The sequence below is a fragment of the Klebsiella sp. A-Nf5 genome (genome assembly GCF_002810545.1).
Lineage (GTDB): Bacteria > Pseudomonadota > Gammaproteobacteria > Enterobacterales > Enterobacteriaceae > Klebsiella > Klebsiella variicola.
In genome coordinates this window covers 1-83,892 of sequence record NZ_PIOG01000159.1, presented here as the reverse complement: position 1 = coordinate 83,892, position 83,892 = coordinate 1, and the positions used below count along the sequence as shown (strand labels likewise).

General features: G+C 56.8%; 77 protein-coding genes, 6 tRNA genes and 2 pseudogenes. 24 read left to right on the top strand and 61 right to left on the bottom strand.

Annotation, left to right across the window (positions count from 1 at the left end):
• Positions 1–281: 281 nt before the first annotated feature.
• Genes hemG through pepQ form a run of 4 tightly spaced genes read right to left on the bottom strand, consistent with a single transcriptional unit; the run spans position 282 to position 4,263 of the window.
• Positions 282–815, bottom strand: a complete 534-nt coding sequence (hemG, locus tag CWM53_RS16885; RefSeq protein WP_074387397.1) for a menaquinone-dependent protoporphyrinogen IX dehydrogenase — start codon at positions 813–815, stop codon at positions 282–284.
• 11 nt (positions 816–826) lie between these two features.
• Positions 827–2,278, bottom strand: a complete 1,452-nt coding sequence (gene trkH / locus CWM53_RS16880) for a Trk system potassium transporter TrkH (RefSeq protein WP_061156164.1) — start codon at positions 2,276–2,278, stop codon at positions 827–829.
• Between the two features lie 39 nt (positions 2,279–2,317).
• Positions 2,318–2,932: an IMPACT family protein gene (locus tag CWM53_RS16875; RefSeq protein WP_074387398.1), complete on the bottom strand. Its 615-nt coding sequence runs from the start codon at positions 2,930–2,932 to the stop codon at positions 2,318–2,320.
• Positions 2,932–4,263 (bottom strand): Xaa-Pro dipeptidase, encoded by a 1,332-nt coding sequence (pepQ, locus tag CWM53_RS16870; RefSeq protein ID WP_016160083.1) that lies wholly within the window; start codon positions 4,261–4,263, stop codon positions 2,932–2,934. The genes CWM53_RS16875 and pepQ overlap by 1 nt, the downstream gene beginning before the upstream one ends.
• A 191-nt stretch (positions 4,264–4,454) precedes the next feature.
• Here pepQ and fadB point away from each other — a divergent pair, with 191 nt between their 5' ends.
• On the top strand, positions 4,455–6,644 hold the full coding sequence (fadB, locus tag CWM53_RS16860; protein WP_100730497.1) for a fatty acid oxidation complex subunit alpha FadB: 2,190 nt from the start codon (positions 4,455–4,457) through the stop codon (positions 6,642–6,644).
• 9 nt (positions 6,645–6,653) lie between these two features.
• On the top strand, positions 6,654–7,817 hold the full coding sequence (gene fadA / locus CWM53_RS16855) for an acetyl-CoA C-acyltransferase FadA (protein WP_100730498.1): 1,164 nt from the start codon (positions 6,654–6,656) through the stop codon (positions 7,815–7,817).
• A gap of 106 nt (positions 7,818–7,923) precedes the next feature.
• On the opposite strand, the gene fre is transcribed toward fadA, so the two are convergent.
• Complete coding sequence (gene fre / locus CWM53_RS16850; RefSeq protein ID WP_008807928.1) at positions 7,924–8,625, bottom strand: NAD(P)H-flavin reductase; 702 nt, start codon at positions 8,623–8,625, stop codon at positions 7,924–7,926.
• 55 nt (positions 8,626–8,680) lie between these two features.
• On the bottom strand, positions 8,681–10,150 hold the full coding sequence (ubiD, locus tag CWM53_RS16845) for a 4-hydroxy-3-polyprenylbenzoate decarboxylase (protein WP_074387399.1): 1,470 nt from the start codon (positions 10,148–10,150) through the stop codon (positions 8,681–8,683).
• Between the two features lie 178 nt (positions 10,151–10,328).
• On the opposite strand from ubiD, the gene rfaH reads away from it, so the two are divergent.
• Positions 10,329–10,817 (top strand): transcription/translation regulatory transformer protein RfaH, encoded by a 489-nt coding sequence (rfaH, locus tag CWM53_RS16840; RefSeq protein WP_008807930.1) that lies wholly within the window; start codon positions 10,329–10,331, stop codon positions 10,815–10,817.
• Here rfaH and tatD read toward each other — a convergent pair.
• The 9 genes from tatD to udp form a co-directional block, all read right to left on the bottom strand.
• The gene (gene tatD, locus CWM53_RS16835) at positions 10,814–11,617 is read right to left on the bottom strand and encodes a 3'-5' ssDNA/RNA exonuclease TatD (protein WP_165785094.1); all 804 of its coding nucleotides are present in this window, start codon (positions 11,615–11,617) and stop codon (positions 10,814–10,816) included. The two genes, rfaH and tatD, sit on opposite strands and share 4 nt — an antisense overlap.
• Before the next feature lie 32 nt (positions 11,618–11,649).
• The gene (tatC, locus tag CWM53_RS16830) at positions 11,650–12,429 is read right to left on the bottom strand and encodes a Sec-independent protein translocase subunit TatC (RefSeq protein ID WP_074387401.1); all 780 of its coding nucleotides are present in this window, start codon (positions 12,427–12,429) and stop codon (positions 11,650–11,652) included.
• Between the two features lie 2 nt (positions 12,430–12,431).
• Positions 12,432–12,968, bottom strand: coding sequence for a Sec-independent protein translocase protein TatB (gene tatB / locus CWM53_RS16825; protein WP_074387402.1), 537 nt, complete (start codon positions 12,966–12,968; stop codon positions 12,432–12,434).
• A gap of 3 nt (positions 12,969–12,971) precedes the next feature.
• Positions 12,972–13,223, bottom strand: a complete 252-nt coding sequence (gene tatA / locus CWM53_RS16820; protein WP_002883425.1) for a Sec-independent protein translocase subunit TatA — start codon at positions 13,221–13,223, stop codon at positions 12,972–12,974.
• Positions 13,224–13,352: 129 nt separating this feature from the next.
• On the bottom strand, positions 13,353–14,993 hold the full coding sequence (gene ubiB / locus CWM53_RS16815) for a ubiquinone biosynthesis regulatory protein kinase UbiB (RefSeq protein WP_061156174.1): 1,641 nt from the start codon (positions 14,991–14,993) through the stop codon (positions 13,353–13,355).
• Positions 14,990–15,595, bottom strand: coding sequence for a ubiquinone biosynthesis protein UbiJ (gene ubiJ / locus CWM53_RS16810; protein WP_100730500.1), 606 nt, complete (start codon positions 15,593–15,595; stop codon positions 14,990–14,992). The genes ubiB and ubiJ overlap by 4 nt, the downstream gene beginning before the upstream one ends.
• A 13-nt stretch (positions 15,596–15,608) precedes the next feature.
• The gene (gene ubiE / locus CWM53_RS16805) at positions 15,609–16,364 is read right to left on the bottom strand and encodes a bifunctional demethylmenaquinone methyltransferase/2-methoxy-6-polyprenyl-1,4-benzoquinol methylase UbiE (RefSeq protein WP_008807935.1); all 756 of its coding nucleotides are present in this window, start codon (positions 16,362–16,364) and stop codon (positions 15,609–15,611) included.
• A 70-nt stretch (positions 16,365–16,434) separates the two neighbouring features.
• Entirely contained in the window at positions 16,435–17,883 is a 1,449-nt protein-coding gene (rmuC, locus tag CWM53_RS16800; protein ID WP_074387403.1) for a DNA recombination protein RmuC, read from the bottom strand.
• Between the two features lie 135 nt (positions 17,884–18,018).
• A complete protein-coding gene (gene udp, locus CWM53_RS16795) occupies positions 18,019–18,780 on the bottom strand; it encodes a uridine phosphorylase (protein ID WP_002883419.1) in 762 nt (253 codons plus the stop codon).
• A 272-nt stretch (positions 18,781–19,052) separates the two neighbouring features.
• On the opposite strand from udp, the gene CWM53_RS16790 reads away from it, so the two are divergent.
• Positions 19,053–19,865 (top strand): dienelactone hydrolase family protein, encoded by an 813-nt coding sequence (locus CWM53_RS16790; RefSeq protein WP_074387404.1) that lies wholly within the window; start codon positions 19,053–19,055, stop codon positions 19,863–19,865.
• Between the two features lie 55 nt (positions 19,866–19,920).
• Here the strand turns inward: CWM53_RS16790 and metE are convergent, their stop codons facing one another.
• On the bottom strand, positions 19,921–22,185 hold the full coding sequence (gene metE / locus CWM53_RS16785; RefSeq protein WP_100676575.1) for a 5-methyltetrahydropteroyltriglutamate--homocysteine S-methyltransferase: 2,265 nt from the start codon (positions 22,183–22,185) through the stop codon (positions 19,921–19,923).
• A 236-nt stretch (positions 22,186–22,421) separates the two neighbouring features.
• Between metE and metR the strand changes: the two genes are divergently transcribed.
• Positions 22,422–23,375, top strand: a complete 954-nt coding sequence (gene metR, locus CWM53_RS16780) for an HTH-type transcriptional regulator MetR (protein ID WP_071839141.1) — start codon at positions 22,422–22,424, stop codon at positions 23,373–23,375.
• On the opposite strand, the gene CWM53_RS16775 is transcribed toward metR, so the two are convergent.
• From CWM53_RS16775 to pldB, 3 genes are all read right to left on the bottom strand, one after another.
• Positions 23,263–24,162: a carboxylate/amino acid/amine transporter gene (locus tag CWM53_RS16775; RefSeq protein ID WP_012969187.1), complete on the bottom strand. Its 900-nt coding sequence runs from the start codon at positions 24,160–24,162 to the stop codon at positions 23,263–23,265. The genes metR and CWM53_RS16775 overlap by 113 nt on opposite strands.
• Before the next feature lie 88 nt (positions 24,163–24,250).
• Positions 24,251–25,051, bottom strand: coding sequence for a sugar/pyridoxal phosphate phosphatase YigL (gene yigL / locus CWM53_RS16770; protein ID WP_017899394.1), 801 nt, complete (start codon positions 25,049–25,051; stop codon positions 24,251–24,253).
• Between the two features lie 44 nt (positions 25,052–25,095).
• Positions 25,096–26,088: a lysophospholipase L2 gene (pldB, locus tag CWM53_RS16765; RefSeq protein WP_061156182.1), complete on the bottom strand. Its 993-nt coding sequence runs from the start codon at positions 26,086–26,088 to the stop codon at positions 25,096–25,098.
• Positions 26,089–26,197: 109 nt separating this feature from the next.
• Between pldB and rhtB the strand changes: the two genes are divergently transcribed.
• On the top strand, positions 26,198–26,818 hold the full coding sequence (gene rhtB / locus CWM53_RS16760) for a homoserine/homoserine lactone efflux protein (protein WP_074387406.1): 621 nt from the start codon (positions 26,198–26,200) through the stop codon (positions 26,816–26,818).
• A 33-nt stretch (positions 26,819–26,851) separates the two neighbouring features.
• A pseudogene (locus CWM53_RS32400) lies at positions 26,852–26,926 on the top strand (hypothetical protein); the annotation flags it as partial.
• A gap of 45 nt (positions 26,927–26,971) precedes the next feature.
• On the opposite strand, the gene rhtC reads toward CWM53_RS32400, so the two are convergent.
• The 3 genes and pseudogenes from rhtC to pldA form a co-directional block, all read right to left on the bottom strand.
• Positions 26,972–27,592: a threonine export protein RhtC gene (gene rhtC, locus CWM53_RS16755; RefSeq protein ID WP_061156184.1), complete on the bottom strand. Its 621-nt coding sequence runs from the start codon at positions 27,590–27,592 to the stop codon at positions 26,972–26,974.
• 61 nt (positions 27,593–27,653) lie between these two features.
• The gene (gene recQ / locus CWM53_RS16750) at positions 27,654–29,480 is read right to left on the bottom strand and encodes an ATP-dependent DNA helicase RecQ (RefSeq protein ID WP_012543233.1); all 1,827 of its coding nucleotides are present in this window, start codon (positions 29,478–29,480) and stop codon (positions 27,654–27,656) included.
• A gap of 67 nt (positions 29,481–29,547) precedes the next feature.
• Positions 29,548–30,408, bottom strand: a pseudogene (gene pldA, locus CWM53_RS16745) (phospholipase A).
• A 152-nt stretch (positions 30,409–30,560) separates the two neighbouring features.
• Here pldA and yigI point away from each other — a divergent pair.
• The gene (yigI, locus tag CWM53_RS16740) at positions 30,561–31,025 is read left to right on the top strand and encodes an acyl-CoA thioesterase YigI (protein ID WP_061156187.1); all 465 of its coding nucleotides are present in this window, start codon (positions 30,561–30,563) and stop codon (positions 31,023–31,025) included.
• A gap of 48 nt (positions 31,026–31,073) precedes the next feature.
• Positions 31,074–31,967, top strand: a complete 894-nt coding sequence (gene rarD, locus CWM53_RS16735) for an EamA family transporter RarD (RefSeq protein WP_074387407.1) — start codon at positions 31,074–31,076, stop codon at positions 31,965–31,967.
• 43 nt (positions 31,968–32,010) lie between these two features.
• Here rarD and corA read toward each other — a convergent pair whose 3' ends face one another.
• The 8 genes from corA to lptM all read right to left on the bottom strand — a co-directional run bounded on the left by corA (position 32,011) and on the right by lptM (position 38,925).
• Complete coding sequence (gene corA, locus CWM53_RS16730) at positions 32,011–32,961, bottom strand: magnesium/cobalt transporter CorA (RefSeq protein ID WP_012543234.1); 951 nt, start codon at positions 32,959–32,961, stop codon at positions 32,011–32,013.
• 150 nt (positions 32,962–33,111) lie between these two features.
• On the bottom strand, positions 33,112–33,168 hold the full coding sequence (ysgD, locus tag CWM53_RS32395; RefSeq protein ID WP_349815745.1) for a YsgD/CorL family protein: 57 nt from the start codon (positions 33,166–33,168) through the stop codon (positions 33,112–33,114).
• A 148-nt stretch (positions 33,169–33,316) separates the two neighbouring features.
• A complete protein-coding gene (gene uvrD, locus CWM53_RS16725) occupies positions 33,317–35,479 on the bottom strand; it encodes a DNA helicase II (protein WP_087805325.1) in 2,163 nt (720 codons plus the stop codon).
• Between the two features lie 63 nt (positions 35,480–35,542).
• Positions 35,543–36,259 carry a 5-amino-6-(5-phospho-D-ribitylamino)uracil phosphatase YigB gene (gene yigB, locus CWM53_RS16720; protein ID WP_074387409.1) on the bottom strand — a complete coding sequence of 239 codons (717 nt, stop codon included), beginning with the start codon at positions 36,257–36,259 and terminating at the stop codon, positions 35,543–35,545.
• The gene (gene xerC, locus CWM53_RS16715) at positions 36,259–37,161 is read right to left on the bottom strand and encodes a tyrosine recombinase XerC (RefSeq protein ID WP_012543237.1); all 903 of its coding nucleotides are present in this window, start codon (positions 37,159–37,161) and stop codon (positions 36,259–36,261) included. The genes yigB and xerC overlap by 1 nt, the downstream gene beginning before the upstream one ends.
• On the bottom strand, positions 37,158–37,865 hold the full coding sequence (locus CWM53_RS16710) for a DUF484 domain-containing protein (protein ID WP_061156191.1): 708 nt from the start codon (positions 37,863–37,865) through the stop codon (positions 37,158–37,160). The genes xerC and CWM53_RS16710 overlap by 4 nt, the downstream gene beginning before the upstream one ends.
• The gene (gene dapF, locus CWM53_RS16705) at positions 37,862–38,686 is read right to left on the bottom strand and encodes a diaminopimelate epimerase (protein WP_002883394.1); all 825 of its coding nucleotides are present in this window, start codon (positions 38,684–38,686) and stop codon (positions 37,862–37,864) included. Before dapF ends, CWM53_RS16710 begins: the two co-directional genes overlap by 4 nt.
• 35 nt (positions 38,687–38,721) lie before the next feature.
• On the bottom strand, positions 38,722–38,925 hold the full coding sequence (lptM, locus tag CWM53_RS16700) for an LPS translocon maturation chaperone LptM (RefSeq protein ID WP_002883392.1): 204 nt from the start codon (positions 38,923–38,925) through the stop codon (positions 38,722–38,724).
• Between the two features lie 262 nt (positions 38,926–39,187).
• On the opposite strand from lptM, the gene cyaY reads away from it, so the two are divergent.
• A complete protein-coding gene (gene cyaY, locus CWM53_RS16695) occupies positions 39,188–39,508 on the top strand; it encodes an iron donor protein CyaY (RefSeq protein ID WP_061156192.1) in 321 nt (106 codons plus the stop codon).
• A gap of 133 nt (positions 39,509–39,641) precedes the next feature.
• Here cyaY and cyaA read toward each other — a convergent pair whose 3' ends face one another.
• Positions 39,642–42,194: a class I adenylate cyclase gene (gene cyaA / locus CWM53_RS16690; RefSeq protein ID WP_002883383.1), complete on the bottom strand. Its 2,553-nt coding sequence runs from the start codon at positions 42,192–42,194 to the stop codon at positions 39,642–39,644.
• Positions 42,195–42,551: 357 nt separating this feature from the next.
• Here cyaA and hemC point away from each other — a divergent pair, with 357 nt between their 5' ends.
• From hemC to hemY, 4 genes are read left to right on the top strand one after another with little or no spacing between them, the layout of a single operon-like run.
• Positions 42,552–43,493 carry a hydroxymethylbilane synthase gene (hemC, locus tag CWM53_RS16685; RefSeq protein WP_061156193.1) on the top strand — a complete coding sequence of 314 codons (942 nt, stop codon included), beginning with the start codon at positions 42,552–42,554 and terminating at the stop codon, positions 43,491–43,493.
• Positions 43,490–44,230, top strand: a complete 741-nt coding sequence (gene hemD, locus CWM53_RS16680) for a uroporphyrinogen-III synthase (protein WP_008807954.1) — start codon at positions 43,490–43,492, stop codon at positions 44,228–44,230. Before hemC ends, hemD begins: the two co-directional genes overlap by 4 nt.
• Positions 44,231–44,251: 21 nt before the next feature.
• Complete coding sequence (gene hemX / locus CWM53_RS16675; RefSeq protein WP_100730501.1) at positions 44,252–45,433, top strand: uroporphyrinogen-III C-methyltransferase; 1,182 nt, start codon at positions 44,252–44,254, stop codon at positions 45,431–45,433.
• Positions 45,434–45,436: 3 nt separating this feature from the next.
• Entirely contained in the window at positions 45,437–46,633 is a 1,197-nt protein-coding gene (gene hemY, locus CWM53_RS16670) for a protoheme IX biogenesis protein HemY (RefSeq protein ID WP_100730502.1), read from the top strand.
• Between the two features lie 461 nt (positions 46,634–47,094).
• Here the strand turns inward: hemY and CWM53_RS16665 are convergent.
• The 18 genes from CWM53_RS16665 to trxA form a co-directional block, all read right to left on the bottom strand.
• A tRNA-Pro gene (locus CWM53_RS16665) sits at positions 47,095–47,171 on the bottom strand.
• 42 nt (positions 47,172–47,213) lie between these two features.
• Positions 47,214–47,300 (bottom strand) — tRNA-Leu (locus CWM53_RS16660).
• A 23-nt stretch (positions 47,301–47,323) separates the two neighbouring features.
• Positions 47,324–47,399, bottom strand: a tRNA-His gene (locus tag CWM53_RS16655).
• A gap of 55 nt (positions 47,400–47,454) precedes the next feature.
• Positions 47,455–47,531, bottom strand: a tRNA-Arg gene (locus CWM53_RS16650).
• 102 nt (positions 47,532–47,633) lie between these two features.
• Positions 47,634–49,019, bottom strand: coding sequence for a bifunctional threonine/serine APC transporter ThrP (thrP, locus tag CWM53_RS16645; protein ID WP_074387412.1), 1,386 nt, complete (start codon positions 49,017–49,019; stop codon positions 47,634–47,636).
• 205 nt (positions 49,020–49,224) lie between these two features.
• Positions 49,225–49,965, bottom strand: coding sequence for a lipopolysaccharide N-acetylmannosaminouronosyltransferase (gene wecG, locus CWM53_RS16640; protein ID WP_061156198.1), 741 nt, complete (start codon positions 49,963–49,965; stop codon positions 49,225–49,227).
• Between the two features lie 11 nt (positions 49,966–49,976).
• Positions 49,977–51,323, bottom strand: a complete 1,347-nt coding sequence (wzyE, locus tag CWM53_RS16635) for an ECA oligosaccharide polymerase (RefSeq protein ID WP_061156199.1) — start codon at positions 51,321–51,323, stop codon at positions 49,977–49,979.
• Positions 51,320–52,396, bottom strand: a complete 1,077-nt coding sequence (locus CWM53_RS16630) for a TDP-N-acetylfucosamine:lipid II N-acetylfucosaminyltransferase (RefSeq protein WP_100730503.1) — start codon at positions 52,394–52,396, stop codon at positions 51,320–51,322. The genes wzyE and CWM53_RS16630 overlap by 4 nt, the downstream gene beginning before the upstream one ends.
• A complete protein-coding gene (gene wzxE / locus CWM53_RS16625; protein ID WP_100730504.1) occupies positions 52,393–53,643 on the bottom strand; it encodes a lipid III flippase WzxE in 1,251 nt (416 codons plus the stop codon). The genes CWM53_RS16630 and wzxE overlap by 4 nt, the downstream gene beginning before the upstream one ends.
• A 1-nt stretch (position 53,644) precedes the next feature.
• Positions 53,645–54,775: a dTDP-4-amino-4,6-dideoxygalactose transaminase gene (rffA, locus tag CWM53_RS16620; protein WP_074387415.1), complete on the bottom strand. Its 1,131-nt coding sequence runs from the start codon at positions 54,773–54,775 to the stop codon at positions 53,645–53,647.
• A 4-nt stretch (positions 54,776–54,779) separates the two neighbouring features.
• On the bottom strand, positions 54,780–55,454 hold the full coding sequence (gene rffC / locus CWM53_RS16615; RefSeq protein WP_100730505.1) for a dTDP-4-amino-4,6-dideoxy-D-galactose acyltransferase: 675 nt from the start codon (positions 55,452–55,454) through the stop codon (positions 54,780–54,782).
• A gap of 27 nt (positions 55,455–55,481) precedes the next feature.
• Positions 55,482–56,744 (bottom strand): UDP-N-acetyl-D-mannosamine dehydrogenase, encoded by a 1,263-nt coding sequence (gene wecC / locus CWM53_RS16610; RefSeq protein WP_100730506.1) that lies wholly within the window; start codon positions 56,742–56,744, stop codon positions 55,482–55,484.
• Entirely contained in the window at positions 56,741–57,871 is a 1,131-nt protein-coding gene (wecB, locus tag CWM53_RS16605) for a non-hydrolyzing UDP-N-acetylglucosamine 2-epimerase (protein WP_008807966.1), read from the bottom strand. Before wecB ends, wecC begins: the two co-directional genes overlap by 4 nt.
• A gap of 56 nt (positions 57,872–57,927) precedes the next feature.
• Entirely contained in the window at positions 57,928–58,974 is a 1,047-nt protein-coding gene (gene wzzE / locus CWM53_RS16600) for an ECA polysaccharide chain length modulation protein (protein ID WP_061156206.1), read from the bottom strand.
• A gap of 13 nt (positions 58,975–58,987) precedes the next feature.
• Positions 58,988–60,091, bottom strand: coding sequence for a UDP-N-acetylglucosamine--undecaprenyl-phosphate N-acetylglucosaminephosphotransferase (wecA, locus tag CWM53_RS16595; RefSeq protein WP_061156207.1), 1,104 nt, complete (start codon positions 60,089–60,091; stop codon positions 58,988–58,990).
• A gap of 240 nt (positions 60,092–60,331) precedes the next feature.
• Complete coding sequence (gene rho, locus CWM53_RS16590) at positions 60,332–61,591, bottom strand: transcription termination factor Rho (protein ID WP_002883293.1); 1,260 nt, start codon at positions 61,589–61,591, stop codon at positions 60,332–60,334.
• Positions 61,592–61,677: 86 nt separating this feature from the next.
• A complete protein-coding gene (locus tag CWM53_RS32390) occupies positions 61,678–61,779 on the bottom strand; it encodes a rho operon leader peptide (protein ID WP_049245627.1) in 102 nt (33 codons plus the stop codon).
• Between the two features lie 144 nt (positions 61,780–61,923).
• The gene (gene trxA, locus CWM53_RS16580) at positions 61,924–62,253 is read right to left on the bottom strand and encodes a thioredoxin TrxA (RefSeq protein WP_002883224.1); all 330 of its coding nucleotides are present in this window, start codon (positions 62,251–62,253) and stop codon (positions 61,924–61,926) included.
• Positions 62,254–62,595: 342 nt separating this feature from the next.
• On the opposite strand from trxA, the gene rhlB reads away from it, so the two are divergent.
• The 5 genes from rhlB (at position 62,596) to CWM53_RS16550 (ending at position 68,349) form a co-directional block, all read left to right on the top strand.
• On the top strand, positions 62,596–63,861 hold the full coding sequence (gene rhlB / locus CWM53_RS16575) for an ATP-dependent RNA helicase RhlB (RefSeq protein ID WP_074387418.1): 1,266 nt from the start codon (positions 62,596–62,598) through the stop codon (positions 63,859–63,861).
• A gap of 118 nt (positions 63,862–63,979) precedes the next feature.
• Positions 63,980–65,488 carry a guanosine-5'-triphosphate,3'-diphosphate diphosphatase gene (gppA, locus tag CWM53_RS16565; protein WP_165785093.1) on the top strand — a complete coding sequence of 503 codons (1,509 nt, stop codon included), beginning with the start codon at positions 63,980–63,982 and terminating at the stop codon, positions 65,486–65,488.
• Positions 65,489–65,507: 19 nt separating this feature from the next.
• Positions 65,508–66,434, top strand: coding sequence for a LysR family transcriptional regulator (locus CWM53_RS16560; protein ID WP_074387420.1), 927 nt, complete (start codon positions 65,508–65,510; stop codon positions 66,432–66,434).
• A 130-nt stretch (positions 66,435–66,564) separates the two neighbouring features.
• The gene (locus CWM53_RS16555) at positions 66,565–67,563 is read left to right on the top strand and encodes an amidohydrolase family protein (protein WP_074387421.1); all 999 of its coding nucleotides are present in this window, start codon (positions 66,565–66,567) and stop codon (positions 67,561–67,563) included.
• Between the two features lie 63 nt (positions 67,564–67,626).
• A complete protein-coding gene (locus CWM53_RS16550) occupies positions 67,627–68,349 on the top strand; it encodes a DUF554 domain-containing protein (protein ID WP_074387426.1) in 723 nt (240 codons plus the stop codon).
• Between the two features lie 4 nt (positions 68,350–68,353).
• Here the strand turns inward: CWM53_RS16550 and rep are convergent, their stop codons facing one another.
• Positions 68,354–70,375, bottom strand: a complete 2,022-nt coding sequence (rep, locus tag CWM53_RS16545) for a DNA helicase Rep (protein ID WP_012543251.1) — start codon at positions 70,373–70,375, stop codon at positions 68,354–68,356.
• Between the two features lie 112 nt (positions 70,376–70,487).
• Here rep and ppiC (CWM53_RS16540) point away from each other — a divergent pair, with 112 nt between their 5' ends.
• Both ppiC (CWM53_RS16540) and ppiC (CWM53_RS16535) read left to right on the top strand, forming a co-directional pair.
• Positions 70,488–70,769, top strand: coding sequence for a peptidylprolyl isomerase PpiC (gene ppiC / locus CWM53_RS16540; protein ID WP_008807974.1), 282 nt, complete (start codon positions 70,488–70,490; stop codon positions 70,767–70,769).
• 51 nt (positions 70,770–70,820) lie between these two features.
• The gene (ppiC, locus tag CWM53_RS16535; protein ID WP_002883180.1) at positions 70,821–71,102 is read left to right on the top strand and encodes a peptidylprolyl isomerase PpiC; all 282 of its coding nucleotides are present in this window, start codon (positions 70,821–70,823) and stop codon (positions 71,100–71,102) included.
• Between the two features lie 202 nt (positions 71,103–71,304).
• On the opposite strand, the gene ilvC is transcribed toward ppiC (CWM53_RS16535), so the two are convergent.
• Positions 71,305–72,780, bottom strand: coding sequence for a ketol-acid reductoisomerase (gene ilvC, locus CWM53_RS16530; RefSeq protein WP_008807976.1), 1,476 nt, complete (start codon positions 72,778–72,780; stop codon positions 71,305–71,307).
• Positions 72,781–72,934: 154 nt separating this feature from the next.
• Here ilvC and ilvY point away from each other — a divergent pair, with 154 nt between their 5' ends.
• On the top strand, positions 72,935–73,825 hold the full coding sequence (gene ilvY, locus CWM53_RS16525; RefSeq protein WP_012543253.1) for an HTH-type transcriptional activator IlvY: 891 nt from the start codon (positions 72,935–72,937) through the stop codon (positions 73,823–73,825).
• On the opposite strand, the gene ilvA is transcribed toward ilvY, so the two are convergent.
• From ilvA to ilvL, 7 genes are all read right to left on the bottom strand, one after another.
• Positions 73,822–75,366, bottom strand: coding sequence for a threonine ammonia-lyase, biosynthetic (ilvA, locus tag CWM53_RS16520; RefSeq protein WP_061156215.1), 1,545 nt, complete (start codon positions 75,364–75,366; stop codon positions 73,822–73,824). The two genes, ilvY and ilvA, sit on opposite strands and share 4 nt — an antisense overlap.
• A gap of 2 nt (positions 75,367–75,368) precedes the next feature.
• A complete protein-coding gene (ilvD, locus tag CWM53_RS16515; protein ID WP_061156216.1) occupies positions 75,369–77,219 on the bottom strand; it encodes a dihydroxy-acid dehydratase in 1,851 nt (616 codons plus the stop codon).
• A gap of 60 nt (positions 77,220–77,279) precedes the next feature.
• Complete coding sequence (locus CWM53_RS16510; protein ID WP_049163149.1) at positions 77,280–78,209, bottom strand: branched-chain amino acid transaminase; 930 nt, start codon at positions 78,207–78,209, stop codon at positions 77,280–77,282.
• A 19-nt stretch (positions 78,210–78,228) separates the two neighbouring features.
• Positions 78,229–78,486 carry an acetolactate synthase 2 small subunit gene (gene ilvM / locus CWM53_RS16505; RefSeq protein ID WP_074387422.1) on the bottom strand — a complete coding sequence of 86 codons (258 nt, stop codon included), beginning with the start codon at positions 78,484–78,486 and terminating at the stop codon, positions 78,229–78,231.
• On the bottom strand, positions 78,483–80,129 hold the full coding sequence (gene ilvG, locus CWM53_RS16500; protein WP_008807982.1) for an acetolactate synthase 2 catalytic subunit: 1,647 nt from the start codon (positions 80,127–80,129) through the stop codon (positions 78,483–78,485). The genes ilvM and ilvG overlap by 4 nt, the downstream gene beginning before the upstream one ends.
• Before the next feature lie 2 nt (positions 80,130–80,131).
• Positions 80,132–80,182 carry a peptide IlvX gene (gene ilvX, locus CWM53_RS32385; protein WP_175426296.1) on the bottom strand — a complete coding sequence of 17 codons (51 nt, stop codon included), beginning with the start codon at positions 80,180–80,182 and terminating at the stop codon, positions 80,132–80,134.
• 87 nt (positions 80,183–80,269) lie between these two features.
• A complete protein-coding gene (gene ilvL / locus CWM53_RS16495; protein WP_001311244.1) occupies positions 80,270–80,368 on the bottom strand; it encodes an ilv operon leader peptide in 99 nt (32 codons plus the stop codon).
• A gap of 354 nt (positions 80,369–80,722) precedes the next feature.
• On the opposite strand from ilvL, the gene CWM53_RS16490 reads away from it, so the two are divergent.
• Positions 80,723–82,243, top strand: a complete 1,521-nt coding sequence (locus tag CWM53_RS16490; protein WP_100632169.1) for a YifB family Mg chelatase-like AAA ATPase — start codon at positions 80,723–80,725, stop codon at positions 82,241–82,243.
• 22 nt (positions 82,244–82,265) lie between these two features.
• Here the strand turns inward: CWM53_RS16490 and CWM53_RS16485 are convergent, their stop codons facing one another.
• Positions 82,266–82,604 (bottom strand): DUF413 domain-containing protein, encoded by a 339-nt coding sequence (locus CWM53_RS16485; protein ID WP_004886877.1) that lies wholly within the window; start codon positions 82,602–82,604, stop codon positions 82,266–82,268.
• A 118-nt stretch (positions 82,605–82,722) separates the two neighbouring features.
• Here CWM53_RS16485 and hdfR point away from each other — a divergent pair, with 118 nt between their 5' ends.
• Positions 82,723–83,544: an HTH-type transcriptional regulator HdfR gene (gene hdfR / locus CWM53_RS16480; protein ID WP_100730507.1), complete on the top strand. Its 822-nt coding sequence runs from the start codon at positions 82,723–82,725 to the stop codon at positions 83,542–83,544.
• A 101-nt stretch (positions 83,545–83,645) separates the two neighbouring features.
• Here hdfR and CWM53_RS16475 read toward each other — a convergent pair.
• Both CWM53_RS16475 and CWM53_RS16470 read right to left on the bottom strand, forming a co-directional pair.
• A tRNA-Trp gene (locus tag CWM53_RS16475) sits at positions 83,646–83,721 on the bottom strand.
• A gap of 52 nt (positions 83,722–83,773) precedes the next feature.
• A tRNA-Asp gene (locus tag CWM53_RS16470) sits at positions 83,774–83,850 on the bottom strand.
• Positions 83,851–83,892 lie beyond the last annotated feature (42 nt).

Below are 83,892 nucleotides of genomic sequence, written 5' to 3'. Positions count from 1 at the left end.
TGCCCACACAGATTGTCTGATAAATTGTTAAAGAGCAGTGCCGCTTCGTTTTTCGCTGCGGCGCGGGGTGTGCATATTACGCTTTCCCGCTGCAGAGTCAAGCATTTATTTTTGCTTTTCTCCGCGAGGTTCTCACCGGAACCCCGCTGACCCGGCGGCTTGCTTGCCGTTGTTCCGTGTCAGTGGAGGCGCATTATAGGGAGTAATTCTGAGGTGACAAGGGGAAATTCAAAAAAACTTTTCGTTCGCTCGATTTTCCACCACAACGCGAGTTTTACGCGCTATTTGCTCGCCATTTGAGCGATTTCCCGAGCAAACCGGGATACCTGTTGCCAGTCGGTATAGACCACCTCTTTCCGGATATCCGTTTCGCCTCCGGTCATTTTCATAATCAGGCGGATCATAAATCGATCGTACCAGCGGTAGCGCGGGTAGCGCAGCGCGCCGGCAAACACCGCGCAGCTCTGCGGCTGCCACGGCGAGTTCAACAGAAACTTACGCGTATAGCTGTTGGTCTGCGGCGTACGCTTCTCGGGTTTACGGGCTACCAGGTTGACCGAGAAGAATGCTCCCGGCAGCGCCTGCAATGATACCAGATGCTTTTTCACAAAGCGGTCTACCGCCGGATGAAAGTGCCCGTAGCGAATCGACGCGCCAATGACCACCCGATCGTAGTGATGCCATTCGACGACATCGGTACGATTCAGGTTCAAGGTATCCGCATCGATGCCCAGCTCTTTTAGCTCGGAGGCCAGAAACGAAGCGATTTCACGGGTCTGCCCGTCGCGGGTGGAGAAGAGTATTAAAGTTTTCACGAGCACTCCTGTTATTCGCGCCAGAAAGTGGGAGTAAAGAGCACCAGTAAGGTGAACACTTCCAGACGACCAAACAGCATATTAGCAATCAGGATCCATTTCGCGACCGGGTTCATGGTGGCAAAGTTGTCCGCGACAACGCCAAGCCCAGGCCCGAGGTTGTTCAACGTCGCCACTACGGAGGCGAAGGCAGAGAAGTCATCCACCCCGGTGGCAATAATCGCCAGCATACTAATGATAAAGACCAGCGCATAGGCGGAGAAGAAACCCCACACAGCTTCAAGAATTCGTTCCGGCAGCGCGCGGTTACCTAACTTGATGCTATACACCGCATTCGGGTGTACCAGACGCTTAAGCTCACGGTTGCCCTGCTTGAACAGCAACAGGATACGGATCACCTTTAAGCCACCGCCCGTGGACCCGGCGCAGCCGCCGATAAATGCGGAGCAGAGCAGCAGCACCGGCAGGAACAACGGCCAGCGCGCAATGCTATCGGTGGTGAACCCCGCGGTGGTCGCCATCGACACCACCTGGAAAAATGCCTGATTCAGCGTCGTCAGCACCGATCCGTACACGTTATGAAGCCATAGCACCAGCGTACAGATGATGACCAGCGTCAACTGGACGCCAATGAACATCCGAAATTCTGGGTCGCGCCAGTACACCTTCAGGCTGCGTCCGCTCAATAATGAAAAATGCAGACCGTAGTTACAGCCAGAGATCAGCAAAAAGATCGCGATGATGGAGTTAATCATCGGGCTATTGAAATAGCCGACGCTGGCATCATGAGTCGAGAAACCACCGATAGCGATGGTGGAAAAGCTATGACCAATCGCATCGAAGGCCGGCATACCGGCAAACCAGAGCGCCAATGCGCAGGCTATCGTCAATAACACATAGATTAGCCACAGCGTCTTCGCCGTCTCGGCGATACGCGGGCGCATCTTGTTGTCTTTCAACGGGCCGGGCATTTCCGCACGGTAGAGCTGCATCCCCCCGACGCCGAGGATAGGCAGAATCGCCACCGCCAGCACAATGATCCCCATACCACCGAACCACTGCAGCATCTGCCGGTAAAAGAGGATTGCATGGGGTAACGAGTCCAGCCCCACCAGCGTGGTCGCCCCGGTCGTCGTCAGGCCGGAAAATGACTCGAAGAAGGCATCCGTCACCGTCAGGTTCGGCTGCTCGGCGAAAATAAAGGGCAAGGCCCCCACGCTCCCCAGCACAGTCCAGAACAGCACCACGATCAGAAACCCTTCGCGGGATTTCAGTTCGCCTTTTTGCTTACGATTCGGCCACCACAGCATGGAGCCAATCGCCAGCGCAACAAAAAAGGTTTGAGTGAAGGCCCGCCCCGCGCCATCGCGATATATCAGGGCCACTAATCCCGGAACGATCATCGTCCCCGAAAATAAGATGACCAACAGTCCAACGATTCGGGTTATGGCGCGAAAATGCATCTCTGGCGCTTCCTTTGATAGGCAAAAAAACAGAGGGGATTATTCGTCAATCTTCAGTAATTGCAATGAACCGCGACTAAAATCAGCCAGTTTTGCTGAAAAAGCCGCCACTTCGGCCCGGGGAAGCGCCACGCGAAGCCGAACCGACGCCAGATATTCGCTTTCGACTACGCGCCCGGAGAATTGGGCAAGCAGCGATTCGACGCCAGCCAGTTGCCCATACTCACATTGCAAAGTATATGCCGTTAGCGGCGTCTTGCGCTGCGTTGTCAACTGCGCCAGCGCCTGATGAACACCGCCGCCATAGGCTTTGACCAGGCCGCCGGTGCCCAGCAGGATACCACCGTAGTAACGCACGACGACAGCGGTTATCTCACCCACACCGCACCCCATCAACTGCGCCAGCATCGGTTTGCCCGCCGTCCCCGCCGGTTCGCCATCGTCAGAAAATCCCAGCTGTTGCGAATCATCAGGCGGCCCGGCGACCCACGCCACGCAGTGGTGACGGGCATCAGGGTGATCCGCTCTGACGGACTCGACAAAGGCTTTAGCCGCCGCCACGCCGTCGGTATGCGCCAACAACGTGATAAAACGGCTTTTTTTAATCTCCTCAACGACGGTAACCGGCGCCGCCGGGATTAACCAGCTTTCCATTACGCCAGCTTCAGATCGCGCGTCATATTTTCAATGCTGTTTTCGTGAACCACCACGTTATCTTCGATACGGATCCCGCCAAACGGTTTCATGGCGTCAATTTTCTGCCAGTTGAAGTGCTTGCTGAACGGGCCTTCACGCCACGGCGCCAGTAACGACTCGATGAAGTAGATGCCGGGTTCAATGGTCAGCACCATGCGCGGCTCGATAATACGGGTGCAGCGCAGATACGGATATTTCGACGGCGCCGCCAGATGCGTACCGGTGTCATCCTGCATAAAGCCAGCAACATCATGTACCTGCAGACCCAGCGGATGGCCAATCCCGTGCGGCATAAACGGCCCGGTCAGGTCATTCTCCACCATCGCCTCTTCGCTCATATCGGAGACTAACTGATGTTTACGCAGCAGCTTTGCGATGCGCTGATGGAACTGGATATGGTAATCAACATAACGGGTCCCGGCCTTCATGGTGCTAATCAGCGCCAGCTGCTCGTCATTAACGTCTTTAATCAGATGGGCAAAGTCGTTGTCGCCGTGTGCCGCCCAGGTTCGCGTCAGATCTGCGGCATAGCCGTTATATTCTGCACCGGCGTCGAGCAGGAAGCTGCGCATCTCCGCCGGGGCGCGATGATCCAGTTTGGTGTAGTGCAGGACAGAAGCATGCTCATTCAGCGCCACGATGTTGCTGTAAGGCACGTCGGTATCACGATGGCCGGTGGCGGTGAGATAGGCCTGGTTGATATCGAATTCGCTCATTCCGGACTGGAACGCTTCATAGGCCGCGCGATGGCCATTGACCGCCGATTTCTGCGCTTCACGCATGCAGGCCAGTTCGTAATCCGTTTTGTAAGCCCGATAGTAGTGCAGGTAATCGATAACCCCTTTCGGGTTGATCTTATCCGCAGCGATACCCAGCCCCAGCGCGCGCTCCGGTACCGGCCCAATATAGCCGATATTACCGCGAGCGGCAGGCAGCTGGCTGCCGATACCATCGGCCTTCGGCAGAGCAATAACGTCAACCTCTTCGGTCCAGAATGAGGTTGGCAGCGGCTCGACGTTGTGCCAGTAATCGACCGGCAGATAGAACCACAGCTTCGGTTTGTTGACGCCATCCACCAGCAGCCAGCAGTTAGGCACCTGGGTCACTGGCACCCAAGCTTTGAACTGCGGGTTGACCTTGAACGGATACGGATGGTCGTCAAGGAAGACGTTAACCAATTCACCGGAGTGAATCAGCAACGCATCCATTTGAAAACGGGTCAGCACGTCACGGGTACGTTCTTGTAGGGTAACAATATGATTTTTATAGAGCGCGGACAGGGATTCCATCTTTCATCCTTTGCTTTTATGGGATCGTGATACTCCGCATCTTAGCACATCACCCTGCGTGCGGGTGATTTCCGCCGGATGTGATCCGACCAGCAATTATTTAAAGAGTAATTTGCAATTCTTTAACATAAATTCCACACTCCGTTTCATCTGGTATGACCAGATCATATTGCTGGATTCAGGAGACTGACATGCTCTACAAAGGCGACACCCTGTACCTCGACTGGCTGGAAGATGGCATCGCCGAACTGGTGTTCGATGCCCCAGGTTCGGTCAACAAGCTTGATACCGCAACCGTAGCCAGCCTCGGTCACGCGCTGGACGTACTGGAAAAACAAAACGATCTCAAAGGCCTGCTGCTGCGCTCTGAAAAAGCGGCTTTTATCGTCGGCGCGGATATCACCGAATTTCTCTCGCTGTTCCTGGTCCCTGAGGAGCAGTTAAGCCAGTGGTTGCATTTTGCTAACAGCGTTTTCAATCGTCTGGAAGATCTTCCCGTCCCGACTATCTCTGCCGTCAATGGTTACGCGCTGGGCGGCGGTTGTGAATGCGTCCTGGCGACCGATTACCGCCTGGCGACGCCGGATCTACGTATCGGTCTGCCGGAAACCAAGCTCGGCATTATGCCAGGCTTCGGCGGTTCCGTGCGTCTGCCGCGCCTGCTCGGCGCCGATAGCGCGCTGGAAATTATTGCCGCCGGAAAAGACGTCGGCGCCGATCAAGCGCTGAAAATCGGCCTGGTGGATGGCGTGGTCGCAGCGGAAAAACTGCGCGATGGCGCGCTGGCGATCCTGCGTCAGGCCATTAATGGCGACCTGGACTGGAAAGCTAAACGTCAGCCGAAACTGGAACCGCTGAAGCTCAGCAAAATTGAAGCCACCATGAGCTTCACGATTGCCAAAGGCATGGTCGCGCAAACTGCCGGGAAACATTACCCGGCGCCGATCACCGCGGTGAAAACCATTGAAGCCGCCGCGCGTCTTGGTCGTGAAGAAGCCCTGGTGCTGGAAAATAAAAGCTTTGTCCCGCTGGCCCATACCAATGAGGCCCGCGCGCTGGTTGGTATCTTCCTGAACGACCAGTACGTCAAAGCGAAAGCGAAAAAGTTGACCAAAGATGTCGAGACGCCGAAGCATGCTGCTGTCCTGGGCGCTGGCATTATGGGCGGCGGTATCGCATATCAGTCGGCCTGGAAAGGCGTGCCGGTGGTGATGAAAGACATTAGCGACAAATCGCTGACCCTTGGCATGACCGAAGCGGCGAAGCTGCTGAACAAGCAACTGGAACGCGGAAAAATCGACGGTCTGAAACTGGCCGGGGTGATTAGCACCATTCAGCCAACCCTGGAATACAGCGGTTTTGATCGCGTCGACGTGGTTGTTGAAGCGGTGGTGGAAAACCCGAAAGTGAAGAAAGCGGTGCTGGCCGAAACAGAGGCAAAAGTACGCCCAGATACCGTGCTGGCGTCTAACACCTCTACAATCCCCATCAGCGAACTGGCAAGCGTGCTGCAGCGCCCGGAAAACTTCTGCGGTATGCACTTCTTTAACCCGGTGCATCGCATGCCGCTGGTTGAAGTGATCCGCGGCGAAAAAACCTCGGATAAGACCATCGCCACAGTTGTGGCCTGGGCCAGCAAAATGGGCAAGACGCCAATCGTGGTGAATGATTGTCCCGGCTTCTTCGTCAACCGCGTGCTGTTCCCCTACTTCGCCGGCTTTAGCCAGCTGCTGCGTGACGGGGCGGATTTCCGCAAAGTCGACAAAGTGATGGAAAAACAGTTTGGCTGGCCGATGGGCCCGGCTTATCTGCTGGACGTGGTCGGCATCGATACCGCCCACCATGCCCAGGCCGTCATGGCGGCGGGCTTCCCGCAGCGGATGCAGAAAGATTATCGCGACGCAATCGACGCCCTGTTTGACGCCAACCGTTTCGGCCAGAAGAATGGCCTCGGCTTCTGGCGTTATAAAGAAGACAGTAAAGGCAAGCCGAAGAAAGAAGAAGATGCCGCAGTCGACAGCCTGCTGGCCGACGTCAGCCAGCCGAAGCGCGATTTCAGCGATGAAGAGATTATCGCTCGCATGATGATCCCGATGGTTAACGAAGTCGTCCGCTGCCTGGAAGAAGGCATTATCGCCAGCCCGGCGGAAGCGGATATGGCGCTGGTATACGGCCTGGGCTTCCCTCCGTTCCACGGCGGCGCATTCCGCTGGCTGGACACCATTGGCAGCGCGAAGTATCTCGATATGGCACAGCAATACCAGCACCTTGGCCCGCTGTATGACGTGCCAGCCGGTCTGCGTGACAAAGCGCGCCATAACGAAGCGTATTATCCCCAGGTAGAGCCAGCCCGTCCGGTTGGCGCTCTGAAAACGGCTTAAGGAGTCACAATGGAACAGGTTGTCATTGTCGATGCAATTCGCACCCCGATGGGCCGTTCAAAGGGCGGCGCCTTTCGCAACGTGCGTGCGGAAGATCTCTCCGCGCACCTGATGCGTAGCCTGCTTTCGCGTAACCCATCGCTTGAGGCGAGCGCGATTGACGATATTTACTGGGGCTGCGTGCAACAAACGCTGGAGCAGGGTTTCAACATTGCGCGTAACGCCGCGCTGCTGGCAGAAATCCCGCACTCGGTACCGGCGACGACGGTTAACCGCCTTTGCGGTTCCTCCATGCAGGCGCTGCACGATGCGGCCCGTATGATCATGACCGGCGATGCCAGCGTCTGCCTGATTGGCGGCGTCGAGCACATGGGTCATGTGCCAATGAGCCACGGTGTTGATTTCCATCCGGGCCTCAGCCGTAATGTGGCGAAAGCCGCCGGCATGATGGGGCTGACCGCGGAAATGCTGGCGCGTCTACACGGCATCAGCCGCGAAATGCAGGATCAGTTCGCCGCACGCTCTCACACTCGCGCCTGGGCGGCGACGCAATCAGGCGCCTTCAAAGCCGAGATTATCCCGACCGGTGGCCACGATGCCGATGGCGTACTGAAGTCTTTTAACTATGACGAAGTGATCCGCCCGGAAACCACCGTCGAAGCGCTGGCGGCGCTGAGACCGGCATTTGATCCGGTGACCGGTACGGTAACGGCGGGTACCTCTTCCGCCCTTTCCGACGGCGCGGCGGCGATGCTGCTGATGAGCGAAAGCCGCGCCCGCGAGCTGGGGCTGAAGCCACGCGCCCGCGTCCGTTCGATGGCGGTGGTCGGCTGCGACCCGTCAATTATGGGTTATGGCCCGGTTCCGGCCTCAAAGCTGGCGCTGAAAAAAGCGGGCTTATCCACCAGCGATATTGACGTCTTTGAAATGAATGAAGCGTTTGCCGCGCAGATCCTTCCGTGTATTAAAGATCTGGGCTTGATGGAGCAGATTGACGAGAAGATCAACCTCAACGGCGGCGCGATCGCGCTCGGACATCCGCTGGGCTGCTCCGGGGCGCGCATTAGCACCACGTTGATCAATCAGATGGAACGCAAAGACGCGCAGTTCGGTCTGGCGACCATGTGTATCGGTTTAGGTCAGGGTATTGCCACTGTGTTTGAGCGGATTTAATCGAAGGGTTATCTCAACGCCATTGCGACCAGAAACAGGCTGCAATGGCGAAGAGAGCAGGTTTAGTTGCCGTTCTTCCCGCCTGTCAGGGGCGGGTTTTTTCTTTTCAGATAAAGGCAAACGCATCGCCAAACAGGCGATCTTCGCGCGCGCCGCGTTCGTTGCAGAACAGGTCGCGGGCAATCTTGGCCATCTCAAAACGACCGGCAATGTAAATATCATGCTCGGCCAGCGTACCGTAATCCTGCAGCACGGCGGTGAGTACCGTACCGGAGCGACCACGCCACCCTTCTTCCGGTTGCTCTACCACCGGCTCGATGCGCAGATTCGGATGCTTGATGCTTAACGCTTCCAGCTCGGCCAGATCGTACAGATGCTTAGCCTCGCGGCCGCCCCAATAAATGGCGATATCGCGATCCGGGTTACGCGCCAGCGCGGTTAACAGAATAGAACGCACATAAGAGAAACCGGTGCCGCCGGCGATCAGAATCAGCGGACGATCTTCGTCATCGCGCAGCCACGCTTCGCCATGCGGAATATCAACCTCAATTTCACGCTCTTTCAGAATGCGATCCATGACCGCCATCGCATACAGATTGAGTTCAGAAGCACCGATATGTAGCTCGATAAACTCGTGTTCCGACGGCGTGGAAGCCATAGAGAACGGACGCTTGTCGCGCTCGTCCATTACCACCATCAGATACTGGCCAGCGCGGAAAGAGAATGCCGCTTCCGGTACTAATCGAACGCGATACACGGTATCGGTAATCGCCTCCACTGAGGTCACTTTACAGCTTAAGGTTGTCATGCGTCCCCTCTGTCGGGTCTATAGAGCAAAACAGCGGCGTTAGCCCCGCTTACTGTTATTTAAAGATGGCCAGTTCATCCCAGATGGCGTCGATGCGCGCCGTCACCTGAGGATCTTTTTTGATTGGACGACCCCATTCACGCTGGGTTTCGCCAGGCCATTTATTCGTGGCATCCAGCCCCATTTTTGAACCCAGGCCGGAAACCGGCGAGGCAAAATCCAGATAATCTATTGGCGTATTTTCTACCAGTACCGTATCACGAGCCGGGTCCATACGGGTAGTGATCGCCCAAATCACATCGTTCCAGTCGCGTGCGTTGACATCGTCATCGCAAACGATCACGAATTTGGTATACATGAACTGGCGCAGGAACGACCAGACGCCCATCATCACGCGCTTGGCATGACCCGCATACTGTTTTTTCATCGTCACCACCGCCAGGCGGTAGGAACACCCTTCCGGCGGCAGATAGAAGTCGACGATTTCCGGGAACTGCTTTTGCAGAATGGGCACAAAGACTTCGTTCAGCGCCACGCCCAGCACCGCAGGTTCATCCGGCGGACGACCGGTATAGGTCGAATGATAAATCGCGTCTTCGCGCTGGGTAATGTGGGTTACCGTAAACACCGGGAAGCTATCCACTTCATTGTAGTAGCCAGTATGATCGCCATACGGGCCTTCCGGCGCCATCTCACCGGCCTCAATGTAACCTTCGAGCACAATTTCCGCGCTGGCTGGCACTTCAAGGTCATTGGAAACGCACTTCACCACTTCGGTCTTGGTGCCGCGCAGCAAGCCTGCGAAAGCATATTCCGACAGCGTATCGGGCACCGGCGTCACCGCGCCAAGAATGGTCGCCGGATCGGCGCCAAGCGCCACGGAAACCGGGAAGCGCTCGCCGGGATGCGCCGCGCACCACTCCTGGAAATCGAGCGCGCCGCCGCGGTGGGAAAGCCAGCGCATGATGAGTTTATTTTTGCCGATCAGCTGCTGGCGATAAATACCCAGATTTTGCCGCTCTTTGTGTGGACCACGGGTTACCGTCAGCCCCCAGGTGATCAGCGGCGCGGCATCTTCCGGCCAGCAGGTCATAATCGGGATTTTGTTGAGATCGACGTCATCGCCCTGGATGATTTTTTGCTGGCAGGGCGCGCCGCGCAGGCGTTTGGTCGGCATATTCAGCACTTGCTTGAACTGCGGCAGCTTATCAAACAGATCGCGGAAGCCTTTTGGCGGTTCCGGCTCTTTCAGAAAAGCTAACAGCTTACCCACCTCGCGCAGCGAACTGACCTCTTCCTGCCCCATCCCCAAAGCCACGCGACGCGGCGTACCGAACAGGTTGCACAGCACCGGCATGGTATAGCCTTTCGGATTTTCAAACAGCAGCGCCGGGCCACCGGCGCGAAGGGTCCGGTCGGCAATTTCGGTGATTTCCAGGTGAGGATCGACCGGCAGAGTGATACGTTTTAGTTCGCCCTGTTGTTCCAGGAGTGTCAGAAAGTCGCGAAGATCGTGGTATTTCATGAAAGTGTTATAGACCTCTCTACAGGCGGCTAATTATACGGTGTTCGACGGCGCGATGCTGTAATTTTGTTAAATTAGCGTGAAAGAACGCTGAAATTTGGATTTCAATTATAATGGCTTTCGCGATTACACCAGCCATTTGTTATGCTTGCCGTTATTAGAAGTGGAATGAGTCATTATGCAAGCCTGGTACTTACTGTATTGCAAACGTGGGCAGCTACAACGAGCCCAGGAACATCTTGAACGTCAGTCAGTTAACTGCCTGATGCCGACGATTGCGCTGGAAAAAATCATTCGCGGTAAACGCACCATGGTCAGCGAACCGCTGTTCCCGAACTACCTGTTTATTGAGTTCGATCCAGAGGTGATTCATACCACTACCATCAGCGCCACCCGCGGGGTTAACAACTTCGTGCGCTTTGGCGCCCTGCCCGCTGTCGTTCCCTCGGCGGTGATTCATCAGCTCTCTATCTACAAACCAGAAGGCATCACCGATCCGGAGACGCCGCATGAGGGCGATAGCGTGCTAATCACCGACGGCGCGTTCGAGGGCTTACAGGCTATCTTCACCGAGCCGGACGGTGAAGCACGTTCTATGTTGCTGTTAAACCTGCTGAATAAGCAAGTCCTGCAGAGCGTTAAAAATACCGACTTCCAGAAAATCTAAACGTCGTTAACGTCGATGCCAAACAGCGTCCTGACGTTTGCGTCCGTTTGCGCCTCCAGCCATTGTGCCTCTTCGCCCCGCCAGGTCGCGACGCTGGCCAGGATATGCGGCAAATACGCGGGCTCGTTACGCCGCGAGGCCGGTTTCGGTTTGAGGTCGCGCGGCAACAGATAAGGCGCATCAGTCTCCAGCAGCAGACGTTCCGCCGGGATCGCCGGCAGCAGCTCGCGCAGCTCCAGTCCCCGCCGCTCATCGCATACCCAACCGGTAATACCGATAAACAGGCCCAGATCCAGACATTCCTGCACCTCGCTGCGGCTGCCGGTAAAGCAGTGCAGCACCGCGCCCGGGATCTTCTCAAGCCAGGGTTTAAGCAGCGCCAGAAACCGGTCGTGGGCGTCGCGGCAGTGTAAAAACACCGGCATCGACAGCTCAGCGGCCAGCGCCAACTGGGCGCTGAACGCTGCCTCCTGCTCCTGCGGCGTGGAGAAATTACGGTTGAAATCCAGACCGCACTCACCTATCGCCACCACCTGCGGCTCGCGGGCGAGGGTATAAATCGCCTCGGCGACCGCTGGCGTCCAGCTGCTGCCGTCATGGGGATGAACCCCCGCCGTGGACCAGCAGCCGGAATAATGGCTCGCCAGTTTCTGCGCCTGCTGGCTCTCCGGCAAATTTGTGCCGGTCAGCAGCATGCCGTGAACCCCCGCCGCCTGGGCGCGGGCCACCACCTCATCACGGTCGCGGGAAAACTGCGAACTGGTCAGATTAACGCCGATATCAAACATGATCGCTCCCATATGACAACCGCCCTGACGGGCGGTTGGCGGTATTACTCTTCTCTGTGCTCTGCGGCTTCAGCTTCGGCCGCGGCATCGTCATCACGCGTCTGGCGCTTCCCGGTGTAGAAGCGGGCGAAGAACACGCCTACTTCAAACAGACAGTACATCGGAATGGCCAGCAGCGTCTGCGAGAATACGTCCGGCGGCGTCAGCAGCATGCCCACCACGAAGGCGCCCACCAGCACATACGGCCGTTTTTTGCGCAGTTCTTCCGGCGTGGTAACGCCCATCCAGCAGAGCAGCACAATGGCGACCGGTACCTCAAAAGAGACCCCGAACGCCATAAACAGCGCCATCACGAAGTCGAGATAGCTGCGGATATCGGTCGAGACCAGCACCCCCTCCGGAGCAGCATGGGTCAGGAAGCCGAACGCCAGCGGAAACACGACAAAATAAGCGAAAGCCATGCCGATATAGAACAGCAGCGTACTGGAGACCAGTAAGGGCACCACCAGCCGGCGCTCGTGCTTATACAGCGCCGGCGCGACGAAGGCCCATACCTGATAAAGAATAATCGGCACTGACAGGATCACCGACACCATGAAGGTCAGCTTTATCGGCGTAAAGAAAGGTGAAGCGACATCAGTGGCGATCATCGTCGCGCCCACCGGCATCTTGCTGATAAGCGGAGCCGAGACCAGCTGATAGATATCATTGGCGAAATAGACCAGCGCCAGGAAGATCACCAGGATAGCAATGATGCTGTTGAGCAGACGCTTGCGCAGCTCAATCAGATGCGAAATTAACGGTTGAGTATCGTCTACGCCCATGTTTACGGTTTATCACTCGATGCGGGGGAAGAATGCGGAGCTGCCGCAGTCGCGGGGGTTTTCTCTGCCGGAAGGTCAGCCGGTGAAGCGGGTTGCTCATCGACAACTGGCTCCGGCGCATGAGCCGGAGCGCTAGCCTGATGCTCTGCCGTCGCCGGCGTGACGTCCTGCCGTTGCGCTTCGCTGCCTTTCACCACCGGATTATGGATGGTATTGGCTTCGTCGCTGGCCTTTTCAGGATCGTGGGCGCTATAGGAACGCTTCATCGACTCTGCGGCCTCGCGCAGTTCATCCATGGAGGCTTTCAGCTCCGGCGTCAGGTTGTTCAGGCTGGCCTTTTCCACCTTTTTGAGGCTCTCCTGGAACTCCTGCAGTTTTAGCTCCTGGGCCAGCTCATTTTGTACCGTGGTCGCCAGCGACCGTAGCGTACGGATCCAGCCAACTACCGTTTTAACCGCTACGGGGAGCCGCTGTGGCCCCAGAACAATGAGGCCAATAACAAACACCAGCAGTAGTTCACTAAAACCAATATCGAACACGAGTTACACCTGCTCTTTGTCGTGGCGTTTTGTCTCGTCTTTTTTTGCATCATCCTGTTTATCGGCGATGGTTTTCGCCGTGAAATCTGCGTCTGGCGCCGACTTTTCGGGTTTATCATCATCACTCATGGCTTTTTTAAAGCCTTTGATCGATGCCCCTAAGTCTGACCCCAGTGAGCTCAGCTTCTTCGTCCCAAAAAGCAGAACTACGATGACGACAACAATTAATAACTGCCAAATACTGATACCACCCATACACGTTCCCCTATGACAGATGATGATTTGTGTGGACGCATTATACACGCCATCCTGCAAGCCGCCTCTTCGTCAGGCGACTGGCATGATTTTGCGCAAATTAGCCTGCGTCATGAAGAGGCGAACCGATCAGTGGGTTTTCCGCCAGCCAATCAGCCAGGTGACGATACCGCCGGCCATCAGCCAGCCGGGCATCATTCCCCACTCAGGGCGATGGATAAAGAGCAGCGTACCACTGAGCAATAAAACCGCGCCTATACCAAACAGATAACGGGACTGCCCCTGGCGGACATGACGCACATGCATATCCCGCACGATGGTATCGACGCTGGTCTGCAGCTGTTTGCTCTGCTGCAGGCTCTGATACACCAGCTCAGGTATTTCGGGCATTCTTTCGATCCAGAACGGCGCTTTGTCTTTAAACGCGCGCACCAGCGCCGGAATGCCGACCTGATCTTTGATCCACGACTCGAGGAAAGGCTTCGCCGTTTTCCACAAGTCTAACTGAGGATAGAGCTGCCGGCCTACCCCTTCTACGTAAAGTAATGTCTTCTGCAGCAAAACGAGCTGCGGCTGGACTTCCATATTGAAGCGCCGCGCAGTGTTGAACAGGTTAAGCAGCACGTGACCGAAGGAGATCTCCGCCAGCGGCTTCTCAAAGATCGGCTCGCAAACCGTGCGGATCGCGAACTCAAACTCTTCGACGTTGGTATCGGGCGGTACCCAACCGGAGTCCACGTGCAGCTCGGCCACCTTACGATAATCGCGGTTGAAGAAGGCGATAAAGTTTTCCGCCAGATAGCGCTTATCTTCTTTGTTCAGCGAGCCGACAATACCGCAGTCGATGCCGATATACTGCGGATCTTCCGGGTGCTCGTAGCTAACGAATATGTTGCCAGGGTGCATATCGGCATGGAAAAAGCTGTCGCGGAACACCTGGGTAAAGAAGACCTGCACGCCCCGCTCCGCCAGCAGCTGCATATTGGTCCCCTGGGCCTCCAGCGCCTCCACGTCGGACACCGGGATACCGTAGATGCGCTCCATCACCATCATGCTTTCGCTGCAGTAATCGGGGTAAACCTCCGGCACATACAGCATCGGGCTGTCTTCGAAATTACGCCGTAGCTGAATGGCGTTGGCGGATTCCCGCAACAGGTTCAGCTCGTCCAGCAGCGTTTTTTCATACTCGCGGACCACCTCCTGCGGACGCAAACGACGGCCGTCAGGCAGCAGACGAGGCACCCAGCGCGCCAGGCGGTAGATGAGCTTCATGTCCGCTTTAATGATCGGCAAAATATCCGGGCGGATAACCTTGATAACCACCTCTTTGCCATTCTCTTTCAGACGCGCGGTATGCACCTGGGCGATGGACGCCGAGGCTAACGGCTCTACGGAGAAATCATCAAACCAGGCTTCCACCGGCAGGCCACCCATCGCTTTCTCTATCTGCTGCTGCGCGAGCTTTCCTTCAAAGGGAGCCACGCGGTCCTGCAACAGCGCCAGCTGATCGGCGATTTGCGGCGGGAAGAGATCCCGCCGCGTGGAAAGCATCTGGCCAAATTTAATCCACACCGGCCCCAGCTCCTGAAGCGCCAGGCGGAGACGGGTGCCAAGAGGTTGGTCTTGATGACGATTTGGCATCCAGAACAGCATCCGCCGCCAGATACGCAGCGGCAGCGTGAGACGAATTTTGGGGATGAGCTCATCGAGCCCGTAGCTCAAAAAGGTGTGGATGATGAAATACAGGCGCCGTAATTCTCCTGGCGTCATTTGCCCTCCAGCGTTTCCAGCCGTTTTTCCAGTGCGGCCAGCGCGCGTTCAATAGCCGTCGTTTCTTCCGCAAACCATGCCAGCTCCAGCGGCCCAGGCGCCAGTCGCCACTCTTCAGTGATCGCTTCCGCGACATAGCGCTGCTGGCGCTGCGCACCCTTCAGTAGAAACTGAGCGCCGCCGCCGAGGGCTTTGCCGACACCTTCAGCCACGATATCGCCGGTATAAGGCGCCAGCAATTCAGCGGGATCGAACTCCGCCAGATCGCACAGGGAGACCATGTTCTGCACCACTTGCAGATCGCCCTGCACTTCCAGATCGCCGCTACGAATAAGCGCCGTGAGCTGCTGACGATTACGCAGTTTGGGCAGCACGCTGAGCCGGGTAATCACAGTGCAGTCGGCCTCACCCTCCCAGGCACTCAGGACATCTATCTGGCGTTCGCTGAACGCCAGTACGATCGGGGTGGAAAAGTCCTGCAGTTGAACTCGCAATACCTTACCCAGCAGGCGCTGACGGGCGGGTTTTAGCGCCTTGTCGCGCCAGAGAAAAGTATTCAGCGCCGTTTCAATGCCAGCGGTCACCAGGGGTGTGAAAGGCATAGCGTCCCTCCTGTCAGAACTTGTAACCGCGATGCAAGGCAACGATACCCGCCGTCAGGTTGTGATAGTCGACACTTTCAAAACCGGCATCCTGCATCATCCCTTTCAGGGTTTCCTGATCCGGGTGCATACGGATAGATTCTGCCAGATAGCGATAGCTGTCGCCGTCTTTTGCCACCAGTTCCCCCACCTTCGGCAGGATATGGAAGGAGTAAGCGTCGTAGGCTTTGCTGAGCGGTTCGATAATCGGTTTAGAAAACTCCAGCACCAGCAGACGTCCGCCCGGCTTCAGCACGCGGTACATCGAACGCAGCGCTTTTTCTTTATCGGTCACGTTACGCAGACCGAAAGAGATGGTGATGCAGTCGAAGGTGTTATCAGCAAACGGCAGGGCTTCCGCGTTGGCCTGAACATACTCAACGTTACCCACGATGCCGATATTGCGCAGCTTTTCGCGGCCCATTTTGAGCATGGAATCATTGATATCAGCAAGCATGACGCGACCGGTTTCCCCTACCAGACGGGAGAACTTGGCCGTCAAATCGCCGGTCCCCCCCGCCAGATCCAGCACGGTCTGCCCGCGACGTACGCCGCTGCAGTCGATGGTGAAACGCTTCCACAAACGATGGATACCGAACGACATCAAGTCGTTCATCACATCATACTTTGCCGCGACAGAATGGAATACATGCGCCACCATGTCCTGTTTCTGCTCTTTAGCGACCGTCTGAAAGCCAAAGTGCGTCGTTTCTTGTGAATCCTCAACCATCTCTATGCCTGCTTGCTTTTCAAGAAAATGTTCACTGAGTGTATCAGATTCAGCGCATTTCCCATACGTTTCAGCGTGGCGGAGCCGCCTCCCGATTATGCAACGCCTCGGCAGAGTCGGGTGAAAATGCGTCATTTTCCGGGAGGTTATCCTCCTCTTCGAGACGATATTCATCGTCCTGGGCAGTGGCTTGTTCGACTAAATCAGGATTTATCCCGCGCTTCACCTCCACCCCCAGGCCGCGAAAGGCCTCCGCCTGGGCCAGCAGATTCCCGCGCCCGGAAGCGAGCTTTTTCATCGCCTGGCGATAGTTCTCTTGCGCCTTATCCAGACTCTGGCCGATGGCGGACATATCATCCACAAACAGGCGCATTTTGTCGTAAAGGCGCCCCGCCCGCTCGGCGATCTTCTGCGCGTTGCGGCTCTGGTGCTCATAGCGCCACAGATTGGCGATAGTACGCAGGGCTACCAGCAGCGTCGTCGGGCTGACCAGCATGATATTATTTTGCAACGCCTCGCTGATGAGTTCGGGCTGACGGTCGATGGCCAGCAGGAAAGCCGGCTCGACGGGAATAAACATCAGCACGTAGTCAAGAGATCGCAGGCCCGGCAGCTGTTGATAATCCTTGCGTCCCAACAGGCGAATATGGTTTCGCACCGAGGCAAGATGTTCCTGCAGCGCGACTTCGCGGGTGTAGTCGTCTTCGGCGTTGAAATAGCGTTCATAGGCGACCAGGGTCATTTTGGCATCGATAACGACGTCTTTGCCCTGCGGCAGGCGCACGATAACGTCCGGCTGCATCCGCGAGCGGTTGTCGGTCTCGATGCTAACCTGAGTCTGGTACTCATAGCCTTCGCGCAGGCCGGAGGCCTCCAGCACGCGGGTTAAAACGACTTCCCCCCAGTTGCCCTGGGTTTTGTTATCACCCTTCAGCGCTTTGGTCAGGTTCAGCGCCTCCTGCGCCATCTGCGCGTTCAGCTGCTGCAGATTGCGGATCTCATGCGCCAGGGTGTGCCTTTCCCGCGCCTCCTGGCCAAAGCTCTCCTGCACCTGGCGACGGAACCCATCGAGCTGTTCGCGCAGCGGGGTCAGCAGGCCATGCAGGCTCTGGCGATTTTGCTCATCGACGCGCCGGTTGCTGTGTTCGAAAATGCGGTTGGCGAGGTTTTCAAACTGCTCGCTCAGGCGCTGCTCGCTGTTAACCATCTGACGGATCTTATCTTCCGCATGCAGTTGGGTGGATTCGAGCCGGGTGGTGACTTCACGCAGATCAGCCTCCAGCGAGGTATTGATATCCCGCAGACTGCGCAGCTCATTGTTCAGCAGCTCGCACTCCTCACGCCAGTGGGCCTCCTGCACCAGCTGCTGACGGGCGGCGCTCAGCTCAATATCCAGCTCTCGCCGCTCCTCGATCAGATCGGCCCGGATTTGGTCGGCGCGCGCTTTGGTTGCCAGCCAGCCGACCATTAACCCGGCAGCCAGTGCGATAACCGCGCTGATAATGATTGAGAGATCCACGACGCCCCCTGCGATAACCTGATGGCACAAAATAGAATTGTGCTGTACAAACGTCCAGTTTAAAAGGAATTTCCTGCGAGGAGCGACGCAAAAAAGAAAGGCCGGAGGATCCGGCCTGAAAGAGAAGGTGTTGAATTACAGCAGACGGCGCGCCGCTTCCACGACGATTTTGACCGCGTGGCTTTCGGTTTGCTTCATGGTTTCGGCGTTAGGGATCTCTTGCTGGGTACGGTTAACGATAACCCCAGCTACCATCCCGGCACGCAGGCCCTGGCTCGCGCACATGGTCAGCAGCGTGGCGGATTCCATTTCATAGTTCATCACGCCCATTGCCTGCCACTCTTCCATTGAGCCCTTGAAGCGGCTCACCACGCGGCCGGAGAAGGTGTCGTAACGCTCCTGGCCTGGGTAGAAGGTATCCGAAGAGGCGGTCACGCCGATATGGGTGGTGGCACCAATAGATTTCGCCGCTTCCACCAGCGCGGTGGTGCAGGCGAAGTCTGCGACGGCCGGGAACTCCATCGGCGCAAAGTGCAGGCTGGCGCCGTCCAGGCGAACGGAAGCGGTCGTGACCAGCACATCGCCAACGTTAATGTGCGGTTGAATCGCGCCGGTGGTGCCGATACGCAGGAAGGTACGCACGCCCAGCTGCGCCAGCTCTTCCACGGCGATAGAAGTCGACGGGCCGCCGATGCCGGTAGAACAGACGATCACCGGTTTGCCGTCCAGCTCCGCGCGCCAGGAGGTAAATTCGCGGTGGGATGCCAGCTTAACCGGCTTATCCATCAGCGCGGCGATCTTTTCCACACGCTCCGGATCGCCAGGGACGATAGCCAGCGTAGCCCCTTGTAAATCGTTCTTGGTGAGGCCGAGATGAAAAACATCAGACTTGGACATAAAAAACTCCTCTGTGGGTCGAATTATCAGCAGAAGCAAAACGGTACTGTACCGAAGCCCCTGGCATCTTTTTGTGATGATAGTCACCAAGACCAATAATGATTGCAGTTGTTTTTCAGTAAATAGTGATACACATCACATTAACAAGTTATATTCATCGTCACAGAACAAAAGATAGCCGCTTTCAGGCACTGTGCTTTATTACCGCCCGCACTAAAGGCAAAGGGTCTATAGTTACTGATGCGCTAATAAATAAGGGTACGGAGAATACCATGACCACCACCAAACAACCTGGATTCGCACCTGCTGCTTCACCACACGCCGCCACCGCCGTTCATACGCCGGAAGAGCATATTATCGCCGGAGAGACGTCTATTCCCTCCCAAGGTGAAAACATGCCGGCCTACCACGCCCGCCCGAAAAATGCCGACGGTCCGCTGCCGATCGTTATCGTGGTACAGGAAATTTTCGGCGTGCATGAACATATTCGCGATCTTTGTCGCCGCCTGGCGCAGGAAGGCTATCTGGCTATTGCGCCTGAATTGTACTTCCGTCAGGGCGATCCGAATGAGTACCACGATATCCCGACCCTGTTCAAAGAGCTGGTTACCAAGGTGCCGGACGCGCAGGTGCTGGCGGATCTCGACCATGTCGCCAGCTGGGCGGCGCGCCACGGCGGCGATGCCCATCGTCTGCTAATCACCGGCTTCTGCTGGGGCGGACGCATTACCTGGCTGTATGCCGCGCATAACCCGCAGCTGAAGGCAGGCGTGGCCTGGTACGGCAAGCTGGTGGGAGAAAAATCGCTGAATTCACCGAAGCATCCGGTAGATATCGCTGTCGATCTCAACGCCCCGGTACTTGGTCTGTACGGCGCTAGAGACGCCAGTATTCCACAGGACACCATCGAGACCATGCGTCAGGCGCTGCGGGCGGCGAATGCCACAGCGGAAATCGTGGTCTATCCCGAAGCCGATCATGCCTTTAACGCCGACTATCGCGCCAGCTACCATGAAGAGTCAGCCAAAGACGGCTGGCAGCGAATGCTCGCGTGGTTTGCCCAGTATGGCGGTAAAAAAGGATAATCACCCGATGCAAAAAAAGGAGGCAAATGCCTCCTTATTATTTTTCGCCTGACTATCAGGCGGATTCGCGCAGATTCTGTGCCGCTTGCACCATATTCGCCAGCGCGGCGCGGGTTTCCGGCCAGCCGCGAGTTTTCAGGCCACAGTCCGGGTTAACCCACAGCCGCTCCGCCGGGATACGCTGCGCGGCTTTTGCCAGCAACGCTTCGATCCACTCCACGCTCGGCACGTTCGGCGAGTGAATATCATATACCCCCGGCCCGATTTCATTGGGGTACTCAAACGCTTCGAACGACTCCAGCAGTTCCATATCGGAACGCGAGGTTTCAATGGTGATCACGTCGGCATCCAGCGCGGCAATGGAGTCCATGATGTCGTTGAACTCGCAATAGCACATGTGGGTGTGGATCTGAGTGTCGTCTTTGGCGACCGCAGCATTAAGGCGGAAGGCTTCCACACCCCACTGCAGATAGGCATCCCAGTCGCTGCGCTTCAGCGGTAACCCTTCGCGCAACGCCGGCTCATCAATCTGGATGATGCCGATCCCCGCCGCCTCCAGATCCGCCACTTCATCACGCAGCGCCAGCGCAATCTGTTTCGCGATGGTTTCACGGCTGACATCTTCCCGCGGGAAGGACCAGCACAGAATGGTCACCGGTCCAGTGAGCATCCCTTTCACCGGTTTGTCGGTCAGCGACTGCGCGTACTTCGCCCAGTCGACGGTGATCGCCTGCGGACGGCTGACGTCGCCGATCACCACAGGCGGTTTCACGCAGCGGGAACCATAGCTCTGTACCCAGCCGTTTTGCGTGAAGATGAAACCGTCCAGGTGTTCGCCGAAATACTCCACCATATCGTTACGCTCGGCTTCCCCGTGCACCAGTACGTCTAAACCTAACCGCTCCTGCTCCACAATCGCCTGCTTAATATGTTCCGCAATCCCGGTACGATAATGACTGGCATCCAGGTTGCCCTTTTTGAAGTCCAGGCGCAGGCCGCGGATCTCGGTCGTCTGCGGGAATGACCCGATAGTGGTGGTCGGCCATGCCGGCAGGTTAAAGCGTTGACGCTGTGCCTGAGCGCGAACTTCATAAGGGCTGGCGCGCTGGCTGTCCTGAGCGGTGATCGCCGCCAGCCGTTTTTCTACTTCCGCGTTGTGTACACGAGTCGAATGGCGACGGGCCTGGATGGGCGCGCTCCACTCGGTAATCGCCGCCGTATCGCCGCTGTTCAGCGCATCGCGCAGCAGCGCCAGCTCGCCGCATTTCTGCAACGCGAAGGCGAACCAGCTCTTCACTTCCGCATCAAGGCGCGTCTCCACGCTCAGATCGATCGGGCTATGCAGCAGAGAGCAGGATGACGCGACCCAGAGGTCGCGTTTACCGACGAGGTCTTTAATTTGCGCATACTTTTCGGTGAGATCGGCGCGCCAGACGTTGCGCCCATTGATCAGACCCGCGGACAGCAGCCAGTCGGCCGGCAGGCGGTTATGCAGTTCGGCGATATCATCTTTGCCGTGCACCAGATCGACGTGCAGCCCCTGGACCGGTAGCGCAGCAATGGTCGTGAGATTGTCGCTAATGCCTTCAAAATAGGTGGTCAGCAGCAGCTTCACCTGGCCCTGCAGGGCGTCATAAGCCGGTTTAAAGGCCTCCAGCCACGCTGGCGGCAGCTCCAGCACCAGCGCCGGTTCATCAATCTGCACCCACTCGATGCCACGCTTCGCCAGTTCGGCCAGCACCTGCTGGTAAACCGGCAGGATGTCATTCAGCAGGCTCAGACGGTCAAACGGTTCACCTTTCACTTTGCCCAGCCACAGGTACGTTACCGGCCCCAGCAGCACGGGCTTGATCTTGTGGCCCAGCGCCAGCGCTTCGTCTACTTCATCCAGCAGTTGGGTCCAGGTCAGTTTGAACTGCTGGCCCTTCACGAACTCCGGCACCATGTAGTGATAGTTGGTGTTAAACCATTTGGTCATTTCCGCAGCGGCGGCCGGTTCGCCAGTCGGCGCGCGGCCGCGGCCAATGCGGAACAGGGTGTCGATATCGATGGATCCGTCTTTGTTCTGATGACGAGCCGGCACGTTGCCCAGCAGCAGGCTGGTAGTCAGAACATGGTCGTACCAGGCGAAATCCCCCACCGGCAGCAGATCAACGCCCGCCTGTTTCTGCTGCTCCCAGTGCCGGGCGCGCAGCTCACGCCCCACAGCCAGAAGTTCTTCACGGGAGCTATTGCCCGCCCAGTAGCTCTCTTGCGCTTTCTTCAGCTCGCGACGCAGGCCAACGCGAGGAAAACCGAGGGTGTGGTTAATAATTGTCATGTGTTCTTCCTCTAATTAATTATTAATCCAAAGGATTTTGTATTTAGGGAAGGCGGCAAGTTTGCTCATCCCCAGGAGCTTACTGAAGTAAGTGACTGGGGTGAGCGAACGCAGCCAACGCACCATAAATTCAAAAGACGAAGGATTTTAGCCATCCAGATGTTTACACATCCATAATTGGCAGTTACTGTATATTCCTCAAGCGCAAATTGCTCATGGCGAAGTGAAGGACTTTCATGATCGAAATTAAACATCTGAAAACGCTGCAAGCGTTGCGGAACAGCGGTTCACTGGCGGGCGCGGCAGCGGCCCTGCACCAGACCCAGTCCGCCTTGTCTCACCAGTTCAGCGATCTGGAACAGCGCCTTGGCTTCCGTTTGTTTGTGCGTAAAAGCCAGCCACTACGTTTCACGCCGCAAGGGGAAATTCTTCTGCAGTTGGCCAATCAGGTGCTGCCGCAGATCGCTCGCGCCCTGCAGGACTGTAACGAACCGCAGCAGACCCGGCTGCGCCTGGCTATCGAATGTCACAGCTGCATTCAGTGGCTGACGCCGGCGCTGGAGAATTTCCGCGCCCGCTGGCCGCACGTGGAGGTCGACTTCCATTCCGGAGTGACCTTCGACCCGCAGCCTGCGCTGCAGCAGGGCGAACTGGATCTGGTGATGACCTCCGATATCCTGCCGCGCAGCGGTCTGCACTACTCGCCGATGTTTGATTATGAGGTGCGTCTGGTGCTGGCGCCCGAGCACCCGCTAGCCATGAAGACCCTGATTACGCCAGAGGACCTGGCCGCGGAAACGCTGCTGATTTATCCCGTGCAGCGCGGGCGCCTCGATATCTGGCGCCACTTCCTGCAGCCGGCCGGCATCAGTCCCCAGCTGAAAAGTGTCGATAACACGCTGTTATTGATCCAGATGGTGGCCGCAAGGATGGGCATCGCTGCGCTGCCGCACTGGGTGGTGGAAAGCTTTGAACGCCAGGGTCTGGTGGTCACCAAAACCCTGGGTGAGGGATTATGGAGCCGGCTGTACGCGGCCGTCCGCGATGGCGAACAGCGTCAACCGGTTACTGAAGCGTTTATTCGCTCTGCGCGGAACCACGCCTGCGATCATCTGCCGTTTGTCCGGAGTGCGGAGCGACCCAGCGGCGATGTACCCACAGCGAGGCCAGGATCACCAACGCTCCGCTAATAAAGCTCGGCCAGTGCGGCTGCTCCTGCCAGATGGCAAGGTTAACCAGTAGCCCGGCGGGGACATGGACGTTATTCATGATCCCCAGCGTGCCGGCATCTACCTGCGTGGCGCCATAGTTCCACATAAAGTAGCCCAGCCCTGAAGCCACCACGCCGAGCCACACCAGCACGCTCCACTGCAGCGTGGTGGTCGGCAGCTTCTGGGGGTTGCCCAGCATAAACCACGCCGCCACCGCCACGATAAAGGCCCCGACATAGAACCAGGCAAAGGCATTGTGCTGCGGCATCGGACGCACCTCCATCAGACGCTTATACCCCACCATACCGATGGCGAAGCAAAGATTTGACAGCTGTACCAGTAACAGCCCGGTCCAGAAATGATCGCTGACTTTGTCATAGCGGATAATCGCCGCCCCCAGCACCGCCAGCGCGGCGCTCAGCAGATAGCCCCAGCGCAGCTTACGCCCGCTGAGCAGGTCGTAGATCAGCGTGATATACAGCGGGGTAAATACGGTAAACAGCAGAAATTCCGAGACCGTCAGATAGAGATAGGCGCGGAAAGCCAGCAGATACATGATGCCAAGCTGCATCGCGCCCACCAGCATATAGAGCACGATCGTGCGCGGAGACTGGCCGCGCGTGCGCAGGAAAGGCAGGAACACCAGCGCCGCCAGGCCCACACGCATCAGCACCGAAAAATAGCTGTCGACGCTACCGGCCAGGTATTCGCCAATCAGGCTAAAAGAAAAGGCCCACAGGATAGTGGTGATAATTAACAGCGCCACAATGATCGTCTCGTTGGATAAAGAACAGGCATTGTAGCGAAGAGTTAAGTTGACGACTGAACACTAATTAGTCAGTCGTCAATCTTTTTCAGTCGAGGTATAGCTTACGCAGGTAGTGCGGGACCGCATCGTCGGCGTTGCTGCCGATTACTTCCAGTTCCGGATGCAGATCCTTCAGCCGCTGATGGGCATTGGCCATGATGCAACCCTTGCCGGCCATCGACAGCATCTCGGCGTCGTTCATGCCGTCGCCGAAGGCGATGCAATCGGAAAGACTGTAGCCAAGCATTTTCGCCACCGCCTCCAGCGCATGTCCCTTCGATACCCCACCCGCCATGACTTCCAGGCAGGTTAAGGTGGAGAAGCTGACGTTCACGCGATCGCCCCAGCGGGCGTTCATCGCCTGTTCAAGCGGCAGAAGATGCTCGTGATCCTCGCAGGTAAAGAACACTTTGCTGATCCCCTGCGGATCCAGTTCGCCCGGCTCATAAAGCTTGTAGTTAAACACCGCCTCCTTGAAGAAGCGCATCTCTTCCGGACGATGGCGGTTCATATACCACTCGTCTTCCCGATAGACGTTAGTGACGATTTTCGGGTCGTTACGCACGATCTCAAACAGGTCGGCGGCAATATCGCGGTCGAGGTTATGGGCGAAGATTTGCTGGCCATCGCTATCGTGAACGCGGGCACCGTTAGAGGTGATCATGTACGACCGGATGCCGAGATTATCGCGGATCTGCCCGACGTCGATGTAGTGACGGCCAGTGGCGAAGACGAAATTGATCCCACGAGCGGTCAGCAGCTTCAGCGTCTCTTTGGCATACGGGGTCAGGAAATGATCGGGGGAAAGCAGCGTGCCGTCTAAATCAGACGCAACAACCTGGTACATAAAAAAGTTAACCTCTAAGCAGGGCGACGAGCGTTATCGTCGGATTAAGTATGTCGATTGAAAAACTCGACGATGGCATTTAGCGCGACTGAGCGCATATCGTCCTTTTCAAAAAGGATCTCATGGTATGCCCCTTTGATGACGAGCGGCTTACCGCCCTCACAGGGATGGCCAGCAGTGGCCCGTAATTCACAATAGCGGTCGTGCATCAGATTATCGACCACCCGCTCCTCCTCCGCCTGCAAAAGCAGCGTCGGAGCCGTATCTTTCTCGACATTCGCCAATACTTCCTCGCCGGCAAGCATACCCTCACGCACCCAGTGCCAGGTAGGGCCGCCGACCTGCAGTCGCGGTTCATCGGCATAGAAGCGCAAGTTGCGACGATAGCGTTGTCGACTGTGCGTCAGCACGTTAACGGCAAAAGGCAGCGCCCGCCAGCGCCCGGTGCCGATGGCATACTCTTCACGAATGCGCTGATGGCCCTCAGCCCAGTCGAGAATATGGCGCACCATCCAGTCCGGAAGCCGAATGATAATTCCGAACATCGGCGCGCAGAGCGCAATCGCATCGCAATGCGCCTGGTAACGTTGCAGAAAAAGCGTGGCAATCGCCCCGCCCATAGAGTGAGCGAGGATAAACCGTTTTCGCCAGTGTCCGGGGACCACCTGCTGCTGCCAGAGCGCCGCCAGGTCATCGACATAGTCGCTGAAGTTAACGACGTGTCCGCGGTGGGTATCAGAGAGCAGGCGGCCCGAGCGTCCCTGGCCGCGATGGTCAATAATCATCACGTCAAAGCCGCTGTGAAAGAGATCGTAGGCGACTTCTGCATACTTCACGTAGCTTTCAATGCGCCCGGGGCAAATCAGCACCAGACGATCGTTATTTTGCGCGCAAAAGCGAACAAAGCGTACCGGTACATCATCGACGCCTTTAAATTCAGCCTCTTCGCGCTGTCGCCAGAAATCCGTCAGCGGCCCCATGCTAAAGGCCGCAAACGCGTTTTCTCGTGTTTCCCAGTCCTTTTTCTGCCCAAACATCGGGTTTACACCCCTGTTAACCGCTGAAAATCGTTTTTTTGCCGTGTATCACACAATGCTGACACAATAGCGTATTGTGGCATAAAAACAGACAATCAGGGAGTTTCTCATGACCATTGAGTGGTGGTTCGCCTACCTGCTGACATCAATCATTCTCAGCCTGTCGCCGGGTTCCGGCGCGATTAATACCATGACCACCTCCATTAACCACGGTTACCGCGGCGCGGCGGCGTCGATTGCCGGTTTGCAGACTGGTCTGGTTATTCATATCGTGCTGGTTGGCGTCGGTCTCGGCACCCTGTTCTCCCGCTCGGTGCTGGCCTTTGAAGTGCTGAAATGGGCCGGTGCAGCCTACCTGATCTGGCTGGGGATCCAGCAATGGCGGGCGGCTGGGGCCATCGACCTGAATACGCTGGCGAAGGCGCAGACGCGCGGCAAACTGTTCCAGCGCGCGGTGTTCGTGAATCTCACCAATCCCAAAAGCATTGTTTTTCTGGCCGCTCTGTTTCCACAGTTTATCCTGCCGCACCAGCCGCAGCTGATGCAGTATCTCGTTCTGGGTGTCACCACCATCGTCGTCGATATCATTGTGATGATTGGCTATGCGACCCTGGCGCAGCGCATTTCAGCGTGGATTAAAGGGCCAAAGCAGATGAAGGCACTGAACAAAGTCTTTGGTTCGCTGTTTATGCTGGTCGGGGCGCTGCTCGCCTCCGCCCGTCACGCCTGAATATAAGCTGGCGCAGCGCGTGCCGCAGCATGGAGGATTACTGATGACGCAGCCATTATGGAAATGACCGGTCTGGCTGAGGATGAGCTGCAGCGGCTTCGCCACTGACACTCTCTCCACCCGGGTTTGTCCGGGTGGAGGACCGCATACAGATTAACGCGAGATAATCAGGTGGATGCCGAAGCCCGCAAACAGCGTACCGGCGATACCATCGATCCACTTCGCCATCCGCTGATAGCCGCGGCGCATCCCCGGCAGGGCAAACAGGCTGGCAACCACCATAAACCAGGCCAGCGTCTCAACGATAATCAGCAGGAAAATACCCCAGCGCGCACCAGCGCCGACGCTGTCACCCACGAACAGCGAGAACACCGAGCCGAAATAGATAATCGCTTTCGGATTCGCCAGATTGGTCAGCAATCCCTTCACGAAGCTGCGTCCACTGCGGGCCAGCTCCACCTGCGGCTCCGCCGAGGCCACCGCCTCTTTTTTCAGCGCGCCGCGCAGCATCTGGTAGCCCATCCAGCACAGATACAGGCCGCCACCGACCATAATGATGTTATGCAGCCACGCCATCTGCGCGAGGATCAGGTTCAGGCCGAGCAGGGCAACACCCGCCCAGACCATCACGCCGCAGGTGATCCCCAGCACACCCATCATCGCCTCTCTGCGTGAGCGGCTGATGGCCGTTTGTGAGACAAAGAAAAAGTCCGGCCCCGGGCTCATCAGCGCAATGATATGCACCAGCGCCACGGTGAGGAAAAGCATCAGCATAGTTAACTCGCAGGAAAATAGTGAAGAGGGAAACTATTCTGGCACCTTTTCCCGCGGCTGACTACTCATCATCACCATCGACATGAGCACGTATCAATGCCATGAATTCTTTACCGAAACGCTCAAGTTTGCGCGTCCCCACGCCGTTGACGCTGAGCATCTCGCCGGCGGTGAGTGGCGACTGTTCCGCCATCTCGATCAGCGTCGCGTCGTTGAAGACCACGTATGGCGGGATATTCTCTTCGTCGGCGATCGCTTTACGCAATTTGCGCAGCTTGGCAAACAGCTTGCGGTCGTAATTGCCGCCAAAGGATTTCTGCATCGCCTTCGGCTTCAGCGCCACGATACGCGGCACGGCGAGCTGCAGCGGCACCTCGCCGCGCAGAACCGGTCGTGCGGCTTCGGTCAGCTGCAGTGCGGAGTGCTGAGCAATATTCTGCGTCACCAGCCCAAGATGAATCAGTTGGCGGATCACGCTCACCCAGTGTTCGTGGCTCTGCTCCCGGCCGATGCCGTAAACCGGCAGCTTATCGTGGCCCATGTCACGGATGCGCTGGTTGTTGGCCCCGCGCAGGACCTCCACCACGTAACCCATCCCGAAACGTTGATTCACCCGGTAAATCGTTGAAAGCGCCTTGCGTGCATCCATTAAGCCATCGTACTGCTTTGGCGGATCAAGACAGATATCGCAGTTGCCGCACGGCTCCTGGCGCCCTTCGCCAAAGTAGTTCAGTAGCACCAGACGACGACAGGTTTGCGCTTCGGCAAACGCCCCCATCGCATTCAGCTTATGCCGCTCGATATCCTGCAGCGGCCCGGCGGGCTTTTCTTCCAGACAGCGGCGCAGCCACGCCATATCCGCCGGATCATAAAACAGCATCGCTTCCGCCGGCAGGCCATCACGCCCGGCGCGGCCGGTTTCCTGATAGTAGGATTCAATATTGCGCGGGATATCGAAGTGCACCACAAAACGGACGTTCGGCTTGTTGATGCCCATCCCGAAGGCCACCGTCGCCACCACGATCTGCAGATCGTCACGCTGGAATTTCTCCTGCACGTCGGCGCGGACGGCGTTTTCCAGACCAGCATGGTAAGCCGCTGCGCTGATGCCGCGGCTCTGCAAACGCGCTGCGGTATCTTCCACTTTCGAGCGGCTGTTGCAGTAGATGATGCCCGATTTGCCGCGCTGATCCTGAACGTAGCGCATCAGTTGATCGAGCGGTTTGAATTTCTCCATCAGCATATAGCGGATGTTCGGCCGGTCGAAGCTGCTGACCTGAATCAGCGGATCGTTAAGCCCGAGCAGACGGACGATATCACGGCGGGTGGTGTCATCGGCGGTGGCGGTCAATGCCATAAACGGGATCTGCGGCATCCGCTGGCGCAGCTGGCCCAGCGCGGCATATTCCGGGCGGAAATCATGGCCCCACTGGGAGATACAGTGCGCTTCGTCTACCGCCAGCATCGCCAGGTTCCAGTTCGCCAGATGCTCAAGAAAGTTATCCAGCATCAACCGTTCCGGCGCGATATACAGCAGACGAACCTGCCCGCTGCGACAGCCGGCCATCACTTCCTGCTGCTGCTCACGGCTTTGCGTCGAGTTCAGACAAGCCGCCGCCACGCCGTTGGCAAGCAGTTGATCGACCTGGTCCTTCATCAGCGAGATCAGCGGCGAGACCACCACCGTCAAACCGCCCATGACCAGCGCCGGCACCTGATAGCACAGCGACTTGCCGCCACCGGTCGGCATGACCACCAGGCAGTCCCGGCCCTCAAGCACCGTCTCGATAATCGTTTCCTGGCCAGGACGGAACTGCTGGTAGCCGAAGGTCTCTTGTAAAACCTGCTTCGCCAGCGATTCCTGATTTAATACTTCCGCCTGTGCCACGTTGACCCCATTTGCCTGAAAAGAAAACAGGCGCTATTTTCAGCGCCTGTGAGCCAGAGTGCAACGATTAAAACAGATCGTTGAGCATTAGCCCGACGCCGACGCGCGTTTGATTAAAGTTGTAGTCGATAAGCGATTCGCCGTAACCGCTGTAGATCTGCGTATAGGCGCGAACATGTTTGGTAATGGGATAGCTCACGCCGAGCTCCGCCCCGCCATAGCCGGTGTTCCAGTTATATTGCCCCTGCGCGCTGAGGATCGCCTCGCCCAGCTGGTAGCCCACCTTCAGCCGGTAATAGCCCATATATTTGGTGATATCCGGGTTATCATCGGTGTTGCCCACCACATACCAGGGCTTCACTTCCACCAGCCAGTTGCCGTTTTGCGCCATCAGGCGGGCGTAAAGCCGGTTCCAGCTGCGCGAGGTAGGGTCGGAACGACCATTCGAGTCGTGGTTATACCCCATCTCGATGTCGCGCAGCGTCCAGCCGGCAAACCGATAGTCAGTCGCAAAGCCCAAAAACAGCTGTGGTTCGTAATTAGTTTCGCGAAACGGCGCCGACTCTTTGCTGTTGGAAAGCTGCCACCAGGATTTCTGGGTGTACGATGCGCCGAGCAGCGAATTATCGCCCAGGATGCCACGCCACAGCGGGAACGCCAGACTCAGCTGAAATTTCACTTCATCTTTACGGGCGTTTTCGGCCCAGTCATAGCTGCGGATCGCCTCTTTATTGAGGTCGCTGGTCCATGTTTAGAGCAGATAGTTGCTCTCATAAGGATAGAGCAGGAAAGGATTATCATGGTCCTGGAGCAGGTTGGCGATAATGCTGCCGCGCACGGCAGGTTTGTCGTGAACCGACGCATCCTGCGCCATAACACCGGCCGGTAGCGCGCACAGCGCCACCAGGCTGGCCAAAGAGATACGCATGCTGGTCTCCTGATAAATAGTTTTTATTTTTGTTTAACCCAAAGCCATTCTACCTGTTTATTAATCACCTGCCCCTTAATCCGCTCCGAAAGTGGAAATCAATATTTTAGAAGCATAAAATCAACATTTTGTTAACGAATGGAACCGGTGTTATGTCTGAACTTACTGCCGAAGCAGCGCTGAAACTGGTGGGGGAGATTTTCGTCTATCACATGCCGTTTAACCGCGCCCTCGGCCTCGAACTGGATCGCTATGAAAAAGCGTTTGCCCAGCTCAGCTTTAATAACCAGCCGATGATGGTCGGCAACTGGGCGCAGAGTATTTTGCATGGCGGAGTGATCGCCTCCGCGCTGGACGTCGCCGCTGGTCTGGTCTGCGTCGGTAGCACCCTCACCCGCCATGACACCATCAACGAAGAAGAGCTGCGTCAGCGCCTCTCCCGCATGGGAACCATCGACCTGCGCGTGGACTACCTGCGTCCGGGCCGCGGCGAACGGTTTACCGCCACCAGCAGCCTGCTGCGCGCCGGCAATAAAGTGGCGGTAGCCCGCGTGGAACTGCATAACGAAGCTCAGGTCTATATTGCCAGCGCTACGGCCACCTATATGGTGGGTTGATTGGCCAAAATCGAGTAACATCACTCTCTTTGGCAATGGATTTTACCGATGGATGCGAAACAGACGCGGTTAGGGATCATTCTGGCCCTCGCCGCCTACTTTATATGGGGTATCGCGCCAGCGTACTTCAAACTTATCTACTATGTTCCCGCCGATGAAATTCTGACCCATCGCGTGATCTGGTCCTTCTTCTTCATGGTGGCGCTCATCAGCGTCAGCCGCCAGTGGCTGCAGGTGAAAAAGCTGCTGAAGACGCCGCGCAAGATCTTCCTGCTGGCGCTCTCTGCGGTGCTGGTCGGCGGCAACTGGCTGCTCTTCATCTGGGCGGTGAATAACCACCATATGCTGGAAGCCAGCCTCGGCTACTTTATTAACCCGCTGGTGAACATTCTGTTAGGCATGATTTTCCTCGGCGAACGCTTCCGTCGCCTGCAGTGGCTGGCGGTGATCCTCGCCTTTTGCGGCGTGCTGGTGCAGCTGTGGACCTTTGGTTCTCTGCCGATAATCGGCCTTGGACTGGCCTTCAGCTTTGCCTTTTACGGCCTGGTGCGGAAGAAAATTGCTGTCGACGCGCAGACCGGTATGTTGGTGGAAACACTGTGGCTTCTGCCGGTGGCGGCAATCTGGCTGTTCGGCATCACCGATAGCCCGACCAGCCATATGGGGGAAAACCCCTGGTCGCTCAATCTACTGCTGATGGCCGCGGGCGTGGTAACCACCATTCCCCTGCTGTGCTTCACCGGCGCGGCAACCCGCCTGCGCCTGTCGACGCTGGGTTTCTTCCAGTACATCGGTCCGACACTGATGTTCCTGCTGGCGGTGACGTTCTACGGCGAAGTGCCGGGCAAGGATAAAATGGTGACCTTTGGCTTTATCTGGGTCGCGCTGGCGGTGTTTATCGTCGATGCGCTGTATACCCAGCGCCGGCTGCGCAGAGGCTAAGCCTCCCTCAGTCAGTAAAAAAGGGAGCCGACGCTCCCTTTTTTTACAGCCAGTTTTTACGCTTGAAGTAGAGATACGGCGCCAGGCCGGCCAGCATCATAAAGACGATCGCCCCCGGGTAGCCGAAGCTCCAGTGCAGCTCCGGCATAAATTCAAAGTTCATCCCGTAGCTGGACGCCACCAGGGTCGGCGGCAGGAACACCACCGACACCACCGAGAAGATCTTGATGATGCGGTTCTGCTCGATATTGATGAAACCCATCGCCGCCTGCATCAGGAAGTTCACCTTCTGGAACAGCGATTCGTTGTGCGGCAGCAGGGATTCGATATCGCGCAGGATCTCCCGCGCCTGCTCCAGCTGGCCTGCCGGCAGGCGCGCCTTACGCACGAGGAAGTTCAGCGCGCGCTGGGTATCCATCAGACAGAGGCGCACCTTCCAGCCGATATCTTCCAGTTCCGCCAGCGTCGACAGCGCTTCGTCGTACTCGTCGCCCTGATGGCCTTCCATAATCACGCGGCTCAGCTTTTCCAGGTCGCTGTAGATGTTTTCAATTTCATCCGCCAGCTGCTCGATTTTGGTTTCGAACAGGTCGAGTAGCAGTTCATAGGCGTTACCGTCGACCAGCGTCTGGTTACGCACGCGCATACGGTACAAGCGGAAAGCGGGCAGTTCGCGCTCGCGCAGCGTGAACAGGCGGCCTTCGCGGATGGTAAACGCCACGGTAGAGTTGCCAGCGTGATCTTCGGCATCTTCAAAAAAGAAGAAGGAGTGGATGTGTAACCCATCTTCATCTTCAAAGAAACGCGCGGAGGCTTCGATATCTTCCAGTTCCGGGCGCGTCGCCAGGTTCTGACCCAGTTCCGTCTGCACGCGGCTTCGCTCATCGTCGTCAGGCTCGACCAGATCGACCCACACCGAGCTGGCGAGGTGCTTGATCTCATCGGCTTCCAGGCGCGTTAAACGATTGTTTTCCAGTTGAAATGCGCTCAGCATGACCGGGACTCCCAATGCAAAAAAATTATCGGACAGTTCGGTGGGCACACAGAAACAAATTGGGTTTCAGACCATTAAGCCTGACTCAGCGCGACGGGAATGGGGCAGGTCGCTGACAACCGCTAAGGCTATCAGCATAAGAGGATAGCCTTAGGAGTTGTTCCTGAATGACAGGAAGTTGAGCCAGCATCTACTGGGTGTGTCCAAGGCGAATGTCCTCTTAGCGTAATCGTGCGCGCATGTTACGCCAGCGCAAAATCGGCGTCAACACGCAACGGAACGCGAAAGCGCAAATCAGGCGCCTTAACGTATAAAGGTAGCAGATTATTACAAAATAATGATATTTTTCTTAATGTTACACTTCCTCAAGCCGTGCGTAAGCCGCCACCAGCCATTTGATTCCCTGGCCCTGAAAAGCCACCTGCAGCCGGCTGTGCTCGCCGCTGCCTTCGAGGTTGACAATAGTGCCTTCGCCAAACTTCGGATGACGCACCCGCTGACCTAACTTGTAGCCGGTATCGCTCTCGGCAATTGGCGCGCCCAGCCGCTGATGGTTTACCGGGCGGCTCACCGTAGCCCGCAGACGCACTTCTTCTACGCACTCCTGCGGCAACTCCCCGATAAAGCGCGACGGACGGTGATAAACCTCTTTGCCGTACAGACGGCGGGTTTCGGCGTAAGTCAGCGTCAGCTTCTGCATGGCGCGCGTTACGCCAACGTAGGCCAGACGACGCTCTTCTTCCAGACGGCCACCTTCATCAAGCGCCATCTGGCTCGGGAACATCCCTTCTTCGACGCCGACGATAAACACCTGCGGGAACTCCAGCCCTTTCGCCGAGTGCAGGGTCATCAGTTGAACCGCGTCCTGCCAGGTATCCGCCTGCCCTTCGCCCGCCTCCAGCGCGGCGTGGGAGAGGAACGCCTGCAGCGGCATCAGGTCTTCATCTTCTTCGTTGTAGCTGAACTGGCGCGTCGCCGTCACCAGTTCCTCTAAGTTTTCAATACGGGTCTGGCCCTTCTCGCCTTTCTCCTGCTCATACATCGCGCGCAGCCCGGAGTCTTTAATCACCCGATCGGTCTGGACATGTAGCGGCATATCGGCGGTCTCCTGCGCCAGGGCGTCAATCAACTCCATAAAGCGTTGCAGAGCGCTGGCGGCACGGCCAGCCAGCACTTTCTCTTTCAGCAGCTCGCGGCAGGCCTGCCATAGCGTCAGCTGACGATCGCGCGACGTCTGGCGCACCACGTCGAGCGTGCGATCGCCGATGCCGCGAGTCGGCGTATTGACCACCCGCTCAAACGCTGCATCGTCGTTACGGTTGGCAATCAGGCGCAGATAAGAGAGTGCATCTTTGATTTCCTGACGTTCGAAGAAGCGCATACCGCCGTAGATACGATACGGCATGCTGGCCTGCAGCAGCGCTTCTTCCAGCACGCGCGACTGGGCGTTACTGCGATAGAGAATGGCGCATTGCTCCAGCGCACCGCCGTTCTCCTGCCAGGTTTTAATTCGGTTCACCACGAAGCGCGCTTCATCGAGATCGTTGAAGGCGCAGTACAGCGAAATCGGCTCGCCGTCGGCGCCGTCGGTCCACAGTTTCTTGCCCAGGCGCCCGTTGTTGTTTTCAATCAGGGCGTTGGCAGCACTAAGAATATTGCTGGTTGAACGATAGTTCTGCTCCAGGCGAATAGTTTCCGCGCCGGGGAAGTCGTTGAGGAAGCGCTGAATGTTCTCAACCTGCGCACCGCGCCAGCCGTAAATCGACTGGTCATCATCGCCGACGATCATCACCTTGCCGGTATCGCCCGCCAGCAGGCGGATCCAGGCGTACTGGATGTTGTTGGTGTCCTGGAATTCATCGACGAGGATATTGGTGAAACGCTCACGGTAGTGCTGCAGGATATGCGGCTTGTTCAGCCATAGCTCGTGCGCACGCAGCAGCAGCTCAGCGAAATCCACCAGCCCGGCGCGGTCGCAGGCTTCCTGGTAGGCCTGATAGACCTTCTGCCAGGTCTGCTCCACCGGGTTGCCGTAGCTCTGAATGTGATGCGGGCGCAGCCCTTCATCTTTCTGGCTGTTGATGTACCACATCGCCTGACGCGGCGGCCATTGTTTCTCGTCCAGGTTCATCGCCTTAATCAGACGCTTCAGCAGACGCAGCTGGTCTTCGCTATCGAGGATTTGGAAATCCTGCGGTAGATTGGCGTCCAGATGGTGCGCACGCAGCAGGCGGTGCGCCAGGCCGTGGAAGGTGCCCACCCACATGCCGCCCTGGGTAGTGCCCATCAGCTGGCCGATACGGTGGCGCATTTCCGCCGCCGCTTTGTTGGTAAAGGTCACCGCCATAATTGAGTACGGCGAGCAGTTCTCCACGCTCAGCAGCCAGGCGATACGGTGCACCAGAACGCGCGTCTTGCCACTGCCCGCCCCTGCCAGAACCAGCATATTGGTGCGCGAAGCGGCTACGGCTTCACGCTGTTTGTCATTAAGGCTGTCGAGCAGGTAAGAAACGTCCATTGGCACCGCCGGAAGAGAAGGGGTTCCACGAACCCCTGTTAATATATACAGAGTGACTGGTGATTATATCAGCGAGGTCAGAGATGCCAACCGTGAAATTTCAATATGCGGCAGCAGGCGGCTGTCCGCGGTGTGCATCAGGTCCGCGCCTTGCGGTTTGATCCAGCAGGCCTGCATCCCGCAGCGCAGCGAACCGGCAACGTCGGTCGTCAGATCATCGCCGACGTGCAGAATGTGCCCGAGCGGTAAATCCAGACGCTCCGCCGCCAGGTGGTACATATCGGCAAATGGCTTGGAACGACCATCCGGACCGGCACGCAACACGAAGCGGAAATAGTCGCTCAGGCCGAACAGCTCCGGGCGGGCGTTACCATTGGTGATGGCCACCAGCGGCCACTTCTGTGCCAGCTTCGCCAGCGTATCGTGGGTCTCCTGCGGAACATCGACCCGACTGCGCCAGTGCGCGAAGTTTTCCATCGCCGCCTCAGCGCCCGCTTTCGCCGCTTCGGCGGAGAGTCCGGCGTTACGCATCCCTAACTCCAGCGCGCGGTGGCGCCAGAGAGTGACGTCGTGGTAGATCTCAGGCTCGGAAGCCAGCAGCGTCTGGCGCAGCTGGTTAAGCTCATGGGCGTCAAACTGGCTGAGCGACGGATGGTAATTGCGCACAAAGGCCAGCGATTCGTGCATCGTCCGGTCAATCACCGGGCGGTTATCATAAAGGGTGTCGTCCAGGTCAAACGTCAGCGCGGAGATCGGGCCCAGAGGTCGGTAAAAACGCATTATTTCCCCCGTTTAGCGCGCGGATGCGCGGCATCGTACACCGAGGCAAGGTGTTGAAAGTCAAGATGGGTATAGATTTGAGTGGTGGAGAGGTTAGCATGGCCCAGCAGCTCCTGCACGCCGCGCAGATCGCCGCTGGACTCCAGCATATGGGTGGCAAAGGAGTGGCGCAGCTTGTGCGGGTGCACATGGCTGTTCAGCCCCTGTTTAATCCCCCACTCGGCAAACCGCTTCTGCACGTTACGAGCCGAAATGCGCTTACCCAGCTTCGACAAAAACAGCGCGTCGTCGTCAGTGCCGAACAGGCCGCGCAAATCCAGCCAGTGCTCAATCCACGCCACCGCGTTGCGACCGATCGGCAAACGACGTTCTTTGCTGCCTTTGCCCATCACCCAAACCTCTCCACTTTCAAGGTCGAGGTGCTTAATATCAAGGTTGACCAACTCGGACAGACGCAGACCTGCGCCGTACATCACTTCCAGCATCGCCCGGTCGCGCACCGCGAGTGGGTCGTTGAGGTCGATATCCAGCAGCCGATTGACGTCATCGACGTCAATATTTTTCGGCAAGTGGCGGGGAATTTTCGGCGCCGCAATCCCCTTCGCTGGGTTCGCGGCCAGCTCGCCCTGACTGACCATCCAGTCAAAGAAACTGCGCAGGGCGGAAAGCCGCAGCGCCAGGCTCGCCGGGCCTAAACCCGCACGGCGGCTGCGAACCGCAAAGCTACGCACCTGAGCGGCATCGCACTGCTGCCAGCTTTTCAGCCCAGCCTCATCCGCCAGGGCGATCAACGCGTCCAGCTGACGCTGGTAGTTAGTCAGCGTAATCGGGCTAAGCTGACGCTCAACGCCGAGATAGCGCAGGAAGCGGTCGACGCAGGCGAACAGCGGAGAGTCGGTCATGCGCGTTCAATCCAGCGCTCCAGCAGGCCAGGGAGCATCTGCGCAATTTCCTGCAGCAACTGCGTCCCCTGCCCTGACTGATAATGCTGCGCATCGCGGCTGCTAAAGAGCATCACGCCCGGAGCGTTATCACCGCCCAGCATCGACATCGCCACGGATCCAATGGCCTTCGCTTCCGGTAGCACCACCAGCAGCTCCGGACCGTTCAGCGGCCCAAGATAGTGGCGCGCCTGGCCCAGACGTTGAATACGGATCGGCTCAAACGCCTGCCGGTTTAACGCCAGATGGGTAAACTTCGATGGCGCGCCGAGGCGCCAGCTGTCAGGGAACAGGCGCACCGTAGCGCCGGCCAGCCCCAGCTCGCGAGCCCAGCGATGAAGGCGGTTGAGCATATCGTCGAGGCTCTCCGCAGCCGCCAGCCGCGTTTGTAGCTGCAGCAGGCGCTGGAACAGGCTTTCATTGGTGACCGCCTGCTCCATCAGCAGCGACATATTCTCTTCCAGCACATGAATATGGTTACGCGCCCGCATCATGTGCCACTCCACCAGCGAAATCGAACCGCGGACCGGATGCGGGACGCGGATATGTTCGACCTGGGCGGCATTACGAATAAAAAATTCAGGATGTTGCAACAGATAGTCCACCACCGCACGATCGTTCAACGCGCTGGCAACCTCCTGCTGTTCTTCCCCGATTGGTTTCATAAATGAATAAATCCATCATAGACATGGGCCGCCGGGCCGGTCATAAACAGCGGCTGGCCCGGGCCTTTCCAGGCGATATCAAGACGACCGCCGGGTAATTCCACACGTACTGTTTCAGCCAGCAGCCCCTGCTGGATCCCCACCGCCACCGCGGCGCAGGCGCCGCTGCCGCAGGCCTGGGTTTCACCCGCCCCGCGCTCGTAGACGCGCAGACGGATATGGGACCGGCCGACCACCTGCATAAAGCCGATATTGGCGCGCTCCGGAAAACGCTCGTGGCTTTCCATCACCGGGCCCAGCGTTTCCACGGCCGCCGTATCCACGTCATCCACCTGGATGACGCAGTGCGGGTTCCCCATGGAAACCACGCCGCACAATACTGTCTGCTCGGCGGCACGCATGATATAGGTCTTTTCCGCTTTGTTGGCGCGGAACGGCACCTGGGACGGCTCAAAGTTGGGCTCGCCCATATTCACCCGCACCAGATCGTCTTCCGTTACGCTTAATACCATACGCCCGTTGGCCGTACTCACGCGGATATCACGTTTATTGGTCAGGCCTTTCAGCCGGACAAAGCGGGCAAAACAGCGCGCGCCGTTGCCGCACTGCGACACTTCGCTGCCGTCGGCGTTAAAGATCCGGTAATGGAAATCCAGATCGGGATCGTAGGGCGGCTCGACGACCAACAATTGATCGAACCCGACGCCAAGGTGGCGATCCGCCAGGCGGCGAATCAGCTCCGGCGAGAAAAAAACATTCTGCGTTACCGCGTCAACGACCATAAAATCGTTGCCAAGGCCATGCATTTTAGAGAACTGCATCATCTACTCCAGTTGCGCGGAACAGAACGTTATCGTTAGTAATTGACCTGGCTCGGACCACCGGTATCGCCACGATCGTTACGATCCGGCGTTGCGCTCTGAATGCCTGGGTTAACCGGTTTGGTCGGCGGCGGCGCGGTTTTGTCCGCCGGCGGGAAATAAAGAGGCCCTTTCAGACCGCAGCCGGTCAGGCTGAAGATCGCAAACAAAACGGCAAGCGTAGGAAAAACGTTTTTCATTGATAGTTGCCCGTGATTCATTCTTTCTGCTTTCTATCATCGCAGGAGAAGACGTAAAAGCAAGCGTTTAGCATCCGACTGCGCGCGCTTTTGTTTCGCGCTATGCTGCCGCCATCTTCAAAAAAGCAGGCTATACCCGTTATAATTCAAGCTGCATGTACGTTGGCTTTCCTCGCTCGCCCCAGTCACTTACTGGAGTAAGCTCCTGGGACTCCCTGCGTCGCCGCCTTCCTGCAACTCGAATTATTTAGGGTATATAACCATGAACGACAGTGAATTCCATCGCCTGGCCGATAGCCTGTGGATGACCATCGAAGAACGTCTGGACGACTGGGACGGCGACAGCGACATCGACTGCGAAATCAACGGCGGCGTACTGACCATCAGCTTTGAAAACGGCAGCAAAATTATTATTAACCGTCAGGAGCCGCTGCACCAGGTGTGGCTGGCCACCAAACAGGGCGGCTATCACTTCGATCTCAAAGGCGACGAGTGGATCTGCGATCGTAGCGGCGAGACCTTCTGGGATTTGCTGGAGCAGGCGGCGAGCAATCAGGCCGGTGAGACGGTGAGCTTCCGTTAATGACGTGTTTCCCGGATGGCGGCGCTTCGCGCCTTATCCGGGCTACCTGACGACATAGAACCGTAGCCCTGCTAAGCGCAGCGCCAGCAGGGCATATCTCCGGATAGCGGCTCACGCCTTATCCGGGCCAAATCTACGAGTAGCGCTGCTGCAGTACCGGCGAGGCGGTAACGTCCTGGCTGGTGGGTATCGCAGCGGCAATCGCCTGGGTGCGGAATGGGATCACCTGGGTGCGCCCGTCTACCTCGACAATCTGATAGAACTGCGGCAGGTTGAAGTTGATAAAGCTGGAGCCGTAGGTGAAACGATCGTGCGATGATGAATAGAAGCGGCTGACGTCGCGCACCAGCTCCTCTTTGCTGCCCTCGCAGTGGTGATACACCTCCGCGCGGTTGCTCTCATCAAGAATATAGATGTTAAAGCCGCTGTCATTGTTATCCGCGTCTTCAAAGAAGAACTGAATAATCCCTTCGCTGGCGAAGCCGTCCACTACCGCCGGCAGCTTAACGTGATTGGTTTCCACCTGTACCGACAGGCCATGAAGCTTGTTGTGCGAGATAGCGCCGTAGAACTCAATGGCGTTTTCCAGCTTCTGCACCGAAACGTTAAGACGCTCGAAGAACAGCCCCCAGGTCTGGCCGGAGACGCGCAGCGCTTTGAAGCGCCCGGTATCCTGGCGGGTACTGGAGAGACGCAGTTCGATGCATTCGGAGATCATCTGCTGCACGCGGGTACGGATCAGGCCGCGCAGGTGCTGGCTATAGCAGAACACCTCCACGCTGTCCGGCGGCGCGGCGTCCTGATGCATTTTGCCGAGAATCGTCTTCAGCGCTTCGATCATCGCCTGCTCGCCGTTAAAGTGCAGCGTACGCACTTCGTTCCACGAGTTGCGATACAGCAGGTCGACGCTGCCGATCAGGCATTTTTGCTCTTCGCCAAAGCTGAAAACATCCAGCTTACGGAAATCGAAGTGCACCACCTGGTTGCGGAAAGCCGCGGTCGGGTCATATTCGAGGTTGACGATAATCGCCAGATGGCGGATTTCGCACGGGCTGTACAGCGCTTTTGGCGTCGGCGCCGGCAGGCGCAGTGGGAAATGGTGCGACACGTCGGCCACCATCTCCTGCAGCTTCGCCAGATCGACGATGCCGTTGCCCTTAATAAACAGGCGGGTGCGTGAGGTCAGCAGGCCGTTAAACCAGGCCCAGGCCACCAGCTTATTAAGATAACGGTTATATTCCAGCGGCTGATGGCTGATGATCGATTCCATATCCGGCGCGCGGTTATACAGATACCAACCGGTACGGTTGGCGCGGCCCGGCGGCACGTGGATAAAGGTCAGGTTCGGTTCCGACAGATCCGGCGAAATTTGCGGGTTCACCAGCGTCACTTTCCCCGGCAGCGCTTCAAAAGCCGCATACAGCTTACGCGTCAGCACGCCAATATCCTGCGGACTGGCGGAGACGCTAAGGTTATTGCGCCGCGCGAAGCGGATCAGATTACGATAGCTCTGCATCATGGCGTCGAGCAGTTCGTTGTGCGCCTTGCGCACTTCATCGATTTTCCAGTTGGCGCGATTGTCGAGCATCATTAGACGCTTTTCGTCCCAGCCCCAGGCATTCACCAGCTGGCTGACGACTTCGCGACGCCAGCCGACACAGGCGCGTTCGCGGCTGAGTTTTTCACAGACTTTCAGATAGAAGCAGCGGCGCACCAGGTCGAGGCGGGTTTCATCTTCGATGGCCTGCAGATAGGTAGTCACGCGCTCCAGCATCATGCAGTACGGGTCGAGGCCGAAGGAGACAATCTCGCCGTCGTGTAGACGCTGTTTGATATCTTTCGCCAACAGGCGGTTATTGGGATATTCCCAGGAGTAGGCTTCCAGCAGCAGCGTTTTCAGCACTGCTTTATAGGGGGAGTCGATACTCTTATACAGCTGCCACAGGCTGGCGCCGAAGTACTCTTCCGCCGACAGTGAACTGAGGCCGCCGAGATCGAGCCATTCGTTAGGCGTCAGCACGCCCTGGGCATACAGCCCCATGACGTAATCATCGTAATGCTCTTCTTCATCGCACGGCACCATATTCCACAGAATACGCTTGCCGGCGAGACGCACCGCGGTGCGATAGAACTCATCGAGCAACAGGATATGCTGAGTCGAACCGCAGTCTTCGCCGCCGAGGCTACCACTTTCATTATGACGGAAGCGGTTTTCGTCGATCAGGAAGAAGCTGACTTCCACGCCGAGCGATGCCGCCCAGCTCTCAAGCAGGCTGCATTTTCGCTGCAGCAGCTGGCGCTCTTCGCTATCCAGCCAGGCCTGGTGACATACCCAGATATCAAGATCGGAAGAACAGCTTTGACCAACGGAGGAAGTACTGCCCATCGAGTAGACGCCGGTGATCGGCAACTCGCCTTTCGGCGGCTCCTGGGTCTGCATGCCGCGATGCAGTTCCAGTTCTTCAAGATAGTGGCGTTGGGTTTCATCAGGCGTGTAGAGGCAAATGCCACGGGGAACGTTACCGTCAAGGTAACCCGGCATCAGCGGGTGATGATAATGTAGTAACGTTGGCAGTAGACTGTAAACCTGCTGGAAAGCGGGTCCCATGGCAGCAAGCGCGCGATCCACGCGCAATTGGTTGATGGCATCCAGTCTCTGTTTCAGTGTCTCAATATAGAGGTACAAGACATATCGCCTGATGTTCAAAAACCCGAAGTACAATAGTACGGAGGATTTCAGTATTTCAACAAAAACCGTCACCATTCGTCGTCGGTGTGGTTGTGATGAGCAGCGGACGGACAAATGGTTTAAAACGTGATCAATTTAACACCTTGCTCATTGACCGTAAAGAAAGATGCGCTACATACAAGTGTAGCACCGTTTATTACCTGTAAATTCCTCACTACGCCTCCGGCAACCGCCACGCGCATGAAAGGTTAAAAAAGAGTCGGCCGGAGCCATCTCCCACATAAACCGTGAAAACTAACATCCGTAAGACAACAATGTTAGGATGGATAGTGGTCGACAATGACGGTAACAAGCATGTTAGACAAAGTTTTGAAAATTGCCACACGGCAAAGCCCGCTTGCCCTATGGCAGGCGCAGTATGTTAAAGCACGCCTGGAACAAGCGCATCCTGGACTGAACGTCGAGCTGGTGCCGATGGTCACGCGCGGTGATGTCATCCTTGATACGCCCCTGGCAAAAGTGGGCGGCAAGGGCTTATTTGTGAAAGAGTTAGAGCTCGCCATGCTCGAAGGGCGGGCCGATATCGCCGTCCATTCGATGAAAGATGTCCCGGTGGAATTCCCTGAGGGGCTGGGGTTGGTCACCATCTGCGAGCGCGACGATCCGCGCGACGCGTTTGTTTCCAATCACTATGCCTCAATTGACGAACTGCCGGCTGGCAGCATCGTTGGCACGTCAAGTTTACGTCGCCAGTGCCAACTCGCCGCCGAACGCCCCGATCTGGTGATCCGCTCCCTGCGCGGCAACGTTGGCACCCGATTGGGCAAACTCGATAACGGCGAGTATGACGCCATTATCCTTGCCGCCGCCGGGCTGAAGCGCCTGCAACTGGAGGCGCGAATTCGCCAACCGCTGTCGCCTGAGCAATCCCTGCCGGCCGTCGGCCAGGGCGCGGTGGGTATCGAATGCCGTCTTGACGATGCATGGACCCAGGCGCTGTTAGCGCCCCTCAACCATGCGGAAACCGCGGTACGCGTGCGCGCCGAACGGGCGATGAACACCCGCCTCGAAGGCGGTTGTCAGGTGCCAATTGGCAGCTATGCGGAACTCGTCAACGGCGAACTGTGGCTGCGGGCGCTGGTTGGCGCCCCGGATGGTTCGCAGATGGTACGCGGCGAACGGCGCGGGCCAGCAGAGCAGGCCGAAGCGCTCGGCATCTCGCTGGCGGAAGAGCTCCTGGATAACGGCGCCCGCGACATTCTCGCGGCAGTTTATGATGGAGAAGCCCCACGATGAGCATCCTGGTCACTCGTCCACTCCCGCAAGGGGAAGCGCTGGTCAGCCGTCTGCGGGCCATGGGACGCGTGGCCTGGAGCTTTCCGCTGATAGAATTTACGCCTGGCCGGGAGCTTCCCGTGCTGGGCGACCATCTTGCCCATCTGGGGTCCGACGACCTGCTGTTTGCGCTATCCCAGCATGCGGTGGAATTCGCCCATGCCCGTCTGCAGCAGCAGGGCCTGCCCTGGCCCACTTCTCCGCACTATTTTGCCATTGGCCGAACGACGGCGCTGGCCTTGCATACGGTCAGCGGGCAGCACATCCGTTATCCGTTAGATCGGGAAATTAGCGAAGTCTTGCTACAATTACCTGAATTACAAAACATTGCCGGGAAAAATGCGCTGATCTTACGCGGCAATGGTGGGCGGGAACTCTTAGGCGCCACGCTGGCTGAACGCGGCGCCAGGGTCACATTTTGTGAATGTTATCAACGTAGTGCAAAACATTACGATGGCGCAGAAGAAGCGATGCGCTGGCAGTCTCGCGGGGTCACCACGCTGGTGGTCACCAGCGGCGAGATGCTGCAGCAGCTGTGGTCGCTGATACCGCAATGGTATCGCGAACAGTGGCTCCTGCACTGCCGCCTTGTCGTTGTCAGCGAACGTCTGGCCCTTCAGGCCCGGGAACTGGGCTGGCAGGAGATTCAGGTTGCCGATAACGCTGACAACGATGCGCTGCTACGCGCATTACAATAACTCTCAACATTGGAAGCCATAATGACGGAACAACAAAATCAATCCGCCGTGGTTGAAGAGACCAGGGAGGCCGTGGAAACCACACCACAGCCAGAAAACAATGATAAGAACAAGGCTGGCAACAAAACCAGCCTGGCGCTCAGTGCGATCGCTATCGCCATTGCGATAGCCGCCGGCATCGGCCTGTATGGCCTGAACAAACAGCAGGTCACGCGGCAAAACGCAACCACGTCTGAGTTATCAAGCCAGCTTGCGGCACTGCAAAAAGCGCAGGATAGCCAAAAGAGCGAACTGGAAGGCATTATCAAACAGCAGGCCGACCAGCTGAGCCAGGCCAAACACGAGCAGGAAACCCTGACTAAACAGCTTGATGAGTTGCAGCAGAAAGTCGCCGTGATCTCCGGCAGCGATGCCAAAACCTGGCTGCTGGCCCAGGCCGACTTCCTCGTCAAGCTGGCGGGACGTAAGCTGTGGAGCGATCAGGATGTCACCACCGCCGCCGCGCTGCTGAAAAGCGCCGACGCCAGCCTCGCCGACATGAACGACCCCAGCCTGATCGGCGCCCGCCGGGCCATCACCGATGATATCGCCACCCTCTCCGCAGTGAGTCAGGTGGATTACGACGGCATTATTCTCAAGGTTAATCAGCTGGCAAACCAAATCGACAACCTGCGGCTGGCCGATAATAACGATGACGATTCGCCGATGGATTCTGATAGCGATGAGCTCTCCAGCTCTATCAGCGAATGGCGCGTCAATCTGCAGAAAAGCTGGCAGAACTTTATGGACAGCTTTATCACCGTGCGCCGCCGTGATGAAACGGCAGTCCCGCTGCTGGCGCCGAATCAGGATATCTACCTGCGGGAAAATATTCGCTCCCGCCTGCTGGTCGCCGCGCAAGCGGTGCCGCGCCATCAGGAAGAGACCTGGAAACAGTCACTGGATAACGTCTCGACCTGGGTACGCGCCTACTACGATACCGATGACGCGACCACCAAAGCCTTCCTCGACGAGGTGGATAAACTCAGTCAGCAAAGCATTACCATGACGGTACCGGAAACGCTGCAGAGCCAGGCGTTGCTGGAAAAACTGATGCAGACCCGGGTGCGCAACCTGATGGCGCAGCCCGCCGTCACCGCGAGCAGTGCGCCCTCACCCGCGCCTGCTGCACCGGCCGCCCCTGCTGCGCCGCAAGGAGAGTAACTCATGCTGAAAATTCTTTTACTCTTCGCACTGTTGATCGCCGGGATCGTGCTTGGCCCGATGATCGCAGGGCATCAGGGCTACGTCCTGATCCAGACCGATGATTACAATATCGAGACCAGCGTGACCGGGCTGGTGATCATCCTGATCCTCGCCATGGTGGTGCTGTTCGCCATTGAATGGCTGCTGCGCCGCATTTTCCGCACCGGGGCGCATACGCGCGGCTGGTTTGTCGGCCGTAAACGCCGTCGCGCGCGTAAGCAAACCGAGCAGGCGCTACTCAAGCTGGCGGAAGGTGATTACCAACAGGTTGAAAAACTGATGGCGAAAAATGCCGATCACGCCGAACAGCCGGTGGTGAACTATCTGCTGGCGGCGGAAGCGGCCCAGCAGCGCGGCGATGAAGCGCGGGCTAACCAGCACCTGGAGCGCGCCACCGAGCTGGCGGGCGATGACCTGATCCCGGTGGAAATCACCCGCGTTCGCCTGCAGCTGGCACGTAATGAAAATCACGCCGCGCGCCATGGCATCGATAAGCTGCTGGAAATTACTCCGCGTCATCCGGAAGTGCTGCGCCTCGCCGAACAGGCATACACCCGCACCGGCGCCTGGCAGTCGCTGCTGGACATCATTCCGTCGATGGCGAAAGCTAACGTCGGCGATGAAGAGCACCGCGCCGCGCTGGAACAGCTGGCCTGGATTGGCCTGATGGATAAAGCGCTGGCCGACGGCGGCAGTGAAGGGCTGCGCGAATGGTGGCGCAACCAGAGCCGCAAAACGCGGGCGCTGGTGCCGCTGCAGGTGGCGATGGCCGAGCGCCTCATCGAGAGCGACGATCACGATACCGCGCAGCAAATTATCATTGATGGTCTGAAGAAACAGTATGATGACCGTCTGGTGATGCCGATCCCGCGTCTGAAGACCAATAACCCGGAACAGCTGGAGAAAGTGCTGCGCCAGCAGATCAAAGCCGTTGGCGACCGTCCACTGCTGTGGAGTACCCTGGGCCAGTCGCTGATGCGGCACGGCGAATGGCAGGAGGCCAGCATCGCCTTCCGCGCCGCGCTTAAGCAGCGTCCGGATGCCTTTGATTACGCCTGGCTGGCGGATGCCCTGGATCGCCTGCATCAGCCGGAGGAAGCGGCCACTATGCGCCGCGATGGTCTGCTGCTGACGCTGCAGAATAACCCTCAGCCGTAACCTGCCGTTGCTATCGCCTCTTACGGGGCGATAGCCCCTTCTTCCCCGCCTTCGCATTGACGGATCCCTGAAAGAAAAAAACGCCTGCGCTGAAATCAGGGCAGGCGTTAAAACAGGTCTGTTTGACAACAAATTGGGTGCTTCACTCAACGTAATGTCCATGGTGTTTGATGAGGCATAAATGCGACATCTGTCAGTGGACGATAAGCACCGTAAGAACGGCTCTGCATCATTCCGGAGTTTATGAGGCACAAAGGCGAACATAAGAGATGGAATGAGCATCTACCCGATTATTATCGCACAGGATCCAGGGAAATTGCATCTACCACAGTGATGAATTGAGATTTTTCCTGACGCGTATTCTTAAGCAAAGAGAAGTTTTTTATCAGTAAAATCAGGGAAATAAGTGATGGCAGGAAGTGACAGAAAACAAAAAACCCCGCCGAAGCGGGGTTCAAAATTGGTCGGCGAGAGAGGATTCGAACCTCCGACCCACTGGTCCCAAACCAGTTGCGCTACCAAGCTGCGCTACTCGCCGAAATACTGCTTTTTGAATTTTTAGTTCAATTCGTTAAAGTCGTGGTGCGAGGGGGGGGACTTGAACCCCCACGTCCGTAAGAACACTAACACCTGAAGCTAGCGCGTCTACCAATTCCGCCACCTTCGCAAATTCACAACTCTATCAAATAATGGGGTGGCTAATGGGATTCGAACCCACGACAACTGGAATCACAATCCAGGGCTCTACCAACTGAGCTATAGCCACCACTGCAAACCTTTTACGCGGTATTAAAACCACCGCAGCTCCAGCACCGGGTTAATGGTGCGCCCGACAGGATTCGAACCTGAGACCTCTGCCTCCGGAGGGCAGCGCTCTATCCAGCTGAGCTACGGGCGCTTAGCGCCGTTGCGGGGTCGGATAATACGGACTTCCTACCCCGCTGTCTAGTGCCTTTTAAAAGAAAATTATCGTTTGCTCATGCTTTGTTCGTTTTGACGGTTATTCAGCCGTATTATTGACTTGCCCCTGTCTTCCGAGGCCAAACACCTTATAAATCAGGGTGACGGCAACCAGGAAAATAATGCCGACAAAGAGCGACATCCGGGTTTCATCATTCAGCCCCATCCCTACCAGCACACAGATCAGGAAGGCCATGGTGAGATAGTTGGCCCACGGGAACAGCAGCGAACGGAACGGATGGCTGGCGATTGCCGCCTGATGTACGCGGCGGAAACGCAGCTGGCTAATCAGGATCACAAACCATGGCACCATCCCTGGCAACACGCTGGCGCTGTAGACATAGACAAACACCCGCTGCGGATTAGGAATGATGTAATTCAGGCAGGAGCCCACCAGCAGGATCAGAATCGACAGCGCCACGCCGACGGCCGGAACGCCGTTGCGCGATACCTTACCGATCGCCGCCGGCAGTTGGCGGTTCTTCGCCAGGGCGTACAGCATACGCCCACAGCTGTACATCCCACTGTTGCAGCCGGAAAGCGCCGCCGTCAGCACCACGAAGTTGATAATTCCCGCCGCCGCGGTAATACCGATTTTGGCAAACGTCAGTACGAACGGGCTGCCGTTGGAGCCGATTTGATCCCACGGGAAGATGGTGACGATAACGAAAATCGCGCCCACATAGAAAATCAGGATCCGCCACAGCACTTTGCCCACCGCGCTGCGCAGGGTCACCTGCGGATTTTTCGCTTCACCTGCGGTAATGCCGATGAGCTCTACCCCCTGATAGGACGCGACCACGATGCACAGCGCCGTCAGGAAGCCCTTCCAGCCGCCGGCAAAGAAGCCACCATGTTCGGTGAGATTACCAAAACCAATGGAGTGCCCGCCGTTGCCAAAGCCGAAGAAAATGACGCCCAGCCCGACAACGATCATCACGATAATGGTGGTGACTTTAATCATGGCGAACCAGAACTCGATTTCACCATACAACCGGACTGCCGCCAGGTTAGCCAGCGCCACCAGCCCCACGGCAATCAACGCCGGGATCCACTGCGCCATCTCCGGGAACCAGAACTGCACATAGACCCCGATGGCGGTAATCTCCGAGATCCCCACCGCCATCCACATAAACCAGTAGGACCACGCGGTCAGGTAGCCGAAGAAGGGGCTCATATAGCGATGCGCATATACCGCGAAGGAGCCAGTGACAGGCTCAAGGAACAGCATTTCGCCCATTGAGCGCATAATGAAAAAGACGAACAGGCCAGCGATAATGTACGCCAGCAGCACGGAAGGCCCAGCCCACTTCAACGTACTGGCCGCCCCCATAAACAACCCCACGCCAATCGTCCCGCCAAGGGCGATCAGTTCAATATGCCGGGCCTCCAGTCCACGCTGGAGTTCCGCTTTTTTCTCAGTCATATATCCTCTTGTGTTTGCCGTATTCCGGGTACTCCCGGTTATTGTTATTAACTGAAACCATAGCCTTGCCGACGCGCAGGTCTCCCCCGCGCGTATGAAGCCTGCGAATGGTTAATTAATTTTGAGGAAATGGCAAATAAAGTATCAGGCGAGTGAAGAGATTACACAGAATATGTATGCAAACTCGCCTGGTTGCAGTGGAATATCAGAGCTTGCCGGTATAATGCCAACGTAAATAGCGCAGTAGACGGAACTGTCTTTTGATGCGGCTCGGCTGCAAAAGCAGGCGATAGAACCACTCCAGCCCCAGATCCTGCCAGAACTTCGGCGCCCGATGGACGTGTCCGGTGAAGACATCGTAAGTGCCGCCGACGCCCATATACAGCGCGTGCGGGTACAGACGCCGGCAGTCGCGCATGAAGATCTCCTGGCGCGGCGACCCCATCGCGACGGTGACGATTTTCGCCCCGCTGTCGCGAATGCGTTCGAACAATGCCTGGCGCTGCTCAGGGGCAAAATAGCCGTCCTGGCTGCCAACGATATTCACCTGCCAGTGCTGACGCAGCCTGGATTCTGTCTGCGCCAGGACCTCAGGTTTACCGCCAACCAGAAACACCGGTGTCCCTTCAGCGCCGGCGCGCTGCATTAACGCTTCCCAGAGATCGGCCCCGGCGACGCGGGACACCTGGGCCTGCGGGTATTTTTTGCGCAGCGAACGCACCACGCTGATGCCATCCGCATACTTAAACTCCGCCGCCTCAATCAGCGCCCGGACCTCCGGGTTATCTTCTACGGCCAGCATTTTCTCGGCATTAATGGCCACCAGCGTTCCCTCCCGGAGCGCGCCGTCGGCATACAAATAATCCAGAGCGTGCTGCATATCGCGCCAGCCTATGAGCTGCAGCCCTCTTAACAGGTACAACGGCGCGGAAATGGTCCCAGTCATGTCCATCCTTCTCAGACTTGCGGTTGCGAAAGCGGTTTTACGCGCTTATGAATCAGTCCCACGCTATCCAGGAACCAGTACAGCAATTTCGCCGCCAGCAAGCAGATACCAAAGATCACGAGGAAAAACACCACGCGGGAGCCGAACGAATCCAGACCCTCGCGCGCCAGCACTATCATGTTGAAGATAGCGCCGAAACAGAAACTGTGCAGGATAGCCGCTTTGTAACGATTGCTCTCCCGGTTGCCCAACTCATACAGCCAGTCGAACCATTTAATAATCAACCCTACCGCCACAGCGCCCAGCGGCACAAACCAGACGCCGCCCATCACCACCAGAGAGCCAATCAGCGTCGGCGAAATCGCCAGCCCCGAATGGTTGTTTAACACTTCCCAGGTGAAGTAGTTGGCGGTATTCAGCACCATCGTCGGACGACCGTGCCACATCCAGCTGGGGATGAAGACGTAGAAGTCGCGGATCATCGGCGCCAGCCCCTGGAAATCGATCTTGTCGTAGTTCTGCAGCAGCAGCGCCAGGTTTTCCCACGGCGAGAAAGTATCGCGCGTGAGATAGAGGAAAGTATAAAACGCTTCGTCGCCGCTGACGTTCATCCCGTAGCGCTTCAGCGCCAGCCAGAACATGCCGACAATGCCCAACACGCCCGCCGCCGCCAGCATCCACAGGCTGATCCAGCCGCGAATAATGCCGATAAACAGGAAAATAGCGAAAGCGATGATGATATTGGCCCGGGTACCGCCGACGATGGCGTAAGTCAACAGACCAAAGGCGACGGTGCTGACGAGGAAGAAGATCCACGCCTTATAATCCTGGCGCAGAAAATAGACCACCAGCATCGCCGGAATAAAGAAGTAGAAGAAGCGCTTCAACGCCACACCGGAGACTTCGGCAGAGAAGATCTGGCTGTAGGAGTTGAGCTTAAACAGCAGAAAGCCGTTGTGGGCGAAGAAGATGCCGACGCACAGCAGCGCCAGCCCCATCAACATTCCCCACGCCAGATGGGTTTCCACCCGGTTCATGGTAAACAGCGGGCGATGCGCAACCTCGCGTGACGCTGGGCGCAGCCGCGTTTTATAGGTCACGTAGTAGACTGCGTAGAAGCATACCGCGATCAGCAGCGTCTGCAGCAAAATCTCCGGCGGCGCTACGCTGACGTCAAAGCGGAACACCAGAATACTGGTCAGCGGGAAGCCGAAGAAAAAGGTCAGCAGAAACAGCAACGAGAAAAAGACGTTGAAGTTGAAGCGTACCCGGCGGAATTCAAACCAGGTCGCGGTGGCGATAAACAGCGTCGACAGCAGCCAGACCACCAGCAGCCCGCTAAATTGCATTAACGTCATGCCTGCCCCTCCGCCGCTAACCGTAGCGCCCGCTGCCAGCCCGTCAGATAGTTCGGCCGGAAGAAGGCGATAGTAGATTTATCCACGCTCGCCAGCTGACGCTGCGCTTCGCGCACCACGCTGACGTCCAGCGTATCGCTGGTGAACAGCACCGGCACATGCTGCTCGGTCATATCCTGCCAGAACGGGTTTTCCCGGTTGAGCACGCAGGGAATGCCCGCCTGAATCAGCAGGCACAGGGTGCCGATCCCTTGCTGGCGCGCAAACAGAAAATAGCCCAGATCGCAGCGGCGCAGCAGCGCCAGATAATCATTAAATTCAAGCTTCTCGCTGAGGATCTGCAGATGCTCACCGCTAAACAGCGCCGTCCCCGCTTCGCGAACCTCGTTGATATAGGCGTCATTATTCGCCGGATAACCCATCGGCACGATGACGTTTACCGTATCGCCAAACTGATGATGGATAGCCTTCAGCGCGGCAATATGTTCATTGCTGCGATCCCCGGAGTTGCCGACCAGAATGGTCAGGGTATCACCGCGCGGGGCGTTCTCGGCCAGGGTATTCAGCGCCGGATCCATACGGGTCGGGAAGTAGAGCAGTTCGCCGGGAACCCGCGGATGGCGGTTAGCGAACCAGCTAAGATCGCCGCGGGTGGCGAAAACGCGCCCTACTCGCCCCTGCGCCATGCGGCGTAGCGGATAGAACAGGCGAAACTTCAGGCTGGCAGAGTTTTCATACAGATCTGCCCCCCAGATATGCCAGTTAAACTGCGACGGGCGGATGCCGCCACTCAACAGCGCCAGCCACAGCCCGGTATTAAACTGGCCGTGGAAGAAAAAGCGCTGCTGGCGGTTGGCTTTCGCGGTGGCAATCACTGCCTGCGCCAGCGCTTTCTTTCCTCGATAGCAGGTGATGTCCAGTGCCGGATATCCATCACGCACGCTGGCCTCATCACCGACGACCAAAAATCTCCGCGCCTGCGGGTCGGCGGCCAGTTCGTCGTTAAAGAACCGCAGTACGGTCTGGTTGTGGTGCGGGATATCCGATCCCAGTACATGTATCAGTGCTGTCATGCCCGTTTACGCCAGAGTAAAAACACGCCACTACAAAGGGCGAAATAAACAATATAAGTGGCCATATACGCCTGCGCCGCGCCAATTGCGCCGTGCGCCGGAATAAGCCAGTGTGAGAATGCGGTCAGCAGTGTGAACTGGCTGATTTCCGTCAGAATATAAAAACGCAGTGACGCTTTGGCGATCACCAGATAGCCGTAAACGTAGGCGCCCACTTTTAAGACGTCGCCCACCAGTTGCCAGGCGAACAGGTCACGCATCGCGGTAAAGCGATCGGAAAACAGCAGCCAGATGGCAAAATCGCGCAGCAGCCAGACCGTCAGGCTCGCAGCCGCCACCGCCGGCAGAACGAATTTCAGCGACTTGACAATCTCACGGGTGATATCCGTTTTGGCGCTCAGCCGCGACAGCGTCGGCAGCAGATAGACGCTAAAGGAAGCGGTAATAAACTGCAGGTAGGCATCGGAAATGCTGCTCACCCCCTGCCAGATCCCGACCGCTTCCCAGCCGTAATGCGCCGCCAGCAGATTACGCATCATCACATAGGCCACCGGCAGCGTCACCGAGGTTATGAGCGCCATCAGGGTAAATTTCGATAGCTGACCCGCCAGACCGTTATCCCAGCGCGGACGCAGGGCACTCAGCGGAATATTACCCCGCCGCCAGAGCATGATGCCCGCCGGGACCACCACCAGCGCCGGCACTAACGCCAACCCCAACAGCGCCCCCTGGTAACCCCCGAAGTCGTAACAGGCATAATAGGCCGCGACGCCAATCAGGCTCCCGGCAATCAGCGAGAAGGCGTTACCCGCCGCATCGCGAAAGCCTTTCATCAGCGCCAGCAGGAAGTTCGCCCAGGCGATCCCCATCTGCACCAGCGCCACCAGGCGTACCAGCCCCTGATAGTGCGTATGGCCGAACAGCCCCTGACTTATCGGCGCCGCCGCCAGTAAAAACACCAGCGCCAGCAGCGTGGAAAAGCCAAGCACCATGGCCGACGAAGTGCCCACCACCCGCTTCAGGCGCAGGGGGTCGTCGTGATGCTGAGCCACCAGCTTCGTAACGCCGTTAAATATCCCGGCACCCGCCAGCACGCCGAGCACGGTGACCAGTTGTCGGAAGTTACCGGCCTGGCCAACGCCCGCCGGCCCAAACGAGACGGCCAGCAGCTTGACGACCAGCAGACCGGCGCCGATTTTGACCAGCGTCGATGCCGCCGTCCACAGTGAGGCTTTTGCTAACGACATATCAGGAGAAATAGCTCAGCAGCGAGTTAATCACCGTCCGCTGGTTCACCAGAGAGAGATTGTAAAACAGCGGCAGGCGCACCAGGCGCTCGCTCTCCTGGGTGGTGTAGCGGTCTTCACCGTGGAACTCGCCGAAGTGTTCTCCGGCCGGACAGCTGTGCAACGGAATATAATGGAATACCGCGAGGATCTCCGCCTCTTTCAGCCAGGCGATCAGCCTGCTGCGATCCTCGATATCGCGCAGCTTAATGTAGAACATGTGCGCGTTTTGCCCACAGTCGGCCGGAATCGTCGGCAGTTCGATACGCCCGGCGCGCGCCAGCGGCAGCAGCGCATCGTGATAGTTCTGCCACAGCACCAGGCGCTGCTGGTTGATCCGCTCCGCCGCTTCCAGCTGCGCCCACAGATAGGCGGCCTGCAGGTCGGACATCAGATAGCTGGAGCCAATATCGCGCCAGGTATATTTATCCACCAGACCGCGAAAGAACTGGCTGCGGTTGGTGCCTTTTTCTCGAATGATCTCTGCGCGCTCCACCAGCGTGCGATCGTTGATCAACGTCGCCCCGCCCTCACCGCCAGCGGTGTAGTTTTTGGTTTCATGGAAGCTAAAGCAGCCGATATGGCCGATGGTGCCCAGCGCGCGTCCCTTGTAGGTAGACATTACCCCCTGCGCGGCATCTTCCACCACAAACAGGTTGTGCTTGTCGGCGATGGCCATGATGGTGTCCATCTCGCAGGCTACGCCGGCATAGTGCACCGGGACAATCGCCCGGGTTTTATCGGTGATGGCGGCTTCGATGAGCGTTTCGTCGATATTCATCGTATCGCGGCGGATATCGACGAAGACGATTTTCGCCCCACGCAGTACAAAGGCGTTAGCGGTAGAGACAAAGGTATAGCTGGGCATAATCACTTCGTCGCCGGGCTGGATATCCAGCAGCAGCGCGGCCATCTCCAGCGAAGCCGTGCAGGAGGGCGTCAGCAGGGCTTTTGCCGTGCCAAATCGCTGCTCCATCCACTGCTGGCAGCGGCGCGTAAAACCGCCGTCGCCGCACAGCTTGCCGCTGTTCATCGCAGACTGCATGTAATCAAGCTCGGTTCCAACCACCGGCGGCGCGTTAAATGGGATCATGGGGTCACCTGTATAGCCAGTAGGCGGTGCTTTCCACGTTAGCACCGCTGAGAATATAACGTTTAAGCGCGGCGGTGTTGCCCATCTGGGTCGCCACCCGCAATGTAGAAAGCCCGCGCGAGGCGGCCCAGTACTGCGCCGCCTGCATCAGTTGCGCCCCGGCGCCGCGCCCGGCCAGCAGGCCAATACGCGCCTCGGTCGCGTTGAGCTGGCGCAGGGAGACAAAGGCGCGGATATCGCCCTCAGGATGGCGGTAAATCAGGCACTGATGATCGAAGGTGCCGCGCACCGCATTTTCAATCCACTGGGCATAGAAGCGGCGGCTGGCGTCGTCGGCGTACCAGGGCGCGCGAAAACGGCTCATGGCAAAGGCCTGCGCCGCCTGCTCGCGTAGTGGCGCAATATCCGCTTCCACGGCGACGTCGGCGCCCGCATCAGCAGGGTTGCCCACCGGTAGCGCCAGATCGACCTCGCCTTCCACCAGCTGAAAACCCAGCTGCTGTAGCGCGTCCAACCGGACGGTGTCACTGGCGGCCACCTTCGCCTGTACCCGCGACCACCCCGCCAACGCCTCAGACGTCAGCCGCGACGCGCGCTCGTCAAAGCGCACGATGGAGCTGTTAACGGCAAAGAAGCGGTTCTCCCACTCCAGGGGATCAATACTGGCGCGCAGAGGCATTGTATGAACCAGACGAGGGTAGGATTCTCACCGCCACACTCCTTTGGTGTCGATGATATACGCCTGGGTGACGCTATCGCCGCTAACGGCTTTGAATTCATTATGATCGACCAGCATCACCAGCACATCGGCGCTGGCCAGCGCCGCATCGAGGGTCGCCAGCGTACACAGGCCGTCGAGTTTCTTCGGCAGCGTGTGAATATTGGGCTCAACCACCTGCGTCGTGCCGCTGTGCCAGCGGGCAATCTGCGCGGCAATTTCCATCGCCGGGCTTTCGCGCAGGTCGTCAATATTCGGCTTAAAGGCGAGGCCAAAACAGGCGACCGTCAGTTCGCTGGCCCGTTTATTGGTGGCATTCAGGCAGTCCGCCACCTGCGCTTTCACCTGTTCGATAACCCATTCCGGCTTATGGTCGTTGACCTCGCGAGCGGTGCGGATCAGACGCGCCTGCTGTGGATTTTGCGCCACGATAAACCACGGGTCGACGGCGATGCAGTGGCCGCCGACGCCCGGGCCCGGCTGCAGGATATTGACGCGCGGATGGCGGTTTGCCAGGCGGATCAGTTCCCAGACGTTAATGCCCTGGTCGGCGCAAATCAGCGACAGTTCGTTAGCAAAGGCGATGTTGACGTCGCGGAAGCTGTTTTCCGTCAGCTTGCACATCTCGGCGGTGCGCGAGTTGGTCACCACACATTCGCCTTCGAGGAAGATTTTATACAGCTCGCTGGCACGCGCCGAGCAGACTGGCGACATGCCGCCAATAACGCGGTCGTTTTTAATCAGCTCGACCATCACCTGGCCGGGCAATACCCGCTCCGGGCAGTAGGCGATATTGACGTCAGCGGCGTCGCCCGCCTGCTGAGGGAAGCTGAGGTCCGGGCGCATCTCCGCCAGCCAGCCGGCCATCTGTTCAGTCGAACCCACCGGCGAGGTGGACTCGAGGATAACCAGCGACCCTTTCTTTAACGTCGGCGCAATGGATTTGGCCGCCGATTCGACAAACACCATATCCGGCTCGTGACGATCTTTAAACGGCGTCGGCACGGCAATCAGGTAGGCATCCGCCTCCACCGGGGTGGTGGTGGCGCTTAAATAACCCTGTTCGACCGCGGTCTTCACCACGCTCGCCAGATCCGGCTCCACGATATGAATTTCTCCACGGTTAATGGTCTCCACGGCATGTTGATTAACATCAACGCCGACCACCCGCTTCTGCCGGGAGGCGAACGCGGCAGCGGTTGGCAGCCCGATATAGCCAAGGCCAATCACTGAAATGGTAGAAAAACTCATAACGTTACCTGATTATTTTTAAGTGCAGACAAAATTCGACGACATGCTTCGCCATCGCCATAAGGATTATGCGCGCGGCTCATCGCCTGGTATGCGGCATCATCCTGCAGCAGTCGCGTGACTTCCGCCACGATGCGCTGGCTGTCGGTACCCACCAGGCACACGGTGCCGGCGGCCACCGCTTCCGGACGTTCGGTCATATCGCGCATAACCAGCACCGGTTTCCCAAGAGAAGGGGCCTCTTCCTGAATGCCGCCAGAATCGGTCAGGATCAGCCAGGCGCGATCCATCAGCCAGACAAATGGCAGGTAATCTTGCGGTTCAATCAACATCACATTGTCGATGTGGCCAAGAATACGGTTCACCGGTTCGCTGACGTTAGGATTCAGGTGAACCGGATAGACAATCTGCACCTCAGGGTGGGTATGGGCTATCTCCGCCAGCGCCTGGCAGATCTGTTCAAAGCCGAGCCCGAAGCTTTCCCGCCGGTGGCCGGTAACCAGAATCATCTTTTTACCGTGACTGATGAAAGGATAGCGCTGTAGCAGGGTCTCCCGTAGCGCTTCATCACCCAGAACCCGGTCCCGCACCCAGAACAGGGCGTCAATGACCGTATTCCCGGTAACCGTGATGCGACTGTCGGCAATATTTTCCCGCAGCAGATTCTGCCGCGAGGTTTCCGTGGGGGCGAAATGGTACGTCGCCAGATGCCCGGTCAACGTACGGTTGCCTTCTTCCGGCCACGGCGAACTTAAATCGCCGGTGCGCAGGCCGGCCTCTACGTGACCCACCGGTATCCGCTGGTAAAACGCCGCCAGGCTCGCCGCCATGGTGGTCGTAGTATCGCCATGCACCAGCACCACGTCGGGTTTAAACGACTCCAGGACCGGCTTCAGCCCCTCAAGAATGCGGCAGGTGATCTCGGTCAGCCCCTGCCCCGGCTTCATGATGTTGAGATCGTAGTCCGGGACAATAGAGAAAAGTTTCAACACCTGATCGAGCATCTCCCGATGCTGCGCGGTCACGCATACTTTCGCCTCAAAATGAGGATCCTTTGCCAGCGCATGGACCAGAGGAGCCATCTTGATGGCTTCCGGCCTCGTGCCAAATACAGTTAGTACTTTCACATCGATTCTCTTCGATTAGGCGATGAAGGTCATCTGCCCTTCACCACAGGCCGCAATCACAGGACACGACGACGCGATAACGCCACGCCTGCGCCGATGAGCGCACCCACAATCCCCCACATCACCATCAGAAATACTCGGCGCGGGCTATCGCGTTTTACAGGTTCTTCCGGCGTACGCAAATACCGGTAAGTCTGAAAACGCGGATCTAACGTTGGACCAACGTTCAACGTGCTCAGCATGGCGCGGTTCTGGTCGTAATCGAGGTCATATTCCGGCCCGACGGCCTGCAGGTTTTCCAGCCTGGCCTGCAGCATCGGCCTGCCCAATAAAAATAGCTCTGAATCCGGTAACTGATCGGCAGGAACATCCGTTTCGCTACGAGAAATATTGTGCTGCTGAGCCACCTTCAGCGCTTGCTCCACGCTGTGCGTCCGGCGATTGAAGATAGCCTCGGCCACCTCTTCCTGGCGCTTCACCTGCGCCTTCATTTGCACCGTCCGCGCCGCCCAGGCGCCTTTGAGTTCGTCGTTGAGATGGCCCGCTGACCGCTGGCTGGCGAAAGCCACATACTGACGCAGCAGATTATTAGCATCCTGCCCGGTCTCGGCGGTCAGTTTGACGCTGTCGTTAATGCTCTTGGCCGCATCGCCTGGCATAAACTGGATATTGTTAATCAGGTCATCCAGCATCGCCGCATCCGCGCGGGCATTACCCGACTGACGCTGCTTGTAGTAGTCCGTTTGTAGCCAGAAATCACGCCGGGTATCCCAGGAGGCCAGCTGCATGATGAACTCTTTATACGCTTCATCCATGGCGGAAGGCTGATCGACCGAGGCGAGGTCGGCTTTAATGTCCAGATTGCGTAAGAACTGCTGCTGGGAATAGTACCCTCCCAACATGTTGACAGTCGGCCGATCGGTGATCGCCGTGGCGCTCCACTCCTGGCGAGCAAAAAAGGTATATACCAGCACGATGGCGGCGAAGAGTACGGCGCCGCCGACTATCCAGCCTTTTCCTGCCCATAAAGCGCGAAACAGCCCGCGAATATCCAGCTCGTTCTCAACGTTCACTGCTTGTGCTCCCGGTAATGGTTGAGTCATCACATCCCCAGCTTTACTTGGTTAGTTTCGGATTATTGCCGCTGTGTCGCCGAATTCTGCGTCTGATGCGCTTAACCAGGCGCGCCACTTTCCAGGCGCGCTTAATACAGTAGCCATAAAGGAAGAAGGCTACCAAAAAGAGAATTAACATCACCCATTCCGGCACAATGCGGGTATATTCCGCCGCGACGCCAACCAGCGCCAACAGAGCGGCGGCCAGGGTAATCAGGACGAACGCCTGCCGGGAAGTAAACCCGGCGCGCATGATCAAATGATGAATATGTTGACGGTCCGGAGAGAAAGGGCTCATGCCTTTGCGCAGGCGGCGATACATAATCGCCACCATATCCATCAACGGGATAGCGATAATCCACAGCGCGGTAACCGGGCTAATGGGATGTGTTTTACCTTGCGTAGTTTCCAGCAGGATCCAGATAATGGTGAAGCCAATCATCGTGCTGCCGGCATCACCCATAAAGACTTTATAGCGGCGGCCGAGGGCGCCAAGATTGAGAAGAATATAGGGCAGAATGGCTGCGATCATCGCGAAACACCACATCGCCAGGCTGTACTGACCATCAAACCAGAGAATGATCCCGGTCGCCGCAAAGGAGACCGATGACAGACCGCCGAGCAGACCGTCGATTCCGTCGACCATGTTAAACGCATTGATGGCGGCCCACACGGCAAACAGGGTCAGGAAGAAGCCAAAGGGCCCCAGCACCAGCTCCCACGAGCCAAAAATAAAACCCAGACTACTCAGATGCAGATTCCCTGCCATCATCATAATCACGGCGATCGCGGCCTGAATGACTGCGCGAATTTTCACGCTGATATCGAATCGATCGTCAAGCGCGCCAACCAGCACCAATACCCCCGCGCAGGCCAGATACAGCGAGGCGTGAGGAATATAATAATCGGCGATGGCGAAGGTAAAACAGATGCCTGCATAAACTGAGATACCACCGACCAACGGAATCAACCCCTGATGCCGTTTGCGATAGTTTGGTTTATCCACTAACCCGATCCTTTTTGCCACTTTCCGCGCGACAAAAATAAAGAGGGTCGTGAATAAGAAAATACTGATTAATTCAGTAATAGCAGTGAGTAAATTCACAACGCATGTGCTCTCAGCATAGTTAATCCGGGAAGTATAGCGATGATGCCCCAACTCCAGAAGGGGAAAAGCAGAACATTACAAATTTATTGTATAGATTTTAGTCTGTTAAAGCTGTCTCCGCCTGCTATCCGGCGCCATTATACGACAACTTTCGTCCTGCTTTCTCTGTCTCTGGATCATACAAACCCAAAAATGAAAACGCCACGCAAAGGCGTGGCGTTTTTGGCTTTTTTTACCTTACGAGCGCTTCATCATATCGAAGAAGTCATCATTCGTCTTGGTCATCGCCAGCTTGTTAATGAGGAATTCCATCGCGTCGATCTCACCCATCGGATGAATAATTTTGCGCAGGATCCACATTTTCTGCAGCTCTTCCTGAGTGGTGAGCAGCTCTTCTTTACGAGTACCGGAACGGTTGTAATCGATAGCCGGGAAGACGCGTTTTTCGGCAATCTTACGAGAGAGGTGCAGCTCCATGTTACCGGTGCCTTTAAACTCTTCGTAGATAACTTCGTCCATTTTGGAACCGGTGTCGATCAGCGCCGTAGCGATGATGGTCAGGCTACCGCCCTCTTCGACGTTACGTGCCGCACCGAAGAAACGCTTCGGACGATGCAGGGCGTTGGCGTCCACACCACCAGTCAGGACTTTACCGGAAGCCGGTACCACGGTGTTGTAGGCACGCGCCAGACGGGTAATGGAGTCGAGCAGGATGATAACGTCTTTCTTGTGTTCAACCAGACGTTTCGCTTTCTCGATAACCATCTCTGCGACCTGGACGTGACGGGATGCCGGCTCGTCAAAGGTGGAAGCAACCACTTCACCTTTCACCAGACGCTGCATCTCGGTCACTTCTTCCGGACGTTCGTCGATCAGCAGCACCATCAGCACGCAGTCTGGATGGTTGTATGCGATGCTCTGCGCGATATTCTGCAGCAGCATGGTTTTACCGGCTTTCGGCGGCGCGACGATCAGGCCACGCTGGCCGCGGCCAATCGGTGAAGCCAGATCCAGTACGCGAGCGGTTAAGTCTTCGGTAGAACCGTTACCACGCTCCATCCGCAGACGAGAATTCGCATGCAGCGGCGTTAAGTTCTCGAACAGGATCTTGTTGCGCGCGTTTTCCGGCTTGTCGTAGTTAACTTCATTAACTTTCAACAGTGCAAAGTAACGCTCACCCTCTTTCGGAGGACGAATCTTACCGGAAATGGTGTCACCAGTGCGGAGGTTGAAACGGCGGATTTGGCTGGGGGATACGTAGATGTCGTCAGGGCCGGCGAGGTAGGAGCTGTCTGCGGAACGGAGGAATCCAAATCCATCCTGCAGTATCTCCAGTACGCCGTCGCCAAAGATATCTTCGCCACTCTTTGAATGCTGCTTGAGGATGGCAAAAATAATATCCTGCTTACGCATACGAGCCAGGTTTTCCAGCCCCATATTTTCGCCGAGAGTAATCAGCTCAGAAACCGGCGTATTCTTTAATTCGGTAAGATTCATAGTGGTGTGGGTTCTTAAACTCGGGGTAAATCTCGAACTTAATGTTGTGAATGGTATGGCAGGAACATCCATGCCTGTTAGCGGCTTCATCTCGTGTCTGTACGTTGCCTGGTCACAGGAAAGAACGCAGAACTGAAACGACAAGACGGAATGAGTGATAAGCCCGGAATTATTAGCCTCACGCGCATAGTCTGCGGGACGCTTTGGGTAAAACAAGATTCAAACAATAGGTATGTTTAAAACGAAGTCTGTGAATTAACTTAGCACGACTCCAGCCGGGCGTCCAGAGTTCCGCAAAAAATAGGAATCTGGACGCCGGACCAGCAATTCGCTTACGCCAGGTTGGCGTCGAGGAACTCTTTCAGCTGACCCTTGGACAGTGCGCCAACTTTAGTGGCCGCCACTTCGCCGTTTTTGAACAGCAGCAGGGTTGGGATACCGCGAATGCCGTATTTCGGCGCGGTGCCCGGGTTCTGGTCGATGTTCAGCTTAGCTACGGTCAGTTTGCCCTGATACTCTTCAGCGATCTCATCCAGAATCGGGGCGATCATTTTGCACGGACCACACCACTCTGCCCAGAAATCGACGAGGGTCAGCCCGTCAGCCTTGAGTACGTCCGTGTCAAAACTGTCGTCAGTCAGGTGAATAATTTTATCGCTCATATTTAACTCCACAGGAATAAGCCTGGTGTGTTGGTGTCGTAGCCATCAACGACGTGCTGCGGCCACGTTATGCACGCTATTCTTCAGGATACCTCAATTCTCTGAGCTGCCAACTGGCGCGATCCATCATGGACCCGCCCTTTGACGCCAGGGTCACCCGAACGCGAACTGCATGCTGCAGATTTATCGCTCCCGACTCGCTTAGTAGTCTAAGCTATCCTGGATTCGTTCAGTTACCGTAGACGTACCTTGAATAATTTCGTACACCGCCAACGAAAGGTTGACGTTATTTCACCGGATACGCTTTCTTAATGCAATAGTTAGCTGATATTCTACCACACTATGAGCAAAACACATTTAACAGAACAGAAGTTTTCCGACTTCGCCCTGCACCCGGCAGTCATTGAAGCCCTTGAAAAGAAAGGGTTTCATAATTGCACACCCATTCAGGCCCTCGCCCTTCCGCTGACGCTGGAAGGCCGCGATGTCGCCGGGCAGGCGCAAACCGGTACCGGTAAAACGATGGCGTTCCTGACGTCAACGTTTCATTATCTTCTCTCTCACCCGGCTATCGCCGATCGCCAGGTTAACCAACCGCGCGCGCTGATTATGGCGCCGACGCGTGAACTGGCGGTACAGATCCACGCGGATGCTGAACCGCTGGCGCAGGCCACGGGTCTGAAGCTGGGTCTGGCTTACGGCGGCGACGGCTACGATAAACAGCTGAAAGTGCTGGAAAGCGGTGTCGATATTCTGATCGGTACCACCGGTCGTCTGATCGATTACGCGAAACAGAACTACATTAACCTCAGCGCCATTCAGGTCGTCGTGCTGGACGAAGCCGATCGCATGTACGATCTCGGCTTTATTAAAGATATCCGCTGGCTGTTCCGTCGTATGCCACCGGCGACGCAGCGCCTGAACATGCTGTTCTCCGCGACCCTTTCTTATCGCGTTCGCGAACTGGCGTTCGAGCAGATGAACAACGCCGAATATGTCGAAGTGGAGCCGGAACAGAAAACGGGCCACCGTATTAAAGAAGAGTTGTTCTACCCTTCCAACGAAGAAAAAATGCGCCTGCTGCAGACGCTTCTGGAAGAAGAGTGGCCCGATCGCGCCATCATCTTCGCCAACACCAAGCACCGTTGTGAAGATATCTGGGGTCATCTCGCCGCTGACGGTCATCGCGTAGGTCTGCTGACCGGCGACGTAGCGCAGAAAAAACGCCTGCGTATTCTCGACGAATTTACTCGTGGCGATCTCGATATTCTGGTCGCAACTGACGTTGCTGCTCGCGGCTTACATATTCCGGCCGTGACCCACGTCTTTAACTACGATCTACCGGATGACTGCGAAGATTACGTTCACCGCATCGGTCGTACCGGGCGCGCAGGCGCCAGCGGCAACTCCATCAGCCTCGCCTGTGAAGAGTATGCGCTGAATCTGCCGGCTATCGAAACCTATATTGGTCACTCGATTCCGGTCAGTAAGTACAACCCGGACGCGCTGATGACCGACCTGCCTAAGCCGCTGCGCCTGACCCGTGCGCGCCCAGGCAACGGCCCACGCCGCAACGGCCCACCGCGCAATCGTCGTCGTTCAGGTTAAGAAATCTATGTCATACGCTCAATCATTCAGAATCGGCCAGGGCAACCTTCCCCTGGCAACCTGCTCAGTGATGTGGATCGGGCACAAGTGCCCCGCCGACCAGGGAGCATTCTGAACGATGAAGAGTATGAGCTCCACCTCGCTATATGCCGCCATTGATTTGGGCTCCAACAGTTTCCATATGTTGGTGGTGCGCGAGGTGGCGGGCAGCATCCAGACGCTGAGCCGTATTAAGCGTAAGGTTCGTCTGGCCGCCGGTCTGAATAGTGATAACACGCTCTCCGCAGAAGCGATGGAGCGCGGCTGGCAGTGCTTACGCCTGTTTGCCGAACGCCTGCAGGATATTCCGCCGACGCAAATCCGCGTCGTGGCCACCGCCACGCTGCGTCTTGCCGTCAATGCGGGGGAGTTTCTGGCGAAAGCACAGGAGATCCTCGGCACGCCAGTGCAGGTAATCAGTGGCGAAGAAGAAGCGCGTCTGATTTACCAGGGTGTCGCCCACACCACCGGCGGCGCCGATCAGCGTCTGGTAGTCGATATCGGCGGTGCCAGCACCGAGCTGGTGACTGGCACCGGCGCGCAAACGACCTCGCTGTTCAGCCTCTCGATGGGCTGTGTAACCTGGCTTGAACGCTATTTCGCCGACCGTAGCCTGACGAAAGAGAATTTCGATCTCGCCGAAGCGGCCGCGCGTGAGGTGTTATTGCCGGTCGCCGATGTGCTGCGTTATCACGGATGGAAAGTGTGCGTCGGCGCCTCCGGTACCGTGCAGGCTCTACAGGAAATTATGATGGCGCAGGGGATGGATGAACGAATCACCCTCGCCAAACTCCAGCAGCTTAAACAGCGCGCTATCCAGTGCGGACGCCTTGAAGAGCTGGAGATCGAAGGCTTAACCCTTGAGCGGGCGCTGGTGTTTCCGAGCGGACTCGCGATCCTTATCGCCATCTTCAGCGAACTGAATATTCAGTGTATGACCCTGGCGGGCGGCGCGTTACGTGAAGGTCTGGTGTACGGCATGCTACATCTCTCTGTCGAACAGGACATTCGCAGCCGCACCCTGCGCAATATTCAGCGCCGTTTTATGATCGACACCGAGCAGGCCCAGCGTGTCGCCAGTCTGGCCAGCCATCTGCTCAGTCAGCTGGGTGGCAGCTGGGAGCTGGATCCGCTGAGCCGCGATTTACTCCTCAGCGCCTGCTCGCTGCATGAAATTGGGCTGAGTGTGGATTTCAAGCGCGCGCCGCAGCACGCAGCCTATCTGGTCAATAACCTCGACCTGCCCGGCTTTACCCCGGCGCAGAAGAAGTTGATTGCTACGCTGCTGCTGAATCAGACCAACGCCATCGACCTGTCTTCACTTCATCAGCAAAACGCGGTCCCGCCGCGTGTGGCCGAACATTTGTGTCGCCTGCTGCGACTGGCGATCCTGTTTGCCAGCCGACGGCGCGACGATTTGTTGCCGGCGATTCAGTTAGCCGCTCACGACGACCAGTTGACGCTGACGCTGCCGGAAAATTGGCTGGCTGAACATCCGCTGGGCCGGGAAATGGTCGATCAGGAGTGTCTGTGGCAAAGCTACGTCCACTGGACGCTACGGGTCACCAGCGGCGATACGCCAAGATAATATCCAGCCAGGAGGGCGGATGCGGGAAGAACTGGATTTCAAATCGCTACGCTTTTTCTCCGCACTCTACCGGTTAGGCAATGTTTCGCCGGCGGCAGACGCGCTGAATATCAGCCAGCCCACGGGTAGTCTGCTGCTAAAAAAACTGCGTGACCATTTTGCTGACCCGCTGTTTGTCCGGGTAGGACAGCGGATGATACCGACGCCGCGAGCGGACGCGATCGCCCCGACTATATTTACCCTTCTCCAGCTTGCCGATAACGATTTGTCCATCAAACCTGAGTTTCTTCCCCAGCAGAGCCAGCGAAACTTTACGATCGGTATGACCGATATCAGTCAAATGACGCTGTTGCCTTTGCTGCAAATTGCGCTCCAGCAGCAGTCAGCGGATGGGATCACTTTTACAGTGCAGAATCTGGATGAGCAGACGCTCAGCGCTCTCGAATCCGGGAAGTGTGATCTCGCGATAGGCTATCTGACGCAGCTTCCGGATAGCGTCTACCAGCAGCATCTCTTCGATCAATCGTATGTCTGTCTGGCGGCGGAAAATCACCCGCGCATTCGAACCCAGCTCCGTGCCGAAGACTGGCGGCAGGAAAAACATCTGGCGATCCGCGTAGTGGGTACTGCCCACGGCGATATGGATAAGCGGCTTGATGAGCACAGTATGCCCCGGCGGATCGCGCTCACGCTACCGAGCTTTTTAGGTACCGGCGAGCTGGTGGCCGAAAGCGACATGATTGCCGTCGTCCCGGAACAGGTGGCGCGGCATATCACCCGACGCTATCCCTGCCGCAGCTGGCCGCTGCCTTTTCCCCTTGCGGGGATCGCCATCCGTCAGGTCTGGCATCAGCGGCTGCACCGCGATCCCGGGCATATCTGGCTACGCACGCTGATCGCCACGCTTGCCGATCCCGCTCAGCAGAGCGGATCTATTATGATCTAAACCGCGAAATATACCGCTGTATTAGTTTTACTGATAATCCCTATTACGTTTGGTTTATTGCTGGCAATACGTGAAAGCTTTTATTCTCCTTGCATCAAGCCATACTGACAAATATCGCAAGGAATATATCATGCGCGGAAAAATCGCTTTAGAAGAACACGTCTCCACTCCTGAAAATAACCGTCTGTGGGATTCAACCGGTGAAGCCGGCCGTAACGGTACAGAATATATGAAAGACGTTGAGCGCCGCCTGCTGGATCGCAGCATTCAGCTGGAAGAAATGGCGCAGCGTCATATTGACCATGTCATTCTTTCTCTAACTTCACCTGGCGCGCAATCTATTTTAGACAAAGCCAAAGCCGTTTCTTTTGCTCGTGATACTAACGATTTTATCGTTGAGAATTATGTGAAGCCAAATCCGGATAAATTTAGCGCTTTCGCCACCCTGGCCTTGCAAAACCCGGAAGCGGCGGCGGAAGAACTGGAGCGTGCGGTAAAAAAACTGGGCATGAAAGGCGCGCTGATTAACGGCTATACCAACGTCAAAGATAGCGAACACGGCCTGTATCTTGATGACGAATCGATGCTGGTGTTCTGGGATAAGGTCAACGAGTTGAACGTACCGGTGTACCTGCATCCTCGCGAACCGCTGGAAGGGCCAGCGCGCGGTATCTACACCGGTTACGAAAGCCTGATCGGCTCCGCGTGGGGCTTTGCGCAGGAAACGGCTGTTCATGCTATCCGTCTGATGATGAGTGGTTTGTTCGATCGTTATCCTAATCTCAATCTGGTGCTGGGCCACCTCGGCGAAGGGCTGGTTCATATGCTGCCGCGTACTCAGCACCGCCTCTATCGTCAGCGTTTCGGCTGCGGTCTGGGTAAAGCGGAAAAACCGTTAATGCACTACCTGCAGAATAATTTCATCGTCACCACCAGCGGTCATTTTAATACTCACTCGCTGAATAATGCCATTGAAGTGATGGGCGCGGATCGCGTGATGTTCTCCGTCGATTATCCATATGAAGATATTCATCAGGCCTGTGACTGGTTTGATCCGTTAGAAATGGAGTCGGAGCTGAAAGATAAAATTGCCTGGGGCAATGCCAGCCGCGTCTTTAACATTAAGTAATATTAAAGACAGACTTCAGGGCCTGAATATTCAGGCCCTGATTTTTATTAGGGAGAATAAATGATGGCAATAGGTATATTTGTCTGTAGCGGCTCGCTTCTCGTCGGTGCGCTGGCTGGCGCCTCGCTGAATCGCTTTATTCCGGAACACTTCAAGAAAACCTTGCCGCTAATTGCCGGTCTGATCTCCATCAGCATGGGCATCCACTTTGTCAATAAATTGCATAATCTGCCACCCATTGCCCTGGCCATTATTGTCGGCACGATTATTGGCGGCCTGCTGGATATTGAGAAGTGGATTGAGCGGGCGGGCACCAAACTGCGCACGCCCATCGAGCGTATTTTTCCAGCTCAAAACAACGCAGGCGTAGAAGCCGAGGACTTTATGAACCAGTTTATCGCGGTGCTGATCCTGTTCTGCGCCAGCGGTACCGGTATTTTTGGCGCCCTAACCGAAGGGATGACCGGCGACCCGACCATTCTGCTGACCAAGTCGATACTCGACTTTTTCACCGCCGCCATTTTTGCTTCCACGCTAGGCTACATCATCACTACGATTTTTATTCCTCAGCTGATCATCTTCGTGATTCTGTTCTTCGCCGCCACGTTTATTATGACGTTGATAAACCCATCGATGATCGCTGATTTCACTGCCTGCGGCGGCATCATTATGCTGGCGACCGGTTTTCGGCTTTGTGGTATTCGCCATTTCCCCACCGCCAACATGCTGCCCTCACTGCTGCTGGTAATGCCCTTCTCCGCCGCCTGGCAGCAGTTTGTTGCCTGAGGCGTTAGCCTTTTTTCGCCTTCGCCAGCATCGCTTTAATATTCGCGACGTTGGCCTGGCCTTTATGCATACGTTCTTCCGCAGAGATGACTTTTCGCTCCTGCTCCCATATCAGATCGTCCTGCGGGAGCTCGAGCAGGAAACGGCTTGGCTCCGGGCGCACCAGCTCACCATACTGCCGGCGTTCCTTGCACAACGTAAAGGTCAGCTCTTTTTGCGCACGGGTGATGCCGACGTAGGCTAACCGGCGCTCTTCATCGACGTTATCTTCATCGATGCTGCTCTGGTGCGGCAGCAATCCCTCTTCCATTCCCACCAGGTAAACATACGGGAACTCCAGCCCTTTTGAGGCATGGAGGGTCATCAGCTGCACCTGATCGAGCTCTTCATCCGATTCGCCGCGCTCCATCATGTCGCGCAGGGTAAAGCGGGTGACCACCTGCGTTAGGGTCATCGGCTCATCGATTTCGCTGCCTTCCAGCATCTCGGTCATCCAGGTAAACAGCTGGTTGACGTTTTTCATTCGCATTTCCGCGGCTTTCGGGCTGGGCGAGGTTTCATACAGCCAGGATTCGTAGTCGATCCCGCGAATCAAATCGCGCACGGCGGCAACGGGCTCGCGTTCGGTCAGCTGCTGAATTTCCCGCAGCCAGTGGGTAAAGCGCGTGAGGGATTCGTAGCCGCGCCCGGTCAGCGTCTGGCTTAACCCCATGTCAAAGCTGGCGGTGAATAAGCCTTTATTGCGGCTCATCGCCCACTCACCCAGCTTTTGCAATGTCGCCGGACCAATCTCGCGCTTCGGCGTATTAACGATGCGCAGGAAGGCGCTGTCGTCATCCGGATTGGTCAGTACGCGCAGATAGGCCAGCAGGTCTTTAATTTCCGGACGTGAGAAGAACGAGGTGCCGCCGGAGATTTTGTATGGAATGCGGTTCTGCATCAGCATCTTTTCAAAGACCCGCGACTGGTGGTTGCCGCGGTAAAGGATCGCGTAGTCTTTGTAGTTAGTTTTATTAATAAAGTGGTGGGCGATCAGTTCCCCGGCCACGCGCTCTGCTTCATGATCTTCATTGTTGGCGGAGAGTACTTTCAGCTCAGTACCGTAGCCAAGTTCTGAAAACAGCCGCTTTTCAAAGACGTGCGGATTATTAGCGATCAAAATGTTAGCGGCTTTCAGAATACGCCCGGAGGAGCGGTAGTTCTGTTCAAGCTTGATCACCTGCAGCGCCGGGAAATCCTGGCTGAGCAGCACCAGGTTCTGCGGTCGCGCGCCGCGCCACGAGTAGATCGACTGGTCATCGTCACCCACCACGGTAAAACGCGCGCGCTGTCCCACCAGTAGCTTCACCAGTTCATACTGGCTGGTGTTGGTATCCTGATACTCATCCACCAGCAGGTAACGGATCTTGTTCTGCCAGCGTTCGCGCACCTCTTCATTACGCTGCAGCAGCAGCGTCGGCAACAGGATCAGATCGTCAAAATCGAGGACGTTGCAGGCCTTCATATGGGCATCGTACAGCCCATAGCAGTGCGCGAAGATGCGGTCCCGTTCGCCTTTCGCGCCAGCCGCCGCCTGCGCCGGGGTTTTCAGATCGTTTTTCCAGTTGGAGATCGTCGAGATCAGCTGCTGCAACACCACTTTGTCATCTTCGATCAACCCTTCGGTGAGCTCTTTCAGCAGCGCGACCTGGTCAGTATCATCGAACAAGGAAAAGTTAGATTTCATTCCCAGCGCGGCGTATTCACGTTTGATGATATCCAGGCCCAGGGTGTGGAAGGTGGAGATCATCAGCCCGCGCGCCTCTTTGCGCCCCAGCGTTTGCCCGACGCGCTCTTTCATTTCGCGCGCGGCCTTGTTGGTGAAGGTGACGGCCGCGATATGGCGCGCCTGATAACCGCAGCCGCGGATCAGGTGGGCGATTTTATTCGTAATAACGCGGGTCTTACCGGAACCGGCGCCCGCCAGCACCAGGCACGGTCCGGTAACGAATTCGACGGCTTGTTGTTGGCCAGGGTTTAAACGCATGGGAATATTGCTCAATCTTCGAACGGGGTGTGGATTGTAGCAGAAAGCGAGGCCGAGATTTACCGGCTGATGGTAAAGTGTCAGCCACGCAATTCATCCTGAGGATCTGGTAATGGCAAAAAGCGCAGCGGCCCTGCATATTCTGGTCAAAGAAGAAAAACTGGCGCATGAGATCCTCGCCAAACTGGAACGAGGCATCAGCTTCGATCATCTGGCGAAGCGTTACTCAAAGTGTCCGTCCGGACGTCATGGCGGTGATTTAGGCGAATTCCCGCAGGGGACGATGGTCGGCCCGTTTGATCAAGCCGTCTTCAGCTGTCCGCTGCTTAAACCCTATGGCCCGGTGAAAACCAAATTCGGCTACCATATCATCAAGGTGCTGTATCGCCGCTAGCGCGTGCTACTATGGCGCCCTGATTTATCCCAACTCACTCAAGGCGCAATCATGGCTAAAACCGCGGCAGCACTGCACATCCTGGTAAAAGAAGAGAAACTGGCGCTCGATCTGCTCGAGCAGCTCAAAAACGGCGCCGACTTCGGCAAGCTGGCAAAGAAACACTCCATTTGCCCGTCAGGCAAACGCGGCGGCGATCTGGGTGAGTTCCGCCAGGGCCAGATGGTACCGGCCTTCGATAAAGTGGTCTTCTCCTGCCCGGAACTGGAGCCAACCGGCCCGCTGCATACCCAGTTCGGCTACCACATCATCAAAGTGCTATACCGGAAATAATAAAAAACCCGGGGATCTTAATCTCCGGGTTTTTGCCTGATGGCGCTTCGCTTATCAGGCCGACTAAACAAATCCATTCCTCTATGGATTTCGGCTGGCCGGAAGGCGGCAAGGAAGTACATCCCCAGGAACATAGATTCCTATGTGACTGGGGTGTACGTACCGTAGCCAACGCATCGGCAAGTCGAAAGACGACGAGGAATTAGCCGGCTACCGCGATACGTTTCATATCAGTCATATAACCGCGCAGTTTCTTACCCACCTGCTCGATAGCGTGGCTGCGAATCGCTTCGTTCACGTCACGCAGCTGAGCGTTATCTACCGCGCCTTCAGCAATCGCTTTGCCCAGGTCGCCGGTCTGCAGGGTAGTCATAAACTCTTTCAGCAGCGGTACGCAAGCGTAAGAGAACAGGTAGTTACCGTACTCTGCGGTATCAGAGATAACCACGTTCATTTCATACAAACGCTTACGGGCGATAGTGTTCGCGATCAGCGGCAGCTCGTGCAGTGATTCATAGTAAGCGGACTCTTCGATGATGCCGGAATCAACCATGGTTTCGAACGCCAGCTCAACGCCCGCTTTCACCATCGCGATCATCAGAACGCCTTTATCGAAGTACTCCTGCTCGCCGATTTTGCCTTCATACTGCGGGGCGGTTTCGAAGGCGGTTTTGCCGGTCTCTTCACGCCAGGTCAGCAGTTTCTTATCATCGTTCGCCCAGTCCGCCATCATACCGGAGGAGAATTCGCCGGAGATGATGTCATCCATGTGTTTCTGGAACAGCGGCGCCATGATCTCTTTCAGCTGTTCGGACAGCGCATAAGCGCGCAGTTTCGCCGGATTAGACAGGCGATCCATCATCAGCGTGATGCCGCCTTGTTTCAGCGCTTCGGTGATGGTTTCCCAGCCGAACTGAATCAGTTTTTCCGCATACGCCGGGTCGGTACCTTCCGCCACCAGCTTGTCGAAGCACAGCAGCGAACCCGCCTGCAGCATGCCGCAGAGGATGGTCTGCTCACCCATCAGGTCAGATTTCACTTCCGCCACGAAGGAGGATTCCAGAACACCCGCGCGATGGCCGCCGGTCGCCGCTGCCCAGGCTTTGGCAATGGCCATGCCTTCGCCTTTCGGATCGTTTTCCGGGTGTACGGCGATAAGCGTCGGCACGCCGAAACCGCGTTTGTACTCTTCACGAACTTCGGTACCCGGGCACTTCGGCGCCACCATCACCACGGTGATGTCTTTGCGGATCTGCTCGCCCACTTCAACGATGTTGAAGCCGTGGGAGTAACCCAGCGCCGCGCCGTCTTTCATCAGCGGCTGTACGGAACGCACAACGTCAGAGTGCTGTTTGTCCGGCGTCAGGTTAACCACCAGGTCGGCCTGCGGGATCAGCTCTTCATAGGTACCGACTTTGAAGCCGTTTTCGGTCGCTTTACGCCAGGAAGCGCGCTTCTCGGCAATCGCTTCTTTACGCAACGCATAGGAGATATCCAGGCCGGAATCACGCATGTTCAGACCCTGGTTCAGGCCCTGCGCGCCACAGCCGACGATGACTACTTTTTTACCCTGAAGATAGCTTGCGCCATCGGCAAATTCATCGCGCCCCATAAAGCGGCATTTGCCCAGCTGTGCCAGCTGCTGGCGCAGATTCAGTGTGTTGAAGTAGTTAGCCATGGTGATACCTCGTGATGTTGTGTTGTCGTGCTTATTGTTCGGTTCGCTTTTGCGAGAATGAACTTACTATATGACAGGAATTTTATTGCGGAAATTGATATATTCACAACGTCACGTTGCAATTTATGAAACACAAAATCGGGGAGTATGCGCCGTGGATTTACGCGATCTGAAAACCTTTCTGCATCTGGCGGAAAGCCGCCATTTTGGCCGCAGCGCGCGGGCCATGCACGTCAGTCCTTCTACCCTTTCGCGGCAGATCCAACGCCTGGAAGAGGACCTCGGCCAGCCGCTGTTCGTGCGTGATAATCGCACGGTGACGCTCACCGAAGCCGGGGAAGAGCTACGCACCTTTGCCCAGCAGACCTTACTGCAGTATCAGCAGCTTCGCCACGCCATCGATCAGCAGGGACCTTCGCTCTCCGGTGAGCTGCATATCTTCTGCTCTGTCACCGCCGCTTATAGCCATCTGCCGCCGATCCTCGATCGCTTTCGCGCTGCGCATCCTTCGGTGGAGATCAAGCTCTCGACCGGCGACGCCGCTGATGCCATGGAGAAGGTCGTCACCGGCGAAGCCGACCTGGCGATTGCCGGTAAACCAGAGACCCTGCCGGGATCGGTGGCGTTTTCGATGCTGGAGAACCTCGCCGTGGTGTTAATTGCCCCGGCCCTTCCCTGCCCGGTGCGTAACCAGGTGACCGTTGAGCGTCCGGACTGGTCGACAGTGCCGTTTATCATGGCTGACCAGGGGCCGGTACGTCGGCGCATCGAGCTGTGGTTTCGACGGCATAAAATCAGCAACCCGTCGATCTACGCCACCGTCGGGGGCCACGAAGCGATGGTGTCGATGGTCGCCCTCGGCTGCGGCGTGGCGCTGCTACCGGAGGTGGTACTGGAAAACAGCCCGGAACCAGTACGCAACCGGGTGATGATTCTGGAGCGCAGCGATGAGCAAACCCCGTTTGAGCTGGGCGTTTGCGCACAAAAAAAGCGGCTGCATGAGCCGCTTATTGATGCTTTCTGGAAAATCCTGCCTAACCACTAGCCCGCGAGAAAAAAGCGGAATGCCGGGTTATGGGTTTCGTCGTGGCACTCATAGCCCAGCTCGTTAAGACGGGTTTCAAAGTCCGGCTCGTGCTCGCCCAGCTCGAAGGCCGCTAACACCCGACCATAGTCGGTGCCGTGGCTACGGTAGTGGAACAGCGAAATATTCCAGTGGGTGCCAAGGGTGTGCAGGAACTTCAGCAGCGCCCCCGGCGATTCAGGGAACTCGAAGCTGAACAGACGTTCCTGCAGCGCTTTTGACGGCCGGCCGCCGACCATATAGCGCACATGGAGCTTGGCCATTTCGTCATCGGAAAGGTCAACGACGCTGTACCCGCCGTCGTTCAGTAACTGGAGGATCTCTTTCCGCTCCTCCAGCCCGCGACTCAGGCGTACCCCGACAAAAATGCAGGCGTCTTTGGCATCGGCAAAGCGGTAGTTGAACTCCGTCACCGAGCGCCCGCCCAGCAGCTGGCAAAACTTCAGAAAGCTGCCCTTCTCTTCCGGGATCGTCACCGCCAGCAGCGCTTCGCGTTGTTCCCCGAGCTCGCAGCGCTCAGACACGTAGCGCAGGCCGTGGAAGTTAACGTTGGCACCGGACAGGATATGAGCCAGTCGCTCGCCGCGAATATTGTGCTGGGCGACATATTTCTTCATCCCCGCCAGCGCCAGCGCGCCGGAAGGCTCCGCCACCGCCCGCACATCTTCGAACAGATCTTTCATCGCCGCGCAAATAGCGTCGCTGTCGACGGTGATGATGTCGTCCAGATACTCCTGGCACAAACGGAAGGTTTCATCGCCGATGCGTTTGACCGCCACGCCTTCAGCAAACAAACCGACGCGCGGCAGATCCACCGGATGACCGGCATCCAGCGCCGCTTTCAGACATGCCGAGTCTTCCGCTTCTACCGCTATCACTTTAATCTGCGGCATCAGCTGCTTGATCAGCACCGCCACGCCCGCCGCCAGACCGCCGCCGCCCACCGGAACGAACACACGATCGATGTGAGCATCCTGCTGCAGCAGCTCCAGCGCCAAGGTTCCCTGACCGGCGATCACCATCGGGTGATCGAACGGCGGCACCCAGGTAAAGCCCTGCTGCTGCGCCAGCTCAATCGCTCTCGCCTTCGCTTCGTCAAAGTTGGCGCCATGCAGCAGCACTTCGCCGCCAAAGCCGCGAACGGCATCGACTTTGATATCCGCGGTTGCCACCGGCATCACGATCAGCGCCTTAACCCCAAGCCGGGAGGCTGAGAATGCCACTCCCTGCGCATGGTTGCCTGCCGATGCCGTGATCACCCCATTCGATTTCTGTTCCGCCGTCAGGCTGGACATCATCGCGTAGGCGCCCCGCAGCTTAAAGCTGTGTACCGGCTGGCGATCTTCGCGTTTGACCAGAATAACGTTATCCAGTCGCGAAGAGAGCTTGTCCATTTTTTGCAGCGGCGTTTTCTGCACCGCTTCATAAACCGGCGCGCGCAGCACTGCTCTCAGGTATTCGGCGCCCTCAGGGGCACCGGACAGGGGTTGTGAGTCCGCCATAATTAGCCACCCAGTTTTGATTTATCGCGCACCGCGCCTTTGTCGGCGCTGGTCGCGAGGCTGGCATAAGCGCGCAGCGCAAAGGAGACCTGGCGCTCGCGGTCTTTCGGCGTCCACGCCTTATCGCCACGCGCTTCCTGCGCTTCGCGACGGGCGGCGATTTCTGCATCGCTCAGCTGCAGCTGGATACCGCGGTTCGGGATATCGATAGCAATCATGTCGCCATCTTCGATGATCGCAATGTTGCCGCCGCTCGCCGCTTCCGGCGATACGTGGCCAATGGAAAGCCCGGAGGTGCCGCCGGAGAAACGACCATCGGTGATCAGCGCACACGCTTTACCAAGCCCCATAGACTTCAGGAAGGTGGTCGGATAGAGCATCTCCTGCATCCCCGGCCCGCCTTTCGGCCCTTCATAGCGGATAACCACGACGTCGCCTGCCACCACTTTACCACCGAGGATGGCATCAACCGCTTCGTCCTGGCTTTCATAAACTTTCGCCGGGCCGGTAAATTTCAGGATGCTATCGTCCACGCCAGCGGTTTTCACGATACAGCCATTTTCGGCAAAGTTACCGTACAGCACTGCCAGTCCGCCGTCTTTACTGTAGGCATGTTCCAGAGAACGGATACATCCCTCGGCGCGATCGTCATCCAGCGTATCCCAGCGGCAATCCTGCGAGAACGCCTGGGTGGTACGGATCCCCGCCGGGCCGGCGCGGAACATTTTTTTGACCGCGTCGTCCTGGGTCAGCATCACATCGTACTGTTCCAGGGTCTGCGGCAGCGTCAGGCCAAGGACGTTTTTGACATCGCGGTTGAGTAAACCGGCGCGGTCCAGTTCGCCCAGAATGCCCAGCACGCCACCAGCGCGGTGCACGTCTTCCATGTGGTATTTCTGTGTACTCGGCGCCACTTTACACAACTGCGGAACCTTGCGGGAGAGCTTATCGATATCGCTCATGGTGAAGTCGATTTCGGCTTCCTGCGCCGCCGCCAGCAGGTGCAGAACGGTGTTGGTTGAACCGCCCATCGCGATATCGAGGGTCATGGCGTTTTCAAATGCTGCCTTGCTGGCGATATTGCGCGGCAAGGCGGAAGCATCATCCTGCTCGTAGTAGCGTTTGGTCAGCTCTACGATACGTTTACCGGCGTTCAGGAACAGCTCCTTACGATCGGCGTGGGTCGCCAGCAGAGAGCCGTTACCCGGCTGTGACAGGCCCAGCGCTTCGGTCAGGCAGTTCATGGAGTTCGCTGTGAACATCCCGGAACAGGAGCCGCAGGTCGGACAAGCGGAACGTTCCACCTGGTTACTCTGTTCGTCGGACACTTTCGGATCCGCCCCCTGGATCATCGCATCCACCAGGTCGAGCTTGATGATTTTATCTGACAGCTTGGTCTTCCCGGCTTCCATTGGGCCACCGGAAACAAAGATCACCGGAATGTTCAGGCGCAGAGAGGCCATCAGCATCCCCGGGGTGATTTTGTCGCAGTTGGAGATACAGACCATGGCATCGGCGCAGTGGGCATTAACCATGTACTCGACCGAGTCGGCGATCAGCTCACGGGATGGCAGTGAATAGAGCATACCCCCGTGGCCCATGGCGATGCCATCATCCACCGCGATGGTGTTAAATTCTTTGGCGACACCGCCTGCCGCTTCAATCTGCTCGGCAACCAGTTTGCCGAGATCGCGCAGGTGCACGTGCCCGGGGACAAACTGGGTAAAGGAGTTGACGACGGCGATAATCGGTTTGCCGAAATCGGCATCGGTCATTCCGGTTGCGCGCCACAACGCGCGGGCGCCCGCCATGTTGCGGCCATGTGTGGTGGTGGCGGAACGGTACTTAGGCATGCTCTTTTTACTCCCATCTCTGTTTATTAAATGGGACGGTGCGTGCCGTCCCATTTTTAATTACTTACTTACCGGATCCAACCAGCCCCATTTATCTTCTGTTTCACCGGTGAAGAGGCCAAAGAAGGCTTCCTGAATGCGTTTGGTCACCGGCCCGCGGCGGCCTGCGCCAACCTGGATACCGTCAACACTGCGTACCGGGGTGATTTCCGCCGCGGTGCCGGACATGAAGACTTCATCTGCCAGGTACAGCGATTCACGGGACAGCACCTGCTCGCGCACTTCGATGCCGAGCTCTTTCGCCAGCTTGATGATCGCGTCGCGGGTAATGCCCGGTAGCGCGGAAGAGGTAAACGGCGGAGTAAACAGCACGCCATCTTTTACCTCAAACAGGTTTTCGCCTGCACCTTCAGAGATATAGCCGTTAACATCCAACGCGATACCTTCCTGATAACCGTGACGACGCGCTTCACTGCCGACCAGCAGAGAGGAGAGATAGTTGCCGCCCGCTTTCGCCGCGGTTGGGATGGTGTTCGGCGCCGCGCGGTTCCAGGAAGAAACCATCGCATCGATCCCCTGCTCCAGCGCTTCTGCGCCGAGGTAGGCTCCCCACGGGAACGCCGCGATGATAACGTCGGTTTTGTAACCGTCCGGCGGGTTAACGCCCATGCCAACATCGCCAACAAACACCAGCGGACGAATATAAGCGCTGGTCAGTTTATTGGTACGGATAACTTCGCGGCAGGCTTCCATCAGCTCATCAACACTCTGCGAGACCGGGAAACGATAAATTTTGGCTGAGTCATGCAGACGCTGCATATGTTCGCGATGACGGAACACCACCGGGCCTTTGTGCGAGTCGTAGCAGCGGATGCCTTCGAATACCGAAGTACCGTAGTGCAACGCATGGGACATGACGTGCACTTTCGCCTCGCCCCATGGGGTCATCTCGCCATTGAACCAAATGTAATCAGCTTTCTTCGTCGTCATTTTTTTTATTCCTCTGCGCTCAGGCGCGGATTTGTTGTGATGTGGGTTGCTGGATCTCGACGCAGGCAACATCGACCAGTTTACTTAATTGGCTAAACAGTAATTCGACGGGCCGCGGGCTGGCAACGGTCAATTCGATATTTATATTTTGCGCATCTGGCGCGGTTTCCATGTTCATTGAGCAGATTTGAAAACCACGGTGGCGGACAACGCGCAGCACGCGCTCTAAGGTTTCCGGATTGAAACGCGCCTGCAAAGCGACCTGATGTTGCGTCATGATAATTTCTCCAGCATTTCTGCATTACTGGCGCCGGGCGGCACCAACGGCCAGACATTCTCAAGTTCGTCGATTGAGACATGAAGCAGGTATGGCCCCTGGCTCGAAAGCATGGTGTCGAGTGCCGCTTCAACCTGGTCTTTACGGGTGATGTGTTGGCCAGGAATACCGAAGGCGCTGGCCAGCGTGAGGAAATCAGGATTATCAGTCAGAGTGGTTTCGCTATAACGTTCCTGGAAAAACAGCTGCTGCCATTGTCGAACCATCCCTAACCGCTGGTTGTCGAGTAACACGATCTTCAACGGTAACTGCTTGCGTTTGACGGTGCCCAGCTCCTGCACGTTCATCATGAAGGAACCGTCACCGGAGATACAGATTACCGTATCGTCCGGGCGCGCCACCTGGGCGCCAACAGCGGCCGGCAGGCCAAAGCCCATCGTGCCTAAGCCGCTGGAGGTGATAAAGTTTTCCGGACGGGTATAGGTCATATGTTGAGCCGACCACATCTGGTGCTGGCCTACGTCGGTTGTCACAACGCTGTCCGCCGGCTTACGGTCGGAAAGCTGCTTCAGCAGCAGCGGCGCGTAGATCGCCTCGCCGGGATGATCGTAACGCCAGGCGTGCTCGGTACGCAGTGCGGCATTATGCTCGCGCCAGGCATCGATAGCTAACGGCTGCTGCAGCGCCGGCAGCAAGCGGTTCAAATCGCCGGTCAGACCGATGTGCGCCTGACGCAGCTTGTTCAGTTCCGCCGGATCGATGTCCATGTGGATCACTTTGGCATGCGGAGCGAAGGTATTGAGCTTACCGGTCACACGATCGTCAAAGCGCGCGCCGACAGCGATTAGCAGATCGCACTCCTGTACCGCCAGGTTGGCCGCCTTAGTGCCGTGCATGCCCAGCATACCGAGATAATACGGATAATCTGCGGCCACCACGCCCAACCCTTTCAGCGTGCAGGTTGCCGGCATTCGGGTCACCGCCAGGAATTCACGCAAAGCCGGTACCGCCTGCGCCATACCCACCCCACCGCCAACATACAGCATCGGTTTCTGTGACTGAGCCAGCATCTGCAGAGCCTGAGCAACCTCCGCCTGCGGGAACGCCATCTCATCGTCAACGGTAGAGAAATGAGGATCAAGCTCGCCCTGCGCCATCTGAATATCCTTAGGGATATCAACCAGCACCGGGCCCGGACGGCCTGAGTTTGCCACCTGGAAAGCTTCAGCGATAACCCGCGGCAGCTCATCCAGAGACTGCACGAGGAAACTGTGCTTAGTACAGGCCAGTGACAAACCGAGAACGTCTACTTCCTGGAACGCATCCGTGCCGATGAAGGGAGCGGCCACCTGGCCGGTGATAGCGACAATGGGGATGGAATCAAGCAGGGCGTCCGCCAGGCCAGTGATCAGGTTGGTCGCGCCCGGGCCGGACGTCGCTATGCACACCCCGGTTTTCCCGGTCGCTCGCGCATAGCCAATGGCCGCCATGGCTGCCCCTTGCTCATGCCGACACAGCAGGTGCTCCACGCCGCCGTCATACAGTGCATCGTAAACCGGCATAATTGCGCCACCCGGATAGCCAAAAACTGTGTCGACTCCCTGTGTCCGCAAAGCATGTACCACCCACTGCGCGCCATTCATAGTTAGTTCCCCGTCATAAATCGGGAGAAACAGAATTTTATGCTAAAAGTCATCATCTGCTCCTCGCTTAGGTTATTTCAGTTATAAAAAAACCCCCGGACCTTTCGGTGCGGGGGTCTTAGTTCGTTAAGGCTTGATTCTTAAGCCTTTCCTCGTCCAAGTGCAGCCCCGCACGGTGGGATAATAATCACCACCACGCTAATCACGACCAGGCTAATCACTCGTAGAAGGGCTGTCATTTTCTGTACTTTCTGGCTTCTTGTTCGAAGGAATACCTAAAGAGGTACCACAGACATCACATAAAACACAAGATTTTTTTATATTTTCGTTTCTGAGCAGCCTAACAGTTTCAGGAAAAATAATTGTTTTATATGAAGAAAATCAGAAATGAAAAAAATTCAGTTTTCTTTCACGCTGTACGCTCAGCGCCAATCTCTGTTTCGGATGCACCACGTTTTTCGATCACGTTTCCATTTTCGGCTAAATGTAACGAGATGGCGTGAAAATAATGGATTTCTGCTTCTAACTTCGTGTTATTGCCGCTGCCGTTTCACGGCAGGCTCGTCATAATCCGTCTCTGTACAGGAGGTTTTATGTCGCTCGCCATCGTTTATACACGCGCGGCGCTCGGTATCGAAGCGCCATTGATTACTATCGAGGTTCATCTCAGCAGCGGTCTGCCTGGCTTGACCATGGTCGGGCTACCGGAGACCACCGTGAAAGAGGCCCGCGACCGGGTACGCAGCGCCTTGATCAACAGCGGCTACGCTTTCCCTGCGAAGAAAATAACCATTAACCTGGCACCCGCGGATCTGCCTAAAGAGGGTGGACGATACGACCTTCCCATCGCTCTCGCGCTTCTCGTCGCCTCAGAGCAGCTCAACACAACCCGATTGAATCAATATGAGTTTGTGGGCGAACTCGCCCTTACAGGCGGCTTACGTGGCGTTCCTGGGGCGATCCCCAGCGCAATGGAAGCCATTAAAGCCGGCCGGCGCATTGTCGTCTCCTCTGACAATGCGGCTGAGGTGGGTCTGATCGGCGGCAGCGATTGCCTGGTCGCCGACCATCTGCAGCAGGTGTGCGCGTTTCTCGCGGGGCAAGCATCGCTTTCACCGCCTCTCGCCGAAGTGCCCGCCGTTGATGAACGCTGCGAAGATCTGCGAGATGTTATCGGCCAGCAACAGGGCAAACGGGCGCTGGAGATTGTGGCGGCCGGTGGCCACAATCTGCTCCTGATTGGCCCACCAGGCACCGGCAAAACCATGCTTGCCAGCCGGCTCCCCGGCCTTTTGCCGCCATTAAGCAATCAGGAAGCGCTGGAGAGCACGGCCATTCAAAGTCTGGTCAACCCCCACACCGCAAAGACCCGGTGGCGTCAGAGGCCGTTCCGCGCCCCTCACCATAGCGCCTCGCTGGCAGCGATGGTGGGCGGGGGCTCAATACCCGCCCCTGGCGAGATTTCACTGGCCCATAATGGCGTGCTATTTCTTGATGAGCTACCGGAGTTTGAGCGGCGGGTGCTGGATGCGCTACGTGAGCCCATTGAGTCAGGCAAGATCCACATATCACGATCGCGCGCCAAAATTGACTATCCGGCGCGCTTTCAGCTTATCGCAGCAATGAACCCAAGCCCGACCGGGCATTATCAGGGTAAACATAATCGCGCGTCGCCTGAGCAGACATTGCGCTACCTTGGGCGCCTGTCTGGCCCTTTTCTCGACCGTTTCGATCTCTCCTTAGAGATCCCGCTGCCACCGCCGGGGATACTGAGCCAGGGCATACGAGGTGAAGAATCGAGTGCGACAGTCCGTCAGCGTGTGCTGGCGGCGCGTGAACGTCAAATGCTCAGGCAAAATAAGCTGAATGCGCATCTTGAGAATCGTGAAATGAAGAGCTGCTGCCACTTGCGGCAGGATGATGCTGTCTGGCTGGAACAGACGCTAACTCACCTGGGGCTTTCTATACGGGCCTGGCAGCGTCTGTTAAAAGTGGCAAGAACCATTGCCGATCTGGCAGAGGCTGAAGAGATTGAACGCCACCATTTGCAGGAGGCGCTTAGCTATCGGGCAATAGATCGGATGCTTAGCCATCTGCAGAAAATGATGGCGTAAAAAAAGGGCTTACGCCCTTTTCTTAGTCATCGCTTTCGGTGTAATCGTCAGCGCCTTCCATCTGCGGTTTGCCGCCGGAAAGAGTATGGAAACGCTTCGGCCGCTTGATGCGTGCCATATACTTAATCCATACGCGTTCTGCTTCCGTTACCGGCTCACGTTCACCACGGCACACCGAGACAAATTGTTTTTCATCATCGGTAACAGGTTCGCGTTTACCCAGTTCCAGTTCATTAAAGGCATAACCATGACGTTCCAGCAGTTGCGCCTCTTTGATGGTGAAATCACCATGACGGGAGAACCCGCGTGGATAATTTTTATTGTCGAAAAAACGATTAGTCGTCGTAAAGCTTTCCGCCATCCTACACGCTCCTGATTCTTTGGCCGAGCTATTTATGGCGCGGAGTATTAGTTACGCTTGACAGAGCGTCAAACAAAACATTTAAATCATGACGACAAATAATTTTGTGGAGAACGGTGTGGATACGGAATTGCTCAAGACTTTCCTGGAAGTGAGCAGAACTCGTCACTTTGGGCGGGCAGCAGAGGCACTTTACCTGACGCAGTCAGCGGTCAGCTTTCGTATTCGTCAGCTGGAGAATCAACTTGGCGTGAACCTGTTCACCCGCCATCGTAATAACATTCGTCTGACGACCGCCGGAGAAAAGCTCCTGCCCTACGCCGAAACGTTGATGAACACCTGGCAGGCCGCGCGCAAGGAGGTCGCTCACTCTTCGCGACATAACGAATTCTCCATCGGTGCCAGCGCGTCGCTGTGGGAATGTCTGCTGAACAGCTGGCTGGGGACTCTCTACAAAGATCCCTATAACCTGCAATTCGAGGCGCGGATCGCCCAACGTCAGTCATTAGTTAAACAGTTGCATGAACGCCAGCTCGATCTCCTGATCACAACTGAATCACCGAAGATGGATGAATTAAGCTGCCAGTTGCTGGGTAATTTCACCCTGGCGCTCTATTGTGCCGCATCAGGGAAAAATAAGAATGATTTGAACTACCTGCGTCTGGAATGGGGGCCGGATTTCCAGCAAAACGAAGTGGGGCTGATTGGTAGCGATGATGTGCCACTGTTGACAACGAGCTCCGCAGAACTGGCTTATCAGCAACTCAGTACCTTGAATGGCTGTAGCTGGTTACCCGTCAGTTGGGCGCAGCAGAAAAGCGGTCTACATACGGTGACCGATAGCGCGACACTCTCACGTCCTCTGTATGCCATTTGGCTACAAAATAGCGATAAACAAGCGCATATTCGCGAGATCCTGAAAAGCAGCATACTGGAATAAAGATCTGACTCCATGGATGGAGTGACCAAAGCGGGGGAAGGCAGAGGAATGGACGAAATGACAAACAAAAAAAATCCTTTGCCGAAGCAAAGGATTATATATGGCAGGGGCGGAGAGACTCGAACTCGCGACACCCGGTTTTGGAGACCGGTGCTCTACCAACTGAGCTACGCCCCTAAATCTTTCTCGCTATTAAGCCCGCTAACATAGCAGGCTTAATTTTAATAAGTGGCGGAACGGACGGGACTCGAACCCGCGACCCCCTGCGTGACAGGCAGGTATTCTAACCGACTGAACTACCGCTCCACCGAATTTCTTCGCTTTATTACCACCGGTTGTCACCCCGGC

Excerpts from the sequence above, each read along its gene's own strand:
- trkH (WP_061156164.1), bottom strand. The coding sequence starts at position 2,278 with ATGCATTTTCGCGCCATAACCCGAATCGTTGGACTGTTGGTCATCTTA.
- CWM53_RS16875 (WP_074387398.1), bottom strand. The coding sequence starts at position 2,932 with ATGGAAAGCTGGTTAATCCCGGCGGCGCCGGTTACCGTCGTTGAGGAG.
- pepQ (WP_016160083.1), bottom strand. The coding sequence starts at position 4,263 with ATGGAATCCCTGTCCGCGCTCTATAAAAATCATATTGTTACCCTACAA.
- fadB (WP_100730497.1), top strand. The coding sequence starts at position 4,455 with ATGCTCTACAAAGGCGACACCCTGTACCTCGACTGGCTGGAAGATGGC.
- fadA (WP_100730498.1), top strand. The coding sequence starts at position 6,654 with ATGGAACAGGTTGTCATTGTCGATGCAATTCGCACCCCGATGGGCCGT.
- fre (WP_008807928.1), bottom strand. The coding sequence starts at position 8,625 with ATGACAACCTTAAGCTGTAAAGTGACCTCAGTGGAGGCGATTACCGAT.
- ubiD (WP_074387399.1), bottom strand. The coding sequence starts at position 10,150 with ATGAAATACCACGATCTTCGCGACTTTCTGACACTCCTGGAACAACAG.
- rfaH (WP_008807930.1), top strand. The coding sequence starts at position 10,329 with ATGCAAGCCTGGTACTTACTGTATTGCAAACGTGGGCAGCTACAACGA.
- tatD (WP_165785094.1), bottom strand. The coding sequence starts at position 11,617 with ATGGGAGCGATCATGTTTGATATCGGCGTTAATCTGACCAGTTCGCAG.
- tatC (WP_074387401.1), bottom strand. The coding sequence starts at position 12,429 with ATGGGCGTAGACGATACTCAACCGTTAATTTCGCATCTGATTGAGCTG.
- tatA (WP_002883425.1), bottom strand. The coding sequence starts at position 13,223 with ATGGGTGGTATCAGTATTTGGCAGTTATTAATTGTTGTCGTCATCGTA.
- ubiB (WP_061156174.1), bottom strand. The coding sequence starts at position 14,993 with ATGACGCCAGGAGAATTACGGCGCCTGTATTTCATCATCCACACCTTT.
- ubiJ (WP_100730500.1), bottom strand. The coding sequence starts at position 15,595 with ATGCCTTTCACACCCCTGGTGACCGCTGGCATTGAAACGGCGCTGAAT.
- ubiE (WP_008807935.1), bottom strand. The coding sequence starts at position 16,364 with ATGGTTGAGGATTCACAAGAAACGACGCACTTTGGCTTTCAGACGGTC.
- udp (WP_002883419.1), bottom strand. The coding sequence starts at position 18,780 with ATGTCCAAGTCTGATGTTTTTCATCTCGGCCTCACCAAGAACGATTTA.
- CWM53_RS16790 (WP_074387404.1), top strand. The coding sequence starts at position 19,053 with ATGACCACCACCAAACAACCTGGATTCGCACCTGCTGCTTCACCACAC.
- metE (WP_100676575.1), bottom strand. The coding sequence starts at position 22,185 with ATGACAATTATTAACCACACCCTCGGTTTTCCTCGCGTTGGCCTGCGT.
- metR (WP_071839141.1), top strand. The coding sequence starts at position 22,422 with ATGATCGAAATTAAACATCTGAAAACGCTGCAAGCGTTGCGGAACAGC.
- yigL (WP_017899394.1), bottom strand. The coding sequence starts at position 25,051 with ATGTACCAGGTTGTTGCGTCTGATTTAGACGGCACGCTGCTTTCCCCC.
- pldB (WP_061156182.1), bottom strand. The coding sequence starts at position 26,088 with ATGTTTGGGCAGAAAAAGGACTGGGAAACACGAGAAAACGCGTTTGCG.
- rhtB (WP_074387406.1), top strand. The coding sequence starts at position 26,198 with ATGACCATTGAGTGGTGGTTCGCCTACCTGCTGACATCAATCATTCTC.
- rhtC (WP_061156184.1), bottom strand. The coding sequence starts at position 27,592 with ATGCTGATGCTTTTCCTCACCGTGGCGCTGGTGCATATCATTGCGCTG.
- yigI (WP_061156187.1), top strand. The coding sequence starts at position 30,561 with ATGTCTGAACTTACTGCCGAAGCAGCGCTGAAACTGGTGGGGGAGATT.
- rarD (WP_074387407.1), top strand. The coding sequence starts at position 31,074 with ATGGATGCGAAACAGACGCGGTTAGGGATCATTCTGGCCCTCGCCGCC.
- corA (WP_012543234.1), bottom strand. The coding sequence starts at position 32,961 with ATGCTGAGCGCATTTCAACTGGAAAACAATCGTTTAACGCGCCTGGAA.
- uvrD (WP_087805325.1), bottom strand. The coding sequence starts at position 35,479 with ATGGACGTTTCTTACCTGCTCGACAGCCTTAATGACAAACAGCGTGAA.
- yigB (WP_074387409.1), bottom strand. The coding sequence starts at position 36,259 with ATGCGTTTTTACCGACCTCTGGGCCCGATCTCCGCGCTGACGTTTGAC.
- xerC (WP_012543237.1), bottom strand. The coding sequence starts at position 37,161 with ATGACCGACTCTCCGCTGTTCGCCTGCGTCGACCGCTTCCTGCGCTAT.
- CWM53_RS16710 (WP_061156191.1), bottom strand. The coding sequence starts at position 37,865 with ATGAAACCAATCGGGGAAGAACAGCAGGAGGTTGCCAGCGCGTTGAAC.
- dapF (WP_002883394.1), bottom strand. The coding sequence starts at position 38,686 with ATGCAGTTCTCTAAAATGCATGGCCTTGGCAACGATTTTATGGTCGTT.
- lptM (WP_002883392.1), bottom strand. The coding sequence starts at position 38,925 with ATGAAAAACGTTTTTCCTACGCTTGCCGTTTTGTTTGCGATCTTCAGC.
- cyaY (WP_061156192.1), top strand. The coding sequence starts at position 39,188 with ATGAACGACAGTGAATTCCATCGCCTGGCCGATAGCCTGTGGATGACC.
- hemC (WP_061156193.1), top strand. The coding sequence starts at position 42,552 with ATGTTAGACAAAGTTTTGAAAATTGCCACACGGCAAAGCCCGCTTGCC.
- hemD (WP_008807954.1), top strand. The coding sequence starts at position 43,490 with ATGAGCATCCTGGTCACTCGTCCACTCCCGCAAGGGGAAGCGCTGGTC.
- hemX (WP_100730501.1), top strand. The coding sequence starts at position 44,252 with ATGACGGAACAACAAAATCAATCCGCCGTGGTTGAAGAGACCAGGGAG.
- hemY (WP_100730502.1), top strand. The coding sequence starts at position 45,437 with ATGCTGAAAATTCTTTTACTCTTCGCACTGTTGATCGCCGGGATCGTG.
- thrP (WP_074387412.1), bottom strand. The coding sequence starts at position 49,019 with ATGACTGAGAAAAAAGCGGAACTCCAGCGTGGACTGGAGGCCCGGCAT.
- wecG (WP_061156198.1), bottom strand. The coding sequence starts at position 49,965 with ATGACTGGGACCATTTCCGCGCCGTTGTACCTGTTAAGAGGGCTGCAG.
- wzyE (WP_061156199.1), bottom strand. The coding sequence starts at position 51,323 with ATGACGTTAATGCAATTTAGCGGGCTGCTGGTGGTCTGGCTGCTGTCG.
- CWM53_RS16630 (WP_100730503.1), bottom strand. The coding sequence starts at position 52,396 with ATGACAGCACTGATACATGTACTGGGATCGGATATCCCGCACCACAAC.
- wzxE (WP_100730504.1), bottom strand. The coding sequence starts at position 53,643 with ATGTCGTTAGCAAAAGCCTCACTGTGGACGGCGGCATCGACGCTGGTC.
- rffA (WP_074387415.1), bottom strand. The coding sequence starts at position 54,775 with ATGATCCCATTTAACGCGCCGCCGGTGGTTGGAACCGAGCTTGATTAC.
- rffC (WP_100730505.1), bottom strand. The coding sequence starts at position 55,454 with ATGCCTCTGCGCGCCAGTATTGATCCCCTGGAGTGGGAGAACCGCTTC.
- wecC (WP_100730506.1), bottom strand. The coding sequence starts at position 56,744 with ATGAGTTTTTCTACCATTTCAGTGATTGGCCTTGGCTATATCGGGCTG.
- wzzE (WP_061156206.1), bottom strand. The coding sequence starts at position 58,974 with ATGACTCAACCATTACCGGGAGCACAAGCAGTGAACGTTGAGAACGAG.
- rho (WP_002883293.1), bottom strand. The coding sequence starts at position 61,591 with ATGAATCTTACCGAATTAAAGAATACGCCGGTTTCTGAGCTGATTACT.
- CWM53_RS32390 (WP_049245627.1), bottom strand. The coding sequence starts at position 61,779 with ATGCGCGTGAGGCTAATAATTCCGGGCTTATCACTCATTCCGTCTTGT.
- trxA (WP_002883224.1), bottom strand. The coding sequence starts at position 62,253 with ATGAGCGATAAAATTATTCACCTGACTGACGACAGTTTTGACACGGAC.
- rhlB (WP_074387418.1), top strand. The coding sequence starts at position 62,596 with ATGAGCAAAACACATTTAACAGAACAGAAGTTTTCCGACTTCGCCCTG.
- gppA (WP_165785093.1), top strand. The coding sequence starts at position 63,980 with ATGAAGAGTATGAGCTCCACCTCGCTATATGCCGCCATTGATTTGGGC.
- CWM53_RS16560 (WP_074387420.1), top strand. The coding sequence starts at position 65,508 with ATGCGGGAAGAACTGGATTTCAAATCGCTACGCTTTTTCTCCGCACTC.
- CWM53_RS16555 (WP_074387421.1), top strand. The coding sequence starts at position 66,565 with ATGCGCGGAAAAATCGCTTTAGAAGAACACGTCTCCACTCCTGAAAAT.
- CWM53_RS16550 (WP_074387426.1), top strand. The coding sequence starts at position 67,627 with ATGGCAATAGGTATATTTGTCTGTAGCGGCTCGCTTCTCGTCGGTGCG.
- rep (WP_012543251.1), bottom strand. The coding sequence starts at position 70,375 with ATGCGTTTAAACCCTGGCCAACAACAAGCCGTCGAATTCGTTACCGGA.
- ppiC (WP_008807974.1), top strand. The coding sequence starts at position 70,488 with ATGGCAAAAAGCGCAGCGGCCCTGCATATTCTGGTCAAAGAAGAAAAA.
- ppiC (WP_002883180.1), top strand. The coding sequence starts at position 70,821 with ATGGCTAAAACCGCGGCAGCACTGCACATCCTGGTAAAAGAAGAGAAA.
- ilvC (WP_008807976.1), bottom strand. The coding sequence starts at position 72,780 with ATGGCTAACTACTTCAACACACTGAATCTGCGCCAGCAGCTGGCACAG.
- ilvA (WP_061156215.1), bottom strand. The coding sequence starts at position 75,366 with ATGGCGGACTCACAACCCCTGTCCGGTGCCCCTGAGGGCGCCGAATAC.
- ilvD (WP_061156216.1), bottom strand. The coding sequence starts at position 77,219 with ATGCCTAAGTACCGTTCCGCCACCACCACACATGGCCGCAACATGGCG.
- CWM53_RS16510 (WP_049163149.1), bottom strand. The coding sequence starts at position 78,209 with ATGACGACGAAGAAAGCTGATTACATTTGGTTCAATGGCGAGATGACC.
- ilvM (WP_074387422.1), bottom strand. The coding sequence starts at position 78,486 with ATGACGCAACATCAGGTCGCTTTGCAGGCGCGTTTCAATCCGGAAACC.
- ilvG (WP_008807982.1), bottom strand. The coding sequence starts at position 80,129 with ATGAATGGCGCGCAGTGGGTGGTACATGCTTTGCGGACACAGGGAGTC.
- ilvL (WP_001311244.1), bottom strand. The coding sequence starts at position 80,368 with ATGACAGCCCTTCTACGAGTGATTAGCCTGGTCGTGATTAGCGTGGTG.
- CWM53_RS16490 (WP_100632169.1), top strand. The coding sequence starts at position 80,723 with ATGTCGCTCGCCATCGTTTATACACGCGCGGCGCTCGGTATCGAAGCG.
- CWM53_RS16485 (WP_004886877.1), bottom strand. The coding sequence starts at position 82,604 with ATGGCGGAAAGCTTTACGACGACTAATCGTTTTTTCGACAATAAAAAT.